Genomic DNA, 114,842 nt, shown 5'->3' with positions numbered 1-114,842 from the left:
GACAATCGAGACAACGCCATGCTGAAGAACCCTGCCACGAAATACCGCCCGTTCACGCCGGTCAACATTGCGGACCGACAATGGCCGAGCCGCACCATCACGCGCGCGCCGATCTGGATGAGCACCGATCTGCGCGACGGCAACCAGGCCCTGTTCGAGCCGATGGACGCCCAGCGCAAGATGCGTATGTTCAAGACGCTCGTGGCCATCGGTTTCAAGGAAATCGAAGTGGCGTTCCCGTCGGCGTCCGACACCGACTTCAACTTCGTTCGCGAACTGATCGAAGGCGGCCATATTCCCGAGGACGTCACCATCGAAGTCCTCACGCAAGCTCGCGACGACCTCATCGAGCGCACCTTCGCGGCGCTCAAGGGCGCGCCCCGGGCCATCGTTCACCTGTACAACGCCACGGCTCCGGAATTCCGGCGCATTGTCTTCAACCTCGATCAGCCGGGCGTGAAGGCGCTCGCCGTGGCTGCCGCCAGGACGATCAAGCGCTGTGCGGACGCCGCGCCCGAGACGCAATGGACGCTGCAATACAGCCCGGAGACGTTTACCGGCACGGAGCTCGAGTTTGCCAAGGAAGTGTGCGATGCCGTTTTCGACGTCTGGCAGCCCACGCCCGAGCGCAAGTGCATCGTCAACCTGCCGGCCACGGTGGAAATCGGTACGCCGAACTATTACGCCGATCAGATCGAATGGATGCACCGTAATCTGGCGCGCCGCGATTCGCTGATCCTGTCCGTGCACCCGCACAACGACCGCGGCACCGCGGTCGCGGCGGCCGAGCTGGCCGTCATGGCCGGCGCCGATCGCATCGAAGGCTGCCTGTTCGGCAACGGCGAGCGCACCGGCAACGTCGACCTCGTCACGCTGGCGCTGAACCTCTACACCCAAGGCGTGGATCCGGGGCTCGACTTCTCGAACATCAACGACATCGCGCGCACGGCCGAGGCATGCACGCAACTGCCCGTGCATCCGCGCCATCCTTACGTGGGCGATCTGGTCTTCACCGCGTTCTCGGGCTCGCACCAGGACGCCATCAAGAAGGGCCTCGCCGCGCAGCAGCCGGACGCGATCTGGGAAGTGCCGTACCTGCCCATCGATCCGAGCGACCTCGGTCGCACCTACGACTCGATCATTCGTGTGAACAGCCAGTCGGGCAAGGGCGGCATCGCCTATCTGCTCGAGCAGTCATACGGCGTGCAGATGCCGCGCCGCCTGCAAGTCGATTTCAGCTCGGCCGTGCAGCGCTATACCGACGAGACGGGCGCCGAAGTCACGGCGGCACAGATCTGGCAATTGTTCCAGGGCGAATACGTGAGGTCGCACGAGCCCGTCGCCTACGTCGGCCATACGCTCTCCGAGCGCGAAGGTCGTCAGCACATCGCCGTGACCGTCGACATCCATGGCCAGCGCACGACGGTCTCGGGCACCGGCAACGGTCCGCTGGACGCCCTGATGAACGCGATGCGCACGCCGGTGCGCGTGCAGCACTACGAAGAGCGGGCGCTCACGCAGGGCGCCGACGCCCGCGCCATCGCCATTGCCGAAATGGCGGGCGAGGCGATCGTGGGCAGCGCCTTCGGCGTGGGGATCGACGCGAATCTGACGACGGCTTCGATCCGCGCGGTCATCAGCGGTATCAACCGCGCCTATGCGCGCAGCGATGCCGACGCCCGGGCCGGGTTCTTCGACGCCGTGATGCGCGACGTGGCCAAGGCCGTCTGAGCCGGCCGGTGAGCGAAACGAGCACCTGAGCTCGCTCAAGCGCGACACGCGAGCGGCCACGCAAGCGGCTGTGAAAGCCGCTGTGAAAGCCAACACTTCAGGCGGGAAAGGAAGGAGACATGGGGCAGACGCGACCCGCGCGGCACTGATCGTGCCGGCGGGCGCCCGGAGCGGCGCGGCGGCACTTATCCAGTGCGGCGCGTTTCGCCCCGGCCCCGCAACGCAAGCAGTGAGATGGGCGGCGCTGCCGCGTCACACTGCTTCGATGGCGATAGCGATGCCTTGGCCGACCCCAATGCACATCGTACACAGCGCAAAGCGACCACCCGTGCGCTTGAGCTGATACGTCGCCGTCGTGACCAGACGTGCGCCGCTCATGCCGAGCGGATGGCCCAGCGCAATGGCGCCGCCGTTCGGATTGACGCGCAAGTCGTCGTCGGCCACGCCGAGCTGACGCAGCACGGCCAGGCCCTGGCTCGCGAACGCTTCGTTCAGTTCGATGACATCGAACTGATCGAGCGACATACCGAGCCGTGCGAGCAGTTTCGTCGTTGCGGGAGCCGGACCGATGCCCATGATGCGCGGTGCCACCCCTGCCGTCGCCATGCCCAGAATCCGGGCGCGCGGCGTCAGGCCAAAGCGCGCCGCACTCGCCTCGTCTGCCAGCAGCAGAGCGCAGGCGCCGTCGTTGACGCCAGAAGCGTTACCGGCGGTCACGGTCCCATCAGGGCGTACCACGCCCTTGAGTCTGGCAAGCGCTTCCAAGCTCGTCGCGCGCGGGTGTTCGTCGCGATCCACGACGATCGCCTCGCCTTTCTTCTGAGCGATCGACACCGGCGTGATCTCTTCGGCCAGCGTGCCGCTCGCCTGCGCACGCGCCGCCTTGTCCTGCGAGCGCATCGCGAAGCGATCCTGGTCCTCGCGGCTGATGCCGAACTCGGTCGCCACGTTCTCGCCCGTCTCGGGCATCGAATCCACACCGTACTGCGCCTTCAGGAGCGGATTGACGAAACGCCAGCCGATGGTCGTATCGAAAATCTCGGCCTGACGCGAAAACGCGCTCGCCGCCTTGCCCATCACGAACGGAGCGCGGCTCATGCTCTCCACGCCGCCGGCGATCATGAGGCCCGCTTCGCCGGCCTTGATGGCGCGTGCGGCGGTGCCGATGGCGTCCATGCCCGAGCCGCACAGGCGGTTGATCGTCGCGCCCGGCACGTCTTGCGGCAGACCGGCGAGAAGCGACGACATGCGCGCCACGTTGCGGTTGTCTTCGCCGGCCTGGTTCGCGCAGCCGAAGATCACGTCGTCGACCTGCGTCCAGTCGACGTTCGGGTTGCGCGCCATGAGCGCCTTGAGCGGGATCGCGCCGAGGTCGTCGGCGCGCACGGACGACAGCGCGCCGCCGTAGCGGCCGATCGGGGTGCGTATGGCGTCGCAGATGAAAACTTCACTCATGTTCTCTACCTCAATGGAATTCGCCGGCGCACGTGAGGCGAGGGCCCCGGCGATGGTGTCGTTCTGTGGCGTTTCGGTCGCGTGTCAGGCAATGGCCGGCGAGGGCAGCAGCGCGACACCGGTGAGTCGCTGCAGCTCGTCGAACGTGAGGCCGTCGACCCTATCGACGACACGCAGGCCCTCGGGGGTCACGTCGAGCACGGCGAGGTCCGTGTAGATGCGCGTGACGCAGCCCACGCCGGTGAGCGGATACGTGCACTTGTCCACGATCTTGCTCTCCCCCTGTTTGGTGAGATGCTCCATCATCACGAACACCTGCTTCGCCCCGCTCGCGAGGTCCATGGCGCCGCCCACGGCCGGAATCGCATCGGGGGCGCCCGTGTGCCAGTTGGCAAGGTCGCCGGTGACGGAGACCTGAAACGCGCCCAGCACGCAGAAGTCGAGGTGACCGCCGCGCATCATCGCGAACGAGTCGGCATGGTGGAAGAACGCGCCGCCGGGTTTGAGCGTGACGGGCTGCTTGCCCGCGTTGATGAGGTCTTCGTCCTCCTCGCCCTTGGCCGGGGCCGGGCCCATGCCGATCACACCGTTCTCGCTCTGGAGAATGATCTCGCGATCGGCGGGCAGATGATTGGCGACGGCCGTGGGCAGGCCGATACCGAGGTTCACGTAGGCGCCGTCGGGAATGTCCCGGGCGACGCGGGCGGCCATCTGGTCGCGGGTCAGTCGGTTCACATTGCTCATGGAGTGCTCCGGTTCGGATGGGGCTCAGGCGCGCGCGGCGCCAGGCACCGCAACGATGCGTTGGACAAAGATGCCCGGTGTGACCACGGCTTCCGGATCGAGATCGCCCAGCTCGACGACCTCGCTCACCTGCGCGATGGCGCACTTCGCCGCGGTGGCCATGATCGGGCCGAAGTTGCGGGCGGTCTTGCGATACACGAGATTGCCCCAGCGGTCGCCCTTGAGCGCCTTGATCAGCGCGAAGTCGGCGTGAATCGGCGATTCGAGCACATACGGCTTGCCGTCGATCACGCGCGTTTCCTTGCCTTCGGCGAGCAGCGTGCCGTAGCCCGTCGGGGTGAAGAAGCCGCCGATGCCGGCGCCCGCGGCGCGAATGCGCTCGGCAAGGTTGCCCTGCGGCACCAGTTCCAGCTCGATCTTGCCCGCGCGATAGAGCGCGTCGAACACCTGCGAGTCCGTCTGACGCGGGAACGAGCAGATGATCTTGCGCACGCGGCCCGCCTTGAGCAGCGCGGCCAGGCCCGTCTCGCCGTTGCCGGCGTTGTTGTTGACGATGGTCAGCTCGCGCGCGCCCTGATCGATCAGCGCGTCGATGAGCGCCGAGGGCATGCCGGCGTTGCCGAAGCCGCCAATCATGACCGTCGCGCCGTCGTGGACGTCGGCGACCGCGTTGGCGAGCGAATCGTAAATCTTGTTGATCACACGTGCCTCCTGGGCATCTCCATCGGGCGAAAGGCTCGCGGCCGAGCGCCCCCTGTTGGCTGTCTCCCGGCGATGGCGTCTTGTCAGGCGGCATCGTCTGGTTCACAATGTTCTTTATGCGAACAAATATTCGCTATGAGAACAACAGCAGTCAGCGTAACCCTCGGGGTGTCGGCCGTCAAGCGACGCCGGCCCCAGTGGCCTCGCCATACCTCGCGCGCCCGCCCGGCGCGAGGACGGGAGGATGCGAGGATGCGAGGATGCGAGGGCGTTGTGCGGGGCTTGCCGTGTGCCGCGCGGTGGAACAGACAGCGCAAATCCATTACGCTTGCCGTTCGCGCCTCCGATGTCGCCGCGCCCGGATGGCCGCAGCGGTACGGGAGCGCTGTCCGGCGTCCCGTTCAACGAAGTTCTCGAAGAAGCCACACATGACTCCAGTGCCGAACGACGCCAGCGAACCGACCGACAAGAAGCCGGGCGACTCCTATGTCCAGTCGTTCGCGCGTGGACTGGCGGTGGTCAAGGCGTTCAATGCCGCGCGTCCGGCGCAGACGCTCTCCGAAGTCGCGCAGGCCTCCGGCCTCACGCGCGCGGGCGCGCGCCGCATTCTGCTCACACTCGAATCGCTCGGCTACGTGCGCAGCGAAGGGCGGTTGTTCCGTCTCACGCCGCGCATTCTCGATCTCGGCTTCTCCTATCTGACGTCGATGCCGCTGTGGAATCTGGCCGAGCCGTTCATGGAAGCGCTGGTCCAGCAGGTGCAGGAGAGCAGTTCCGCCTCCGTGCTCGACGGCGACGACATCGTCTACGTGCTTCGCGTGCCGGTACGCAAGGTGATGTCCATCAACCTGTCCATCGGCAGCCGCCTGCCGGCGTGGTGCACGTCGATGGGCCGCGTGATGCTCGCCGCGCTGCCCGACGACGAACTCGACGCCGCGCTTGGCCGCGCCGACATCCGCGCGCATACCGACCGCACGGTGACGGACGTCGATGTGCTGCGCGAGCGCATTCGCGCTGTGCGCTCGCAGGGCTGGGCGCTCGTGGATCAGGAACTCGAGGAAGGACTGATTTCGATCGCCGCGCCGATTCGCAACCGCGCCGGGCAGGTCATTGCGGCGATGAACGTGAGCGGACAGGCCAATCGCACGTCTGCCGCCGAGATGGAAGCGAAGTTCCTGGGGCCGCTGCAGCAGGCCGCGCGGAAGATCTCGCAGATGGTGGTCGTGTAGGCGAGGCGCCGCTGGCCGGACGCCCCGCTTTTTCCCCGGCTGCGCCCGGGTTTCGCCGCGATGCGGTTCAGTGCGCCGGTGTACCCAGCGCGCCGGCTCGCGCCAGACGAATCGCGCAGAGCAGCGTGTCGTGATCGCCGATCTGGTTGGCGAGCAACAGAATCAGCTGCGCGTTGGCGGCCTGGCTCTGCGCGTCGTTCAGATCGCGGTGCATGTCGATCAACGCTTCGTAGAAGTCGTCCGGTCGCGTGAGCCGCGCTTGCGTGTCGAGTGTCATTTGAATGTCTCCTGCCTGTTCGATGCCGTGAGCGGTGTTCGCGCGCGCTATGCGGCGCATGGCATTGGCGCCGCTTCCGGGGCCGTGCGGCCGAGGGCGCGCTCGCGTGCGGCGGCAATGGCCGCACCGTCGATCGTGCGCCAGCGCGCGCATACGTGCTGGTCCGGACGGACGAGGTACACGGTGCCCGGCGCGGCGTCGTAGCGTTGCGCGGCCAGTCCCTGCACGTCGTGCCACACGTTGCGCTCGCCGTGTGCGCCGTCGTCCGCGTGAGCGTCCGGCGTCACGAACACCGGCACGACCGGCACGTCGTCGTTAGCGAGCGCGTCGAGTGCGGCCAGCGCGCTCGCGTCGAGCGACGCCGGCGTGCCGAAGACCAGCGCCACGAAGCGGCCGCCCAGCCGGGGCAGCAGCCAGCCGTCCTGCCCCTCGCGAGAGAGCGGTGCATCGACGCACGCGGCGCCCGGCACCATGCGGCCGGCGAACGCGTCGCGATCGGGTGTATTCAGCGTGGACGCGTGCAGCACGGCCGGCACCGACAATCGTCCGCTGTTGACCAGTTGCCGCGCGAACGCATGGTCGCGGGCCAGTGTCAGCACCGCGTCGCGGAACACGCGCGAGACCGCGCTTTTCGGCGTGATGAAATCGGTCGAGCGCGTGGAGTTGCGGATATTCTCGTCGGCGGCGAATTCGCGCTCGCGTGCGTAGGTGTCGAGCAGTGCATCGGGGGCGCGGCCGGCGAGCACGAGCGCGAGTTTCCACGCCAGGTTCTCGGCGTCCTGCACGCCGCTGTTCGCGCCGCGCGCGCCGAACGGCGACACGCCGTGCGCAGAGTCGCCGGCAAACAGTACGTGCCCGTGGCGGAACTCGTCCATGCGCAGGCATGAGAACGTGTAGACGCTCACCCACTCCAGCGTGAACTTCGCGTCGGGGCCCAGCAACGCCTGCACGCGCGGAATCACGCGCTCCGGCGCCTTCTCGGCCACCGGGTCGGCATCCCAGCCCAGTTGGAAGTCGATGCGCCACACGTCGTCCGGCTGACGATGGAGCAGCACCGACTGGTTCGGATGGAACGGCGGGTCGAACCAGAACCAGCGCTCGGCCGGGAAGTCTGCCGTCATCTTCACATCGGCGATGAGAAACCGGTCCTTGAACGTGCGGCCGTGGCTGTCCACGCCAATGAGCTTGCGCACGGGGCTGCGCGAACCGTCGCACGCGACGACGTAGCGTGCGCTCGTCCGGTATTCGCCGTCGGGCGTCTGCACCGTAAGCGTGACGCTCGCATCGGCCGATCCGGGCGTGCCCTGCTGCACGAGCCCGACGACCTTGTTCTTCCAGCGGATCTCGATGTTGGGCAACTGCTGCGCGCGCTCGAACAGATACCCTTCGACGTAATACTGCTGAAGGTTGATGAACGCCGGGCGGTGGTGTCCGGGCTCGGGCAGCAGATCGAAGTTGTAGACCTCCTGATCGCGCAGGAATACGCGGCCAACGTTCCAGCACACGCCTTTTTGCACCATGCGCTCGCCACAGCCGAGCCGGTCGAAGATGTCGAGCGTGCGCTTGGCGAAGCAGATCGCACGCGAGCCTGTCGAGAGCGTGCAGTCGTCGTCGAGCACGATCACGGGCACACCCTGTTGCGCGAGATCGATGGCCGTGGCGAGGCCGACCGGGCCGGCCCCGACGACGATGACCGGATGTGTGGCGCTTGCGTGGCCGCCGGACTGCTCGGCGCATGGCCGGTAATCGAACGTGAGGCGCTGGTAATCGATGCTGCTCATGCAATGTCTCCATCGTCGGCCTATCGCCGGCGCGTCGTCGCGCCAGCGCAGGCCGCCTTCTACTTTCTGCTTTCTAATGTCTTGCCTGGCTTGCCGACGGCGCGCGGTCCTTTGCGCGCGCCGCTTCCTGTCCCCTTCCGCTTCCTTCCTGCCGGCCTTCTGCCCCCCTTTCTGCCGGCGGATGCCGGGGACCGGCGATCAGTCCTGCAGCGCGGCCCACATTTCCTTGTCGCGCTGCGCCGTCCAGATACGCGGATGCGTAATGCCGCTCGCTTCGTCGAACGCGCGCGTCACGTCGAACGGCAGGCAGTGCTCGTAGATGAACACATGGCCGAACTTCGGGTCCATCTTGCTGCGCGTGAGCGCCATTGCGCCCTTCAGGTCGAGCTTCTGCGCGACGGCCTGCTTGCCGGCTTCGAACAGCGTCGTCACGAAGTCCTTCGTGTATGCGAGACCCTTGGCAACCTCCTCCGGCGTGGTGAGCGCAGGCCCCCGGCCCGGCACGAGCTTCTCGGGCCCGAGGGCCGCAAGGGCGTCGAGCGTGGCGGGCCATTCGGCGAGCTGCGCGTCGCCGGTGTAGCAGGCGGCGTCGTACTCGACGAGGTCGCCCGAGAACAGCACCTTCTGCGACGGCAGCCACACCACCGTGTCGCCCTTCGTGTGACCCGAGCCGAGGTGCGCGATCTTCACTTCGAGCTTGCCGAGGAAAAGCGTGATTTCCTTCTCGAACACGAGCGTCGGCCAGGTCAGGCCCGGCACGGTCTCGACCCCGGCGAACAGGCGCGGGAAACGCTCGATCTCCGACTTCATGTCCGCCTCGCCGCGCTCGACGATCATCTCGTAGGTGCCGCGGCTCGCAATGATCTGCTGCGCGCCCTCGGCGAAATAGGCAGAGGCGCCGAGCACGCGCACGGCGTGATAGTGCGAAAGGACCACGTACTTGATGGGTTTGTCCGTGATCGTGCGGATCTTGGCGATCAGGTCCTGCGCCATGGCCGGCGTGGCCGTGGTGTCGACGATCATCACGCCGTCGTCGCCAATGATGACGCCCGAGTTCGGATCGCCCTCGGCGGTGTACGCCCAGGCGTTCTCCGACAGTTGGGTGAAGGTGACCTTCTTGGCTTCCAGGTCGGCTTGCGAAGCGAATGCTTTGGCCATGCTTGTCTCTCTCTTGTCTCGTCTGCGGGGAAGGTGCTGCTTGATGGGGGCATCTTACGAAAGCCGTTAAATATTTGTCAATGACAAATCTTATTGTTATTTGCTAATGTGACGGCGTGTGCGATGCGTGCGTACTTGGACGCGGGTAAACCCTCGGAAAAATCGCCCAGAGGGTTCGGATCGCCGACTTGTTTAGAATCTAGGCCATTTTCTTTTGGGGGGCTCCCCCCACGACGGCATGAACCGAATTCCGATGGACGGCACCTCCGACGCGAGTCCGCAGCGCGCCTCGCGCGGCGTGCAGAGCGTGGACGTCGCCGCACGCGTGCTGCAGGCGCTGGCGCAGGCGCGCCGGCCGCTGGGGCCGGGCGACCTCGCCGCACTCGCCGGGCTGCCCCCCGCGCAGGCGCATCCTTATCTGGTAAGCCTCACGCGGCTCGGCCTGCTCAAGCGCGACCCGATGTCGGGCGACTACGCGCCGGGGCCCATGGCGTTGCGACTCGCCCTCCTGCATCTGGAGAACGACCCCGCATATCGGGCGGCGGTGCCGCGCGCGGTCGCGTTCGCGCGCGAGACCGGCTTCTGCGTGGCGCTCAGTACGTTGGCGCCGCAGGGGCCGCTCGTCGTGTATTTCGAGCGCGCGGCGTTCCCGCTGCATGTGAATCTGCACGTGGGGTCGGTCATGTCGCTCACGACCACCTCGACCGGACGCGCCTTTTGCGCGTTCACGCCCCAGACGCAATGGCCGCAGGCCTGGCACGAGCAGATGCCGGCCGACGCGCCGGCGCGCGCGTCGTTCGAGGCGTTGCTCGAGGAGACGCGCACGCACGGCATGTCGCGCAGCGTGAACACGCCGAGTCCGTCGGTGAGCAGCCTGTGCGCGCCGGTGTTCGATGCGAGCGGCCGGCTGCGCCTCGCGCTCACGGCCATCGGTCCGACGGCGGCGCTCGACGTTGCGTGGGACGGGGCCGCCGCCAACGCGTTGCGCGCGACGGCGGCCGCCACCGCCGCGCAGGTCGACGCGGGCGCGGCAGATCGCGAGGTGAGCGCATGAGCGCGACGCGACAACGCACGAACGCCGGCAACGTGACGTCGAGCCCGGACGAGGCGGCATCGACCGGGCAGGCCGCGAAGCCGCAACGCGGCATTCAGGCGCTCGAGAGCACCGGCGCGCTGCTGGAGGCGCTCGCGGCGGCGGGGCGCCCGCTGCCGCTCAACGCCCTGGCGCGCGAGGCGGGCATGTCGCCGGCCAAGGCGCATCCGCATCTTGTCAGCCTGCAGCGCGCCGGACTGCTCTCGCGCGACGCCGGCGGCAATTTCGAGGCGGGAACGCTGAGCCTCGAACTGGGGCTGATGGCGTTGCAACGGCTCTCTCCCACCGGTGAGGCCGAGCCCGAAATTCTGGCGCTCGCGCAGGCGACCGGGCTGTCGGCGGCGATGGCCGTACTCGGGCCGGTCGGCCCGACGGTGGTTCGTCTGGAGGAAGCGATGCGCCCGCAGCACGTGAGCTTGCGCATCGGCACGGTGCTCTCGCTCGTCAATACGGCAATCGGCCGGACGTTTGCCGCCTTCTTGCCGGCGGCGGTGCTCGAGGGCCTGCTTGCGCAGGAGTCCGTAAGAATGGCAGGCCTCGGCGCGGAAGGGCGTGCCGCCACGCCGCCCGCGGACTACGCCGATCGCCTCGCTGCCATTCGCGCGCAGCTATTCGATACGGCGTTGAGCAATCCGGTGCCCGGCATCGACACGGTCGCCGTGCCGGTGTTCGATCACACGGCAGAGGTGACGCTGGTGCTCGCGCTCATGGGGTCGGCGGGCAGCTTCGAGACGGCCCTCGATGCGGCGCCCGCGCAGGCGCTGCTCGCCGCGGCGCGCCGGCTGTCGTGGCGGTTCGGCGCCATCGGCCGCACGCACGGCGTGGTCGGTGTGATGGGCGCGGCCCGCTAGGCGCACGGTGGGGCGCGGCGGTATTGTCGCGGTAGTGCTGCGGTAGTGCGGCGGCGGGGAGCGTTCGTTGCGCGCGACGTATTTGCGCCACGGTTCCGGACGCGTTTGGGCGATGCCGGAAACGCACGGTAAGATGGGCGGCATCGACGCCGTCCCGTCACCCCGTCACCCTGTAGCCCTGTAGCCCTGTAGCCCCGTCAATCTGTCACTCGACCTGCCGCCATGACGCCTGCCATGACCCGCATGATGACGCGTGAGCCCGTTCGCCTTGCCCGCCCGCTTTCTTCCCCCATGGCTGCCCGGCGTGCGTGCGGCAATGGCGGGCGTTGGCGCGCGTGTCTGGCCGCGCTGACCATTGCCGGCGTTCTGAGCGCATGCACGACGGGCGCGCCCCCGTCGCCGGGACAGGCGAAGCCGACCGAATCGGCGGGGCGTATCGACGGCATGCCCGTGGACTGGACGCTCGTCTCCACGGTGATCGTGAGTCGCCACGGCGTGCGATCGCCCACCCATGCCCATCCCCCGCTGGACAAGCTGAGCCCCGATGCGTGGCCGGGCTGGCCCGTGCCGGCTGGCTATCTCACCGCCCGGGGCGGTTCGCTCGCCGAGCGCATTGGGCGGTACTACGGCGACTGGTTGCGCGCGCGACGCGTGCTTCCCGACAATGCGTGCCCCGCACCGGGCACTGTCTACGGGTGGGCGGACATCGACCAGCGCACGCGGGAGACGGGCAACGCGCTGCTGCAGGGCATGGCGCCGGGCTGCGACATGCGCACCTCGCACCAGGCCGATCTCACCACCTACGACGCCGTGTTCCAGCCGGTGGCGGCCGGCGACTGCCCGCTCGATCCAGGCGCCGCGCGCGGTGCGATCGAGGCGCGTCTCGCGCCCGGCGGCGTTGCGGGACTGAACACACGCTATGCCGCCACGATCGCCCGCGTGGGCGAAGTCCTCGACTACGGGCGCAGCCCCGCCTGCGGCGCATCGGGCGGATGCAAGCTCGAAGATGTGCCGACGCGCTTGCGCGTGGAAAGCGATGGCAGCGGCGTCGCGTTGCGCGGCGGGCTGGGCAGCGCGGCGAAGGCGTCCGAAGTGTTTCTCCTGCAATACGCCGAAGGTCTGCCGCAGAACGACGTCGCATGGGGACGCATCCGCGACGAACAGGACTGGGCGCGGTTGCTCGAAGCCCATAACGCGCAGCGCGACTTGCTCAACCGCACGCCATATCTTGCCGCGACGAACGGCACGCCGCTGCTCGCCGTCGTGCTCGATGCGCTCGCTCGCGCGCAGATGCAAACGGGGGCCCCGCCGGCCGCGCCCGTGCGGGGGCCGGTACTGCCTGTCGGCAATCGCGTCTACGTCCTCACGGGCCACGACACCAACGTCGCGAATCTCGCGGGCATGCTCAAGCTCGACTGGCAACTGTCCGATCAGCCGGACAATACGCCGCCCGATGGCGCGCTGGTGTTCACGTTGTGGCGCAACCCGGCGGGCGAGGCGTTTGTGCGCGTCGAGTTCGTTTACCAGTCGATGCACCAGTTGCGGCATCTCAGCGCGCTCTCGCTCGACGAACCGGCCAGGCGAATCACGATCGCCGTTCCCGAATGCAACGCCGGTTCCGACGGCAAGAGCTGCCGCTGGCAGGACTTCTCGCAGCGGGCCAGGGCGGCACTGTCCCCGGCGTGCCTCGACGGCGTGCGCTGAGCCGGGCGAATCCGTAAGTACGCCGTCTCGTGCGGCGCCGACCGGGGTTTCACCTGTTGCACCGGCGCGCGCTGACCCGCAGGCTTCAGGGCCGCTTTCCGCCCGACGGCCGAGCGGCGCGCGAAGGCCGCGCTGCGGACTCAGTGAATCGCCAGTGCGTTCGCCTGCGCGTTGGCGGCGCCGGCCGCCACGTTCACGCCGATGTTGCCCGAGGCCCCCATTAGCGCGCGCTCGCCGAGCGCTGCGCTGCTGGCGCCGGCAATCGCCGCGGCACTGCGAACCACCTGACGGGTGTCGACGCTCACTTGCGAGGCGGCCGCCTGCACGATCTGGTTCGACTGCACGTTGAGCGCGCCCGCGGCGACGTTCACGCCGAAGTTGCCGTGCGCGCTGCGCAGGGCGTCGGCGCCGAGCGCCGCGACGGGACTGCCGCGAAACACCGCGTCACCGGTGACGGTCTGGCGGGTGGAGAGCCGGGCGGCGGAGGGGGTGGCCAAGGCCGTGGCGCCGACCGCAGCCAGCACGAGGGAACCCAGCAGGGCAAGTCGCGGCATGTTTGTCTTCCCCAGAATGTCCGTTGGGACAGATACCTGGATATCGGCGCCAGAGGCGCTTGGGTTGAATGAGTTTTCGCGTGCGCGTCCGGACCGGACAGTCCTGGCTTTGCCCCTGCACCGGAACGAGCGGCGTCACCGAAATGCAGCGGGGCCGATTCTTCCGCGCTGCGGCGCGAATTCTCGCACGGCGGCGCGAGCTTCGCACCCATGCACGACCGCCGACGTCCCGCTATCGACCGCCCTCTGTCGCCCTCCGTCGCCCGCCCTCTTTCGCCCTCTTTCGCCCTCTTTCGCCCTCGACGCGCGAGCCTACGCCGGTTCTCCCGCCCGCCCGGCCAATCCCGCGGTATTCTCGTGCGAGCGCGCCGCGGCTTGCTGCTGCACCGTGGCCGACTTCCTGTGGTCGATCAGCAACACGGCAACGACCGCAATGACGGCGGGAATGGCGATTGCCATAAAGTTCTGCTGCAACGGGAGCTGTAGGCTCACGAGCACGCCGATGACGATGGGCGCCAGAATCGCGCCGCTGCGACCCACGCCGGAGGCCCAGCCGATGCCCGTGCCGCGTGCGGCCATCGGATAGAACTGACCGGCATAGGCGTATGTCACGATCTGCGTGCCGATCGTGGATGCACCGGCGAGGCCGACCAGCACGAAGAGCGCCGGCGTGGGCACTTTCACGCCGAGCAGCGTGATGGACGCGGCCGCAAGTGCGTACATGCCCACGAGCACGTATTTGATGTTGAAGCGATCGGCGAGCCAGCCGCCGCCGATGGCGCCGAGCATGGCACCGAAGTTCAGCACGAGCACGAACGTGAGGGCCGAGCCGAGGCTGTAGCCGGCGCCGGCCATCAGCTTCGCGAGCCACGAGCTGAGTGCATACACCATGAACAGGCACATGAAGAACGCCACCCACAGCATGATCGTGGAGAAGCCCCGGCCGTCCTGGAACAGACGCGAGAGCGGTGCAGCCGGCTTGCGCTCGCCCGACGCCTGCGCGAACTGATCGCCCGGCTGCGCCGCGTAGGCGGGCGCGAGGCGTGCAAGCACCTGCTTGAGCGTATCGACGCGACCCGTGCGGATGAGATACGGCATCGACTCGGGCAGCGCCTTCATCGCGAACGGCACGAGCAGCGCGGGCAATCCCGCCGCAAGGAAAACGGACTGCCAGCCATAGGTCTCGATCAGACCCTTGCCGAGCAGCGCGGCGAGCATGCCGCCGACGGAGTAGCCCGAGAACATCAGGGTGACGAGCGTGCCGCGCAGACGGCGCGGCGAGTATTCGGTCATCTGCGCGACCACGATCGGCATCACGCCGCCGATGCCCACGCCGGCGAGAAAGCGCGTCGCCGAGAAGCTGACCGGCTCATGCGTCAGCCCGGCCGCGGCGGTAAACAGCGAGAACATCAGCACGCAGATGGCAATGGCCTTGCGGCGGCCGATGCTGTCGGCGACCATGCCCATCACGATCGCGCCGAACATCATGCCGAAGAGCGCGGCGCTGACCATGAAGCCGGCGCTCGTGGCGTCCACGTTCATTGCCTTCATGATCGAGGGCAGGGCGATGCCCGCCACCGCGAGGTCGTAGCCGTCGAAGATGATGATGAGCGCGCACCAGAGCAGGATGCGGCCGTGATAGCCGTTAAAGCGCGCTTCGTCGGCCAGATGATGCACATCGATGTGTCGCATGCGTTGTCTCCATAACGATTCGCCCTCCGTCGAAACGCGGAGAGTCTTTGTCTTGACCGACGCAAGCGGCACCTGGCCGGACCGCACCGGCCCGGCCGGAGCCGACGCCAATGCAGCCAACCGCCGATTCGAGGACCGAATGGCGGATTTTTATGAAATATTGTGCATGAAGTAAACGCGAAATGCCGCGCGACCGCAAGGGTAATTTACGCGTCTAAGGGTTTTACATGACACAACGACGCACGTAAGTACTTGTTTAATCGTGGTCGATGGCGCCATGTCGAGACGAGGCGCAGGCGGGTTGTGCGGCGGCAGGACGCCGCCGCACGGTCAGAAAAGGTGCAACTTATTGCCTGGTGACGGAGAAGGGCGGAAGCTGATAGCTCCACGTTTCGCTCACGGCCTTGCCGCCGGAGACGAGCGCCGCGCGCATTTCGACCACCTTGGACGGGTCCTTCACCATCACGCGCAGGTTCAGGCGCACGCCGCGCGTGACCGGGTTCGGCTGCAGCGTCTGCTCGATGACGGTGGCGTTCTCGCTCACGCTGACCTGCGGCGTGAGCGCGCCGGCCGGCAGCGACGCGAGCGGACCGCCGTCGAAGTCGACCACGAGCCCGGTGCTGCCGTCGAAGTGGCGAATCAGGTTCGCCTGCGTGATCTCGCCGGCGGTGCGCAGCGTCTGCTTCACCCAGGCGAGGTTGCGCTCGATGATGCCGCGCTCGTTCATCGTCCAGCGGATCGTGTAGTCGGCCTTGAGCGGCTGGCCCTTCGGCGGCAGTTGATCCGGCGTCCAGAACGCGCCGATGTTGTCGTTGGTCTCGTCGGGCGACGGGATCTCGACCAGCTCGATGTGCCCCTTGCCCCAGTCGCCCTGCGGCTCCACCCAGGCGCTCGGGCGCAGATCGTAGCGATCCTTGAGGTCCTCGTACTGCGCGAAATCGCGGCCGCGCTGGAGCAGGCCGAAGCCGCGCGGGTTCGTTACCTGGAACTGGCTGATGGCGAGATTGCGCGGGTTGTTCAGCGGACGCCAGATCCACTCGCCGTTGCCGGCATGAATGGCCAGTCCGTTCGAATCGTGCAGCGCCGGACGGAAGTTGTAGGGATCGCGCTGCTGGTTGGGGCCGAACAGGAACATGCTCGTGAGCGGCGCAATGCCCAGCTTGGTCACCTTCTCGCGCAGGAAAACGCGCGCTTCGACCTTGAGTACCGAGTCTTCGCCCGGCGTGAGGTCGAAGCGATAGGCGCCGGTGGCGCGTCTGGAATCGAGCAGTGCGTAGAACACGAGATGCTTGTCGCCGGCGGCCGGCCGCTCGATCCAGAACTCGCGGAACGCCGGGAATTCCTCGGCGATGGGCAGCCCCGTGTCGATGGCCAGCCCGCGCGCGGAAAGCCCGTAGACCTGTCCCTTGCCGATCACGCGGAAGTAGCTCGCGCCGAGCACGCTCATGATTTCGTCGAGCTTGCCCGGTTCGTTGATTGGGTAGAGCACGCGAAAGCCCGCATAGCCGAGGTTGTGCGTGGCGCTGCGCTCGAGCTTGAGGTCGCCGAAGTCGAAGCGGCGCGAGTCGTACTTGATCTCGTCGATCTTCGCGTTGGGACCGTTGCCAACGATTTCGTTGATTTTCACCGGCGTGCTGAACTGCATGCCCTGGTGATAGAAACCCAGGCGGAACGCCGTGGGCTGATCGTTCCATTCGAACGCCTCGCGGCGCGGCTGGATCTTGATGTAGTCGCCGAACTGCATCCGGGCGAACTCGGGGGTGAGATTGCTCGCCGGCGCGGTGTAGGGCTTGTCGGCCAGCGTTTTCGCGCGGGCCGTGACGTCATCGAGGGAGAAGGCATGGGCTTGCGCGGCGCTCAGCACGGCCGTGCACGCCACGATCACGGGGGCGAACGCTCGAACGCGTTTGCGCCAGGACATCGCAGAGGAAAACAGAACCAAGAATCTCTCCAAAAAAACGGTGGCTCGACACCGGACGGAACGCCGTCGCCGGGACTGCATGGCGGCGTGAAGCTCACATTGTGGCAAAGTATCGCATTTCGCGTCGTTCACAGGGCCACGGCTCTCGTGTGCGGCACCAATCGTCAAGCCGACGCGCGTGCAGGCCGCGGCGTGGCTCCCCGGACGTGCCGGGCCCAGGCCGCCGCCTGCCGGTGACCATGCGTCGCGCCTCATTGGATCGCTTTGTCATGAGAATGTTCTGCGCATTGGCGCTTGCCGCCAGTCTCGTCGTGGCGCCGGCCTTCGCCGACGCCCCGGTTGCCGGGAGTACCTCCGCTGCCATGCCGTCGGCGGCGGCGAAACGGGCGTTCATCGATGATCTCGTCGCGCGCATGACGCTCGACGAGAAGATCGGCCAGTTGCGCCTCATCAGCATCGGCGCCGACATGCCGCAGGCCCAGCTCATCAAGGAAATTGCCGCGGGGCGCGTCGGCGGCACGTTCAATTCGGTCACGCCGGCCGACAATCGTCCGCTGCAGGACGCCGCTTTCAGGCAAAGCCGCCTGAAGATACCGATCTTCTTCGCATACGACATCGTGCACGGTCACCGCACGGTGTTTCCGATCAGCCTCGGCCTTGCGTCGAGCTGGGACATGTCGGTGGTGAAGAATGCCGCGCGCGTGGCGGCCATCGAAGCGAGTGCCGACGGCATCGACGCGACCTTCGCGCCGATGGTCGACATCTCGCGCGACCCGCGTTGGGGCCGCACCTCCGAAGGCTTCGGCGAAGATCCGTATCTCGTCTCGCAATGCGCGCGGGCAAGCGTGCAGGGCTTCCAGGGCACGTCGCCCGCGAATCCGGACAGCCTGATGGCGTTCGTGAAGCATTTCGCACTGTACGGCGCGGTCGAGGGCGGGCGCGATTACAACGTAGTGGACATGAGCCCGATGCGCATGTATCAGGACTATCTGCCGCCTTATCGCGCCGGCCTCGACGCGGGCGCGGGCGGCGTGATGATCGCGCTCAACTCGATCAACGGCACGCCGGCCACGTCGAACAAGTGGCTGCTGCGCGATCTGCTGCGCGACGAGTGGGGCTTCAAGGGCGTGACGGTGAGCGATCACGGCGCGATCGAGGAACTCATGCGCCACGGCGTGGCGAAGGACGGCCGCGAAGCGGCGAAGCTCGCCATCGAGGCGGGCGTCGACATGAGCATGGCCGACGTGCAGTACCTCAGGCAGTTGCCGGACCTGGTGAAGTCGGGCGAGGTCCCCATGCGCGAGATCGATGAGGCCGTGCGCGAGGTACTCGGCGCGAAGTACGACATGGGCCTCTTTGCCGATCCCTATCGCCGGATCGGCGACGCGTCGCGCGATCCGAAGGACGTAAACGCCGAGAGTCGCCTGCACCGCGCCGCGGCACGCGACGCCGCGCGCAAGTCGGTCGTGCTGCTCGAGAACCGTCACGACACGCTGCCGCTCAGAAAGGCCGGCAAGGTCGCCGTGATCGGCCCGCTCGCCGACGCCAGGATCGACGTCATGGGCAGTTGGTCGGCGGCCGGCAAGTCGGCGCAGGCCGTCACGCTGCTGCAGGGCGTGCGCGACGTGCTGGGGGCGCAGGCGCAGGTGACGTATGCGCGCGGCGCGAACGTCACGGACGATCCGCGCGTCGTCGAATACCTCAACTTCCTCGACTGGGACAATCCGGAAGTCGTGCAGGACAAGCGCACGCCGCAGCAGATGATCGATGAAGCGGTGCAGGTCGCGCGCGAGGCCGACACGCTCATCGTGGCGGTGGGCGAGTCGCGTGGCATGTCGCACGAGGCGTCGAGCCGCACGAGCCTTTCGCTGCCCGGCAGCCAGCTCGCGCTGCTGCAGGCGCTCAAGGCGACCGGCAAGCCGCTGGTCGTCGTGCTGATGAACGGCCGGCCGCTCGATCTGAACTGGCCGCAGGCGAATGCCGACGCCTTGCTCGAGACGTGGTACACGGGCACCGAAGGCGGTCACGCGATCGCCGACGTGCTGTTCGGGGACTACAACCCGTCGGGCAAGTTGCCGATTTCGTTTCCGCGCTCCATCGGCCAGATCCCGACGTACTACAACCAGTTGCGCATCGGTCGCCCGTTCACGCCGGGCAAGCCGGCGAACTACACCTCGCAGTATTTCGAAGAGGATTCGGGCCCTCTGTACGCGTTCGGCTACGGGCTGAGCTATACCTCGTTCGAAGTCTCGAGAGTGAAGCTCTCGGCGAAGACCCTCGCGCGCGGCGGCACGCTCGATGCCAGCGTCACCGTGCGCAACACCGGCAAGCGTGAAGGCGAGACCGTCGTGCAGCTCTATTTGCAGGACGTGGCCGCATCGATCGTGCGCCCGAACAAGGAGCTCAAGGGCTTCCAGAAGGTCAGCCTGGAGCCGGGCGAAGCGCGCACGGTGCACTTCGCCATCGACGAAAGCCTGTTGAAGTTCTACAACGCGAAGCTGCAGTACGTGGCCGAGCCGGGCGACTTCAACGTGCAGATCGGGCTCGATTCCCAGCACGTCGAGCAAGCGACTTTCACGCTGCAATAACCGCCTTCGCGGGACGAAGGGGTCACACCGCCTGCCGCTGGAATTGCCCCGCGAGGAATTCCACGCAGGCCCGCACCTTGGCCGACGACGCCACTCGCGACGGGTACACCGCCCACACGTTCGCCGGCTGCGTGACCTCGGGCAGCACCTGTACCAGGTCCCCTCGCGCGATGAGCGCGCCCACGTCCCACATCGAGCGAAGGACGATGCCTTGCCCGTCGAGCGCCCACTGCACCGCCACTTCGCCATGGTTGGTCGAGAGCGGGCCGGTGACCTTGAGCGACACCGCCTCGCCGCGCTGCTGCAGCCGCCACACGCCGAACGGATGGTCGCGCTCCTTGATCACGATGCACGCGTGTCCGGCGAGATCGCTCAACTGACGCGGCGTGCCGTGCGCGTCGAGATACGCCGGCGAGGCGCACAGCACGCGATGATTGTCGGCAAGCTTGCGCGCGATCAGGTGCGGCGCGATGTCGTCGCCAATGCGCACGTCCAGGTCATAGCCCTCGGCGGCGACGTCGACGAGGCGATCGAACAGGTCGAGACGGACGTTCAGTTGCGGGTGCAGCGCGCGCAGACGCGACATCGCCGGCGCCACCACATGGCGTCCGAACCCGAAGCTGCTGGAAACGCGCAACGTGCCGCGCGGCACCTGACGCGTGCTCGACACGTCTTCGACGAGACGGTCCACGTCGTCGAGAATCTTCTCCGCCCACGCGTAGACCCGCTCCCCGGCGTCCGTGATCGCCACACGCCGCGTCGAGCGATGCAACAAGCGCGTGCCCAGGTCCGTTTCGAGCATGCTCACGCGCTTGCTTACATAGGCCGGCGAGACGCCCAGCGCCTCGGCCGCCGCGGAGAAACTCGCGCGGCGGGCAACCTGGCAGAACACGCGAAGATCGTCGAGGTTCGGGTTGACGGGCAGGCGTTTGTTCACGATTCGTGGATAGTGGATTAACCGATTGTGGGATTTTATCCGCGGTGCAATGGAATAACCTACCGACATTGTGCGAACCGCGCAGTTCACCGGTTTGCCCGGTTTGCCGCTCATCCGCCCTCATCAGGAGACAGACATGACCGCCACGCCCCCCTCGTCAGCGCAGCGCCCGTTCCGGATTGCCGTAATCCCCGGCGACGGCATCGGCAAGGAAGTCATGCCCGAAGGCCTGCGCGTGCTGGACGCGGCGGCCAGCCGCTTCGGCATCGCGCTCGACTACCGGCACATCGAATGGGCGAGTTGCGACTACTACGCCAGGCACGGCCAGATGATGCCGGACGACTGGAAACAGCAGCTCGATGGCGTGGACGCGATACTGTTCGGCGCGGTGGGCTGGCCCGAGACCGTGCCCGATCACATCTCGCTGTGGGGGTCGCTGCTCAAATTCCGACGCGAATTCGACCAGTACATCAACCTGCGCCCGGCGCGACTGTTCGACGGCGTGCCGTCGCCGCTCGCGGGCCGTGCGGCGGGCGACATCGACTTTCTGATCGTGCGCGAGAACACCGAGGGCGAGTATTCGTCGGTCGGCGGGGTGATGTTCGAGGGCACGGAGCGGGAGTTCGTCGTGCAGGAGTCGGTGTTCACGCGTCACGGCACGGAGCGCGTGCTCAGGTTCGCCTTTGATCTTGCGCAGCAGCGCGCCCGCAAGCACGTGACGGTCGCCACGAAGAGCAACGGCATCTCGATCTCGATGCCGTGGTGGGACAAGCGCGCGGCCGAGACGGCGGCGAAATATCCGGACGTGACGTGGAACAAGCAGCACATCGACATCCTGTGCGCGCGCTTCGTGCTCAATCCGGATCGCTTCGACGTGGTGGTCGCATCGAACCTGTTCGGCGACATTCTCTCCGACCTGGGCCCCGCATGCACCGGCACGATCGGCATTGCGCCGTCGGGCAACCTGAATCCGGAGCGAAGGTTCCCGTCGCTGTTCGAGCCGGTGCATGGGTCCGCGCCGGACATCGCCGGCAAGAACGTCGCCAACCCGATCGGCATGATCTGGACCGCCGCGATGATGCTCGACTTCCTCGGTCACGGCGAAGGCCGTGCGCGCGACGCGCACGACGCGATCCTCGCGGCAATCACCCAGGTCATCAAGGACGGTCCGCGCACCGGCGATATGGGCGGGCGTGCGAGCACGACCGAAGTCGGTCAGGCGATCGCCGCCGTCGTGAGTGCGGGCTGAGTCTGCAGGGACTGCTGATTCTCCGGTTGCGGCGGGGTGGCGGGCGACGATGCCGGTGACGTGGGGCGAGCGGCGAAGTGCCGGTTGGGGACGACCGGCACGCCGAGGTTCTCGCGCAACGTGCGGCCTTCGTAGCGCGTGCGGAACAGGCCCCGCCGTTGCAGCTCCGGCACGACCAGATCCACGAACGATGTAATGCCTGCGGGCGCGCTCGGGAACATGATGTTGAAGCCATCGGCCGCGCCCGTCTCGAACCAGTGCTGGAAGTCGTCGGCGATCGACTCGGGGGTGCCGACCAGCACGCGGTGCCCCCCGGCGGTAAAGCGCGTGTAGAGCTCGCGCACGGTCGGCTGTTCACGGCGAATCCAGTCCACCAGCAGCTTCTGACGGCTCTTGTGCGAGTTCGTCTCGGGCACGTGCTCGGGCAATGGCACCTTCGCGTCGAGCGGCAGGCTGCCGAGGTCGATGCCGAGGCTTGCATAGTTCGCCAGCGCGTGCAGCACGACGGCCGGATCGCGATGCGCGAGCAGCGAGTCGTAGATTTCCTGCGCTTCGGCCTGCGTGCGTCCCACGATGGGCGAAACGCCGGGCAGGATGACGATGTGCTCGGGACGCCGACCGTACCTGAGCGCACGCGTCTTGACGTCGGCATAGAAGGCGCGCGCGTCTTCGATGTCCTGCGCGGCGGTGTAGAGCAGCTCGCCCGCGCGCGCGGCCAGCTCGCGGCCTGCCTCGCTCGAGCCCGCCTGCGCAATCACCGGCCAGCCCTGTACCGGGCGCGGCGCGCTGAGCGGTCCGCGCACGCGAAAGTGCTTGCCGCGATGATCGAGCGTGCGAATTCGCGAGGGATCGGCCCATTGGCCCGTCGTCTTGTTTCGTGGGAAGGCGTCGTCTGCGTGGCTGTCCCACAAGCCCGTCACCACGTCGTAGAACTCGTTGGCGCGCTCGTAGCGCAGCGCATGGTCGACGTGGTCGTCGCGATTGAAATTCTCCCCGCCGCCCGTCGACGTCACCAGGTTCCACCCGGCGCGTCCGCCCGAGAGGTGATCGAGCGACGCGAATGCGCGAGCGACGTTGTAGGGCTCGCTGTAGGTGGTGCTCACCGAGGCGACCAGGCCGATGTGTTTCGTCGCGCCGGCCAGACCGGCGAGCAGCACGACCGGGTCCCACCGCGGCGCGCCGGGGCTGTGCGCGAGCGCGACGGGGTCCGTCGACATGAAGAGGTTGTCGAAGAAGAACAGCGCGTCGAAGCAGCCGCGCTCCAGTTCCTGTGCGTAGTGACGGTAACGGGCGAATTGCGAGTCGGCGTCCGTGTCGGTGTCGGGATGGCGCCAGCTGTCGCCTTGCACGGCGGACCCCGACATGTAGGCGCCGAGTCGGAGTTGGCGGGCGGGTTGGGTCATGAGCACGCTCTCTTGCGCGGTTGCGCGTCAAGGATTCGATGAACGGCGTCGCGCGCGCAAATACGTCGCGCGCAAGGCCACGGCAGACCGTCACGATACGGGCGCGAGCGGTGTGCGCACAAACAACGAAATTCGATAAGCACGACACCGGATCCGGCATAAGCAAACCCCTCGCGCGGGTGCTATGGATCGCAATATTCGATGGTTGGGCGCGGCCGGCGGCCTCCCTACACTGACATGTCCGCTCACTCCTGTTGCCGCGCTCGCACGTGGCGTCACAACATGACGAATCCCGCTTCCCGTACCGTTTCCGAAATCAGTCCCGTGATCGATGCGTTCATCGCGGCCTCGGCCATCGCCTTCGGACTTTATGTGTCGGCGCCCTCGCGCGCCGCCCTCATTCGCACGACGCTGGCGCGCTCCACCCGACGCGAAGTGCGCACGCGCTGGCATGCGCGGCTGCGAGAGCGTTGGCCGCAGGTGCGCGCCGGCCTTCGACGTGGCATTGCGGTAGCGCTGAGCGTGGCCGCCATCCTGCCCTTCACCGGCAAGGCGGCCGACAAACCGGTGCTCGTCGTGGGCGATCAGGCCTACAACGCGCAGAGTCTGTTCGAAGCGTCGGACGCCTTGCGCGACGCGCCGTACACCGTCGCATGGAAGCAATTCCCGGCCGGCACGCCGGTAATCGAGGCCGTGAACGCCGGCGCGCTCGACATCGGTCTGCAAGGCGACGGGCCGGTACTGTTTCTCGCAGCGCAAGGCGCACCCGTGAAGGTCATCGGCATCTATCGCGACAGCCCGGACAGCGTGGTGCTGCTCGCCGGAGCGCACACGCAGATCAAGTCGGTGGAGGACTTGCGAGGCAAGACCGTTGCGCTCACGCGCGGCGGCTGGTCGCAACAGCTCGTGCAGGCCGCGCTGGCGTCGAAGGGCCTGCCGCTGGACTCGGTGAAGTACTCGTATCTGGCCTCCGTGGATTCGGCGGCGGCGCTGCAGGCGGGCAAGGTGGACGCGACGGCGACGTGGGAGCCCTACGTCACGCGCTTGCGCCAGGCAGGCGCGCGCACCGTGGTGACGGCGCGCGGGCTGATCGCGGCGCAGAGCTATCTGTCGACGACGCAAAAGGTCATCGATGCCAAGCGCGAGTTGCTGGGGGATTTCGTGCAGCGCTATCAGCGCGCGCGTGAATGGTCGCTCGCCGACCCCCGTCACATCGAGCGTTACGCGGACGTATGGGCGGCGAAGTCGCGCGTCGATCCGAAGCTCGCGCACCAGTGGTTCAGCACCTCGCGCATTCGCTACGAACCGCTCACCGACGCGGCCATCGCCGAGGCGCAGAAGAGCGTGGACGACTTCGTGAAAACGGGCACGCTCACGCGGAGCTTCGACGTGCGCGGCCTGTTCGATACGTCGTTCAACAAGTTCACGCAGGCGGTGCGATAGCCGCATGGCGACGTCGGCGGGCATGCCGGCATGATGCGGGCAGGGTGTGGGCGGAGGGTGGGCGGACCTCGCCGGCGGCGGCAGCCTGAGGGCTCAGGCGTTCGCCCGTTGCAGGACGCGTCCGCCGCCGAACGCGCGCGGGCGCGGCGCGTCCACGCGTTCGCGCAGCAGGGCCACGGCGCGTTGCGCCCGGGCCGACAGCGGCCACTCCGCGCGATGGATGAGCCACAGCGTGTCGACCACCGGCGGGCCGCAGTCGACCACGCGAATGGCCTCCTGCGTGGCGAACGCCTGGCGCGCGTACTGCGGAATGATGGTGAACCCGAGCCCGCGCGCAACGTATTCGAGGATGAGGCTGATCTGATTCGTGCAGCCCTTGCACGGCAGGCTGCGCACCCCCGGATTGCCTGGGAAGCGGCGGCTGAGCAGACGCGTGGCCATCGCTTCTCCATCGGGATGGTCGATGTAGCCGATGCGCCGCAAGTCCTCCCACCTGTGTACGTCTTCGCCGGCGGGCACGACGAGCTCCAGCGGTTCCTGCGTGAAAGGCGTGGCGGCCAGGCGCGGGTCTTCGGGGCGCAGCGTCACCAGGCCCAGCTCGAAGTGGTTCTGCAACACGCCTTCGAGCACTTCGCGGTCCGGCGCGAACCGGTGTCGCACCGCCATGGCCGGATTGGCCTTCTGCATGTCGAGCAGAATCGGACACAGATACAGCCCGATGCTGCCCGGCGTGATCAGCGTGATCTCCCCGCATTCCTCGTTCGCATCGGCAAGCCTCGAGTGCAGGTGCCGTGCCGCGCATTCCACCTCCACGCTGTAGCTGAGCAGCGCCTGTCCGGCCGGCGTGAGCTCGATGGCACGCGGACGCCGCACGAGCAGCGGTCCGAATTCGGCCTCGAGATGCTTCACGTGCTGGCTCACGGCGGCCTGCGTGAGGCCCAGCCGATCGGCGGTGCGCGTGAAGTTACCCAGCTCGGCGAGCGTGGAGAACGACTTGAGCCATTGGGGATTGACCATAATGAACTGTTATCGATCCGATAATCGGTAGATGGTTTTCATTATAGCTAACAGTGACTACCATCGCTTCTGTCGACCGATTTCCGGTCGAGGTGCCGCGCAAGCCGCCGTCATTCTGGCTTCCCGCGAATGCCCTGCGTCCCGACTCAACGAGAAATTCTCATGTCCGCCCTGTTTTCCCCGTTTGAACTCAAGCGCGTCAAGCTGCGCAATCGTGTGGCGATCCCGCCGATGTGCCAGTACAGCGCCGTCGATGGCTTTACCAACGACTGGCATCTGGCCCACTACGCAAGCCTCGCCCGCGGCGGCGCCGGTCTGGTGATCGTCGAGGCGACTGCCGTCTCGCCTGAAGGTCGTATCACGCCGGGCTGTACCGGCTTGTGGAACGACGAGCAGGCGCAGGGCATGGCGCGCATTGCGTCGGCCATCAAGGCGCACGGCGCGGTGCCGGGCATCCAGATTGCGCACGCCGGGCGCAAGGCCAGTGCGAACCGTCCGTGGGAGGGCGACGACCATATCGCCGAAGACGATCCGCGCGGCTGGCCGACGATCTCGCCGTCCGCCGTAGCCTACGGCAGGCATCTGGGCAAGGTGCCGCGTGCCATGACGCTCGACGACATTGCGCGCGTGAAGGCCGACTTCGTGGCGGCCGCGCGCCGCGCGCTGGCCGCCGGCTTCGAATGGCTCGAACTGCACTTCGCGCACGGCTATCTCGCGCAGAGCTTCTTTTCGCTGCATGCGAACCACCGCGACGACGCCTATGGGGGCGACCTCGCCGGCCGCAGCCGCTTCCTGCTCGAGACACTCGCCGCCGTGCGCGAAGTGTGGCCGGAGCATCTGCCGCTCACGGCGCGCTTCGGCGTGCTCGAATACGACGGCCGCGACGATGAGACGCTTGCGGAGTCGATCGAACTCACGCGCCGCATGCGCGACGGCGGCCTGGATCTGCTCAACGTGAGCGTGGGCTTCTCGACGCCCGACGCGAAGATTCCCTGGGGCTCGGCGTTTCTCGCGCCGATCGCAGAACGTGTGAAGCAGGAAGCGGGGATTGCGGTGGCGTCGTCCTGGGGCATCGACGACCCCCGTGCGGCTGAGCGCGTGGTCGCCGACGGCCAGATGGATCTGGTCATGATCGGCCGTGCGCTGCTGGCCAATCCCCACTGGCCCTACCATGCCGCACGCGAGCTTGGCGTGGCGCGCCCGTCGTGGGTGCTGCCCGCCCCGTATGCGCACTGGCTCGAGCGCTACTCGGTGCAGCGCGCCGCCTAGGCATCGCCGTGCATCGCCGCGCATCGCGACTCTCGCGGCGCCGGCATCGAACGCCCCCGCCGCTGTACGACGTGCGGGGGTGTCGTCGTTTGCGCCGCGGCGCACGCCGCGGGCGCTCGCACCGTCACCAGTTGATGTCGACGCACAGCACGTGCAGTCCCTGCTTCGCCGGTGCGGCAATGGAGGCGGTCACGCACAGGTGTGCTTCATTGATCGAGAGATAGGGCGCGGTGAAGTGCACTTCGCCCGGCGCGCGCATGGCCTCGATGAAGTAGGGCCGGCGCGCCCAGTTCGCGCCTTCCGAATGCAGCAGCGGACGGAAGCGTTTGGCGCGTTGCGACGAATGGCTGTCGGGCAGCACGTTGTCGCCGATCTGCCGGCCGGCCGCGTCGAGCAGGAAGCAGCGCGCCGCGTCGGGCAACGCCAGCAGTTCCTGCGCCGCCTGTTTGAGGCCTTGCCCCTGCGCCATGCGCGCGGCCGCCGACTCGATACCGGCGATATACGGTGCGAGCCGCGCATGCTGGGCGCGCTCGCGCTCCACGAGCTGGGTGCGCAGGGCGGCGGAGAGCGCGTCCATGCGTTCGGCCGCGATCTTCGGCGGCACCGGGTCGACGTCAGGCGCGGCGAAGTACTGTCCCTGCACGAAGTCGACGTTGCATTCGAGCGCGATGAGCGCTTCGACGTCGGTCGTCAGCCCGCCCATCATCACGAGTTGCCCCGACTCGTGCAGCAGCGAAACGAGGCCGGGCAGCACGCGGGCCAGATGGGTCTGCTCCGTGGCCTGCGCAAGAATGCCCCGGTCCAGCACCACGATATCGGGACGCAGATCCCACACCCGGTCGATGTTCGAGTGCTTCGCGCCAAAGCCGCCCAGCGCGATCAGGAAGCCCGCCTTGCGCAGGCTGCCGACGATGGCGCCGAAGCGCGGCGTGTCGCCGCCGGCCTGTTCCGGCACTTCGAGCACCACGCGCTGCGGGGAGAGTCCGCTCGCCTTGAGCGTGGCGATGAGCGCGTCGCCGTAGACCGTGTCCATCAGCGCGGCAGGGTGCAGGTTCAGGAAAAGCCACGCGTCGCGGCTGTCGAATTCGCGGAAGTTGTCCAGGTGCAGCGATTCGGCGAGACGGCCGAGTTCGAGCATGTCGCCATGACGCGCCGCCATCGCGAAGACTTCGTGCGACGGCACATGGCGACCTTCGGGGTCGTGCGCGCGCAGCGAGGCGTGATAGCCGATGGCACGCCGGTGCGAGACGGAAAACACCGGCTGGAACACACTGCAGATCGTAAAGTCGCCGTAGAGAACGATGCGCCGGCCGTCTTCGGCCGCGGTCAGTCGGGGCGGCAGCAAACCGGGGGCGTCGAGATCGGTCATGGTCATGGCAGGCAAGCGCGTGGCGTGGGGGCGGCAGCGATAGGTAAAGGATAGGCGAGCAAGAAGCGTGCTCAAAGGCGCCCGGCGGCGCCGGCGCTATTGTCCGCGATTTTTAGGCCCCGTTGTGTCGCATCGCACCAGGCTGCGGCTGTCAGTGCACCGAAATGGGGCCGCAGGGAGCGGTCCCGACGCGTGCGCCGATCGTGCATCCTCGTGCGCCCGTCACGGCGCAAGTCGCTGGGCGCGCGCGGCGACCCGCGCCAGCGAAAGGGCGCAGACCACGTTGAATACGTGGAGGCCGCCCGGTCCGAGCAGCGTGATCGCGGCCGAGGCGATCATCGGCCCGAGCATGCCGCCGACCGAGAAAAGGATGAGCAGCGTGGCGCTCACCACGACGCGCTGCTCGGCGGCGGTGCGGTCATTGACATGGGAGACGATCAGCCCGTACTGCGTGAAGTTGACGGCCGAGAACAGGAACATCAGCACGACCACGAGCCAGTGGGCCTGGAAAACGACGAGCGGCGCGCAGAATGCCGCCGACGCGAGCGCGAGGCGGCGCGACACGACGCGCCGATCCATGCGATCCGACAAGCGTCCGACCGGCCATTGCATCAGCAAGGCGCCGAACAGCGCCACGCCCATGAGCGCCGACAGGGCGCCGATCGAAAAGCCGATGCGCGCGAGGTAGATCGGCACGATGGCATAGAAGGCGCTGTAGAGAAACCCCGCGAGGATGCACCCCGGAATGGCGATGGGGGTGGCGCGCGCCATCTCGGCGATGCCCTCGAAGAGACTGAGCGCGGGTTGCCTGGCGAGCCGTTCGTCGGCCACACGCGTGGGCCAGCCCTGCATGAGGGTGATCGGCAGGATGGCCGCCACGAAGAGCGCGGCAACGAGCAGCAGTTGTCCTTCGCTGCCCGGCTCGCCGACATTGAGCAGGAACTGACCGGCGCCGAGCGCGAGATAGTTGATCGTGAGATACGAACCGAAAACGCGGCCGCGCATGGCGTTCGGCACCGAGCCGTTGAGCCAGCTCTCCACCGTCGTGTACATGCCCATCAGTGCGAAGCCGGTGCCGAGCCGCGTGGCGCACATCATGAGCATGGATTCGCTCACCGCGAAGCCCATCACGAACAGCGCGGCAAGGGCCGTGAACGCGACGAATGCGCGATGCTGCCCGATGCGCTCGATGAGCGAGCGGTTGTAGAACGCCCCGAGCAGAAAGCCGCCGTAGTAGCACGACTGGATCACGCCGACGGTCAACGTCGACGCGCCGTATTGAAGCGCGTGAAACGGAATGGCCGTGGCGAACAGCCCGTTGCCGACGACCAGCACGCCATAGCCCAGCAAAATGCCCATGAGCGCCGGATAGACGCTCAGGGGCAGCGGTACGGCGTCTGCCGGGGCGGGGCCGGGCGCGGGCGACGGCGCGCCTAGCAGGGCGCCTTCGGACAATGGGCCGGGACGATCGGCGTCGTCTTCGGCAGGGGCGGCATCAAGCGACGGGTCTCGCTGCATCGTGTCTCGCGGCCAGAGGAATGGGCAACAGGCGAATTCGCGCCCGACGCGCCAGCCAAGGCCGGTGCTTTGCACTGCAAAACGGAATGCAGCCGCAGGCGTGGGCCGGCAGCGTGAGCGATACCCCGAATCATCGCACGGGATGGCGCGGCAGCGGCTGCCGCCCGACCGCCATCGCCGCCGCCGTCGTCGTCGTCAGTGTTCCGTCACGCTCGCACCGTGCCACACCTGCTCACGGCGCTTGCGGCTGCCGATCCAGGCGGCGGAAAGCGCGCTCACGAGGCCGGCACAGAGCACGTAGATGCAGATCATCCACGGCTCGCCGCCGTTCTTTTGGAGCAGATAGGTCGCGATGATCGGGCTCAGTCCGCTCGCAAAGATGCCGGAGAACTGGTAGACGAACGAAATGCCGGTGTAGCGCACCTTGGCGTCGAAGAGTTCGGAGAAAAGCGCGGCTTCCGGCCCGTACACCGACGCGTAGATCACGCCGAGCGGAATCACGATCGACAGCCACACGATCATGACGTTGCCGCCGCTCGCCTTCATCAGCCAGAACCCGGCGAACGACGACAGGCCGGTCGCGAGCGAGCCCCAGAAGTAGATGCGCGTGCGCCCGATGCGATCGGAGAGCTTGCCGAAGAACGGGATGGTGAAGATCATCACGAACGCGGCGGCCATCACGCCGGTGAGCGCCTCGGTCTGCGAGAGCTTGAGCGTTTGCGTGAGATAGGCGATGGAGAACACGCCGAAAATATTGAAGAACACGCCGTCGATGAAGCGGGCGCCCATGCCGGCGAGCACGTTGCCGGGGCTGCGCGTGAGCACTTCCGCAATGGGAATCTTGATCTCGGCGCCGGCCTTCTTGATCTTCGAGAACTCCGGCGTCTCCATGACGTTCAGGCGAATATACATGCCGATCGCCACGAGCCCGACCGACAGGAAGAACGCCACGCGCCAGCCCCACGCGAGAAACTGTGCGCTGGTGAGCGCGTAGGACAGCACCGCCACCACCCCCGAGGCGAGGCACAGGCCGAGCGCCAGGCCGACCTGCGGAATGCTCGCGTAGTAGCCGCGCTTTTCCTTCGGCGCGTATTCGAACGCCATCAGCACGGCGCCGCCCCATTCGCCGCCCAGCCCGATGCCTTGCAGCACGCGCAGCATAAGCAGCAGCACGGGCGCCCACAGGCCGATCTGGGCGTAGGTGGGCACCATGCCGATGAGCATGGTCGCCACGCCCATGATGGTGAGCGTCATCACGAGCATGCTCTTGCGCCCGAGCTTGTCGCCGAAGTGACCGAAGATCACGCCACCGAGCGGCCGGCTCAGGAAGCCGACGGCGAAGGTGCCGTAGGCGAGCATGGTGGAGACGAGCGGGTCGCCGCCCGGGAAGTAGAGTTTGTTGAACACGATGCCCGCGACGACACCGTAGAGGAAAAAGTCGTACCACTCGATGGTGGCGCCGATGAGGCTGGCGACGACGACACGGCGCATCTGCCGGGCGTCGGACTGTGTCGATGCATTCATGGTTGTCTCCGAATCTTGTCGTGATGGGGGCTGACGTTTGCGGCTAGAGGGCTACGGCAACTTGGGCCGCCGGCGCGCTTTGCGCCTCGCTGCCTCGGACCTCCGGTATGCCCGAGCGCTGCTTTCTGTCCTCGAGAATCATGTCCGCCGCCTTCTCCGCGATCATGATGGTCGGGGCATTGGTATTGCCCGAGACGAGCTCCGGCATGATCGAGGCGTCCACCACCCGCAGGGCGGCGAGCCCGTGTACGCGCAGACGGTCGTCCACGACGGCCATGGCGTCGTGGCCCATCTTGCAGGTGCCCGCGGGGTGGTAGATCGACTGGCTGAACTGGCGTGCGGCCTGGAGCAGTTCGTCGTCGCTCCGGTAGTTCTCGCCGGGGATGAATTCGCTGACGATGTGCGGCGCGAGCGACGGCGCCGCGGCAATGCGGCGCGCGACCTTGATGCCGTCGATCACCACGCGATGGTCGCGTTCGTCGGACAGATAGTTCGCGTGCAGCGCGGGATACTGCAGCGGGTCGTTCGAGCGGATCTCCACGCTGCCGCGGCTGAACGGCCGCAATTGGCAGACCGACGACGTAAAGGCCGAGAAACGATGCGCGCCCTCACCGGGCTTGTCGGCCGACAGCGGCTGCATGTGGAACTGGATGTCCGGGCGCTCGACCTCCGGCCGCGAGCGTGTAAAGATCGCCACCTGGCTCGCGGCAAGCGTGAGCGGCCCGGTGCGGAACAGCGCGTATTGCAAGCCGATGAGCGCCTTGCGCAGCGGATGGTTGACCTCGTCGTTCAGCGTGCGCTCGCGCGTCTTGAAGACGAGCCGCACCTGCAGGTGATCCTGCAGATTCCGGCCGACGCCCGGCAGGGCGTGACGCAGCGCCACGCCGGCCTTCGCCAGCACAGCGGTCGGCCCGACGCCGGAGTTCTGCAGCAGTTGCGGCGAGCCGATGGCGCCCGCGGCCAGAATCACCTCGACGCGCGCCCGGGCCTTCCTGCGCTCGCCGTTCTGGAGGTATTCGACACCCACGGCGCGCTTGCCTTCGAACAGCACGCGGCACGTCTGCGCGTGCGTTTCCACGATCAGGTTGCGTCGCTTGCGGGCGGGTTTGAGAAAGCCCTTGGCCGTGCTCCAGCGAAAGCCCTTGAAGGCCGTCTGCTGGAAGTAGCCCACACCCTCCTGCGTCGCGCCGTTGTAGTCGGGATTGAACGGAATGCCGATGTCGCGCGCGGCGGCGATGAAGTGCTCGGCGATGGGACGGCGCAGCCGCAGGTCGGATACCTTGAGCGGCCCGCCGGTGCCGTGATACTCGTTCGCGCCGTGCTCCTGGTCTTCCGACTTGCGAAAGTACGGCAGCACGTCGTCGTAGCGCCAGCCGCGGTTGCCGAGCGCGGCCCAGCGGTCGTAGTCCTCGCGCTGCCCGCGCACGTACAGCAGGCCGTTGAGCGAACTCGAACCGCCCAGCACCTTGCCGCGCGGCCAGTCGATCCGACGATTCGCGACGTTGGCGTCCGCCTCGGTGCGGTAGCACCAGTCGAGCTGCGGATCGTGCATCGTCTTGAAGTAGCCGACCGGCACGTGAATCCACGGATTGCTATCGGGACCGCCCGCCTCGAGCAGCAGCACCCGGTTCGCCGGATCCGCGCTCAGCCGGTTGGCGAGCACGCATCCGGCCGAGCCCGCGCCCACGATCAGATAGTCGACCTCATGTTCCATACCGCCTGTCTCCTGCGTTGCGTTCGCTTCTCTGGGGTGAAACGATTCGTTTCGGAATATTTCGCTTCAATGTCGGCCAGCATCGGGCAAATGCCAAGCGAAAACGCGTATCTCGCGGGAAACTGAAACGGAATTCGCGCTAGCCGTCTCAGAAAAATGCAATTGCTGCAGCGCATCTGCGGGGTTTCACTAGGGACGTGACGGCGTGCGTCGAGTGCATCGGCGCTACGCGCGCCGGGGCGGCAGCGGCGCTCCCCGGGGGTTATCCCGAGGCTGATGGAATTTAAATAATTGGTATATTTTGTTTCTTTTTATTGCGTGAGTGACAGTCGAGGAGGCGCGATGCGCGAGACGGGCACGCTGGACGAACGGGATCTGCGCGCGAGCGAGGAGGCGCGAAACCTGCGGGCGCTGGCCGTCATCGAGCGGCTGGCGATGGCCGGACAGCCTTATACGCTCTCGCAGCTCGCTACGCGCCTGTCGATCCCGAAGGCCACACTCATGCGTCTGATCGAGGCGTTGGAACTGTGCGGGTACGTGTCGCACGTACCGGATTCGCGCGGCTCGGAGCGCGGACTGTCGCTGGGCCCGCGTGCGGCGCGCCTGGCGCTCGTCACACTCGCGAACAACAATTTCACGCGCGCGGCACGCTCGTTGCTGCGCACGCTGGTCGATCGCGTGGGCGAGACCGTCAATCTTACGGCGCTCGACGGCGACGAGGTGCTCTACATCGAGCGCGTGGAGACGAGCGAGCCGCTGCGCATGCAGATGCACCCGGGCATGCGTGTGCCGTTGCACTGCACCGCGAGCGGCAAGCTGTTCCTGTCTCAGATGCCGGCAGCGGAGCGTCGCGCGGTGCTCTCGCGTCTGGCGCTCAAGCGTATGACGCCGCGCACGATCACCGACGTGAGCCTGCTGGAGGCTGAGCTCGACAGGCTCGCCGCGCGTGGCATCGGCATCGACAACGAAGAGTTCGTGCGCGGCATGGTCGCCGTTGGCGTGCCGGTGCGCTCGCTCGACGACGGCCACGTGCGCGCGGTGCTCGCCGTGCACGGGCCGACGGCGCGCGTCACGCTCGAACAGTTGGTCGGATTGGTGCCGACGCTGCGCGAGACGGCAGCGGCGCTCGCGCCGTTGCTCGACTGGGAGCGCTCGAGCAAGCTCGAGGCGCTGGCGAAGAAGGCGGAGGCGGAGCGGGCCTAGGAAAGCCGGCTCGGTGCATCGGAAAGATCCGTAGCCGGCGCAAGCGGATCAAACACTCAAAACGTTTTCGCGAGTTCCTTGGCGGCTTCCTGCAGGCGCGGCACGAACTCCATCGCCTTAGAGAGCGACGTTCGCGAGACCGGGGCATGGACGGCCACCGCCGCGATGCACTGGCCGTCGTCCTTGAGCACGGGCGCCGCCACGCAGGCGATGCCGAGCACGAACTCCTCGTTATCGACGGCTATGCCCTTGTGCGCTATGCGATCGAGCTCGCTCTCGAGCAGTTCGGGATCGGTCAGCGTATTGGGGGTGAAGCGCTGGAGCTTCATCGCGCGCAGCAGTGCGGCGCGTTGCTCGCGCGGCATCATCGCAAGCAGCAGCTTGCCGCTCGCGCTGCTGTGCGCCGGCACGTGGGAGCCCGGCTTCAGGTCCAGGCGCAGCGGCCACGGCGCTTCCATGCGATCGAGATAGAGCACCTCGGTTTCATGGAGCATCGTGAGGTTGCACGTCTCGCCGAGATCGGCGACGAGCCGGCCCAGAATCGCATGCCGCATGCGGCGCGCGCCGGCCTGCATCATCACGCCCAGGCTCAGTTGCGCCAGGCGCGGGCCGATCACGTAGGCGTTCTTCTGGCCCGGTTCGCGTATCACCAGCCCGCCGGCTTCGAGCGAGCCGAGCATGCGATGCAGCGAGGCTTTGGGCATCTGGATGTCGTGCGCCATGTCGGCGAGCGAGACCGGGGCGTCGGCGGCGACGAGATACTCGAGCAGCGCGAAGGCGCGCAGGGTGGGCGTATCCGCCTTGTTCTCCGTGGATGCGTCGTGCTGGTTCGCTGCTTCGGTCATATGCGCCGTTCCGGAAAATGGATCAGCGGTATTGTACCCAAACGGGTTTTCGAGCGACATTGGCAGGTTCCGATGCGTTTCAGTTCGCTCGAATGTAGACGAGCGGACCAACGGCCGTCAATCCGTGTTTTAATTATTCGGAACGAATTGTTTCTAAAAATGGTTAACGTTATGATGCCCTGACCGACATCAGGCCGGGCCGCGCACGCCTGTGCACACGCGCAAGGCGGCCCGCCCCCCGCCCCCGCCGCACCGCCGCACCGCCGCACATCGATAGGAGAAGCACGTGATGGAGACCGCAATTCAACAGCCGGACCACCTGGTCGACGCCCGCACCGTTTTCGGGATCGATACCGATCTGCAGGTGCCGGCGTTTCGCGAGCGCGACGATCACGTGCCCGAGATCGATACGGCATACCGCTTCAATCCCGACGTGACGCTGGCCATTCTGGCCGGCTTCATGCGCAACCGCCGCGTGATGGTGCAGGGCATGCACGGCACCGGAAAATCCACTCACATCGAGCAGGTCGCGGCGCGGTTGAACTGGCCGTGCGTGCGCGTGAATCTCGACGGCCATATCAGCCGGCTCGACCTCGTGGGCAAGGATGCCATCGTCGTGCGCGACGGGCACCAGATCACCGAATTCCAGGAGGGCATCGTGCCGTGGGCGCTGCAGCGTCCGGTGGCGCTCATCTTCGACGAGTACGACGCGGGACGTCCCGACGTCATGTTCGTGATTCAGCGCATTCTGGAGCGCGACGGCAAGTTCACGCTGCTCGACCAGAATCGTGTGATCCATCCGCACCCGGCCTTTCGCATGTTCGCCACCACGAACACCGTTGGCCTGGGCAACCTGAATGGTCTTTATCACGGCACGCAGGTGCTCAATCACGCCCAGATCGACCGCTGGAACGTGGTGGCGACACTCAACTATCTCTCGCGCGAGGACGAAGCCGGCATCGTGCTCGCGCGCGTACCCGAACTCGACGACGAGGCCGGGCGCGCGCTCGTCGACTCGATGCTCAGCGTGGCGGAACTCACGCGCAAGGGGTTCGCCACCGGCGATCTGTCCACGCTGATGTCGCCGCGCACGGTGATCAACTGGGCGGAGAACGTGGGTATCTTTCGCGATGCCGGGCTCGCCTTCCGACTCACGTTCCTGAACAAGTGCGACGAAGCCGAGCGGCCGGTCGTGGGCGAGTATTTCCAGCGCGCCTTTGGCCGCGAGCTGCCCTCGGCCGATGCTGGCCGCTCGCTGCTGGCCGATGCGTCATGACGATCACCGAGCGCGAAGCCGCCCAACGCGCCGCCCGGCGCGAGGCGCTGTGCGGTGCGAGCGTGCGTGCGATGACCGGCGACGCCGCGCTGCACTACAGCGGCGCGCGGCTGTGCCGGAACATGCGTCCTCTACCGCTGCACGCGCCGCATTTGCAGACGTTGCCCGGCCAGTCGGACGTCTCGGCCACGCTTGCCACGCTGCGCGGCGCGGCCGATGGCGCGGCGCTACGCCTGCGCCACAGCGATGCGGCGCTGCATCGCAACCTGCAGCCGGAGCCGCCGCTCGAGCGCCTGCTCTTCGAACTGCTCGAGCAACTGCGCTGCGAGACATTCGTTCCCGCCGGCATGCCGGGCGTCGCACGGAACCTGCGCGAGCGCTTCGAGGCGTGGTCGCGCGCCATGCATGCCACGGGCGTGGCCGACAGCCATGTCGGCCTGCTGCTCTACACCGTGGCGCAGATGAGCTGGTCGCGACTGACGGGCTACCCCGTCATCGAAGATACCGAAGGGCTCATCGAAGCCACGCGCATGGCGATCGCGCCGCGCATCGGCGGCGCCCTCGCGGGCATGCGGCGCGCGAGGGGGGACCAGCGGGCCTTCGCGGCGCACGCGCGTGAGCTGACCGCCGAAATTGCCGGCCTGATCCGGGCGGCCGGCGCCGAGCGTGCCGACGACGCCGAAAAGGACGACGAGGAACGCAAGGGCGTGCGCAACGCGTTCTCGCTGTTTCTCGACTTCGACGAAAACGAGGAGGACGGCATCACGCTTGCCCACTCCGGCGACAGCCGGGTGCTCAAGGCGTCCGAGCAAGGCTATCGCGTTTTCACGAACCGCTACGACCGCGAGCTGTATGCGGGCACGCTCGTGCGCCGCGCGCTGCTCGCGGAATTGCGCGAACGGCTCGACGAGCGGATCGTCTCGCAGGCCATCAACGTGCCGCGTCTGGCGCGCGCGCTCAAGGCGGCGCTGGCCGTGCCGCAGCGCGATGGCTGGTCGTTCGGCGAAGAGCAGGGGCGTATCGACGGCAGACGTCTCGCGCAACTGGTCAGCTCGCCTGCGGAGCGGCGGCTGTTCCGGCTGGAGAAGCACACGCTGATTGCCGAATCGATGGTGAGCTTTCTCATCGACTGTTCCGGTTCGATGAAGGCGCAGATCGAGTCGGTGGCCATGATCGTCGACGTGCTCGCCCGGGCGCTCGACGCGGCTGGCGTGACCAACGAGATTCTCGGCTTCACGACCGGCGCATGGAACGGCGGACGCGCTCGCGCCGACTGGCTCGCCCGCGGCAAGCCGCCGTTCCCCGGGCGCCTGAACGAAGTCTCGCACCTCGTCTTCAAGGACGCGGTGACGAGCTGGCGGCGCGCGCGCACCGATATCGCGTCGCTGTTCAAGGCGGATCTCTTTCGGGAGGGCGTGGACGGCGAGGCGGTCGACTGGGCGTGCGAGCGCTTGCGCTCGCGCGTGGCCAACCGGCGTGTGCTGATCGTGATCTCGGACGGCAGTCCCATGGACGCCGCCACCAATCAGGTCAACGACGAGCACTATCTCGACCACCATCTGCGCGAAGTGGTGGCGCAGCAGCACGCGCGCGGCGACGTGGAGGTGCTCGGTCTGGGCGTCGGGCTGGACCTGAGCCCGTATTACCGGAATTCGCTCGCGCTGGATCTGACGTCCGCGCCCGACATGACGATGTTTGCCCGACTCGTCGAATGGATCGGCAGCGGCGGACGTCGTGGCCAGTAGCCTTGCGCCGGGCGCTCAGACCATCTCCAGCACGGCGCTTGCCATCAAGTGCACGCCGAGCAGGATCAGCGTGAGGAAGGCGAGGCGGCGCGTCGTCGTGCCGGAGAGCGGAGGCGGGTGGCGCCGTGCGAACAGCGTCGCGAAGGTCACGACCGGCAGTGCGGCCGCCGCTTGCCACCACATTGCCGGCGACAACTGACCCGCTGCGGCGCTGTAAGCCGTGCGGACCAGCGCCGTGACCGCGAACAGCAGAATCAACGCGCAACGAATCTGGACCAGCGTGAGCGGCTGCCGATAGAAATAGAAGATGAGCGGCGGCCCCGAAATGCCGAACATGCCGCTTAGCAAGCCGCCGAAGATTCCGCTGAAAAAGAAGCCCATGTCGCTCGCACGCTCGGGTTTTGGCGCGGGCCGGAGCGCCGAGCCGATGCCGCCATAGAGGATGACGGCGCCCAGCAACAGATGCAGCACGTTCGATGCCGCGCCATTCAGGTAGTCGAACAGCAGCACGCCGACGACCACCGAGGGAAGGATGCCGAGCGTGGCGGCGCGCACCGCGCGCCAGTCGATGTGATGCCAGGTGCCGGGCAGCGCCAGCGCGCTGTTCACGAGCGTGACGAGACTCACGAGGATGGCGACGCTCGCGACCGGCGCGAGCCCGAAGCCGCTTGCGCCGCCGAGCACGATCATGCCGAGCCCGAAGCCGGTGACCGTCTGAAAGTACGTGGCAAAGCCGAGCAGCGCCATCAACGGCAGCGAGGCCAGGACTGCGTGCCACGTCATGGCTGGATCGCGAGCGGCGACGTCCCCGTCAGTTTGGCGCGCGCGGCCTGCGCCTGCACGCAGGTCACGCCGATCACGTAATAGATGTCGTCGGCGCTGCAGCCGCGCGACAGATCGTTGGCGGGACGATTCAGGCCCTGCAACAGCGGTCCGATCGCCTTCGCGCCGCCGATGCGCTCGGCCAGCTTGTAGCCGATGTTGCCGGCATCGAGATTGGGGAAAATCAGCGTGTTGGCGTGTCCTTCGACTTGCGAATGCACGACCTTGCGCTGTGCGATCTCCGCGACGATGGCCGCGTCGAGCTGTACATCGCCGTCGATGGCCAGCCGCGGTCGGGCCGCCTTCACCAGGCGTGTCGCTTCCACTACCTTGTCGACCGCGGCGTGCCGGGCGCTGCCGCTCGTCGAAAACGAAAGCATGGCCACGCGCGGCGGCTCCATGAGCAGCGCGCTTGCGCTGTCGGCCGCGGCCAGTGCGATCTGCGCGAGCTGGGTGGCGTCGGGGTCGACGACGAGCGCGCAGTCGGAGAAGATCAGCCCGCCCTTCATCGTGTGGAACGGCTCGCAGAGCATCATCAGGAAGAAGCTCGAGACCAGCTTGAACGACGGCTGCACGCCAATGATCTGGATGGCCATGCGCACGACGTCGGCCGTCGTGTTGACGGCGCCGGCCACGGAGCCGTCCGCGTGCCCGAGCCGCACCATCATGTTGGCGAAGCCGAGCGGGGCGTGCATTTCCTCGGCGGCCTGCGCGCGCGTCATGCCCTTTTTCGAACGCATGCCGAACCACGTCTCGGCGAACGCGTCGGTCATGGGCGACGTGGTCGGATCGACGAGCTCCATGCCGCTCAGATCGATTCGCGCAGCCTGCGCGGCGCGCTGCGTGCGGGCGATGTCGCCTACCAGCACGATGCGGGCGATGCCCTCGCGCGTGGCCCGTGCGGCGGCCGAGAGGATCCGCTCGTCTTCCGACTCGCACAGCACGATGCGCATCGGTGCGCGGCGCGCGGTATCGATGATGCGATTGATGGCTTTCATGATGTCGAAAAAATAAAAAAGCGCCCCCGGCACCCACAGAGCCGGGAGCGCTGTAACACGGCTTACCTCGATCGCGTCAGACGTAGTCCTTGTACTTGTCGAGCAGGCGGACCGGCTTCGACAGCGCGTCGCGGCGGAACGGGTCGCCGAGCTCGCGGGTACACATGATTTCGATGATCGTCGTCTTGCCGTGATTCATCTGCAGATCGACGGCCTTCTTGAGCGCCGGGCCGACATCTTCCAGACGGTCGACCACGATGCCCTCGGCGCCCATCGCCTTCGCGATGCCGGCAAAGCTCGGGCTGTCGAGTTCGCCCGCCACGAAGCGGCGGTTGTAGAAGTCCACCTGGTTCTTCTTCTCGGCGCCCCACTGGCGGTTGTGGAAGACCACCGCCGTGACCGGAATGTTGTGGCGCACGCAGGTGAGCGTTTCCATGAGGCTCATGCCCCAGGCGCCGTCGCCGGCATACGAGATCGCCGGACGGTGCGGTGCGGCCACCTTGGCGCCGATGATCGTCGGGAACGCATAGCCGCAGTTGCCCCAGCTCATCGCCGCGAAGAAGCTGCGCGGCTTGTTGAAGCGCAGATAGCTGTTGGCCACCGAGTTGATGTTGCCGATGTCGGTCGACACCATCACGTCTTCCGGCATGGCCTTCTCCAGCTCGCGCAGGACCTGGCGCGGATGCAGATAGTGGCCGCCGTTGAACGTCTTCTCGTGTTTCTGCTCTTCGATCATGTCGAGGCTGTACGGATCGCGCTCGTGGGTCCACTCGTCGAGTTCCTTCTCCCACGCGGCCTTCTCCGTGGCGATCTGGTCGGCGCGCGCGGCGCGCGTGGCGTCGCAAGCGAGCGTGCGCCCGGCCAGACGCTGCGTGATCGCGATCGCCGCGGCCTTCGCGTCGCCGCAGATACCGACCGAAATCTTCTTCACGAGGCCCAGCATCTTGTGATCGGCGTCGATCTGGATGATCTTGGCGTTTTTCGGCCAGTAGTCCATGCCGTGCTGCGGCAGCGTGCCGAACGGCCCGAGGCGCGAGCCGAGCGCGACGACCACGTCCGCCTGCGCGAGCAGCTTCATGGCCGCCTTCGACCCCTGGTAGCCGAGCGGGCCGCACCACAGCGGATGGTTCGCCGGGAACGAGTCGTTGTGCAGGTAGCTGTTGACCACCGGGGCGCCGAGGCGTTCGGCGAGTGCCTTGCACTCCTCGACGGCGTCGGCCATCACCACACCGCCGCCCGAGATGATGACCGGGAACTTGGCTTGCGCCAGCAGTTCGGCCGCTTCGTTCAGGCGCTCTTCACCGCCGGCGCCGCGGTCCAGCCGCTGCGGACGCGGAATCTCCGCCTTGATCTGGCCATAGAAGTAGTCGCGCGGAATGTTGAGCTGCGTCGGGCCCATTTCCGACATGGCGCGGTCGAAGCAGCGGCCGGTGAATTCGGCCATGCGCGCCGGGTGCGTGACGTGACCCTGATATTTCGTGAACTCCTGGAACATCGGCAACTGCTTCGCTTCCTGGAAGCCGCCCAGGCCGATGCCCATCGTGCCGGCTTCCGGCGTCACGATCACGACCGGGCTGTGCGCCCAGTAGGCCGCGGCGATGGCCGTCACGCAGTTCGAGATGCCCGGGCCGTTCTGACCGATTACGACACCGTGGCGGCCCGACACGCGAGCGTAGCCGTCGGCCATGTGTCCCGCGCCTTGCTCGTGCACGACCGGAATCAGGCGGATGCCGGCCGGCGCGAAGATGTCCATCGCATCCATGAAGGCCGAGCCCATGATGCCGAACATCTCCGTCACGCCATTGGCGACCATCGTTTCGACGAACGCTTCGGACGGCGTCATGGCTTGCGGGCCGGCGTCGGAGGCGGTCAGTTGCTGGGTGGCCGTAGCCGGATCTTTGGCATTCATGGGGTGTCTCCAGTGAAAAATAAACGGAACAAATAATTCCGATTTCGTGCGCGTAAGTGAAAATCTAGGCGATAGAATCGCCATCGTCAATCAGTATTTTTATTATCTGGTACGTTTTGTATTGAAAAATACAAATTTCGGGCGAGAAACCGATAGGCGCGCGCGACGTGTGCGCCGTCTCCAAACAAAAAACGCCCCGGCAAGCGGGGCAGGAAGCCGGGCGGGTGACGCGGACATGGTGTCGTCGTGGCGCTCGCTCAGAACGTCAGAACGCCGGACGGTCCTTGCGGAAGGCGTTCTTCACTTCGATCTTGCCGTCGCGCAGCGTGAAGACGTCGACCATGCGCGCTTCCACGCGCGTGCCGTCGGCCTTCGTGCCGCGGAACGTCGACTCCGATACGGCGCGGTTGCCGCTCACGAAGTGCACGCCTTCGGTCCACGAGGCGTCGGGGAAGTTCTCCCACGCCGACTGAAACGCGGCGCGCACGGCCTCGCGGCCTTCGAAGGTGCGGCCCATCGCCTCGGGGCCGGCCACCGCGTGGAATACGCACGTGTCGGTCATGCACGCCATGAGCGCGTCGATGTCGTGACGGTTCCACGCGTCGTTGAAGGTCTCGAGCAAGCGGAGGGTGGTGGCGTCGTTCTGGGTCGTCATTGCAGATTCCTGAATTCAGATGAAACAAACAAAGCAGTCGATGCATGGAGGGCCGGGGCGTTTCCCGCGCCGGCGCCAGGGGCGCGCGAACGAATCAGGACGCCTCGTCCTGCGCGTGATACTTGTGATAGAGGAAGCGTTGGCCGATGCGGCGGAACGGCGCGAAGCCGCGCCATTGCACGGTGCCGAACACGTTCGGGTATTGCAGCGCCGAATCGTAGATCGGCAGATCCCACGACGGGTCGCGCTGCCCCGCGATGCGCTGGGCGAGACGGCGTCCGGCATGCGCCGAGAACGACACGCCGTTGCCGCCATAGCCCACGGCGTAGAACAGGCTCTGCCGCGGATCGGGCTGCGTGACGCGCGGCATCATGTCGTGGCTCACGTCGACCCAGCCCCACCACGAGTAATCGACGCGAATGCCCCTGAGCGCCGGGAACTTGCGATGCAGCCCTTCGACGAGCACTGCCATGTGCTTCGGGTTCTGCGCGTCGGCGCCGGTAATCGAGCTGCGGCTGCCGATCTGCACGCGGTTATCGGGCAGGAGCCGGTAGTAGTAGCGCAGCGTGCGCGTATCGGTGATGACTTCACGCGTGCGGAAGTTCGTCGCGGCGAGTTCCTCCGGCGTGAGCACGCGGGTGACGAGCGAATTCGACAGGATCGGCATGATCTTCGCGCGCAACGCCTTCGTGACGTCGTTGCGCGTGTAGCCGCCCGTTGCGAACGCCACGGCTTTTGCGCGCACGACGCCGCGTGGCGTGCGCACATGATGCACGCCGTTGATCGTGTCCACGCCGAGCACCGGCGTGGACGGATGCACGCGTGCGCCGAGCGCGCGTGCCATGCGCAGATAGCCGAACGCGAGCTTGAGCGGATGCACGCCGATGCCGTCGGGTTCGTGCAGCGCGCCGCAGTTCTCCTGGTCGTCGACGTACTGCTCGCTCACTTCGGCGCGTGACAGGATGCGCGCGTCGTAGCCGAACACGTCGCGCATGACCTTCGCCTCGTTGCGCAGGAATTCCATCTTGCGCTCGCGATGCGCGATGTAGAGATGGCCGCCGGGCTGCGGCTCGCATGCGGGCACTTCGGCGACGAGCGACCTGAACGTCTCGAAGCCCTCGCGGATTTCGGCGTCCAGGCGCAGCGCGGTCGCCTTGCCCCAGCGGTCGATCCACTGCGAGCGATACAGACGCCCGCTGGCGTTCTGGCCCTGCCCGCCGTTGCGGCTGGTGCAGCCCCAGCATGTGCGGTTGGCCTCGAGCACCGTCGCCTTGATGCCATGTTCGCGGGCGAGGAACAGCGCCGTCGACAGCCCCGTGAAACCGGCGCCCACGATAACCACGTCGACGTCGGCGTCGCCGGGCAGCGGACCGTCGTCTTCCGGCGGCTCGCCCGCGGTGGCGACCCAGTACGTGGGCGCATATTCCATGCCCAGCCCGGGACCGGACGAGACTAACGGATCGTAAAGCGGATCGTATGGCGCAGCTTCGGAGCGACGATCCAGCGCGAAGGATTCAATCGTACCCACGTTAGGCTCCTGACAAAGTTGCGCTCATACTGCCAAGAACATTTTTCCGCGATTAGTACCACCGCCGCTTTGTGATGGTGCCAGTCAGAAGCGGCGCCGCAGCCGCGTTTTCGCGCGGTGTGCCGCGGCCCTCTGGCACCACAGTTTCCTGCCATGTGGCTCTAAACCCCGAGAATTTTGGCCGGGGATACTGGACCGGACCGTGCGCCTTGGTACTTCCTTAAGACCTTCTTGGTACCGCGCGCAGCCAAGCGGAGACAGAGCATGCTCAGAGTGTTGATTGGCCTTGGATTGCCGTATCTCGGCGTTGTCGGATTGCTGCCCTGGGCGGCCTCCGTCGATCGGTACGTGTTGGGCGTGCCGTTCATTTACGGCTGGATTTTTCTTTGGTTCGTGCTGACGTCCGGCTGCTTGTGGCTGTGCTGGACGCTCTTTGACCGTCACGCCGCCGAAGACCCGGCGTGAGGCCCGGTGCAGGCCGCGCCTCGTTCGCGACAAGCGCGCGATTTGCCGCCTGCGCCCGCGCACGCGAACGCCCTTCGGCGGGCTGCGCGCCGATCGCTCGGGCAGCGCCTCTCGCCTACTAACGTCTCACCCGCGGTCTCACCCGCGAATCTCCGGAGATTGCGTCGATGGCAACCCTCATCTTTGCCGGCTTCATCCTGTTGTCGGTCTATCTCGCGCTGCGAGCGCGCGGCGGGCGCGGTCCGCAAAGCGTGCACGATTTTTTCGTCGCCTCGCGTCAGTTCGGCGCCTGGCTCGTGTTCTTCCTCGCCGCCGGCGAGATCTACAGCATTGGCACGATGGTCGGCTTTCCCGGCGGCATCTACGCCAAGGGGCCGACTTACGGCGTGTGGTTTCTCGGCTACATCCTGCTTGCCTATCCCGTCGGTTACTTCCTGGGGCCGCGGATCTGGGAGGCTGGCAAGACGTACAACGCCATCACGCTGCCCGACCTGTTCAAGGGACACTTCCGAAATCGCTTCCTCGAACTCGTCGTGGCGATAACGGCGATCATCTTTCTGCTGCCGTGGGGGCAGTTGCAGTTCACCGGTCTGGTGGCGGCGCTCAAGGGGCTCGGGTGGAACTTCCAGCCGCTGTGGCTCATTTGTTTTTCCGCGTTGCTGGCGTTCGTCTACATCGCCATTGCGGGCGTGCGCGCGTCGGCCTACATCGCCGTGCTCAAGGACGTGCTGATGGTCGCGGCCATCGTCGTCACGGGCGTGGCCGTGGCATGGGAGGCGGGCGTGACGCCGGTGTTCCAGGCGGCCAGCCAGCATGTGAGCAATGCCATGAACACGCAGCAACTGACGTTCGCGATGACGACCATCGTGTTTCAGTCGCTTGGCATGTACGTGATGCCGTTCGGTGTGCAGAACTTCTTTACCGCCAAGAGCGCGGCGACGATCCGGCGCACGCAGGTGGCCATGCCGCTCTACATGCTCATGTACCCGTTCCTCGTGCTCGCTTCGTATTACGCGATCAGCCGCAACATCACGCTGGCATCGCCGAACGAAGCGTTCTTCGCCGCTGTCACGCAACTGTTGCCGCCGTGGCTGGTCGGGCTGGTGGCGGCCGGCGCGGCGCTCTCGGGCCTGCTCGTACTCGCCGGCATCTGCCTGGCGCTCGGGCCGATCGTCACGCGCAACATTCTGTCGGGCATGCCCGAGCATCGCCAGAAGGCCAGTTCCAAGGTCGTGATCGTGCTGTACCTGCTGGGCTCCATCGTGCTCACGCTGCTCACGCCGAACCTCATGCTCACGCTCATCAACATGGCTTATTACGGCGTGACGCAGTTCCTGCCGGGCGTGATTGCCGTGGTGTTCCGCCTGCGCGTGCGCGCGTTGGCGGTGGCCGCCGGCGTGCTCGCCGGCCAGGGGCTGGCGCTCGTGCTGTACTACCGCAACCCGGACCTCGGCGGCGTGAACCTCGGGCTGATCTGTCTCGTGGTCAACGTCGCGGTGATGTCGATGCTCAACCTGCTGCTCGGCGGCCGTCCCGCACACACGATGGACGCCGGCGTGGGCGCGCTTTCCACCTACAAGAAGTGACGATGACAGACAGAGACAGCAAGACCGAAGTACCGGGCGACGTTCGCGTCTATGTCGCCCGCAAGATCCTCACGATGAACCCCGCGCAGCCGGTAGCCACGCACGTGGCGGTGCGCGACGGCCGTATCCTCGCGGTTGGCGGCGCGGACGACATGCGCGCGTGGACCCGCGTCGCGCCGGACGAGACGTTGCGCGACAAGGTGCTGATGCCCGGCCTCGTGGAAGGGCATTGCCACTTGATGGAAGGGGCCATGTGGGACGCCGTGTACGTCGGCTACTACGACCGGCGCGGCCCCGACGGACGCCTGTGGGAAGGGCTCAAGACGCCCGCCGCGGTACTCGAGCGGCTGCGCGAGGCGCAGCGCGCAATGACCGACGACCACAAGCCGCTGCTCGCCTGGGGTTACGACCCGATCTTCTTCGAGGGCGCGCCGCTGGTCGCGCGCGACATCGACGCCGTGTCGATCACGCGCCCCATCGCGATTCTGCACGCCAGCGTGCATCTGATGAACGTGAATACCGCGATGCTGGCACTCGCGGGCATCGATGGCGATACCGATGTCGAAGGCATCGTGCTCGGGGAGGACGGCGAGCCCACCGGCGAGCTGCAGGAGTTCGCGGCGATGTTCCCGGTATACCGCGTGATCGGCGAAGGGCTGTCGATCGCCGCGAGCGAGAGCGTGCGCGCGATCTGGAATTTCGGGCGCGTCGCGCAGTTGGCCGGCGTGACGACGGCCACCGATCTGGTCAACGACCTGACGCCGAGCGGCAACGCCAATCTTCACGAGGCCACGGGCCACCCCGACTATCCGATTCGCATCGTGCCGGCGTTTGCGCCGCAGCGTTGCCCGCAAGGCGGGCCGCAGCGCGTGCTCGGCGCGCGCGAAGGCAACACCGACAAGCTGCACTACGGCCCCGTGAAGTTCATCGTCGACGGCTCCATTCAAGGCTTTACGGCACGTCTGCGCTGGCCGGGATATTTCAACGGCAAGCCGAACGGCCTGTGGTTGATTCCCCCGGCGCAACTGGTCGAAACGTTCCTGCCGTTTCATGCGGCCGGGCTGCAGATGCACATCCACACGAACGGCGACGAAGCGACCGAGGTCGTGCTCGACGCCATCGAGAAGCTGCTCGAGCGGCATCCGCGCGTGGACCACCGGCATACGCTGCAGCACTGCCAGATGGCCGACGCGGCGCAACTGACCCGGGCGAAGCGCCTGGGCATGTGCGTCAACTTCTTCGCGAACCACGTCTACTACTGGGGCGACGCGCACTACTCGCAGACGATGGGGCCGGACCGGGCCAACCGCATGGACCCGGCCGAGCTCGCACGGCGGATCGGCCTGCCGTTCGCGCTGCACTCGGACGCCCCGATCACGCAGCTCAATCCGCTGTTTACCGCCTGGTGCGCGGCGAAGCGCCAGACGTCGTCGGGCCGCATTCTCGGTGAGTCGCTACAGCTCCCGATCGCCGACGCCCTGCACGCAATCACGCTGGGCGCCGCCTTCACGCTGGGCATGGAGCACCTGATCGGCAGTGTGGAAGTGGGCAAGTACGCCGACTTTGCCGTGTTCGACGAGGACCCGTCGGCCGTCCCGCTCGACCGCCTGCGGGCGCTGCCGGTGTGGGGCACCGTGTTGGGCGGCAAGCTGTTTCGCTCGCCGGCCTGACGCCGTGGACGCCACGGCGGCGGCGCGCCCGCCGATTCCCATGATCGTGCTCGGCGGCTATCTCGGCGCCGGCAAGACAACCATCGTCAACGCCCTGCTGCGCGGTGCGCACGGCATGCGAGTGACCGTGCTCGTCAACGATTTCGGCGCGCTCAACGTCGATGAAGCGCTCATCCGCGAGCGCAGCGACGACGTGATTGGGTTGGAGAACGGCTGCGTGTGCTGCACCATCGGCGGCCGGCTCGTCGAGACGCTGATCGCGCTCGGCGAGCGCGATCATCGACCGGATCTACTCGTGATCGAGGCAAGCGGCGTGTCCGATCCCCTGAGGATCGCGCAGGTCGGGTTGCTCGACCGGGCGTTTCGCCTGCATGGCATCGTCGTGGCCGTCGATGCGAGCAGCATCGAGCAAACGCTCGAAGATCGCTATGTTGGCGATATCGTGCGCAGGCAGCTCGCGGCGGCGAGCACGCTGGTCATCACCAAAGCCGATCTTGTCGCGCCGCAGGCGCTGCAAGCGGTACATGCCCGGTTGCGCGCGCTGGAGACGACGCGAATCGTCGTCACCGCTGACCATGGTGCGGTGCCGCCGGCCATTCTCTTTCCCGACGAAGCGATCGCGCTGCCCGGGCTGCTGAGTCCACGGCCGTTGCGCGCCGCGGCCGGCGCTTTACCGGCAGGACTGCGCAGCTTCGATTGGCAGACGACGCGTGCGCTCGACCGCGCACGTCTGAAGGCGGCGCTCGCGCTGTTGCCCGACAAACTCCTCCGGGCCAAGGGCTTTGCCGTGACCGCCGACGGCAGCGCGGTCGAGGTTCACGTCGCCGGCAAGCGCGTCGCATTCACGCGACACCCCGGTCTGGCGCGGCAAGGGACGACGCTCGTCTTCATCGGCATGCTCTCGGACGCGGATATCGCAAGCCTGACGGGCGCCCTGCAAGACGCCATCGTCTGACCGGGGCCGTCCGCTTCGGCGGCCGGTGACGTTAATCGCCGGCGACGTCGATCGCTTTCCCTGCACAGCACCGCAAAAAAAAGCGACGGCATGGCGCCGTCGCTTTTGCTTCTCTATCTGCCTCGCGGGATTTCGCAGGCGGCCCGCCGGCGGTCCTGGCGGGCCCCGGCGTGGGTCAGAGGTCGAACGTCAGAGGTCGAACGTCAGAGGTCGAACGTCAGAGGTCGACCGTCAGAGGTCGAACTCCGGATCGGGCGCGCGCAGCTTGCGCCAGATGGAGCGAACGGTGAACGCCACGAGCAGGACCGTCAGGCTGACGACGCCGAGTGCCAGTGGCGTGCGCTGATCCGGAATGAACGCCATCGCGCCGACGATGGAGAGCATGCCGACGATCGCCACCCAGGTGAGGTACGGGAAGCCCCACATGCGCACCTTCAGCTTGCCCGGCGCCTCGCGTTCCAGCCGCTTGCGCAGCTTCAGTTGCGAGAATGCGATGAGCACGTACACGAAGATCGCGACGGTGCCGTAGGAGTTCACGAGGAATGCGAACACCGTGTCGGGCGAAACGTAGGACATCACCACCGCGACGTAGCCGAATAGCGTACCTACCAGAATCGCCCGCACTGGCACGCCGCGCGAATTCAGCTTCGCCAGCGAACGCGGCGCGTCGCCGCGGCGTGTCAGCGCGAACAGCATCCGCGACGACGCATACAGGCCCGAGTTCAGCGCCGAGAGCACGGCGGTCAGCACCACGGCGTTCATGATGTGGGCGGCGGCGGGAATGCGCATCGCTTCGAGCGCGCTCACGTATGGCGTGGCCATCCCGGCGGAATTCCAGGGCACGAGCATCACCACGAGCAGGATCGAGCCGATGTAGAAGAACAGCACGCGGCCGATCACCGAGTTCGTGGCGCGCGCCACGGCCTGTTGGGGCTCGGCCGCCTCGGCCGCTGCAATCGTGACGATCTCCGCCCCGAAGTAAAAGCCCGTTGCGGCGACCGCCCCTGCCATCACGGGACCGATGCCGTTGGGCATGAAGCCGCCGTGCGAGAGCAGGTGCCCGGTGCTCGCGACCGCGCCGGGCCACATGCCGACAACGAACAGTGCGCCGAGGAACAGGAACACGATGATGGCGGCCACCTTGATCGAGGCGAACCAGAACTCGAACTCGCCATAGGACGCTACCGACACGAGGTTGGTCAGCGTGAGCACGACCAGCAGCGTGAGGCTGATGGCCCATGCGGGAATGTCGGGCAGCCAGAACTGGATCAGGTTGGCGCCCGCCACCGCTTCGACAGCGACCACGATCACCCAGAAGTACCAGTACATCCATCCCGTCAGAAAGCCGGCCAGCTCGCCGCCGACGGGCTTGTCGTTCCAGGCCAGGCGAGCATATTCGTAGAACGAGCCCACGGCGGGCAGCGCGCAGGCCATCTCGCCGAGCATGCGCATCACCAGCACGACGAGCGCGCCCGTGATCAGAAACGACAGCACCGCGGCGGGGCCGGCCGCGTGTACCACCACGCCGCTGCCGACGAACAGACCGGCGCCGATCACGCCGCCCAGCGCGATCATGCTCATGTGCCGTTGCTTCAGGCTCGATTGCAAACGCGTATTGTCACGATTGGCCATGGCGACCTCCCATGACGTGGCGCGCGGCGCGGCAGAGAATGTCGGGGGATTGGGGGATACGGAAAAACCGGGGGGAACGGAAAAAATGAGCGACGCCACGCCGCCCGTGCAATGTCTCGACTGCCACACAACCTCCTGAATGCCTTGTTTGACGCAGGTGCGGCCGGGGGAACCGCCCTGCGTCTCTTGTGATGACCAACGGACCGCCTGTGTCTTGCCTTGCCTCGTCAAACCTTGCCCTTCCACGGCACCAGCACGCGCTCGAGATAGCGCATGATCAGATCGAAGCCGAAGGCGAAGAAGCCGATCACGATGATCCCCATGATCACGATGTCCGACGCGAGAAACTCCGCCGCGTTGAGCACCATGAAACCGAGACCGCTCGATGCCGCCACCATTTCGGCGGCCACCAGCGTGGTCCAGCCCACGCCGATCCCGATACGCATGCCCGTGAAGATCTCCGGCAGCGCCGATTTCACGATCACGTGCATGACGATCTGACGCGGCGATGCCCCCATCGAATACGCCGCGTGAATCTGTTCCATCGAGACCGAACGCACCCCGGCGCGAGCTGCGATGGCCAGCGGCGCGAAAATGGCCAGATAGATGAGGAACACTTTCGAGAACTCGCCGATGCCGAACCAGATGATCACGAGCGGCAGGTACGCCAGCGGCGGCAGCGGACGGTAGAACTCGATGGGCGGGTCGAACACGCCGCGCGCAATGCGCGACACACCCATCAGAATGCCCACGGGAATCGCCGTGACGCAGGCGAGCGCGAAGGCGCCGAATACGCGGTAGAGGCTCGCGAGCGTGTGCTGCCACAGCGTCGAGCCGGCGAAGCCTTCCGTCGAGACCTGGACGAATTTCTCCACGATGGCGCGCGGTCCCGGCAGGAAGAGCGGCTTGATGAGCCCGGACGAGGTGATCGCCACCCACAACAGCAGCAACGCGACGACGGTGACGATGCTGATGGCGAGGCTCGGGCCCTGGCCCGGTGCGCCGAACGATTCGCCCGCCTTGACCGGGCGTGGTGCGAACATGTGCGCGAAGACGCCGCGCTGACGCGCGGGACGCGCACGTGTAGTGGCTGACATGGGCGGCTGGCCGGCGGCGCCGGTCGGCGACGCATGCGAGGTGGCGACAGGTTTGGTCATCATGATGGCTACGTCTCCTGCGGGTAAGTCAGGCGGCGACCGCACCGGCGGCCGGCGCTGTCGCCTGGCCGGCGCGCTCGTCGCCGTAGATGATGCTGAGCACGGTTTCGCGCATCGCGATGAAATCGGGGCTCGACTTGATGGCGCGCGCGTCGCGGCACTCGAGATAGCGCTTGTTGAAGTCGAGTTCGTAGGTGTGCGTGATGCGCCCCGGGCGCGGAGACATCACGATCAGACGGCTCGCGAGGAAGAGTGCCTCCTCCACGCTGTGCGTGATGAAGAAAATCATCTTGCCGGTCTCGCGCCACACGTCGAGCAGCAATTCCTGGATGGTCTCGCGCGTGAGCGCGTCGAGCGCGGCCATCGGCTCGTCCATGAGCAGCATCGACGGGTTGCACGTGAGCGCCCGCGCGATCCCGACGCGCTGCTGCATGCCGCCCGAGAGCTGATAGATCATGTGATTGTGGAAGTCCTGCAGGCCGACGAGGGCGAGGTTGCGCGCGGCGCGGGCGCGTCGCTCGGTCTTCGGCACGCCTTGCAGCTTGAGACCGAATTCGGTGTTCTCCATCACATTGAGCCAGGGCAGCAGTGCGTGCTTCTGGAACACCACGCCGCGATCGGCGCCCGGGCCTTCGATGGGGGCGTCCCCCAGGAGCAGTTCGCCGGACGTGGGGGCGATGAAGCCGGCCATCAGACTGAGCAGCGTGGTCTTGCCGCAGCCCGAGGCGCCGAGCGCCACCACGAAGTCCCCGGGCGCGATGGTCAGATCGACGTGCGCGAGCGCCTGCACCTGCTCGCCGGGACGCCGGCCGGGATATACGACGCTGACGTCGTTGACGATGAGTTGTTCCATGAAGCCCTTCTCCTGTCGATCCTGCGATCGGGGAGGGCTGCCGCGCCGGCGAATACGCTCCGGCGTAGCGGCCCCGGCACGGCTTACTTCAGTTTCAGTGCGGCGTCGACGTAGCGCGAGGTCACGTATGGCGCGTAATCGGCCTTGACGGCGTTGATTTTCTGCTGGCCCTTGAGGAACTCGGCCGTGTCCTTGAGCGCCTTGGCCGCACGGCTGTCCTTGCCGCCCCCGAGCCATTCGGCCGACGCCTGTTGCTGCGCCGACGGATAGGCGTACAGCGAGAGTGCGCCGGGGACGTCCTCCGGCTTGCCGCCGATCATCTTCACGATGGCCTTGACCTGCGGCGACGCCGCGGTCCAGGCGGCCTGGTTCTGACGGTAGGCGGCGTCGGCGTCCGCAATCACCTTGACGAACTTCGCCATGAACTCGGCGTTCGCCTCGCCCCATTTGCGATCGACCGCGATGCCGTCAAATGTCGGCTTGCCCTGTTTCGACAGTTCGCCCGAGGTGATCAGCACATGGCCGCTCTGCTTGATCTGGGCGAGCGCCGGATCCCATACATAGGCCGCATCGATGTCGCCGCGCTCCCATGCCGCCACGATCTGGTTCGGCTGCATGTTGAGCACCGTGACCTCGTTCGGCTTGATGCCCCACTGCTGCAGCGCGAACATCGTGTGGTAGTGCGTGGTGGAGACGAACGGCACGCCGATCTTCTTGCCCTTGAGGTCGGCCGGCCCCTTGATGTTCGATGCGTTGCGCACGACCATCGCCTCGGCTTTGTTGATGTCGTCGAGAATCCAGAACAGCTGCAGGTCAAGCCCTTGCGAGACGGCCGCCGCCATCGGGCTCGAGCCCAGCACGCCGATCTTGATGTCGCCCGACGCGAGCGCCGTGGCCACCTTTGCCCCCGACTCGAACTGGCGCCAGTGGATCTTGTAGCCGGTCGCCTTTTCGAATTCACCGCTCGCGATGGACACCAGCCACGGGTCGACGATCTGCTGGTACGCGATCGTCACCTCCTTTTCCTGCGCCCGGGCCGGCGCAGGCAGCATCAACGCCGAGGCGAGGGCCACGGGCAGCGCGGCTGCCGCCAGCGCCGTGGCGGCGAACACCCGTCGCAGCCGGTTCGGAATTGCATTCATGGTTCACCTCTAATCGGTAAGTTGTCGGTGGAACGCGAGGGTTTGACGCACCAGGGGTTACGAATCGGCGCCAAGTGACTGCATCATTGCCGCGCGTCTTTTTGTTCGTTAGAGCCAGTTGGCCGCATTTGATGATGCCAACTGGTCCAGATCCCCCGGAATGGCCTTGCAAACCGCATGAATGCTCGATTCGGCCCTGGATTTCCACGACTGCGGATAAACCCGAATTCGGAATTAACGTCACCGTCTGATGAGTAATAATTGACGTTCTGGAAGTGACAAGACGAGGGGACGCAATGTCGAGCCGGATTTCTGCGGCGATGTGGAACCAGTTGTTTCTGATGTCGGCGCGCGCGGGCATGGGATTGCAGAGCCAGATTCGCCAGATGCTCGTCTCGGCGATCCTGGACGAGCGTCTCATGCGCGGCGCGGCGGTGCCGTCGTCGCGCGAGTTGGCCGAAGGGCTGGGCGTGGCGCGCAACACGGTGGTGCTGGCCTACCAGCAACTGGTCGACGAGGGTTACCTGATCGCGCGCGAGCGGCGCGGGTATTTCGTGAATGGCGACATTCTGGCGCCTCGCGTGGGCACGCAGAACACGTCCGCGTCAGCGCCCCGCGCAGCCGCGCCCGGCGCCATGCCCCCGCTCGATCCGCTCACGCCGGACTGGGAGGGCCGCTACGTGGTGCGGCCGTCCGCGCAGCGCAACATCGTCAAGCCGATCGACTGGCAGCAGTACCAGTACCCGTTCATCTACGGGCAGTTCGACCCGACCATGTTCCCCACGGCGGACTGGCGCGAATGCTGCCACAAGGCGCTTACCGTCATGGAGATTCGCGACTGGGCGCCGGACATGATCGCGCGCGACGACGAGACGCTGATCCAGCAGATCCGCACGCGCGTACTGCCGCGCCGCGGCGTGTGGGCCGACGCCGATGAGATCGTGCTCACCAATGGCGCGCAGCAGGCGCTCTATCTGCTCGCCGATCTGCTCGTCGGGGCACGCACGACCGTCGGTATCGAGGACCCCGGCTATCCCGACGCGCGCAATATTTTCGCAATGCGCACGCCGAAGCTGATCGGCCTGCCCGTGGACGAGCATGGCGTGCCGGTCGACGAGCGTCTGTCGCAGTGCGACTACGTGTACGTGACGCCGTCGCACCAGTGCCCGACCACGACCACCATGCCGCTTGCGCATCGCGAGGCGTTGCTGCGCCGTGCCGAGACCGACGACTTCGTGCTGATCGAGGACGATTACGAGAGCGAGAACAGCTATTCCGACATTCCGATCCCGGCGCTCAAGAGCCTGGATCGCAGCGATCGCGTCATCTACATCGGCAGTCTGTCGAAGTCGTTCGCGCCGGGCCTGCGGCTGGGCTACATCGTCGCGCCGGCCGCGCTTGTGGCGGAATTGCGGGCGTTGCGCCGGCTGATGATCCGGCACCCGTCGGCGTTCATCCAGCGTTCGTTCTCGATGTTCCTGGCGCTGGGGCATCACGACGCGCTGCTGCGCCGTCTGGCGGACACCTATGCGAGACGCGCGGAGGTACTGAGCGAGGCGCTTGCGGCGCATCTGCCCGAAGTGTCGTTCGTGCATGTGAAAGGCGGCGCGTCGTGCTGGGTGCGCGGCCCGCAGGCGCTCAACGCCAACGTGCTGGCGGCGCGCGCGAAGTCGCGCGGCATTCTGATCGAGCCGGGCGACGTGTTCTTTATGGGCGACGCCCCCCCGCGCAACATGTTCCGGCTCGGCTTTTCCTCGATACGGCTCGAGCATATCGAGGCGGGCGTCATTGCGCTCGCCGACGTGTTGCGCGAGACATTGGCGGAGGCGGGGCGCCCGGCGTCGTGAGTGCCGCCGGCCCCCGGGGGCGAGCGTACCTCAGGGCATGCCGTTGCGGCCGAACCGACGGAAGCCTTCGCGCGCGCAAAGACGCTCGTAGTACGACGACACGCCTTCCATGCGCGGGTGGTCGATCGGCGTGCTGAACCAGCGATGCACGGACAGACCGATAGGGATGTCCGCCAGCGTGAACGCCTCGCCGCTGACGAAGGCCTGCGTCGCCTGCAGTTGCGCGTCGAGCACGCGCATGAGGGCCGTCCAGCCGGCGATATCGGCGGCAAGCGTGCCGGCGTCGTCGTAGCCGGGCATACGCCGCACCAGGGACTTGAACGGATAGCGCCACGCCGCGTTCAGATCGGACGCCTGCCAATCGACCCATTGGTCGACTCGCGCACGTTCGCGCGGGGCGCCCGGGTAGAGGTCCGTGCGCTCGCGCGACGCGGCGAGATAACGCAGGATGCTATTCGATTCCCACATGACGAAACCGTCATCGTCGATCACCGGCACCATCCTGTTGGGATTGAGCGCGGTGAAGGCGGGGGCGTCGAGCCTGCGTGAGGCATCGCCATCCCCCCACGGCTCGTTGTCGAACGCAATGCCGAGTTCGTGACAGAGCCACAGCACCTTGCGCACGTTGATGGAATTGGGCCGGCCGAGAATGCGGAGCATGCGAAACCTCGAAAGGTAGGTCGATGAGCTCGATTCTAGGGGCCGGGCGCGGGCGGCAACAGATACAGATTCGAGGCTTGCGGGCGGAACAGGGCAAACACGCGCGCGCGGGGATACGTCCTGCCGCCGCGATTCGCCTGCCGATCGGCGGCTCGCTCGCGGCGGCGCCTTGCCGGACCGGACGCAAAAGCCGGGGGGGCGCCACGCCGTGCCTGTGGGGGCAGCGGAGCGCGAAGCCTTCAGGCGGCGCCGAATTCCATCGGGAAATCAAGCGCAAAATCAAGGATCTCGTGTCGTTGGGAGCACGAAGGAAAGGGTTTGGAAAACTGGTAATCTCTTCGTTTTTTCAGCCCCGCGCAGTCGATGATTCGTCACCACGGCATGGACAGGTTGGCCCGCGTCTGCACCTGTCTGTCGGCAAGCCTGATTACCGTTCTCCTCACCACCGGTGCGGTGTATGCCGGCGCATGCCGACCCGCCGGCGCCGCCGACACCGGCGCGAAGCGCCCCTCGATCGGCCTCGTGCTGTCCGGCGGCGGAGCGCGCGGGTATGCCCACCTCGGCGTGCTCCAGGTGCTGGAGGAAAACCGTATCCCTGTCGACTGCATCGCCGCGGCCAGCATGGGCGCCATCGTTGGGGGGCTTTACGCGAGCGGCATGAGCGCTGGCGACATGCGCCACCGGCTCGAGAACATCAATCTGGCCGACATCGCGTTCGATATCGTGGAGCGCAGTGATCTGCCGCAGTCCGAGCGCGAGGACCAGCGCTATTACGTCAACAGCTTCTCGCTCGGCTTCGGCAACAACGGCTTTCAACTGCCGGCCGGCCTCGTGCAGGGCAATCGTCTGCAGGCGCTGCTGCAGGACTGGACGGCCCGGTTTGCCGGCAGGGTGAAGTTCGACAGCCTGCCGATTCCGTTTCGCGCCATCGCCACGGACCTGCGCACCGGCGAGATGGTCGTGCTCGATCACGGTTCGCTCTCGCAGGCGATTCGGGCGAGCATGGCGCTGCCCGGACTATTCTCGCCAGCCGAGGTCGATGGGCGCACGCTGGTCGACGGCGGCATCGTCAGCAATCTGCCCGTCGAGACGGCGCGTGAGATGGGCGCCGATATCATCATCGCCGTCGACATCGGTTCCCGGCTGCGTCCGCTCGACGCGCTGGCCTCGCCCGCCGACGTGATGCAGCAGATGATCGGCATTCTGATCCGGCAGAACGTGGCCCGCCAGCGCGACAAGCTCAATGCCGGCGACGTGCTGATCCAGCCCGATCTCGGCAATCTGACGTTCGCGGACTTCCAGGACGCGGGGCGCGCGATCGACGCAGGCGTGGCCGCCACGCGAGCCGCGCTGCCCCAGTTGCGGCACCTCGCGGTGTCCCCGGCCGACTACGCCGCGTGGCGCGAAGCGCACGAGGCTCGCCGGTCGCCGGGCCTGCCGGCGCCGCGCATTGCGAAGGTCGAGATTCGCTCGCGGGGCGTGGTCTCGCCGGAGAAGATCAGACGCGCCGTGCACGTAAAGGAGGGCGACGTCTACGATCCCTCGCAAATCAACAAGGACCTGATCGCGCTGTCCAATCAGGGCGATTTCGAGAGCGTTACGCAGCAGCTCGTGGATGAGAGCGGGCAGAACACGCTCGTCATCGATGCGCAGGAAAAGCGCTGGGGGCCGAACTTCCTGCTGTTCGGGCTCGGGCTGTCGGCGACGAGCAAGGAGGAAGGCAACTTCCGGATGCACGTCGGCTATCGCCGTCCGTGGCTCACGCAGAACGGGCTCGAAGCGCGCGTCGACAGCACCATCGGCAGCGATCTGCTCAATCTGCACATGGAGTTGCGCCAACCGGTGCTCAACGCGTGGGGCGCGTATGTCGCGCCATATGTCGAGGTGCAGCGGCGCCACGCCAACGTCTACGACGATTCGGGCGACGTGCGAGTCACGCGATATCGGATCACCTCCGAGCGGGCCGGCGTCGATTTCGGCATTCCGCTCTCGCACTACGGCGAGTTCCGCCTCGGCGTCGCCTACACGCATGCGAACGCCACGCCGCAGTTCAACTTGCCGATCACGGACGACAACGACGTGCCGCGCGGTCTGCTGTTCCCGGACATCTACGGCCGCCAGCTCAGCGCCCGCGCACGGCTGCTCATCGATCAGCTGGACGACCCGCAATTTCCGCGCCGCGGCTATTTCCTCGAGATGCGCGCCGAGCAGTCGCTGGTGTCCGCCGACCAGAAGACGACCGAGGTCTACGGCAAGGCGCTCGGTGCGGCGAGCTTCGGCCGGCACACGATCAGCGCGAGCCTCGAGGCCGGCAACACCTTCGGCGGCCCGAACCTCGCCAATCCGCTCGGCTTCACACTGGGCGGCTTCCAGCATCTGTCTGCCTACGCGGCCGATCAACTCTCGGGGGCGTCCATGCTGTACGGGCAGGTGACCTACATGAACCAGATCGCCACCTTCACCGCCTCGCCGATCCGGCGCCTGTTCGTTGGGATGAGTCTCGAAGCGGGCAACGTGTGGGACTTCGGCACGGGCTTCGGCCGCGGCTCGCTCAAGCGCAGCGCGACGCTCTTTACGGCGCTCACCACGGCCTTCGGGCCAATCTATCTGGGCGTCGCGCTCGCGCCTGGCGGGCGCAACAATCTCTACTTCCAGCTGGGTCGGACATATTGACGCGCAATGCCGGACGACGTGCCGGCTCAGACCTGGCCCGCCGGCCAGCTCATCTCGAAGCGTGCTCCGCCAAGGACGAGCGGGTCGGTCGCCACGATGCGGCCATTGTGCGCCTGGAGGACCTGCTGCGTGATGGCGAGGCCCAGCCCGTGGCCGCCCACGCGCCGGTCGAGACGGACGAACGCGTCGAAGATGCGCTTGCGCTCGCTTTCGGGAACGCCCGGACCGTCGTCCTCGACGTACACCTCGACGTTGCCGTGCTGCAAACGCATGCCGACATTGATACGCGAGCGCGAGTGCCGGGCCGCGTTGCGCACGAGGTTGCGCAGCGCGAACGACATCAGGCGCTTGTCCATCGCGACGAGCACCGAGGGCTCGAGCGTTTCGGCCAGCGTGATTTCCCTGTCCGCGTATAGCAGCGTGGCGTCGAGCACCTGCTGCGAGAACCAGTTCGCCACCGACGTTTTCTCGATGTTCGACTGGAGGGAGCTGTATTCCAGGCGTGCATACGTCAGGCTCATGTCGATCAGTTCGTCGAGCTCGGTAACGTCCTGATCGATGCCGGCGAGCGCCTGCTGTTGCGCATCGGCCGACGACGTGGGGTCGCGCAGAATCTCCAGCGCGAAGCGCAGCCGGGCGAGCGGCGTGCGCAGCTCGTGAGAAATGCCGTTGGTCAGGTCGCGCTGGGTGGCGATGAGCTTTTCCATGCGAATCGCCAGCGCGTTCAGCGTGCGGGCAAGCGGGCCGATGATGACGCTGTGCGACTCGCGCGCGCGTGTGTGAAAGCGTCCGCCGCTGAAGTCGATGGCACGCTCGCGCACCATGACGAGGTCGACCCACACGGGGCGCATCCAGCGATAGGCGACGATCGCCGGCAGGATCAGCGTGGCGGCGATGCCCGGCAGCAGGAACCGCGCGGAGAGCAGAAAATCGCGCGACACGGCGCCCGCCGGCGCGGCGAAGAGCATTGCGGCGGGCACGATCCAGATGGACAGACAGAGCAGCAGCATGCCGGTGTAGGTGCGCACGTACAGACGCGACCAGCTCGGGCGCCGGTCGGCGCGCGTGTCCGTCCAGGAGCGCCGAAAGCGCAGCCAGCGCAATCGATAGTGGCGATAGGGCCGAAACTTGGTCGATGGCATGCGTTGTCCCGATCCCGGCGCTCAATCCCAGCCCGATTTGTTGAGCTGATAGCCCTTTCCGCGCACGGTAAGGATGCGATGGGGCGCCGCCGTGTCGTCGTTGAGCTTGCGCCGCAGCTTGTAGATGCCGGCGTCGATCGAGCGGTCCAGTCCGTCGAACTCGAAGCCGCGCAACTCCTTGAGCAGTTCGTCGCGGGTGACGACCTTGCCGGCCGAGCGCGCCAGCGCCCATAACAAGTCGAATTCGGCCGACGTCAGGTCCGGCGTGCGGCCGTTGGGCAGCGTGACGGTGCGGCTTTCCCGATCGATGGTGAATTTGCCGAGGGTGATGGCGTCGGGCTGCGCGACGGGCGAGTGCCGCTGCACGGTGCGGCGCAACTGCGCCTTGATGTGCGCGAGCAGCACGCGCGGTTGCACGGGTTTGTGTACGTAGTCGTCCGCGCCCAGTTCCAGACCGAGCACTTCGTCGAACTCCTCGTCGCGGGCGGTCACCATGATGACGATGCCGTCGTAATGCTGTCGGGCTTCGCGGCAGATCTGGAAGCCGTCCTTGCCGGGAAGGTTGACGTCGAGAATGACGAGGTCGGGGCGCCGGCTGACGATCGCCTGAACGGCGAGCGCACCGTCGAGTACCGTGTCGACCTGATAGTCGTGCTTACGCAGGTACTCGGCGACCAGCGCGGAGAGCCGGATATCGTCTTCGACAAGCAGGATCCGTGTAGGCATGGTGGTGATTTCGATTGTCCGGAAACGGCCGCGGCGCGTTCGCGAGGCTTGCGATGTCATGGTGGAGCCGGCGTCGAGGCCGGTGCGCGCGCACAGCGGTTTCCCGTGTCTTTGTGGATTCTAATGGCTTGCGCCTTCCCCCGGTGACGAGCGGCCCATGGGCGACGCGTCCGACCATCAAGGCCGGCGCACCATTCAATGCGCCGCGGCAGGTGCGGCAGGCGAGGCCGGTGGTGCCGATGCGGCCGGTGCGACCCACGCGACGCACAGATGCTTCTGCCTTTGTTTTGCGTTCCGATGAAAGGAGAACAGGACGTCCTCGGTGGCGTCGATCTTCAGTGTGGGCCACTGCGCGAGCACCGAGCCGAAATCGGCGTCGTCGCAGCGCACCTCGGGCGTGCCGACGAGCAGTGCGCCGTCGCGCCGCACGCTCGCCTCGTCGATACCGCGCGTGTAGATGTTGGGCCGCGTCGCGCTCGACCATGCGGCGAGCAGTTGCGGATTGCCCGGCACGTAGAACGTCAGCCAGTGCGAGACCGGATGGCCGCCGACATAGCGCAGCGGGGCGCCGTACCGGTCGTGCCAGCGCTGTTCGAGCACAACGCCGAGCGTCTTCAGGCCCGAGAACTTCTGCCCGGCGTTCTTGACGTTCGCGCACAGGAAGAATGCATAGACCACGAGGACCACCGCGGCAGCGCCTGCGAAGCCCGCGATGGCGCGACGCACGCAGAGGTCTCTTCCGGGGCCGGCGCCGGCAAGGCAAGCGACCAGCAGCGCGGGCGCCGGCACGACGAACGGTTGCAACCATTCGGTCACGCGCCCGCCGTCGAACACCGTGAAATACGCCAGGATCGGCACGAGCGGCAGAAGAAGCACCTGGGCGAGCAGACACAACGGCGCCCGCGCTTCGGCCGAAGGTGGCCAGCGCAGCCGGGCGCCGCACAACAGCGCCACGATGGCGAGCACGGCCACCGGATAGAACGCGCAGGCCGCGGCTTTCGCACCACGCGGGTTCAACCGCTCGCGGATCTGATCGCCGACCCAGCGGAATGCCGCGAAGTCGTGATGCGCGAGCCACCAGAGGTTGGGCAGGACCAGCAGCAGGAACATCGCCACCGCGAGCGCGAACCACGGCGTTCGGCAGCGCCGACGCAACGCCGGCGAGACGAGCGCGAGCACGCACGCCATGCCGATGATCGCGAACGTCGAATATTTGGTCATGGCGGCCAGACCGGCCACGGCGCCGAACAGCGGCCACGCGGCTGGCGTGTCGAAGACGGCGCGCACGAGCAGGTACAGCATCCACGGCCAGAGCATGACCAGCAGATAGTTGTCGTTGTACGGCAGGATGTCGATGTTGAGCACGCCAGACACATTGAGGCTCAGCATGGCGAGCCACGCCAGATCGCGCCGGTGCGTGAGGCGCAGCGCGAGCTGCCAGACGCCAAGCAGGCCGATCGCCACACCGGCGAAGTGCGATGCATACCAGTAGACGCCCTGCGCCGGGCCGCGCAGCCCGATGGCCGGCCAGAATGCGAGGCCCGTCAGCCACGGGTTCTTGGGCGTGCCCCACTCGGCGTTGCGGGCCCAGTTGAGCGCTTCGACGGCGTCGTATGGCACGGTGGGGTCGAGCGCGCCGCTCACGAGCGTCCAGATCAGGCCGAAGAACGCGACGTAGATCAGTGGCGCACGGTACTGCACCCACAGGCGCTCCCACGCGTGTGCGCCCAGGGCGGCGCGGGGCGCCTTGCCGAAGGGCAGCGGGACGGAATCGGTGCCGGCCTCGGCGGACCGGACCGGGGAAATGGGCAACGCCATGACTTTCAGCTATCGCAGTGCTCGCGGGTGATGGAGGGCTGACGCCGGGCACAGGGCCTTCTCTCAGAACCGCTGCATGGTAGCCATGCCATATGGCTTGCCGTGTCGCGTTGTATGCCGTTTTTGTCGAGTTTTGTGATCGCGGCAAACCGTGGACGTCGCCGCTCGGGCGTCGAGCGCGTCGCGCGAGGCCGCCCGGCGGGGCGTTACGGCCGGATGCGGCTTCCGTTGGCGGCCGGTTCGGCGCATTCGCCGCATTGGCCTGAAAACAAAACGTCACAAAGCGGGCGGTCAATTGACAGACGAGACGAGACGAGACGAGACGAGACGAGACGAGGGCGACGGGCGACGGGCGACGGGCGGCGGGCGGCGGTGGCGGGCGGTCGGGCTCGCGAGCCTGGCAGGTCACGCCGCCGCGGCGCCAAGGCGCCGGCTCAGTGCGCTGAGCAGCGTGTTGCCCGCGAGCGCGAACAGCATGAGGAACAGCGCGACCGCCATGATCGTGTCGATGTTGCCGAGGTTCATCGCGTTGGACAGTTGGTGGCCCAGGCCCTTCTGCGACGCGAACATCTCGCCGATCAACACGCCGAGCAGCGTGAGCGAGAAACCCAGCCGCACGCCGGAGAGCACCTCGGGCAGGACGGCCGGCAGCACGACCCGCAGGGCGATCTGGCGCCGCGACAGATGCATCGCGTGCGCCGCGCGGAAGTAGACGGGCTTGATCTGCCGGATGCCGTTCATCGTGAAGATCAGAATCGGGATCAAGCCGTGCATGACGCCGAACGCCACCTTTGCGGCCAGGCCCAGGCCGAAGATCAGCAGCACCAGCGGGTACAACGTGACCTTCGGCAGGGAGTACAGATTGACGAGGATCGGCTCGGCCACGTTCGCCGCCAGGCGATTTGCGCCGAGCACCAGCCCGAGCGCAACACCGCCCGCGATGGCGATCACCAGCGAGAAGGCGAGTGCTTCGCCGGTCTGCGCGGCGTCTGCCCAGAACGACGCCGTGCCCATCATCGCCCAGAGTTCCCGCGCGGTCGCGGCGGGCGAGCCGAGGGCCGAGCCATTGAGCCAGTGGACCGTCTGCCACAGGCCGATCAGCACGAACACGACGGCGAGCGTGCCAAGCGGGTTGGGTTTCCTGAAGTCCATATGCAGCGGCCGGTTCAGCGACGACTGCGCGCTTGGAAGCGCGCGTCGATGTGGTTGAGTATGCCGTTGACCACGGTCACCGCGACGAGCACGGTGAGCATGAGCGCATACATGTCGGCGTTCTCGAAGTTGTTGTAGGCGTAGCTGATCGCGTAGCCGATGCCGGAGCCGGAGAGGATGAACTCCGAGGCGATCACGCCGATGAACGCATGCGACACCGCGAGCCGCACGCCACTGAAGAGGTGCGGCAAGGTTGCCGGCAGTTTGACGTGCCATACCGCCTGCCAGCGCGTGAGCCGCATGACGCGGGCCGTCTTCGAATACGAGCGCGGGATGCGGTCGAGACCGGTCATCGTCGCCGTCATCATCGACACGACCGCGAGCAACGTGGCAATCGCGATGATCGGCAGCGCGCCGACGCCGAACAGCACGATGAACACCGGATAGAACGCGAACGTCGGCACCGCGTAGTAGCTCGCGATCAGTGGTTCCAGCGCGCGGCGCACGCCCGGCAGCGCATGGATGACGAGGCCGGCGGCAAAGCCGAAGACCACTGCGCAGATCGACGCGATGGCGACGCTTGCGAAGCTCGTCGCGATGTCGCGGGTGAAGCGCCCCTCGCGGAGCAGTTCGGCCGCGTGCAGCGCCATCGCGCTCGGCGCGATCATGACGTCGGCCGGAATCGCGCCGGTGCGGCACAGCCACTCCACGAGCAGCACGAGACCTGCGACGACGGTCGTGCGAATGAGGCGTTCGGGGCGCATCATGGCAATCGCATCATGAGCTCACTGGCGGCGCAGGCCGGCGCCTGGCGCACCGTTTGCGCCAGCGGGGCGTTCGCCGCTCTCCATCGCCTTGAGCGATTCGGCGCGCAGCGTGTCCCACAGGCGTGCGGTGATTTCGCCGAACCTCGGGGCGGCCACGATGCGGCTGTCGCGATTGCGCTCCCAGCCCGTTTCGATCACGTCGATGAAGCGCCCTGGCCGTGACGACATCACGCCCACGCGATCCGAGAGGACGGCCGCCTCGTCGAGCGCATGGGTGATCAGCAGTACGGTCGCCGACGTCTCGCGCCACAGGCGCAACAGTTCGTCGCCCATGAGCATGCGCGTTTGCTGATCGAGTGCGCCGAACGGCTCGTCGAGCAGGATGAGGCGAGGCGCGATGACGAGCGTGCGCGCAATGCACATGCGCTGACGCATGCCGCCCGAGAGCTGCGCCGGGCGTGCGTTGGCGAACTCGCGCAAGCCCATGAAGCCGAGCGCGTAGGCCACGCGGCGCTCGATCTCCGCGCTGTCCACGCCCGCCATGCGAAGGCCGAAGCCGATGTTCTCGCGCACGGTGAGCCACGGGAACGAGGCGTCTTCCTGGAACACCACGCCGACGCCTTCGGGCACGCCCGTGACCGGTCGTCCCTCGAACTGGACAAGGCCGTCGCTCGGCGCAGCAAGCCCCGCGATGAGTTCGAGCAACGTCGATTTTCCGCAGCCGGACGGGCCGACCACGGAGAAGAACTCGCCCTTGCGCAATGTGAGGTCGACCGGGCCGAGCGCCTGCATCCGCGTTTTTCGCGATGTCTTCGGATCGGGCGCCCTGTAGTCTTTCGTCACGCCCGCGAGCACGACGTGCGGCCCGTGGCTGGCGTGCGGCGCACCGGCCTCGTCGACCAGATGCAGGCGCGAGCCGGGAGACGGTGGCGTCATAGCTGGCCCTTTGCCCGCACGTCGGCCGGCAGGAAGCGCGAATCGACCAGCTTCGCCCAATCCACGTCTTCCTTGATCTCGCCGATGAGCTTGAGTCCGCTGGCAACGCGCCCGAGCTCGGCGCGATCGAACTGGCCCTGGCTCCACATGTGCGACTTGACCATGTTGTCCACGGCTTCCCTGGCGACTTCGGGGGAAAGCTTGAACTGCGCGGCGAGCAGCTTCGCGGCGCCGGCCGGGTCGGCGTAGGTGGCGTCCACGCCGGCGCGGCGTCCGGCGATGATGGCGCGCAGCGTGTCGGGGTGCGATTGCGCGAAAGCGCGCGTCGTGATGCCGACCGAAGTCGTCATCGGCTTGAGCACGTCGCCGGCGCGATAGAGCGTGCGGTATTGCGACTTGCGCACGATCGAGAGTGGTTCGATGGCGACCGCGCCGGCGACTGCGCCCTGTTCGAGCATCGTCATGCCGTTCACGTAGCCGCCCGAGGCGACGCGCGTGACCTTCGCGGCGTCGATGCCCTTTTCGCGCAGCACCATCAGGAAGAGCATTTCGGACACGCTCTTGGGCGACGTAATGGCGACCTTCTTGCCGACGAGATCGGCGAGCGTCTTCACGGGGCTGTCCGGCAGGGTGACCATCGACGCTTCGGCGACGCTGCGCGTGCCGACGTTCACGATCACGATGTCCAGCCCCTGGCGGGCGGCGGCCAGCGCGGCCGCGACGGCGACTTCGCCGTATGGTGTCTTGCTCGCGAGAATGTTGCGCACCGTGGTGCCGCCGCCGCCCGAGCTGAGAATGCCGGTGATGTCCACGCCCGCCTTGCGGAACAGCCCGCGCTCCATGGCCACGGCGTAGGGCAGGCCGTACAGGCTGCTGCCCCACTGCGTAACGGAAATCTCTTCGGCGCGGGCCATGCGCGGGGCCGGCAGCGCGAGCGCAGCGGCCAGTGCGAGCAGGGACAGGGACGCGAGGCGGGCGAAGCGGCCAGGGCGAATCATGCGAATGATGCAATTGATGCGAGTGATGGAAGCGATGCCAGCAAAGCCGGCGATTGAGTACAACGGTTTCATCAGCAACTCCGGGTCAAGCCGACCGGCACACGACCTTGCGCCGGGAAAATCGAAGACGGGTGCGTCATGGGTCATGCGTCATGCGTCTTGTGTTTTTGTCGTGTGCCGTGTGTCGTGAAGCGCGGGCACCGGCCCGCCGCCATCGAAGGGGGGCTGCCGCCGCGCGCGAGGCCACATGATGAAGCATTTTGGATTTTCTCGTCTGACTGGACGGTTGAGCGGGATGACGTTCGCGGGTTTCATGCATTGACGATTCAGTCACCTGCGGCTCGGCGCCTTGCCTAGCCGACGCTCCGCTCCCGTAACGAACAGGCGGACATGATCGTCGAACGCCTGATCCGGATCTTGCGCGTCGAACGCCGACCAGCCGGCGCGCAGCAGCGGGTAGGCCTTTGCATCGACGTCCTCGCCCCGTGCGGCATTCGCGGGCGCGGCGCTCGAGGCCTGCTCTTCGAGCACCCAGCCCACGACGAAGCGGCTTATCGCGATCATCAGGCCGATCGCCTGATCCGGCGTGAAGCCGGCCTCGCACAACACGCGCGTCTTGGCCTCGATGTTCCCGAGCTGCGCGGGGCGCGGCCGCGTCCCCGCGTGCAGCCGTGCGCCGTCGCGATACGCGAGCAGGGCGCGCCGGAAACTGTGCGCGTTTGCCACGAGCCAGTCCTGCCAGCGCTCGCCGGGGCCGGGCGGCGTCTGCACGTGCCGCTCCAGCATGATGGCCTCGGCCATCGCTTCGAGAAGCTCCGCTTTGTTCTTGAAGTGCCAGTACAGCGTGGGTGATTGCACGCCCAAGCGCTCTGCCAGCCGGCGCGTGCTCAAGGCGTCGATGCCCGCTTCGTTGAGAAGCGCCAGCGCCGCTTGCATGACCGCGTCGCGACTCAGTCTGGGTGGAGTAGCGTCTTTCAAGGCTTTATCGCTGATAGGGAATGTGGAATAATACCTCTCCCTATCGATGATAGGGAAGCCAATGCCATCTGCGACATCGAATGACGAAACCCTTATATGTTCTGCTGGCCATCCTGTTGATCGATGCGGCCGGCATCGGGCTCATCATGCCCATCCTGCCGAGCCTGTTGAGAGAGGTGAGCGGCGGCGCGCTCAGCAGCTTTCACTACGGAGCGCTGGTGGCCGTGTACGCGCTCATGCAGTTTCTGTGCGCGCCGGTGCTCGGCGCGCTGAGCGACCGCTTCGGGCGACGCCCGGTGTTGCTCGTCTCGCTGGCCGGCGCGGCGGGCGACTATCTGATGCTGGCGTTCGCGCCGGATCTCGGCTGGCTTTACGTGGGCCGGATGCTCGCCGGCGTCACGGGGGCCAACATGGCGGTGGCGTCGGCCTACCTCACGGACATCACGCCCGATGGCCAACGCGCCGCGCGTTTCGGACAGATGGGCGCGGCCGCCGGCATCGGTTTCATTGCCGGGCCGGTGATCGGCGGCGTTCTCGGGGACATGTGGCTGCGCGCGCCATTCCTGCTGGCGGCGGCGCTCAACGGTCTGAATCTGCTGATGGCGGGGCTCGTCCTTCCTGAATCGCGCAAGCCAGCCGCCGAGCGTTCCGCCAGGGTGAATCTCAATGCCTTTTCGGCGCTACGCAGGCTCGGAGGCGAGCCGGCAGTGTTGCCCCTTGCCGGCATCTTCGGTGTGGTGGCGCTGGTGTCGCAATGGCCGGCGACCCTGTGGATTCTGTACGGGCAGGACCGCTTTGGCTGGAGCAACGGGATCGCGGGACTGTCGCTGGCCGGCTATGGCGTTTGCCATTCGCTGGCACAGGCGCTCGTCATCGCCCCGCTGGTCGCCCGCATGGGGGAAGTCCGCGCGCTCGTCTTCGCGGTGATCTGCGATGCGCTTGGATTGGCGCTGCTCTGCATAGCGAGTGCCGGCTGGGCGCCGTTCGCCCTATTGCCCCTGTTCGCGTTCGGCGGTATTGCGATGCCGGCGCTTCAGGCGATGCTCACGCGTGAGGTCGACGAGTCTCGCCAGGGCGAACTACAGGGCACGCTGGCGAGCGTGACGAATTTGCTCGGGGTGGCAGGGCCGCTGATCGTCACCGGCGTGTATGCCGCCAGTCGCGAGATTCACCCGGGGATCGTGTGGGCGGTGGGCGCGGCGGCGTACCTGCTGGTGCCGCCGCTGTTGCTCGGCTATCGCAAGGCCGGCGCTCGCGCGCGGCTTCGCGAGGCCCGATAGCGCATGGCGGGCGCCGCGCGGCATGGCGCGGCGCGGCACGGCACGACACGGCACGGCACGGCTGGCGTCCGTGGCAGCCCTGCGGCCTGCCGCTACGGAGTCGTCAGCCCCAGCGCGAGCGGAGAATGATGCTGCACACGTCGATTCGGGCGAAGGCCGGGTCCTTGTGTGCGAGGAAATCGTCGTTGAACGTGCCGAACGTCGTCGCGGGGCGGTGCTTCATGCCTTCATAGAACGCGTCGATCATCTCGCTGGCGAAATTGTCGCCGCGCGGGTAGGCGCCGACCACGGCGGCCCGCTGGGCGTCGGTGAACTGTTCGAAGCCGCGCCCCGCCACGTCCATGCCGGCGCCGGCATGGACCAGGGCGATCTCGGCGTGCATGTGCTCCGGAATACCCGGCGTCGTATGCAGCGCCACGGCGGTCCAGACCTTCTGCACATCCGCCTCCGGGACCCGGTGACTGCGCAGGAAATCGCGAGCGGCGTTTGCGCCATCCACTTCAAAGCGCAACTGGCTGTCGTGATAGTGCGGGGTCAGGCCAATGTCATGGAACATGGACGCAACATAAAGCAGCTCCGGGTCGAAGGGCAGACGCCTTTGCCGGCCGAGCATGGCGCCCCACAGGTACACGCGGGTGGAGTGTCTGAACAGCAACTCGCTGTGCGTGTCGCGAACGAGCTCGGTGACCTCGCGCGTCAGTTGGCTGTCGGGGATCATGTCGTCGATCGGTCCGTTCGTCTGCATTTCTCGTCTCTCGGGCTTTCGGAATGGCGCGACCGCGGTCGATTGACTGGGTCACGGGACAAAGCTACGCTTCTCACGGACCATAGAACAGTCCCAAGATCGAACAATCCGAATGCACCATGGACGCTAAGACGCCCCTGTCCATTGGCCTCGATCGCTCCAGAGGCATGTCGCTGTCCGCGCAGATCTATGGCTCCATCCGCGATGCGATCGAGTCCGGGCAGCTCGCCGCCGGCGCGCGGCTGCCCTCGTGGTCGGATCTGGCCGCACAGCTCGGCGTTTCCCGAGGCACCGTGCGCTCGGCATACGAGCGCCTGACCGACGAACAGTACGTGCGCGGTCTGGGAGCGGCGGGCACTCGCGTTGCCGAGCGTCCGGCGCCGACGGTCATATCGCGCTGGTCGCCGGAGGCGCCGCCGCTTCCCCGTCTGTTCCACGAGTTCGGCGTGGCGCCGCTGGCCTTCCAGATGGGCGTGCCGTCGCAGGACGCCTTTCCGTTCAAGCTGTGGGCGCGCATCCAGGCGCGCTCGGCCCGGCGTGCGGCGGCCGCCCCCGTGGGTTACCCCGATCCACGCGGTGACCCGGATTTGCGCCGCGAGATTGCGGCGTATCTCGGCGTCGCGCGCGGACTCCGGTGTACCCCGTCACAGGTCTTCGTTACCGCGGGTTTCTCCGGCGCGCTCAATCTCGCGATTCGCGGGCTTCGCCTGGAGGGCGGACGAGCCTGGATGGAAGACCCGGGCTTTCCGCTCACGCGCACCGCGCTCGAACTGGCGGGGCTGGACGTGATGCCCGTGCCTGTGGACGCCGAGGGGCTCGATGTCGGGGCGGGCATTCGCGAAGCGGGCAGAGCGGGGGACGCAAGGCAAGGCGAGGCATGGCGCGCAGCGGACGTGGCGGTGGTGACGCCGGGCCAGCAGGCGCCGCTCGGCATGACGATGTCGCTGGCAAGGCGAATGGCGCTGCTCGACTGGGCGCGGCAGAGCAACGCGTGGATCATCGAGGACGACTACCTCGGCGAGTTGCAGTTGAAGGGGCGCGCGGCGCCGGCGCTCGCCTCGATCGACCAGGCCGGCCGAGTGATGCACATCGGCAGCTTCAGCAAGACAATCAGTCCGGCGCTGCGGCTGGGCTTTCTCGTCGTTCCTGCCGACCTCGCGCACCGCTTCGGCGACGTTGCCGCGTGCCTCTCGCCCGCGCCGGCGGCCTCAGCGCAGCATGCCGTAACGGAGTTCATGCACGACGGGCACTATCTGCGTCATCTGCGCCGGATGAAACGCCTCTACGCCGCGCGGCGCGAGGCGCTCGTTCGCTGCCTGCATGAACTCGACTCCGATGCGATCCGGGTGCTGGCGACGGCTGGTACGGCCGTGGTGGCTTCGCTTCCGGAGTCGCTGTCGGACGTCGATATCGCATCACGGGCGCAGCGCCTCGGGCTGTGTCCGGTTCCCCTCTCGCCCTGGTTCATGAGCGCGCCCCGGCAACAGGGGCTGCTGCTAGGTGTGACGAATCTGAACGAGCGCACGCTTCGCGCAGACTGCCAACGGCTGCTCGACCTCGTTCGCGGGGAGTGAGCGGCCGGGCTCGCGTCCGGGCGCCGCGGGCGATTCTTGGTGCATCGAAAATGTTCATTCCTGGTGCTTTTGCGTGCTGCCTTCCCGCATGAAAATGCAGGGACATGATAATCTCATCGCACCAGGAGCTATTTCGTGAGCAAGCGTCTCGACTACAACCGGATTGCGCCCGCCGGCGTGAAGGCGTTGGGCGGCGTTTATGGGTATGTCGCGCAGAGCGGCCTGTCGCCCGTTCTCGTCGACCTGGTCTATCTTCGCGTGTCGCAGATCAACAATTGCGCCTATTGCCTCGACATGCACACGCGCGACCTGCTGAAGAGGGGCGTGAAAGTGGAAAAACTGGCGCTCCTGCAGGCCTGGCGGGAGGCTGGCGAGCTGTTCGACGAGCGTGAGCGCGCTGCGCTCGCCTGGGCCGAGTCGGTCACGCTCGTCGCCGTCACTGGCGTGCCGGACGAGGCGTATGAAGCCGTGCGCACGGTGTTCGACGAACGCGAGGTCGTGGATCTCACGATCGCGATCGGATTGATGAACACCTATAACCGCATGGCGATCAGCTTCCGCAATACGCCTGGGGCGGTACTCGAGCCGTAAGACTCGACGGGCGGCGCTTCGGCGGTGTTGCGTTGGGGCTTCGTTACGCGTTTTGCACGATGTCGCTCGGGGCGGGCGACGCCTGAGCGCGTACCTCTGGCACCCGCCTACTCGGGCGTATCGACGGCCGCGGCGGGCTCGGGCCGCACGCGCTTCGCTCGTGTCGCGATCCAGCACAGAACCGAGCCGCCGCACACCATCGCCGCGCCTTGCCAGAACGGGTAGGACAGCGGCGCGTGCAACAGAATGGCCGACAGCGCGGCGGAGAAGACGGGAATGAAATAGGACGCGCCCGCGAGCAGCGTCACGTTGCCGCCGAGGATGCCGACATTCCACGCTGCGTAGCCGAAGCCCATTGCGCCGGCCGCGAGCAGCAGGAAGACGACGCCGGAAGCGCTCCAGCGCATGTCGCCGCCGTTGCCCGTGAGCGCGAGCTTGAGCCACAACGCGGCGGCCACGAGCATGAAGAAAAACGTCACGCCGTTCTTGCCCCGGGCGTGACGCGCCGTCACCGTGCAATATGCCGCCCAGATCAGCGCGCCCGCGAAGGCAAGGCCGTAGCTCATCGGGTTGTCGAGCACGTTCGCGGCCATGCCGGCGAGATCGAACCCTCGCTCGCCGCCCAACACCCGGCAGATGCCGAGCATGGAAAGCAGGAAGCCGGGCACCACCCAGAGGTTGGCGCGCTGCTTGTTGAAGACGATCGCCGCGACCAGGGTAAAGGTCGGCCAGAGGTAATTCACCATGCCGACTTCGATGGCCTGCCGGGCGGTGTTCGCGTAGCCGATGGAGAGCGACAGGCAAATCTCGTAGGCGACGAACAACGCACTGCCGAGGTAAAGATATCGTTTCGGAAAAGTCGCAAGGCGCGGGAAACCGACGGAGAAGAGCAGGAACACCGACGCCACGGTATACATGAGCGCCGCACCGCCGGTCGCGCCGAAACTCTCGCTTACGCCGCGAATCAGTCCGACGATCGAACTCCACAGCACCACGGCCACCAGTCCGATGAGCGTTGCGCGGTTCCTGTGCCTGCTATCCATACTTCACTGCCTGTTTGCGGTTCGGGAAGGTCTGCAAGGCCCTGTGCCATCGTGAGCGGGTGACGCCCGGGACCGACGGTCGCGACCGAGCTGCGCCGCCTTGCGTTGCCTTGCGTTGCCTTGCATCTGGGGCATGGGCCTCGAGGGCCGGCGCGAAGGGGCGTATTTTACCGGCCGGCGACCGTGTGGCAGATGCGCGTCCTGGCGCCATGGCGATGGACGGCTATCCGCGCGCCTGCGGCGGGTAGGCCGCTTGACAGAGGTCGAGCACCTGCGCACGAAGCCATGCCTGCGCGGGGTCCTTGTCCAGTCTCGGGTGCCAGATGGCCGACACCTGAAACTCGGGCACGGGCACCGGCAGGGCGAAGGTTCCAAGTCCGTTGATCTCGGCGTAGTCGGGCGTGAAGGGATTGCCGAGGCAGGAGTGCGGAATGACTGCGAGCAGGTCCGTATGCCGGACGATTCGCATGGCATTGGTATAGGCCGGCACGACGACCGGCACCGCTCGCCTCAGCCCTTGCGCTTCCAATGCGGTATCGAGCGGCGTGGTCGTGCGTCCGGTGCGAGAGGCGACGACATGCCCGAATTCCACGTACCGCGCCAACGAAATGTCCGCTCCTCGCGGCACCCCTCGCAGAATCGGATGGTCGCGGCGGCATACGCCGACATAGCGATCCTGAAACAGCCCTCGGGTACGTATTTCGGGCGCCTCGGTCTGGACGGTGCCGATCTCCAGATCGATGGCGCCTTCCCGAAGCGGCCGCGCATCCCAATCCGGTTTGGGGGCAAATCGCAGCTGAACCCGGGGCGCCGCCTGTCGAATTCTCTCGATCAATGCCCACGCCAGCAAATCGATGAAGTCCTCGCTGGCCCGAATCGTGAAACGTTGCGCCAGCGTCTCGAGATCGAGCGACTGATCCGGGGGGCGCAACACGCTTTGGACTTCACGGGTCAACAGCGGGACGTGTTGGCTCAGGTGCTCGGCATAGGGCGTGAGCACCAACTCCCGACCGGCCTGCAGCAGCAGTCGATCGCCGGTGGCATTGCGCAGCCGCGTAAGGGTTCGGCTCATCGCGGACACGCTCAGGCCGAGGCGCCGGGCGGCGCGCGTTACGCTTCGCTCGGCGAGCAGCGCGTCGAGCGCGAGGAGCAGGTTCAGGTCGAGGTCTGGCATCGCTCGATTGTAGACGCAAGTCGTTCGACTATGGCGTCTGATGCAATCGATGATTGATGGTGGAGCGTCTGGTGCAAATGGCAGGCCGTATCTACGATGCATGGGGTAACCATGATCCGGGAGCACACCATGACACCGAACGCGGGCCGCGTGCCCACCATCTTGCTGATCGGCGCTTCGCGCGGGCTGGGCCACGCGATGGCAGAGGAGTTTCTGAGGCGGGGCTGGCACGTCGTCGGCACGGTACGCCGCCACAAGCCCGCGACACCCCTGCATGCGCTGGCCGGGGAATACCCGGGCCGCGTCGAGATCGAGGTGCTCGACATCACGATGTCCGGGCAACTGGAGGCGCTCGCCGGCCGGCTGACGGACCGCGTTTTCGACATCCTGTTCGTCAATGCCGGCACGACCAACCCCGATCCGACACAGACCATCGGTGAAGTCTCGACGTCGGATTTCGTCGAACTGATGGTCACGAACGCCCTGAGTCCGATGCGCGTGATCGAGCGTCTGGCGAAGCATGTGCTGCCGGACGGGCTCATCGGCGTCATGTCCTCCGGGCAGGGCAGCATTGCGAACAACGAGACAGGCCAGAGAGAACTGTATCGGGGCACCAAAGCGGCGTTGAATCAGTTCATGCGCAGCTTCGCGGCGCGCGAGACCGATACACCGCGCGCCATGGTCGCCATGGCGCCCGGCTGGGTGCGGACCGCGCTGGGCGGCCCGCAGGGGCGGCTGAGCATCGAAGAGAGTATTCCCAACGTGGTCGATGTGCTGCTGGCCAAGCGGGGAAGACCCGGCCTCGAATATCTCGACTATCTCGGACGGACGGTGCCCTGGTGAGGATGGCGTCGAACCGGCATCGCGATTCACAGGGTGAAGCGGTCCCGCGTCTTCGTGTAGAAGCCTCCGCCGAGCCGCCCGACGGGCGCGTAGTCGTCGAGCCGAATCCGGCACGTCTTGCGATCGACCAGCCCGTCGCGGGCATGCAGGCGCAGCACGCGCCCTATGAAAATCCGCCGGCTGTCCGAGCGCAACGTCTCCCACACCGTACATTCGAACGCCACCGGCGCCTCGGCGATGCGCGGCGGCGCAACGTCCGCGCTCGGCGTCGTCGTCAACCCGACCTCCGCCAGCTCGCTCACGTCCGACGGTAGTCGCTCGCCGCAGCGATGCATCTTCAGGGCCATCGCCTCGTCGCACAGGTGTACGACGAAAACACCGTCGCGATCGATATTGACGGCCGTGTCCTTGAGCGCGCCGTCATCATGCCGATTGATGCTCACCATGACGATTGGCGGGTCCTCGCCCAGCATGTTGAACATCGAAAACGGCGCGGCGTTGACGGTGCCGCCGGCGCTCAGCGTCGTGATCAGCGCAATCGGCCGCGGCACGATCAGGCTGCTCATCAGCTTGTAGCGTTCGTAGGGCGTCAATTTTCCGAAGTCGATTTCCACTCGCAGTTCCCATCATGAAAAAACGAGGACAGGCCCGCAGGCCTGTCCATCGATTTCAACCGGACTCGACGTCCTTCATTCGAGCTCCACACCCTTGAGTTCGGGAATGAGGAATATCGTCGCCAGGATATCGATGACGTAGATGCCGGCGAGCGCGGCGATTGCGATCTCGAACGAGTAGTGCGCGGCGATGACGCCGATGGCGAGCGGGCTCAGCCCGCCAACCCCGCGGCCGATGCTCCACAGCACGTTTTGCGCCGTACCCCGCGCATGCGTCGGATACAGCTCGGCCATCAGCGCTCCGTATCCGCCCATCATGCCGTTCACGAACACGCCCATCACAATGCCGCCGATGAGCAGCGCTTCGGGCGTGCTCAGTTGCGAGTACACGAAAACCATCGCCAACGCGCCGATCTGGTAGCCAATGAACGTCGGGCGGCGCCCGATGCGATCGGCCAATTGTCCGAAGATCCAGATCCCGACGAGCATGCCGATGATCGACGCGCCGGTCCACACGGCCGACTTCGCGAGGCTGTAGCCGAACATCTTCGACAGATAGGCCGGCATCCATACGATGAGTCCGTAGTAGCCGAAGTTCTGCACCGAACACAGAATCATCACGCCGATACTGCGCTTGGTCGTGCGTGCGTCGCGGAACAGCGTCTTGATGGGAAACTCGCGCTTTTTGCGCGTCGATTCGAGAAAGAGCTCCGATTCGCCGATGACCTTGCGGATCACGAAGGAACCGAGCGCCGGCACCACGCCCACCACGAACATCCCGCGCCAGCCGATATGCGGCAGCAGCAGCGGCGTAAGCACCGCCGCGAGCAACACGCCCAACTGCCATCCCATGCCGACATACGAGGACACGCGGCCACGCTTTTCGGCCGGCCACGCCTCGATCGCCAGCGCCATGCCGATACCGAATTCGCCGCCCAACCCGAGTCCCGCCAGGAAGCGGTAGACCAGCAAGTCCCAGTAGCCCGTGGCAAACGCGCACAGGCCGGTGAAAATCGCGAACACGAGGATCGTGTACGTCAGCACGCGAACGCGGCCGCAGTAGTCGCTGAGAATCCCGAAACCCACGCCGCCGAAGATGCCGCCGATCAGCGTCGCTGTCACCAGTGATCCGCCTTCGGTTGCGCTCAGGCCCAGGTCCGCGCTCACCACGCTCATCATGAAGCCCAGGATGAGGAGGTCGAAGCCGTCCATGGCATAGCCGGACACCGCTGCGATCAGCGCCCGCAGCGGGCCGCTGCCCGGTTGCCCCGCGGCAACCGCAGGTCGGTCTTGAGCCCCTTGTGCCGGACTCAGGCTGTTTGATTCATAGCCGCTCATGAGGTCTCCTTCGTGCTGCCAGCACGAGAAATGGACGTGTCTGTCAGAAGTCTTCCCGGGGCAGCGGCGCACCTGCACCGGTGCGCTCGACGATCAGCCGGTAATGCTCCGGCCGGCGATGCTTCGCAAAGTTGAAGACGTGATTGCGGAACCCTTCAGTTACTGCGAGATTGATCGACGAGAAGATCACTTCGTCTTCTTCCGTCACGGCTTGCGCCACGATCTCGCCCGTCGGCGCCACGATTACCGAACCGCCAATCATGTGATGGCCGTCCTCGCTGCCGCACTTTGCCGCAGCGCCGATGAACATCGCGTTCTGGTACGCGCTTGCCTGCAGCGACACCAGATGCGTGAGCATGCGCAAATGCACCGGCTCGTTCCAGTGGATGTTGATCGACGGCGTGTTGTAGCCCACGAGCCCGAGCTCCGCGCTTTGCAGCGACATGACGCGCCACGTTTCCGGCCAGCGGCGGTCGTTGCAAAGGCACATGCCCACGCGCGTGCCGAACGACTCGATCACCGGAATCCCCGAGTCGCCGACTTCGAAGAACTTCTTCTCGAGGTGCTGGAACGGCGCGTCAGTCTTGTGATCGGCATGACCCGGCAAATGAATCTTGCGGTACTTGCCGACGATGTTCCCGTCGGCGCCGACCAGCACGCACGTATTGAAGCGACGGCCTTGTGGCGTGAGCTCGGCATAGCCGAGATAGAAACCCACGCCAAGCTGTTTCGCGGCGTCGAACAGCGGCTGCACGTCGGCGTTGGGCATCGACTTTTCGAAAAAGCGCTCGACGGCCTCCTCCTCGCTCATCCAGTAGCGCGGGAAGAACGTGGTCAGCGCCATTTCCGGAAAGACGACGAGTTTCGCGCCGCGGCCGGCGGCCTCGCGCAACATCTCGACCAGTCGCGAGACCACCGCGCGGCGATCGTGTGCGAGATTCACCGGGCCCATCTGCGCGACGGCCAAACCGAGTTTTCGACTCTTGCTCATATCCACTCTCTTGAATTAACAAACAAAACCGGTAAGTCGGCAGATCAGTAGTTCTTCTGCTTTTCGTTCGTGAGCGCCAGCGTCCGGAAGAACTTCGCGCCTTCCGAGATCTCGCGTTCGACGGTATGCGGCTCGGGCGCGCCGCGTGCGATGAAGCGCCCGCTGCCCGGCGCCGCGTCGAGGCGGCCATCGGCGACGATCACGCGCCCCGCACTGACGACGATCTCCGGCCAGCCCTTGACGGTGCGGCCCTCATACGGCGTGTAGCCGACCTGATCGTGGAGCATGGACGCCGTCAGCGTGACCTCACGCTCGGGGTTCCAGATGGCGATATCGGCATCCGCGCCTTCGGCGATACGGCCCTTGCGCGGGAAGATGCCGTACATCTTTGCGTGATTGGTCGCGCTCAATGCCACGAATTGCTGCAGCGAAATGCGTCCACCGCCCACGCCCTCGGAGAACAGCAGCGGCAAACGCGCCTCGAGACCGGGCATGCCGTTGGCCATCTGCTTGAACGTGGTCTTGTCGCCAAAGGGGATCTTTCCGCTTTCGTCGTAGCGATACGGCGCGTGATCGGACGAGAGCGTCTGCAGCGTGCCGTTGGCCAGCCCCTTCCACAGACTTTCCTGCGCCTGCGCGTCGCGCAACGGCGGACTGCAGCAATACTTCGCGCCCTCGGTGCCGGGCAGGTCCATGTCGTCTTCGGTCAGCACCAGGTAGTGCGGGCAGGTTTCTCCGTACACCTGCGCGCCGATCTTCTGCGCGGCCTGAATGGTCGACAGCGCTTCGACGGCCGACACGTGGACGATCATCACCGGCACGTCGAACAGCCGCGAGAGCTGGATCACGCGGTGGGTCGCTTCGGCTTCGGCCAGCGCGACGTGGCTCACACCGTGAAACTTCGGTGCGGTGTAGCCGCGCTCGAGCAGGCGTTGCGACACCCAACGGATGACATCGTTGTTCTCCGCGTGCACCATCACGAGCGCGCGTTCCCGGGCGGCCACCGCGAGCACGTCGAGCAACTGGTAGTCGTCGATCTTCAGTTGGTCGTAGGTCATGTAGACCTTGAAGGACGTGATGCCGCTGCGGATCAGCTCAGGCAGATCGGTGTGCAGCGTCTGCGGATCGGTTTCCGAGAGGATGAGGTGATAGCTGTAGTCGATGACGGACTTGCGTCGCGCCAGATCGGCGTAGTCGTCCGCGACCTTGCGTAACGAGTTGCCGCGATGTTGCGCGGCGAAAGGCACGATCATCGTGGTGCCGCCGAAGGCCGCCGAAACGCTCGCGGAATACCAGTCGTCGGCGCCCATCCTGCCCATACCGGATAACTGCTCCACATGGCAGTGCGTGTCGATGCCACCGGGCATTACCAGATGCCCCGTTGCGTCGATGCTTCGTGCGGCTTCGCCGTCCAGGCGTGGCGCGATGGCCGCGATCCTGTCGCCCTTGACGCCGACGTCGGCCCGGCGCGTTTCCGTGTCGTTGACGACGGTGCCGCCGCGAATGATGAGATCAAAGTCGCTCATTGTGAAAACGTCTCGCTCCTGCGTTGGGCTGCCTTCGACTTGCTCCACCAGGAAATGCAAGCCTTCACCAGCAAATGGGTTGTGTCGAAGAGGGGCACGTCCGATGCATCGCCGTGCAGGACCAGCGGCAGTTCTGTGCAGCCCAGGATGACCCCTTGCGCGCCGCGCTCGACAAGATGCGCCGCAGCTTCCCGAAGCCGCGGCGCCGCGCTCGCGAGGTCGCCGGCCTTGACGGCGGCAATGCCCGCGGTGACGAGTTCGACCTGATCGTGAGCCGATGGGACGATGACGTCCACGCCGGCGGCGCACAGCGCGTCCTGATAAATGCGTCCCATGATCGTGGCGGACGTGGCCATCAAGCCCACACGCTTGAATGCCGCGGGATGCGACGTGACGGCCGCGGATGTCGCGTGCCCGATGTGCAGCACTTCGAGCCCGGTGGCCGCAGCCAGGCGCGCGTGCCAGAGATGCGCGGTGTTGCACGGTATGGCGATGGCGCTGGCGCCGGCGGCCTCGAGAATGCGCAGCCCGCAGAGCAGGAAGGGCCACGGGGCGTCGGAGCCGGCGAGGAACGATTCGCTGCGATCGGGAATCTGCGGCACGCTGTGGACGAACACCGGCATGTGGTCCTGATCTCTGGCGGCTGGCGTCGCCTCCACGAGCTTGCGCATGAAGTCCGCCGTGGCGAGCGGCCCCATACCGCCGAGCACGCCGAGGATCGGCGATGACGCGGTCATTGCCCACCTCCTCGCGTGAGCGCCGGCGCGATCACGATAACCGCCGTGCGCGCAACGACGAGCGGCGTCCGCCATGTCCGGGAAGTGGGGTTCATCGCGGCACTCCGGCGAGGACGTTGCACGCCAGCGAGATAGCCGTCGTGCATGGCTCGACGACGGGAACGCCGAGGGCATCTTCGATGCGCGCACGCAGTGCGGCCATGCCCGCGCATCCGAGCACGATGACGTCGGCGCCATCCTGCTCGACGAGCGCGCGGCCGGTGTCGACGATACGGGGTATGGCCAGCGCGTCGTCGCCTGACTCGGCGACCGTCAGATCGACGGCGCGCTCGCCCACGATCTTTTGCGCGATTCCATGCGCGCGATAGGCTCGCCAATGCCGCGCGATGCTGCCGGCGGTAATGGCGACGACGCCGATACGCTCGCCCAGCGCCGTTGCCGCGCCGAGCGCTGCTTGCCCGATGCCGATCACCGGCCGACGGGTCACTTCGCGCGCGGCAGCGAGACCGGGATCGCTGTAGCACGCGAGGACGAAGGCGTCCGCGGCGTCGGCGCCCCGCAGATTCCGCTCGATGGCGTCCACCGCCAGCACCGCGGCGCGCTCGGCGTCGCGTTGGGTGGCGATGCCGGGCGGGGCATCGGCAAGGGTCGCATACGCGAGCCGCACCGGCGCGTTACGAAACTGAACGCTCGCCGTCTCGGCGATGCGCCGTGTTACCCCGGACAGGGAATTGGGATTGAGAACGAGGATGGTAGGTTGCATGCGCGAGTCCGCTACACGGCGAATGTGACGGATTCACGATAGCAACCGCATGGAGGACGGGTCCAATAGAACGATTTTCGGACCTTATAGACTCAATGCATGGATTCGCACCAAGGAGGTGCCTGAGGTAAGCTCTTGCACCATCCAGACCCTACCGGACAGGTGACAGACGTGGCATCCGACGCCCCCATACAGCGCCCGCTGGCGATGAGCCTTCGCCAGATCGAGACGTTTCGCGCGATCATGATCACCGGCTCGATCACGGAAGCGGCGAAGATGCTGTTCATCACGCAGCCCTCGGCCAGCCGCATTCTGGCCGCGGCCGAGTCCCGCGTCGGATTTCCGCTGTTCGAGCGCTCGAAAGGGCGGCTCTTTCCCACGCCCGAGGCACGACGCATCTACAACGAGGTGGAGACGGCATACGCGGGCGTGCAGCGTGTGGACGACCTGGTGCGCGCGATCATCGAGGGCAGGAGCGGCAAGCTCAATATCGTTTGCAGCCCGAGCCTGGGGGCGGAGCTGGTGCCGCGCGCGATTGCGTTGTTTAATCAGCGGTATCCGGATTTGCAGATCCACTTCGAGCCGCTCACCCACAACAACCTGATCCCTCGCGTTTTGCTGGGCAAGGATTATCTGGGCGTGTCGATGTTCGGAGTGAATTCGAACCATCTGAAGACCGAAGCGCTGGTCGATGGCCCGATGATGTGCATCAGTCCGCCGGGGTGGCTCGCGCCGGGTGGGAGCGTAAGGGTAAGCGATCTACCACCGCACCCGTGGATCGACTATGGGCACGACACGCCGCTGGGGGCGATCGTCGGCGACATTTTCGGCAAGCACCGTCGGCCGTCGCCCATCGTGGAGGTGCGCTCGGCGATCAGCGCGAGAGTGCTGGTGAAAGAATGCGTGGGTGTGGCGATCGTCGATCCGTTCTGCATCGATGCATCGACATTCCAGCGAATCGACGTCCACGAAATTCGCCCGGCCAGAAAGCTTCGGGTGCATGCCGTGTACTCGCAGGCCGAGCCGCTGTCGCACGCCGGGCGCGCCTTCATCCGAACGCTGCAATCGGTCCTCGAAGACCACCTGAGTGCTATCGACGCGTTGCGACGGTGAGGCGACGACGGGAGTGCCGCCTGCCGCTCAGCGAAGCGCCATGGTCGCGCCCGCGTGCGGCTCTTGCCCACCGTCCATGTCCAGCACGGACGCCTTGAGGGTTTCGCGCAGCCAGCGCAGACCGGGATCCGCGCTTCGATGCGAGTGCCACTGCATCGCCTGTTTCATCTTCGGGATCGTGACGGGCAGGTCGCAGATCGCAATCGGGAGGCTGCGCCTCGCAAGCTCGGCAAGTCGGCGGTGCATCGTGGCGACACGTTGCGTTCCGACCACCAGTTGCGCCGGCGCCGCAAAGCTGAAGGTAGTGACCTCGACCTTGCGCTGCACCCCGATGCGCTCTCCGAACCAATCGCCGAGCGTCGTATCGACGTGCCCGGGCGTGACGACGATATGTCCCGCCCCCAGATATTGGTCTCGCGTGATGGCAGTGCCGGCGAGCGCGGCTTTGTCCCACATCACGCAGCAGTAATCCTCCTCGAACAAAACATCGGTCGGATGCTCGCCCGTGCAGTAATCGATCGGGATGATGAGCATGTCGACGTCGGCTCGCTCGAGCGAGCGCGCAGCCTGCGCGACCTGCGGGCATAGTTCGATTCTTACGTTCGGTGCATGTGCGTAGACCCGCTTCAGAAAATGCGGGATCAGCGTCGACAACGTGAAATCGGAGACCAGCAGGCGGAATACGCGCGTGGACTCGGCCGCCACAAACGTCGGTGGCGTGGAAATGCTCGCCTCGACCCGCACGAGAATGTCGCGTACCGCGTCCGCCAGACCCTCCGCGCGCGGCGTGGGCTCCATCTTCCGGCCGACCTGGACGAGCAACTCGTCGTCGAAATACTCGCGTAGCCGCGCGAGCGCATTGCTCATCGCCGACTGACTCAGGTGCACCTTCTCCGCAGCGCGGCTGATGCTGCGCTCGCTGAGCAGCGCATCGAGCGCGACGAGCAAATTGAGGTCGAGCTTGTTGAAACGCATGGGGAATGCTCTTTTCGTCGGACACCGCGCCCGGTGGCGATGCGTCGATCGCGTATTCGCCAACCTTCGGGTTTTCCCTTGATGTATTCGGCGAATCGATTTCGCGAATGGATCGAATCAATTTTTCACATGCAAGCAGGCATCTTAACCTGATCGGAACAAAAAAGAAGTCCCACCAATAACTCGATCCGCGAGATCGATCAGGAGACAAGATGACCCTCAAGATCAGGAGCCTGTTGTCGGGCTGCGCGCTCATTGCCGCTTGTGCGACACAGCAAGCGCATGCCTTCGAAAACTACGTGTCGCCTTACCCGGCGGGAGCGACGGCCAACGGCATTGCCTCGCTGCCTCCGATCCCCGGGCTCTTCATGCTGCAGCAATTCAGCTATACGTTTGCCAACGCGCTATATGGCAACGACGGCAACAAACTACCGATTCAATTCCGTTCGAGCGCCCCGGTCGCAACGACCCGCCTCATCGCCGCCTACCCGGTCAAGTTCCTGGGCGCCGATGTCTACTCGCAACTCGTCCTGCCGGTGGTCTCGCTGCACATGAACATCGCCGGGCAAAGCAGCACGCAAAACGGCCTGGCCAACATCACGGTCTCGCCGGTCATCCTGCAGTGGCGCCCGTCGTCGACCTTGACGCTTGCCACGGGCCTTGACCTCATGACGGCCTCGGGCTCCTACAGCCCCTCGAAAAACAGTGTTGCCGTGGGCTATTCGTCCCTGCAGCCGGTTTTTGCGATTCGCTACAACAACCCCGATGGATTCGACGTGGGGCTGTCCAACCGGCTCATGATCAACCAGACCAATCGCGACACGAACTATCACTCGGGGAGCGCCTACGTTGGCGAATTCACCGTCGGCTGGAACTTCGGGCCGTGGAAAGTCGGCGCCGTGGGCGCTTACCTGAACCAGTTCACCGACGACGCCCAGTCCGGCGTGACCGTCGGCGCCGGCAATCGCGCTCGCAGCTTCGCGATGGGCCCGTCGGTCTCCTATGACGGCCGCTGGTTCAACGTCGCCGTGAACTACCAGCAGGGCCTTTACGCGGCAAATACCGCCAAATCGAGCAGCGTGTGGCTGAACATCGCCATCCCGCTGCTCTGACGCAGCACGCATGCGCTGCGACTGACTTCTTTACGCTCACAAGGTTAGACAATGTTCCGCTATTTTCCGACCAACTACGTCTGGAATCTCTCCGTCAATCTGGCCATCGAGATGGGGGCACGCATGGGCGAGATCGAAACGATCTGCGCACCGCTGCAAGACGCCGCCAAACAACCCGATGCTGAGGGAACCCATGCATTTCGCCAGGCGTGGGTGGCCATGGCCGATCGGCTGCAAGCGCTTGCCGCCGAAGACGAGGCCCGCGGTCGCCAATTCTCGGCAGGCCAGAAATACAAGCGCGCGAGCGCTTACATGATCACCTGCGAGCGCATGCTCGCGCATGATTCGCCCGGGCGCGTCGAGCTCTATCAGCGCGCGCTGAAGTCTTTCGCCACGGGTATTGCGCTCACGGGCGAGAACTGTGAGCGCGTGGAGATCCCTTACGGTGAGGAGCATCTCTCGGCGTTGCTCGTGCGTGCGCCGGGCGTCGCGCGCGCGCCGGTGCTCGTGCAGGTCAATGGTCTGGACTCCATGAAAGAGATGAAGTACCTCGTCGGCTTGCCCGGGTGGCTGGCCGAGCGCGGCGTGTCGTCGCTCATCGTCGATCAGCCCGGCACCGGCGAGGCGCTTCGCCTGCATGGCATGCATGCACGCTTCGATGCCGAACATTGGGCAAGCCGCGTGGTCGACTGGCTCGAGACGCGCGAGGATATCGACGCGCAGCGTATCGGCATGGAGGGCGTCTCGCTCGGTGGGTATTACTGTCCGCGTGCGGTGGCGTTCGAGCCCCGCTTTGCGTGCGGCGTGGCGTGGGGAGCCAACCACGACTGGCGCGACGTGCAAAAGCAGCGCTTGAAGCGCGAGGGCGACTTCCCTGTGCCGCACTACTGGAATCACGTGTGCTGGGTGTGGGGAGCCAAGGACATCGACGATTTCATGCGCATCGCCGAGGACGTGCATCTCGATGGCGTGCTCGATCGAATTCGGGTGCCGTTTCTCGTAACGCACGGCGAGCGTGACTCGCAGATCCCGCTCTCGTGGGCGTATCGCACGTATGAGCAACTGGTCAACAGCCCCAAGCGCGAGTTGAAGATCTTCACCGATCGGGAGGGCGGGGTGCAGCATGCGAGCTTCGATAACTCGATCAACGCGGGCCATTACATCGCCGACTGGGTGGCCGAAACACTCGGCGGTCGCACCCGCCGCTAGCGCCCGCGCCGATGCCTCGCCTTCTTCCTCAAGCTGGAATGCATTCATGAATATCCTCGGACTCGAATACCTCGTGTTTGGCGTTGACGACATCGCCAGTGCTGCCCAATATCTGGTCGACTATGGCCTCGTCGCACAGCAACCCCCCGGCGAGGCCGGGCGGTTCACCGCGCTTGACGGCACTGCGATCGAAGTGTGGTCTGCCACTGACTCGCGCCTGCCTCCGGCACTGGGCACCACGAGTCAATTGCGCAAGACCGTTTATGGCGTGGCCGGCGCGCAAGATCTTGCGCAAATCGGCGAGGAGTTGAGGCGCGATCGCGAGGTGCGCGTACTCGCCGACGGCTCGTTGGAGACCGTGGACGATATGGGCTTCGCGCTGGGTTTTGTCGTCACCCGAAGGAAGGCGCTGAACATGCCCGCCGAAGCGATCAACGCGCCGGGGGCACCGGCGCAACGCCGACCCAACGTCGTGGCGGTGCGCGACGACATGTCGCTCACGCCGCGCACACTCTCGCATGTGGTCTATTTCGTACCGGACGCCGCACGAGCCGAAGCGTTCTATGTAGAGCGCCTGGGCTTTCGCTGCACGGATCGTTTCGAGGGCGTGGGCGGGTTCCTGCGCCCGGCAGGCACGCTCGATCACCACACGCTCTTCTTTATCCAGACGCCGCCGTTCATGAAGGGGTGCGAGCACTTCACGTTCCACATGGGCGGCCCGACCGAGTTGATGCATGCGGGCACGCGTCTCGTGGAAAAGGGCTATCAGTCGTTCTGGGGGCCGGGCCGGCACCGCTTCGGTTCGAACTGGTTCTGGTACTTCAATAGCCCTCTGGGGTGCCATGTCGAGTACGACGCCGACATGGACCAGCACGACGACCAGTGGTGCGCCCGTATTGCGCCGATGAGCGCCGACGCTTCGCAGTTGTTCCTGCTGCACCCGCGCGAGAAATGGGTGCCGGGCGGCTCGCCGGCAGGCGGTGCGCCGGCCGATGGGGAGAAAGCCTGATATGGCGGCCGGTCAATCATCGATTCGGGCCGGAGCTTGCCTGTGAGCTCACCGATCTTCCTGACGCATCTCGACGCCATACCGAACCCCGGTGCTCGCGGGTTCGATCCGCATGGCGCGGGGCACGACACGATGTTCGTAGTACGCAACGGGACCGAGGTGCGGGCGTGGCGCAACGCCTGTCCCCACTATGGCGATACGCCGATGGCCTGGCGAAAGGACGCCTACCTGAATCACGACGGCTCGCGCATTGTCTGCCACGCCCACGCCGCACAGTTCGATCCGGTGAGCGGCGCGTGCCTGGCGGGACCCTGTCTGGGCCAGTCGCTCACGCAACTTGCCCTGAAGGTCAACGCACGGGGTGAGGTGTTCCTCGTGGCTTGCGAGCGTGGCTTACCGTAACCGCGTTCAGGCGTCGCCAACACGGGCAAAAAACGTACAAAGAAGGAGACATCAAATGGATATGACAACCCAGCGCATGCTCGTGATCGGCGGCGGTTTCTCGGGTATGGCCACGGCCATCGAGGGCGCCAGGCGCGGCATGAAGGTCGATCTCGTGGAGATCGATCGCGATTGGCGCTCCTATGGCGCGGGGATCAGCATCAGTGGCCCCACGTTGCGAGCGCTGCGCACGCTTGGCGTGCTTGACGCCTTTCTCGAGCGGGGGGCGCTCGCCGACGGGCTGAAGCTGTTCGCGCCGCACGGCGCGCCGATCGCGCAGATCCCCACGCCGCGCCTGGCCGGTGACGAAGTGCCCGGCGGCGGTGCGATCATGCGCCCGGTGCTGGCCGACATTCTCGCCAGGGCCACGCTGGCGGCCGGCGTGAAGGTCAAACTTGGCATAACGTTTGCCAGCCTGTGCGCCAGCGGCGAGCAGGTCGATGTGACGTTTACTGACGGCACTGCCGGGAGCTACGAGCTCGTCGTGGGGGCCGACGGCCTTTACTCGAACGTGCGCAAGACCATTTTTGCCGACGCCGAACCCCCGCGCTATACCGGTCAGGGCGTGTGGCGCGCCGTCGTGCCGCGCCCGGAGGACGTGACAGGCACGGAAATGTGGCTCGGCGCGCGTGTGAAGGCGGGCATCAATCCGGTCTGCGCCGAACGGATGTACCTGTTCGTGACCGAAGACGCGCCGACTCGCAAATTCGTCGACCCGAAGCAGGCGCCGGACATGCTCAAGGCGCTGCTTGCCGAGTTCGCGGCGCCGCGGCTGCAAGCCGTGAGCCAGGCGCTCGACGAGCACGCGTCGGTGATCTACCGTCCCCTCGAGCGCCTGCTGCTGCGTCGCCCGTGGCATCGGGGCCGTATCGTGCTGGTCGGTGACGCCGTTCACGCCACCACACCGCACATGGCTTCGGGCGCCGGCATCGGCATCGAGGACGCGATCGTATTGGCCGAGGAGCTCGCGCGCGCCGCAACGATGATCGACGGTCTCGAGGCATTCGAGGCGCGTCGCTGGGAGCGTTGCCGGGTGGTTGTCGAAAACTCCGCTCGTCTAGGCGAGATCGAGATCACACGCGGCGACCGTGCGGAGCACGAGCGCATCATGCGCGAGACGCATCAGTATCTGGCGCAAGCCATCTGAGCCGGGAGCGCGTGATGAAACCCCACACGATGGCGCCTGCCGCCACGCCCGAGGCGGTATCGGGTACGCCCGCTCGCTTGCGCAGGTTCGGCGTGTTCTCGCTGATGATTGCGCACTGCGCCGGCATGATCGATCTCGCGGCATTGCCGCTGTGGATCTCGACGCTGGTAGGCCACTACGGCCTCGACCCGCAACGCGCGGGCGCGCTGCCCACGTTGTTTCTCGCCGGCGTGGTGCTGAGCAGCATGGCTTGTTCCCCACTGCTCGCACGCTTGCCTGCGCGCGCGATCGTGCCGACCGGCTTCGCGATCGCCGCCGCGGCATTCTTCGTCGCGCGCACGACGAGCCTCTACCCGGCCTTGGCGGCACTGCATGCCCTTGCCGGTCTGGCCGTGGGGGCGAGCCTGAGCCTTGCGCACGGCATCATCGGCCGCAGCGAGCGTCCGCACCGCGTGTTTGCGCTGGCGGGAATGAGCCTGGGGCTGGTTTCGATCGCGTTTCTGGGCATCTCGCCATCGCTCATCCAGGCGCACGGGGGCGGCACATTCTTCACGATCCTGTGTGCTGTCATGAGTGTGGCCGCGGTGGTCAGCGCGCTCGGTCTTCCCTTCACGGCGGCCTCGGCATCGTCCGCCGCCACCGCGGACGGCCACGGTGCGGCACGCGGCGCCGGGCCCAGGCTTGCCGCTCACGTCTGGTTCGGGATCGGTGGGGTGTGCGCGATGGCGCTCACCCAGGCGATGCTGATCAGTTTTGTCGTACACATCGGCACGGTGCGCGGCTTTGGCGAGACGGCGATTACCGCCGTGCTCGTTACGCTCGGAATGATCAATCTGGTGCCCGCGCCAGCCGCCGCGCTGCTCGAGCGGCGGCTCAATGCCCGGGCCGTGCTGTGCATCGGCCCTATCGTGCAGGCCGGGTTGGGCGTACTTATCACCGCAGACGCGGGGTTCGCCGCGTGGGCGGCGGCCAGCGCGATGCTCTCCGCGGTGATGATCTTTTGCCACACCTTTGCCTTTGGGATGCTCGCGCGGCTTGATCCCACCGGGCGAGCCGTGGCGGCTACGCCCGCCATGGTGATGACCGGTGCGGCCATCGGGCCGTTGCTCGGCGGCACGCTTGTCAAGTTCGTCTCGCTCGCGAGCCTCGGATACGCCGGCATGCTTTTCGGCGCTATCGCCCTGATGTGCTTCTCACGCATTCCCCATCGTTACGGCCAGCCGGAGGCCCCAAAGTGAAAGTCAAACACCGCTTCATCGACCTGTCGATCTATCTCGAAAACGACGTGCTGTCAGACCCGCCGCCGCTCGCGCCGAAAATCACGTACCAGAAGCATGCCGACACGCTGCCCGACTTCATGGCCATGCTCCCGGGGACGCGGGCAGAGGACTACCCCGACGGAGAGGCCGCCGCTGCGGAATGGGTAACCTTGACCACGCATAGCGGCACACACCTGGATGCGCCATGGCACTTCCACTCGACCATGGACGCGCGCCTGGGGCCGGCCAAGCCCTCGATCACGATCGATCAGGTGCCGCTCGAATGGTGTTTCCAAAGCGGTGTGAAGCTCGACTTTCGTCATTTTCCGGACGGGTACGTGGTCACGGCCGCCGATGTGGCTGCCGAGCTCGAGCGTATCGGGCACACGCTCGAGCCCCTGGACATCGTGCTGGTCAACACGCGCGCCGGGAGTCGCTACGGACACGCCGATTATGTGAACGCGGGGTGCGGCATGGGCCATGAGGCCACGCTGTACCTGCTCGAGCGAGGCGTTCGCCTGACGGGGACCGACGCGTGGAGCTGGGATGCGCCGTTCAGCTACACGGCACGGCGTGTCGCGCAGACCGGCGACAAATCGCTGATCTGGGAGGGACATAAGGCCGGACGAGAGATCGGATACTGCCATCTCGAAAAACTGCACAATCTCGAAGCGCTGCCTGCCTTCGGTTTTACCGTGAGCTGTTTCCCCCACAAGATCCGTGCCGCCTCGGCCGGCTGGACCCGCGCGGTGGCCATTCTGGACGAGGTGGAGCAATGAAATTCGCGACGCTGGCCAATGGCACCCGCGACGGGCAACTGCTGATCGTCTCGCGCGACCTCACGCGCGCCGTGCCGGCCGACGGTATTGCGTCGAGTCTGATCGAGGCAATCGAGCGCTGGGAGGAAGTCGAGGCCGCACTGCAACGGCGCTACGATGCGCTGAACGACACGGGCAGCACCATGCACAGCGCTCAGGCGAGGACGTTCGATGCGCGCGCCTGTGCCGCGCCGCTGCCGCGCAGCCCCCAATGGTGCGACGCATCGGCCTTCCTCAATCACGGACGTCTGATGGAGCGGGCATTCAACACGGCTCCGATCCCGGATTTCGACACGATCCCGGTCATGTACCAGGGCGCCAGCGACGATTTTCTGGGGCCTCACGTCGATGTGCCCCAGGCGAGCGAGGCCGACGGCATCGATTTCGAGGGGGAGTTCGGTGTCATTGTCGACCGGGTGCCGATGGGCGTGAGCGCGTCGGACGCGCTCGGGCACGTGCGGCTGCTCGTGCAACTCAATGACTGGAGCTTGCGGGCACTGGGCCCGCGCGAAATGCGCACCGGCTTTGGATTCCTGCAAGCCAAGCCGTCCACGAGCTTTGCCCCGATCGCGCTCACCCCCGACGAACTGGGGGCCGACTGGCGCGACGGTCGGGTGCACCTTCGTTTGCACGTGCAGCGCAACGACGAGTGGATCGGGCAGCCCAGCGGCAGCGAGATGAATTTCGATTTCGGCAGGCTTATCGCGCACGCGGCGCGCACGCGCCAACTGAGCCCGGGTACGATCATCGGTTCCGGCACGGTCTCGAATGTGGCGCGTGAGGCCGGCTCGGCATGCCTGGCCGAGCGCCGCGGCATCGAGATCCTGGCGCATGGTGAAGCGCGTACCCGCTATCTGGCGTTTGGCGAGCGCGTGAGAATGGTCGCGCTGGATGCCGCCGGCGGCGCCCCGTTCGGAGAAATCGAACAGCGGATCGTGCCGGGCTGTTGAATCGGCGGCGACGCGCCTGTGCGGCAAACGCCCATGCGCGGCGCCCTCGCCCGCAATGCCGAAGACGCTTGAAAAATCCGGCGCGGCCTGTGCCCGGCGGCCTCATGCGCTGTTCGTGCTAAGATCATTGACTGATCAAACATTGATCCGTCCAAAAAATGGCCCCCACTCCGACCACCCCGCATTCGGCGGGGCAGGTATTGCCTTTCCGGCAGTCGCTCGTGGCGATGCTCGGCCTTTGTTTCTGCACGATGATGGTCGCGCTCGACCAGACAGTCGTCGGTACCGCGCTGCCAACCATCGTTGCTGAACTCAAAGGGTTCGAGTACTACGCCTGGGTCGCGACGTCCTATCTCCTCACGTCGGTCATTACCGTGCCGATCTTCGGCCGGCTGGGCGACTTCTACGGCCGCAAGCTCTTCGTCATGACGGCCATCGTCGTTTTCACCGCCGCTTCCGTGCTGTGCGGCGCGGCGAGCAGCATGCCGTTCCTTGTCGTCGCTCGCGCGTTGCAAGGCATCGGCGGCGGCATGCTCGTCGGCACTGCGTTCGCCTGCGTCCCGGAACTGTTCCCCGACGCCCACGTTCGCCTGCGCTGGCAAGTCATGCTCAGCTCGGCCTTCGGCATCGCCAACGCCATCGGCCCCTCGCTCGGCGGCTTCCTCACCGAAGGCTTCGGCTGGCGCTCCGTGTTCTACGTCAACCTGCCCGTCGGCCTCGCCGGGCTGTGGTTCGTCGGCCGCCACCTGCCCCATATGCGCGCCGAGGAGCATGCCAAGGCGAGCATCGACTGGCTCGGCGCATTGCTCATCACCGCCGCGCTCGGCAGCCTGCAGATGCTCGTCGAATGGTTGCCTGCCGACGGCCTCTCGCGCGGCGTGCTCGCCCTCATCGTCGTGCTGGTGATTTCGTCCTACCTGCTCTATCGCTGGGAACAGCGCACGTCGCACCCGATTCTGCCGTTCGAGATGTTCCGGGACAAAAGCCTCGCGCCGCTCTTCGTGCTGTCGGTCTTCGCGGGCTTCTCGATGTTCGGCATCCTGTTCTACGCGCCGCTGCTGCTGCAGGGCGGCTTCGGACTCTCGCCGCGCGAGACCGGCCTGCTGGTCACGCCGATGGTCGTGTGCATTACCGTGGGCAGCATCGTGAACGGCCGGCTCATCACACGGCTGCCCAATCCGAACGTGATGCTCTACGGCGGCTTCGTGCTGCTCGCGCTCGCTTGCGCCGGCGTCATCACCACGCATCGCGGCACGTCGCACGGCTTGATCGCCGCCTATATGCTGCTCGCCGGTCTCGGACTCGGTTTCGTCATGCCGAACCTGACGGTGTTCGCGCAGGAAGTCGCCGGACGCGCCCATCTCGGCATCGCCACCGCCGTCATGCAATCGTTGCGCATGATCGGCGGGATGCTCGGCACGGCGATCGTGGGGACGCTCGTCAACCACAGCTACACGTCCCGTGTGAAGGATTCGCTCGCCGCCGGCGGCGGCGCACAGTGGACGGCACGGCTCTCGGACCCGCAGATTCTCGTCAACGCCGACGCGCGGAACGATTTCCTGATGACGCTCGCGCACATGAACCAGAACGGCGCGCTGTTCATCGAGTCGGCCCGCAACGCGCTCGTCGCGTCGATTCACAACGGCCAGATGGTGTCGCTCGCGGCAGCGCTGGCCGGCCTCTGGTTCGTGCGGCGCGTGCCGCTCATCCGGCTCACGCGCGGCGCGAAGCCGCAGCCGCCCGCAGGGGAGTGACGCCATGGCCACACCCATGAAGCGGAATGTCATCCAGCAACTCAGCCTGACCTATCGCGCGATGATGCTCGCCTTCGACGCCCAGGTCGGCCATCCGCTGCCGCGCTGGCGCATCATCCTGGCGTTGGCCGAGCGCGGCACCTGCTCGCAGAAATTCCTCGCGGAACACTGCCGTCTCGATCCGGCCTCGCTCACCCGCCAGTTGCAGTCGATGGAGGCGCTCGGGTGGCTCTCGCGGGCGACGGACCCGGACGACAACCGTCTTACCAATGTGACGCTGACGGCCGCCGGGATGGCCGTGCACGACGAGGCGACGCCGCGCCGGCAGGCGTTCTTCGACGACGCGCTCGCCGGCATGACCCCCGAGGAAATCGCGACGCTGGAGAGCGCGCTCACGCATCTGGAAGCGCAGTTCAAGGCGGTGGTCGCACGCGCTAAGGCGGGCTCGGCGGGCGATGCGGCGGTGAGGTCGGGCGCGCGAGCGAAGCGGCCGGCAGAGCCGCACGCGCCTGCTGCCCACAGAAGGTAAAAACGTCGCCCTCAGTGCGAACCGAGCGCCGAGCCCCCGGGCGTCGGCATGAAGTCGACCTCAGCGGCCTTCATGACGAAGTGCGACGAGGCACGCGTTCAAGCCTCGCGGTTCAGGCGTATTGCGCGAGCCCGTGTCCCAGCGACCAGTTTTCTTTCACGACCTCGACGAGGCTCACGAACACGTCCTCCGGGCGGATGCCGGGATTTTCACCAAGCAATTCCGCGATCCGCCGGAACAGCGCCTTCTTTTGCTCGACCGTGCGAGTGTTGTTCGCGGTGATCTGAATGAACACCAGATCGTCGCTTCGAGCGACACCGAGGTAAGACGCGCCGTAGCGAAAGTTCGCAGCCGCATGTTCGGTCAAGGCCATGAACTGGTCGTCTTCGGGAACGTTGAATGTTTCGCGCATCGCGCGATAAACGCCGTCGAAGATCGCCTGCCTGTAAGCCTCCGACTTTCCGGCGCGCAACGAGATATGAGCGAGTGGCATCGTGAGTTCCCTTCCTGGTTGTCCCGCTTCATACTAGCTATTCTGATAACGTATGTATCTTTATTTCAGTGATAACGATTTGAAATGGCTGAGCGCGCCCTCGATCTGGAAGCCGTCAGAGCCTTCATCCGCATTGCGGAACTGGGAAGTTTCACGCGCGCTGCCGAAGCGTTGCGGACCACACAGGCGGCGGTCAGCCTGAAGCTGAAGCGGCTCGAAGAAAGGCTGGGTTTCAGGCTTGTCGAACGAACGCCCCGATACGTGGAGCTATCGGCCCACGGCGCGACCTTTCTCGAGCATGCGCGCAAGCTCATAGAGGCACATGACCGGGCGATCTCGGTGGTTGCGGTAGCCCGGCAGCGCCTCACCATCGGCATCAGCGACCATGTGGCAGGCCCGGAACTGCCTGCGCTGATTGGACGCATGAACGCACAGGACCCTCAACTACTGATCGAAATCCGGATCGGGTCGTCAGGGGAACTGCTTCAGAGTTTCGAGCGCAGGGAACTCGATACGGTGATCGTTCGCTTCCACGCGGGGCGAAGCGATGGCGAAATCCTCGCCGAAGAAAAGTTCGGCTGGTTTGCAACGCCCGGCTGGCAGCATCGCGCGGGAGAGCCTCTGCCGCTGGCTACGATGGCCGAACCCTGTGGCGTGCGGGCCATGGCCGGGCAACTTCTCGACGAGGCCGGCATACCGTGGACGGAAGTGTTCGTTGGCGGCGGCGTGATGGCGGTCGCCGCCGCCGTCATGGCCGGGCTCGGCGTTGCGGCGCTTTCCGCGCGCATGGTGCCGTTTGGGGCGGTCGACGTAGGCTCCAGACTGGCACTGCCGGAGCTGCCGCGGCTGCCCATTGTGCTTCACACAAGGGTCAGGGACGGCCGAGCGCGCGATGCGCTGAGCGCGCTTTGCGCGGCCTTTCGAAGCGTGGTGCGAAACTGACCGCCCTTACGTTGCCACGGGGCGCGGCAAGGGCCGGCGCGCCGCGCGCTATCAGAAGAACGTCTGCACGATGTCAACGACGTTGTAATCGCCGTCGACCACCGGGAGGTGGCGCCATTTGTCGAACGTCAGGCACGGATGCGAGATGTCGAACGCGATCATGTCGCCCACGCGGATGTCGTCTCCCGGCGCGATGCGCAGATACGCGTGCTGGTCCATCATGCCGGTGACTTCCCAATGCCCCGGCGTGGCCTTCGGCGCCTTGCTCTGCCCCGGCCGGAAGTGCTGCGCCGGTTCCGGCATGCCCGCATCGAACGCCGCGTCCCGTTTGCCTAGCGCAATGATCGCGCGCTCGGGCTCGGGCACCGACTGCACGTAGGCCCACAGTTGCAGCGCCGGCTGCAATTGCGAGCGCATCTGCCTGGCGATGGGGTTGCGCGTGGCGATCTGCGCCTGCGCCGCCTTGTAAATGCCCACGTCGTGCGTGAGGTAACAGCCCGGGCGCAGCACCACGTCGAGCGGCGCGCCCACGTCCTTGTGCGAAAACTCTTCGGCGACCACGTCGTACCAGGCCGAGCCCGCGCCCGAGAGCACCGCGGGCGTGCGCTCGATGCGCCTTGCCGCGACCAGATCGCGCGTGATGCCGACGGCGCGCTGCAGGAACGCGCGAATGTCCGCCTCGGTGCTCAGCACGCCCTCGTAGACTTCCACGCCGGCCAGTTTCACCGCGTCGTGATATTGCGCGAGGGCGTCGAGCACGGCCTGCTGCTGGGCTGCGTCACGCACGCCGGTGCGCCCGCCCGCCACGCCCAGCTCGACGAGCACCTGGATCGACTGGCCGCGCGCGCGGAAAAACTGGCCGAGATGCTCGACCGCGGCGGCGGAATCCACCAGACAGAAGAATTCGAAGTCGGGATCCTTTAGCAAGTCGGCGATGAGCGCCATGTTGCGCTTGCCCACCAGTTGGTTCGCCATGAGCACACGGCGCACGCCGTGGTGATACGCCGCGCCCGTCTGCTGCGCGGTCGCGAGCGTGATGCCCCAGGCGCCGCCCTCGAGCTGGCGGCGGAAAAGCTTGGGCGCCATCGTCGTCTTGCCGTGCGGCGCGAGCTTGACCCCGTACTCGTGCACGAAGCGCTGCATCCACGCGAGGTTGTGGCGGATCTTCTCCTCATAGAGCACCGCCGTGGGCAGGCTCAGATCCTCCGCGAGCAGATTCCAGCCCAGACCCTTCGTGGACGAGGGCGCCAGCGGGGCCTGCAGCGCGCCGAGACCCTTGTTGAGGGTATCGATCATGCCATGTTGATAGTTTGTATCATTCATCGAGAATTCTCCGCGAAGCATGGGCTGAAAGGGCACGTCGATGGGACGGTGCATTTCCCAGTGGCCCCTATATTAGCGTTTAATGACCCGCGTTTGACAATTTTGTTATAAAGTAACAAAAAATCGGAAAACCCTTCACATTCAGAAAGGCGCCTTGTCGGTGACGCGTTTGCGCGCCGCTCGCACCTGGCGCCGCGATGACCGGAACTATGGCGGAAACCTTCGACATCGTGACGCGCGTGGCCGAGCGCAGCGATACGCTGAGCCAGGCGGAGCGAAAAGTTGCGCAGATCGTGCTGGAAGACGTGGCAGGCGCTGCCGCCGCGTCGATCAATGTCCTGGCCGAGCGCGCCGGCGTAAGCGAAGCGAGCGTCACCCGCTTTGCCAAGGCGATGGGCTGCCGCGATGTGCGCGACCTCAAGCTGCGCCTCGCGCAGGCCGCCGTGGTCGGCCAGCGCTTCTTTGGCGCAAACGCGGCCAATGGACAGGACGGCGCAGGCGAGACCATCGACCGCATCGCGGACGACATCCAGACCACGCTCCAGGTGCATCGCGGCCTGATCAAGCCGGACGCGGTGCGGCGCGCGGCAGCGCGTTTGCAGTCCGCGCGCATGGTGTACGCGTTCGGCATGGGCGGCGGCTCGTCGCTGATGGCCGACGAGGCACGCTATCGGCTCGTGCGCCTGGGGCGGCCTGTTGCCAGCTATCAGGATGCGGTGCTCATGCGCATGGTTGCCGGCACGCTGGGCCGGGACGACGTCGTGCTGGCCTTCTCGGTGAGCGGCCACACGCCGGAGTTGGTGTCGGCGTGCGAGATCGCCAGGGAATACGGCGCGCAGGTGGTGGCCGTCACGGCGACGGGCTCGCCGCTCGCGGCGCTGGCCGACGACGTGCTGCCGATCCGTGCACTCGAAACGGATTTCATTTTCAAACCGTCGTCGTCGCGTTACGCGATGCTGCTGGCGATGGATGTCCTGGCCACGGAGCTGGCGTTGCTCGCCAAGCCGCAGAGCCAGGCGCTGTTGCGGCGGATCAAGTACGTGCTCGACACGCATCGGGGCGGCGGCGATCGCCAGCCTCTGGGAGACTGACATGACGGACTGCCTCGCAAAACGAACGGTCGACACCCTCATTGCCGGTGTGCGGCTCGCCGACGGCTCCGGCGCGCCCGTGCCCGACGAGCGCTTTGACGTGGCGCTGCTCGACGGCCGCATCGACACCATCGCGCCGGCCGGCGCACTCGGCGGCTGGCAGGCGGCACAGCGGATTGACGGCGCAGGCTTCGTGCTGAGCCCCGGTTTCATCGACGTACACACGCACGATGACACGAACGTGGTGCGCACGCCCGAGATGACGCCGAAGCTCTCGCAGGGTGTGACGACGGTCGTCGTGGGCAATTGCGGCATCAGCGCTTCGCCGGTTTCCCTCAAGGGCGAGCCGCCCGATCCCATGAACCTGCTCGGCGACGCCGACGCGTTCCGCTACCCGACGTTCGCGGCGTATGTCGAGGCGCTGGAAAAGGCCCAGCCGGCCATCAACGTCGCGGCGCTCATCGGCCACACGGCACTGCGCAACAACCATATGGACCGGCTCGATCGGCCCGCCACCGAGGCGGAGATCGACGGCATGCGCGCGCAATTGCGCGAAGCGCTCGAACACGGCGCGCTGGGGCTGTCGACCGGACTGGCCTACGCCAACGCCAACGCCGCGCCGACCGAGGAGGTGCTCGCGCTGGCCGAGCCGCTCGCCGAGGCCGGCGGGCTCTATGCGACCCATCTGCGCACGGAATTTGCCGAGATTCTGGAGGCGCTCGACGAAGCGTTTCGCATCGGGCGCCACGCACGGGTGCCGGTGGTCGTTTCGCATTTGAAATGCGCGGGCGTCGAGAACTGGGGGCGCAGCACGGAGATCCTCGACGCGCTGGACAAGGCTCGGCGCTTTCAGCCGGTCGGCTGCGATTGCTATCCGTACACCGCGAGCTCCTCCACGCTCGATCTGAAGCAGGTCACCGACGACTTCGACATCCTCGTGACGTGGTCTCAGCCGCATCCCGATCAGGGCGGCAAGCTGCTTGCGACGATCGCGGCCGAGTGGGGCGTCGACCTGATGGAAGCCGCACGGCGCCTGCAGCCGGCAGGGGCCGTCTATCACTGCATGGAAGAAGACGACGTGCGTCGCATTCTGCGGCATCCGGCGACGGTGGTCGGGTCCGATGGCCTGCCGAACGATCCGTTGCCTCATCCGCGCCTGTGGGGCGCGTTCCCGCGCGTGCTCGGTCGCTACAGCCGCGACCAGCAGTTGTTTCCGCTCGCCGAAGCGGTACACAAGATGACGGGGCTTTGCGCGCAACGCTTCGGATTGACGGGCCGTGGCTTCGTGCGCGAGGGCTACTGGGCCGACCTGGTGCTGTTCGACCCGGCGACGGTGGCCGACGCGGCCACGTTCACCGATCCGATGCAGCCGGCCTACGGCATCAAGGCGGTGTGGGTCAACGGCGTGCTGTCCTGGCAGGATCGCGCGCCCACCGGCGGCGCGCGTGCGGGGCGCTTCGTGCGGCGCGGCACGCCGCAACCGGTTCTCTGAGCGAGAGTGGAAGTCGATTCATCGAGATTTTGATCAAGGAGTGATGATGAGCATCAAACGATACGGCGTAGAAGGCGGGCAGGGTACGGGCGGCCAGCGCATGCCCTTTGCGCGCGCAACCGAGGCCGATGGCTTCCTGTTCGTGTCGGGACAGACGCCCATGAAAGACGGCGAAGTGATCGACGGGGGCATCGTCGCCCAGTCGCATCAGGCAATCCGGAACATGCTGGCGATTCTTGCCGAAGCCGGCTACGGTCCCGAGCACGTGATGCGCATCGGCGTCTGGCTCGACGATCCGCGTGATTTCGCATCGTTCAACAAGGTGTTCAAGGAGTATTTCGGCGACCATCCGCCGGCACGCGCGTGCGTGGTCTCGAGCATGGTCATCGACTGCAAGGTCGAAATCGACTGCGTGGCATACAAGAAGCCCGCGGCTTGAGGGCAAGTCGCGCGGCAAACGCGGCGCGGCAGGCGCCGCAGCCGCAGCGAGCGTGATGTCCCTCGCGGCGCCCGGCGCGGCGGCGGACGCGGGCTCGACCAATAGCGACAATATCGACAATAGCGGCCGGCGAACTCGCCGGCCGTTTTCGTTTTCAGCTCGCGCATTTCCGTTGACGGATACGGCGGTTCCCGTTTCGCAAAGTCGGCGGGCCACCTTCGATGGCCGATGCCGGCGCGGGCGCGCAATCTCTCCCCACCTATCCATGAGGAGGAGACGGCAGTGAGACTAGACCCCGCTTCGACCACATCCGCCCCGTTCGTCCCGGCCGCTCAGGCCGCGCCCGATGCCCATGATGTCCCCGATGCCCGTGATGCCGCGCGCGTGACCCTCGACTTCCCCGTGGCGCCCGACGAGGTTCGGCTGCACTCGCGCACGGCCAGCCGCCTCGCCCGCGCGGGGTGCGCCGCGGGCCTGGCCGGCGTAGCCTGCACGGTGCTCGGCATTGCAAGCTTTGCCGGTGGCGCGTACCTGTGCCTCGATGCCGCCTCGGACGTCGCCGACGGCGCCCCCGGCAGGGAGCCGTGGGCCGCCTACGCCGTGGGCGGGACGCTGGTCGGCATGGCGGCGATTTCGATCTCGATCGGCTTGCATCAGGTGGGCGCGTGTTTGCGCAAGCGCCGCGAGGCGGCGGAGCATATGCGCTTGCTGAGCCTGAGCGCGCATTACGCACCGCTTGGGGGCCGAGCCCATGATCCCGCTTGATAAGGGCAATGACGGCGCACCGACGTCGGCGCACATCGCCGGGGAAATCGAAGCGGCGCTCGCACTGGTGCGCGACGAGGTGCAGCACCGCGAGGCGATGGGCATGCCGCGGCCCGGCGAGTGGGACGCCGCGCAGTGCGATGCGGCCTATCGCTGCGGCTACGGGGCATTCGAGCGCGGCGACTACGTGCAGGCCATCGAATGCTTCGCGCCATTGCTCTCGGCATGCCCCATGCATGCCGATTACGCCGTGGCGCTCGCGCTGTCGCTGGAGCGCCACGGCGAACCAAAGGCCGCGTTGCCGCTACTCATGGCGGCGGCCTTGCTGGACCAGGATGCGCCCGGTCCGATGTATCGCGTGGGCGAGTGCCTGCTGGCGCTCGATTATCGCGACGCGGCTTGCCAGGCGATGAAGGAGACGCTCGATCGCTGCGGCAGGGAGCCCAGATACGAGAAGGTACGAAATGCAGCGCGCAGCATCATGGCGCAGGCCGCGCTGCGCTGAAATACGCCGGTCCTCGGAGGGAAGTGAGTGAAGCTGTTGGTGGCGACGGGCGCGCAGCCCCTCGCCACCTTTTTTATGGCCCGCGTGCCGCGCGCTTTACTGGCGCGCCGTGCGCGCGTTGTCCGGCATGGGCAACGTGAAGTTGGTGCGAAACGGGTTGATGTCGAGCCCCCCGCGGCGCGTGTAGCGCGCATACACGGCCAGCTGGCTCGGTTTGCACTGGCGCATGATGTCCATGAAAATGCCTTCCACGCACTGCTCGTGAAAGCCGGTATGGCGACGGTACGAAATCACGTACTTGAGCAGCCCCTCCTGATCGATCGGCGGGCCGATGTAGCGGATCTGCAGACTGCCCCAGTCGGGCTGACCCGTCACGGGGCAGTTCGACTTGAGCAGGTTGGAGACGAGCGTCTCGTCGACGTGCGGTTCATCGTGCGCGGCCTTGAGCAACGCGGCGTCGGGCGCGTAGATGTCCGTTTCGATATCCAGCCGGTCGACGAGCAGGCCATCGAGTTCGTCGAGCTCGAGTTTGCCGAAACCGCCCGGCTCCACGAGACGCACCTGCACGGGTGCGCCTGCCGCTTCCGAGAGGTCCTGCTGGATCAGTGCGCGCGCGGCCTCCGCATTGGCGAGCCGGGTCTGCGCGAACGAACCGAGATACAGCTTGAACGACTTCGATTCGATGATGTTCGGCGAGTCCGCAGGCACGATGGCGGTGAGCAGTGCGATCTGCGGTTTACCCTTTTCGTTGAGCCACGACAGCTCGTAGCCGTTCCAGATGTCGGCGCCGAAGAAAGGCAGCGTGTCGGGCACGCCGATGGCCGCACGCGCCGGCGCGCGCGCGATCGGGAAGAGCAGGTGGGGGGCGTATTGCTCGGTGTAGGAGACTTCCTTGCCGAGCGGGGATTGGTCAGGCGTTGTCATGATTGGCAATGCCACTGACGACATGGCCTGTCGGTGTGAAGCCGGCGGCCGATTCGCAGTGGTGTGTCTGATCGTCGAAGAAGAAATCGGGTTCGAACTCGCGCAGGAACGCGCCCTTGTTCAACCCGCCCAGGAACATCGCCTCGTCGATGTCGATTTTCCAGTCCATCAGCGTGCGAATGGCGCGCTCATGCGCAGGCGCCGAGCGCGCCGTGACGAGCGCGGTGCGAATCTTCACCGGCACTTCGTGGCCTGCGAGGGTCTGCAACCGGTGCAGCGCAAGCAGCAACGGCTTGAACGGGCCGGGCGGCAGCGGTGTTGCCACGCGCTCGGTCTCGTGCTGCTGGAACGCGTCCAGGCCGTTGCGCTGGAAAATCCGCTCGGCCTCGTCGGAGAAGAGCACCGCGTCGCCGTCGAAGGCGATGCGGATTTCGTCGGGATGCAGCTCGGCCTTTTTCGCCGAGTCCGGATAGACGCGCGCGGCAGGGAAGCCCGCGGCCAGCGCGCTGCGCACGTCGCTTTCGTTGGCCGACAGGAACAGGTGAGCGCCCAGGGCGTTGAGGTAGCGGAACGGGTCGCGCCCGCGCGTGAACACGCCGCGCTCGATCTTGAGATCGACCTGGCGTGCCGAGCGAAATACCCGCAAGCCGCTCACGGGGTCGTTGCGCGAGAGCACGACGACCTCCACGCGGTGCGCATCGTCGCGGTTGAACGCGAGCAGTTTCTGCACGAGCGGGAAGGCCACGCCCACGCGCGCCGGCACGTCGAGGCGATCGAGCTGGTAGCGCATGTAGGACTGATCGTCGCCGCTCGCCACCCCGGCCTCGTACACGCGGTTCTCTTCTTCGAAGTCGAACAGTGCGCGCGAGGATATCGCGACGACGAGCTTGTTCTCGAGCGTGATCGGCATGGCGGCGGGGTGGTGTCCTGTCGTTACGTGGCGTGAATCGCAGATGAGCGCAACTTACCCGAGGAACAGCTTGTAGACGGGGTTGTCGCTCTCGTCCCAGTAAGGATAGCCGAGCGTGGCGAGGAAGTCGCGGAAGGCGGCCTTCTCGTCGTCGGGTACCTGCATGCCGACCAGAATGTTGCTGTAGTCGGCGCCCTGGTTCCGGTAGTGAAACAGGCTGATGTTCCAGTTCGGGCTCATGGCCGAGAGGAATTTCATCAGCGCGCCCGGACGCTCCGGAAACTCGAACCGGAACAGCACTTCGTTGCTCGCGAGCGGCGAACGGCCGCCGACCATGTAGCGGATGTGCTGTTTGGACAGTTCGTCGTTGGACAGATCGAGCGTGGGAAAGCCGTGGCGCTCGAAGCCGGCCTTGATGCGCGCGCCTTCGTCGCGGTTGTGCATCTGTATACCCACGAAGATATGGGCGCTCGACGCTTCGCTGATGCGGTAGTTGAACTCGGTCACGTTGCGGCTGCCGACCACTTCGGTGAAGCGCCTGAAGCTGCCGCGCGCCTCCGGGATGGTCACGGCGAACACGGCTTCGCGGGCCTCGCCGACCTCGGCGCGCTCGGCCACGAAACGCAGCCGGTCGAAGTTCATGTTGGCGCCCGAGGTGATCGCGACGAGCGTTTCGCCCTTGAGCCTTTCACGCTCGGCGTAGAGCTTGGCGCCCGCCACGGACAGCGCGCCGGACGGCTCGAGCACGCTGCGCGTGTCCTGGAAGACGTCCTTGATGGCCGCGCACAACTGGTCGGTGTCCACGCGCACGACTTCGTCGAGGTACGCCTCGCACAGGCGGAAGGTCTCTGCGCCGACGTATTTGACCGCCGTGCCGTCGGCGAACAACCCAACATCGTTGAGCAGCACGCGCTCGCCGGCGTGGATGGATTGCGCCATCGCGTCGGAATCGACGGATTGCACGCCGATGATCCTGATTTCCGGGCGGACGGCCTTGACATAGGCCGCCACGCCGGCCGCCAGGCCGCCGCCGCCGATGGGCACGAAGATGGCGTGCAGCGGGCCCTGATGCTGACGCAGGATTTCCATGCCGATGGTGCCCTGGCCGGCGATGACCTCGGGATCGTCGAACGGCGGCACGAAGGTGAGGCCGCGCTCTTCCTGAAGCGTCATGGCGTGGGCGTAGGCGTCGCTGTACGAATCGCCCGCGAGCACGACTTCGACGGCGCGTCCGCCGTGGGTCTTCACGGCGTCGATCTTGACCTGCGGCGTGGTCACGGGCATGACGATGACGGCCTTGCAGCCCAGGCGCGCGGCCGAATAGGCGACGCCCTGCGCATGGTTGCCCGCCGAGGCGGTGAGCACGCCGCGCTCGCGTTCGGCGTCGCTCAGGTTGGCCATCTTGTTGTACGCGCCCCGAATCTTGAAGGAGAACACCGTCTGATTGTCTTCGCGCTTCAGGTAAATTCGATTGTGCAGCCGCATGGAGAGCGTGCGTGCCAGTTCGAGTTCGCTTTCCTTGGCGACGTCGTAGACTTTGGCGGTCAGGATCTTCTTCAGGTAATCGGGAGCTGCGTCGGACATGATTTAAGGTTTCTTCAGGTTAGGCACATCGAGGAACAAAAGGACAATGATAGACCAGCGCTTCCGCCGGGGCGGTCGCGCTTGGTTTCTCGGGAAAACGTGAAAGGGGGTGCGCGCCCTAGCGGAGGTCGTCTGGGGTGTCGATGTCGCGCACGATACCGTCGTCGTCGACATCGACGATCGTAATGTGCTCGCCAATCAACAGGTCGCGCGCGCCGGTGTCGCCGTCGAGGGCGGCCAGACGCGAGGTATAGGCGGAACCGAACACGACGGGATGGCCGCGTTGTCCGCGATAGCTCGGCGCGACGATGGCCTCGGACGAGGTGAGCCCGCCGGCGAGCGCGCGAATGGTGCTGGTGTGGATGTACGGCATGTCGGCCAGCGCAACGAGCCAGCCGTCGAGATGTTCGAGCCCCGGGGGCGGCGCTTCGTCGGCGCCGGCGCGGATGCCCGCCGCGAGCGTCGCGCCCATGCCGCGCCTGGTGGCGTGGCTCATCACGACTTCGCAACCCGCCTGCAACAGCACGTTCTCCAGCTCCGCCGAGTCCGGCCGCACCACCGCGATCACGCGCGGCAATGCCGCCAGCAGCGCATGCGCGCTGGCGAGGGCAACGGGTCGGTTCAGGGGATCTCCGGGCAGCGGCGCAAGCAGCTTGTTCCGGCGCCCAGCCGCATCGAAGCGGGTACCGAGTCCGCCTGCCAGTAGAATGGCCACGGGCGGCGTCGAGGGACGGGTCATAGGGTGTGCATTATGCGCCAGTCTTTTCGTTTGTGCCAAACCCGCGTGCCCGCCACGGCGCCGGAACCGCCGACCGTCCGGTCGGTCGGACGAGCTCGGAGGCAGAGCACGCGCGGCGTCGCCGTATTGGCCGCGCCCGTCGCGGATGGATCTTTTCCCGGAGTGGTATGGAGTCGTTCATCGCCTGGCTGTTGGGCGCGCTGGCATTGCCCGGCGTCGGCCTGCCGGCCATTTTCATCGTCTCGTTCCTGTCGGCCACGCTACTGCCCATGGGCTCGGAGCCCGCGCTGTTCGGCTACGTGGCGCTCAATCCCCATATGTTCTGGCCGGCCGTCGCGCTCGCGAGCGTCGGTAACACGGCCGGCGGCATGCTGGACTGGTGGATGGGATTGGCCGCGCGGCGGGCGTTCGTTCGCCTGAAAGCGCGCCGGCGCGCGCATGCCCGGGCGGCGGCGCTGGCCGGCGCGAGCGCGGCCAGTATCGGCGCGGGCAACGACAGCGCACAGTGCTCGCTCGCTTGCACGCCTGCGCGCGATGGGCGTGATGGGCGTGATGGGCATGATGGGGACGACACCCCCGGCAAGGCCCCCATGAGCGAACGCTATCACCGCTGGATGCGACGCTTCGGCCCCCGGCTGCTGCTGCTCTCGTGGCTGCCCGTCGTCGGCGATCCGCTCTGCACGCTCGCCGGCTGGCTGCGTCTGTCATGGCGCGCCTGCCTCGTCTACATCGCCATCGGCAAGACCTTGCGCTATCTGCTCATCACCTACCTGATGCTGCGTGTGCCAGAGTCCTTCTGGCAAGGTATCTTCGCACCCTTCAGGCATCTGCTCGTCGGGTGAGGGCGGCCATGAAAAAAAACCGCACGCCCATGAGAAAGCGTGCGGTGCTCTTACTTCGGCCGCGATGCGTCGGGCCTCGCCCTCATGCCGCCGTCATGCTGTCGTCGTCATGTCGAACGGCAGGGCGCGCTGGCGCTTGCCCGTCAATGTGAACAGCGCGTTTGCATACGCCGGCGCCAGCGCCGGCAATCCCGGCTCGCCCATGCCTGTCGGCGCGTCGCCCGAGCTTACGATGTGCACGCTGATCGCCGGCATGTCAGTCAGGCGCGCCACCGTGTACTGATGGAAGTTGCTCTGCTCGACCTCGCCGTCCTTTAGCGTGATCGCCGCACCGGGCAGCGTCGTGCCCAGACCCATCAGCGCCGCACCCTCGACCTGCGCCGCGACCGTCAGCGGATTCACCGCAAAGTTGCAATGCACGCCCGCCGTCGCACTCACCAGACGCGGCGATCCGTTGCGAATCTCGGCAACGACCACGTAGGCCACCACGGAGTCGAACGACTCGTGCACGGCCACACCCCACGCCTGTCCCTTGGGCAGCTGGGTCTTGCCGTAGCCGGAACGCTCGACCGCCAGCGCCAAGGCCGCCTTGTGACGCGGGTGCTTGTCGCCCATCAGCGCATAGCGGTACGCCACCGGGTCCTGACCGGCGTTCTTCGCCAGTTCGTCGATCAACGTTTCCATGACGAAAGCCGTGTGCGTGTTGCCCACGGAGCGCCACCACAGCACCGGTACGTTGGCCTGCGGGCTGTGCAGGGTCAGGCGCAATGGCACCGCGTATGGGGTTCCGGACACACCCTCGACGCTGGTGCCGTCGATGCCGTTCTTCACCAGCATCTTCTCGAACGGCGTGCCCTGCAAAATGGACTGCCCCACGATGGTGTGATTCCACGCCAGCACGTTGCCCTTGGCATCGAGGCCGATCTCGGCGCGATGCACGTACATCGGGCGATAGTAGCCGCCGCGGATGTCGTCCTCGCGGCTCCAGATCACCTTGATCGGCTCGCGATGGCCCGCGCGCTTCCATGCCTTCGCGACCTGCGCGGCTTCGACGCCATAGTCGGACGTGGGCACCGCGCGCCGGCCAAAGCCGCCGCCGGCCATGAGCGTGTGCAACTTGACCTGCCCGGGCTCGAGGCCGAGCGTGCGGGCAATGGCCGCCTGGTCGACGGTCTGGAACTGGGTGCCCGTCCACACTTCGGCCCCGTGCTCGGTGAGCTGCACCGTGCAGTTGAGCGGCTCCATCGGGGCATGCGCGAGATACGGAAAGCTGTATTCGGCCACCAGGGTCTTCGGCGCGCCTTTGAGCGCCGACACGTCGGCGTCGAGCGCCACGATGCCCGGCGTCCTGGCCATTTCCTTGTATTTGGTCAACTGTGCCGTGGTGTCGACATGCTCGACGCCCGCCGTGTCCCACGTGGGCTTGAGCGCATCGCGCCCGGTCTTGGCCTGCCAGTAGCCGTCGGCGATGACGGCCACCGCCGTGCCGCCCCGGTCGTCGGGGATCTCGAGCACGTCGCGCACGCCCTTGACGGCGCGCGCGGCCTTCGCGTCGAAGCCCTTGACCTTCGCCCCGAAGACGGGCGGGCGCGCCACGACGGCCACCTTGAGGTTCGGCAGCTTGAAGTCCATGCCGTACATGGGCGCGCCGGTGGACTTCGCGCGTGCGTCGAGCCGTCCGGTGGGCTTGCCGAGCAGGCGGAACCGGGACGGGTCCTTGAGCGCCACCTCGGCCGGCACCGGCAATGTCTGGGCCTTTGCCGCCAGACTGCCATACGTGGCGCGCTGTCCGTTCGGCCCCAGCACTACGCCGTTTTCGGTGCGCAGTTGCGCCGGCGGCACGTTCCACTGCTGGGCCGCCGCCGCCATCAGCATGGCCCGCGCCGAGGCGCCAATGCGCCGGTATTGCAGCCACGAATGCGCGACGGAGCCGGAGCCGCCGGTCATCTGGATGCCGAACAGCGGATCCTTGTAGACGTCCGCCGCTGGCGCCAGCTCGCTGCGCACCTTGCTCCAGTCGCAGTCGAGTTCTTCGGCGACGAGCATGGGCAGCGCGGTCTGCACGCCCTGGCCGAAATCGAGGCGGTTGACCTGGATGGTGACGGTGTCGTCCGGCGCGATGCGCACGAACGCCGACGGTACGACCGGTGCAGGCGCGCTGCCCTGGGCGCTCGCGGTGCGCATGGCGCCCGGCACGGACATCTCGAGCATCAGGCCGCCCGCGGCCAGCGCCGAAGTCTTGAGAAACGCCCGGCGCGACACGCCGGCGTAGTCGCCCACGGCAACACCCTGGAACGGGGCAAAGCGGGAGAAACGAAGTTCGCGCATGTCGATCCTCCTCGGTTCAGGCCAGCGACGCCGCGGCGTCCTTGATCGCCGCACGGATGCGGGCATAGGTGCCGCAACGGCAGATGTTGCCGGCCATCGCGGCGTCGATCTGCTCGTCGTTCGGCTTCTTGTTCTCGCGCAGCAACGCGGTGGCCGACATGATCTGGCCGCTCTGGCAGTAGCCGCACTGCGGCACGTCGTGCCTGACCCAGGCTTCCTGCACCGCGCGCCCGACCGGGTCGGTGCCCGCGCCCTCGATGGTCGTGACCTTCTTGCCCGCCACGGCGGAAACCGGGGTGACGCAGCTTCGCGTGGCCGCGCCATCGATATGCACGGTGCACGCGCCGCACAGCGCCATGCCGCAGCCGAACTTGGTGCCGGTCATGTTGAGCGCGTCGCGCAAGGTCCAGAGAAGTGGGGTGGCAGGATCGACATCGACCTGCACGGGACGGCCGTTCAGTTCAAACGAGACCATAAAGACACCTCTTGACGGGTGGATGGATCGGGGATCGGCCAAACATACTCCCATTCGTTGGAACTTTCAGCGCACGAATTCGCCGCGAACCGTTGTGTTTATTGGGATATAGCGCTGTACCAGCGTCGGAACCTGCAAGCGTCGAAGCCATGGTGGCCCCGGGTCGTTAATTTGTCGTCAACGCGGCGATGAGCCGGGCCGGGGCGGTCAGAAGAGGGCGCTCGCCGGGAATTCGTGGTGGATCCCTGCGCGGGAAGGGCGAATCCGGAGCGGCGCCGACGTGTTGCGGTGCAATGAAGTACAATTCGGCCTACATTCCCCTACCAACACTTTCCCAAGCCGGAAGAAAGATCTGGGCATGCGCAACAACTGCCTCACCCCTCAGTGCTTCTTCTCGATGACCGGACACGATTCGTCATCGACGTCTTCGCACGGCAGTCGCCGATCTCGCTGATCGCAGATCGTCCGTTTGCCGGCTCGCGCGCACCTATCGCGTCCCCCGCCGGCATCCCAGCGCATTTTCCGATTTTGACTTTCGGCGCGTCCCGCGAGACGAACGCCGACGGCGGATGCACCGCCGCACTGACGAGCCCGACAAGATGAACGCACCCTTGCCTGCCTTCGAGCCGCACGACGCAAAGCACGCCGTAGCCGCGCAACCGCCGCGCCTGCGCGAAATTCCCTATAACTACACGTCGTTTTCGGACCGCGAGATCGTCATGCGCCTGCTCGGCGCCGACGCCTGGGCCATCCTCGACGAACTGCGCGCCGAGCGCCGCACCGGCCGCTCGGCCCGCATGCTTTACGAAGTGCTCGGCGACATCTGGGTCGTTCGCCGCAATCCCTATCTGCAGGACGATCTGCTCGACAATCCGAAGCGGCGCAAGCTGCTGATCGACGCACTCGAGCACCGCCTGAACGAGATCGACAAGCGCCGACGCGCCGATGTGGCCGAACACGCCGACGCCCACGGCCGCGAGCGCGCCGCGCGCGTCGAGCAGCTCGAGAACGCCGCGCGCCGCGCCGTGGCCGAGTTCGCCGGCGAGTTCGAGAAGATGGCGGAACTGCGCCGTCGCGCGAAGAAGGTGCTGGGCCGCACGACTGCCCACGACAACATCAAGTTCGACGGCCTGTCGCGCGTCTCGCACGTGACGGACGCGACCGACTGGCGTGTGGAGTACCCGTTCGTGGTGCTCACGCCGGACACGGAAGAGGAAATGGCGGCGCTGGTGAAGGGCTGCTTCGAGCTGGGGCTCACGGTGATCCCGCGCGGTGGCGGCACGGGCTATACGGGCGGCGCGATTCCGCTCACGCCGTTCTCGGCCGTCATCAACACGGAAAAGCTCGAACAGCTCGGCGAGGTCGAATACTCGCACCTGCCCGGCGTGGACAAGCCGGTGCCGACGATCTTCTCGGGCGCGGGCGTCGTCACGCGCCGCGTGGCCGAAGCCGCGGAGCGCGCGGGGCTTGTATTCGCCGTGGACCCGACCTCGATCGACGCCTCGTGCATCGGCGGCAACGTCGCCATGAACGCCGGCGGCAAGAAGGCCGTGCTGTGGGGCACCGCGCTCGACAACCTGGCCTGGTGGCGCATGGTCGACCCGCAGGGCAACTGGCTGGAAGTCACGCGTCTCGATCACAACCTGGGCAAGATTCACGACATTCCGGTCGCCCGCTTCGAACTGAAGTGGTACGACGGCAATCAGGCGCCCGGCGCCGTGCTGCTCAAGACGGAACGGCTCGAGATCGAAGGCCGGCGTTTTCGCAAGGAAGGCCTTGGCAAGGACGTCACGGACAAGTTTCTTGCCGGTCTGCCGGGCGTGCAGAAGGAGGGCTGCGACGGTCTGATCACGAGCGCACGCTGGATTTTGCACAAGATGCCGGCGCACACGCGCACGGTGTGCCTGGAGTTCTTCGGTCAGGCGAAGGAAGCGATTCCGAGCATCGTCGAAATCAAGGACTACATGTTCGCGCAGACGGCGGCGGGCGGCGCGATTCTCGCCGGCCTCGAGCATCTGGACGAGCGCTATCTGCGCGCCGTCGGCTACGCCACGAAGTCGAAGCGCAACGCGTTCCCGAAGATGGTGCTGATCGGCGACATCGTTGGCGACGACGACGCCGCCGTGGCGCAGGCCACCTCGGAGGTGATCCGTCTGGCCAACGGCAAGAGCGGCGAAGGCTTCGTCGCGGTCTCGGCCGAAGCGCGCAAGAAGTTCTGGCTCGACCGCTCGCGCACCGCGGCCATCGCGCGCCACACCAACGCCTTCAAGATCAACGAGGACGTGGTGATCCCGCTGCCGCGCATGGGCGAGTACACGGATCACATCGAACGCATCAACATCGAGCTCTCGCTCAAGAACAAGCTGCAACTGGTCGACGCCCTCGAAGCGTTCTTCGAAGCCGGCAACCTGCCGCTCGGCAAGACGGACGACGCAAACGAGATTCCCTCGGCCGAGCTGCTCGAGGACCGCGTGCAGACGGCGCTCACGCTGCTGCGCGACGTGCGCGCGCGCTGGGAATTCCTGCGCGATCACTTCGAGCTGCCGCTCGCGAACGCCATTGCCCTGCTCAACCGCTACGGCATTCGCGATTTGGACGTCGCGCTCAACGAACGCCTGAACAAGCAGCCCGAGACGCGCCTCATCGACCTGTTGCAAGACCGCACGGTGCGCGTGTCGTGGAAGCTGGAGATCCGTGCCGAGCTGCGTCAGATCTTCGCCGGCGCCGAATTCAAGCCGATCCTCGACGAAGCGCAGGCGATCCACAAGCGCGTGCTGCACGGGCGCGTGTTCGTCGCGCTGCACATGCACGCGGGCGACGGCAACGTGCACACCAACATCCCGGTCAACTCGGACAACTACGAGATGCTCCAGGACGCGCACAAGGCTGTGGCGCGCATCATGGACATTGCCCGCTCGCTCGACGGCGTGATCTCGGGCGAGCACGGCATCGGCATTACCAAGCTGGAATTCCTGACGGAGGCCGAGATCGGCGAATTCCGCGCGTACAAGCAACGTGTGGATCCGCAGGGACGCTTCAACAAGGGCAAGCTGCTCAACATGCCGGACCTGCCTGCCGATCTGCGCAATGCCTACACGCCGAGCTTCGGGCTGATGGGCTACGAGTCGCTGATCATGCAGCAGTCGGACATCGGCGCGATTGCCGACAGCGTGAAGGACTGCCTGCGCTGCGGCAAGTGCAAGCCGGTGTGCGCCACGCACGTGCCGCGCGCGAACCTGCTCTACAGCCCGCGCAACAAGATTCTCGCGACGTCGCTGCTCATCGAGGCATTCCTGTACGAAGAGCAGACGCGTCGCGGCGTGTCGATCAAGCACTGGGACGAGTTCAACGACGTGGCCGATCACTGCACGGTGTGCCACAAGTGCGTGACGCCGTGTCCCGTGAAGATCGACTTCGGCGACGTGACGATGAACATGCGCAACCTGCTGCGCAAGATGGGCAAGAAGAAGTTCAACCCGGGCGCGGCCGCGGGCATGTTCTTCCTCAATGCGACCAACCCTGAGACGATCAACGTGACCCGCAAGGTGATGATCGACTGGGGCTACAAGGCGCAGCGCTTCGGCGCGGACATCTTCAAGAAGCTTGCGAAGAAGCAGACGGCCCGTCCGCCCGCCACGGTCGGCAAGCCGCCGCTGCGCGAGGAAGTGATTCACTTCGTCAACAAGAAGATGCCGGGCAACCTGCCGAAGAAGACGGCGCGCGCGCTGCTCGACATCGAGGACAACAAGATCGTGCCGATCATCCGCAATCCGAAGGCGACCACGGTCGACTCGGAAGCGGTGTTCTACTTCCCGGGCTGCGGCTCGGAGCGCCTGTTCTCGCAGGTCGGGCTCGCCACGCAGGCCATGCTCTGGCATGTGGGCGTGCAGACGGTGCTGCCGCCGGGTTATCTGTGCTGCGGCTATCCGCAGCGCGGCTCGGGACAGGGCGAGAAGGCCGAGAAGATCGTCACGGACAATCGCGTGCTGTTCCACCGCGTGGCCAACACGCTCAACTATCTCGACATCAAGACGGTGGTCGTGTCGTGCGGCACTTGCTACGATCAGCTCGCCGGCTATGAATTCGAGAAGATCTTCCCGGGCTGCCGCATCGTCGACATCCACGAATATCTGCTCGAGAAGGGCGTGAAGCTCGATGGCGTGAGCGGCACGCGCTACATGTATCACGACCCGTGCCACACGCCGATCAAGACGATGGACCCGGTCAAGCTCGTGAACCAGCTCATGGGCAGCGAGAACGACGGCTACAAGATCGAGAAGAACGATCGGTGCTGCGGCGAATCGGGTACGCTGGCGGTCACGCGTCCCGACATCTCGACGCAGATCCGCTTCCGCAAGGAAGAGGAAATGCGCAAGGGCGCGGCCAGACTGCGGGCCGACGGCAAGGTGGAGGACGTGAAGATCCTCACGAGCTGTCCGTCGTGCCTGCAAGGCCTGTCGCGCTACAACGAGGACGCCAACGTCACGGCCGACTACATCGTCGTCGAAATCGCCAAGCATGTGCTTGGCGAGGGGTGGCTGGTCGATTACGTGAAGGACGCCAACAACGGCGGTATCGAGCGCGTGCTGGTCTGATGCCTGTTCCGGGAACGCGGCCGATGCCTGACCGACGGACCATGGAGGCGGCATGGAGGTAGTCTACACGGCGCTGATTCTGCTGTTCGTGGTGGCGCTGACCGGCGTGCTGGCCAGCTTCGTCCGATTCCTGCCCGTGCCGCTCGTGCAGATCGCCGTCGGCGCGGCGCTCGCATACCCGGGCGCGGGCCTGCACATCGACCTCGATCCCGAGATCTTCTTCCTGCTGTTCATCCCGCCACTGCTCTTCGCCGACGGCTGGCGCATGCCCAAACGCGAATTCTGGCACCTGCGCGTGCCGATCATCGCGATGGCGCTCGGCCTGGTGATCTTCACGGTGGTCGGCGTGGGCTATTTCATCCACTGGATGATTCCTTCGATCCCGCTGGCCGTGGCGTTCGCGCTCGGCGGCGTGCTCTCGCCGACCGACGCGGTGGCCGTGTCCGCGCTCACCGGACGCATGCGCATGCCCGCCCGGCTCATGCACGTGCTCGAGGGCGAAGCGATGATGAACGACGCGTCGGGGCTCGTCGTCTTCAAATTCGCCCTGGTGGCGGCGACCACGGGCCTCTTCTCCATCGGCAGCGCCACGTTCTCGTTTTTCGTCATCGCGATCGGCGGGCTCCTGGCCGGCTGGGCGGTCACGTGGCTCTTCACGCAGTTCCATCGCCGCGTGATGGACGCGACCAGCGAAGAGCCCGCCACCGTGGTGCTGCTGCTGTTGCTCATGCCGTTTGCCGCCTATCTGCTCGCGGAACACTTCGGCTTTTCGGGCATTCTCGCTGCCGTGGCCGCCGGGATGACGGTCAGCTCCACCGATCTGCTCAACAGCCGCACCGCCACGCGCATTCTCGGCAACGGCGTGTGGTCGATGCTCGAGTTCGTGTTCAACGGCGCGGTGTTCGTGCTGCTTGGCCTGCAACTGCCCGACATCGTGCGCGCGGCGCTGCGCCCGAGCGAACACCTGTGGGGCACGCTGGTGAACCTGGCCGAGCTGATGGGCTATGTCGGGGCGATTTCGGCGGTGCTCATCGTGCTGCGCTTTTGCTGGGTGTGGGTGGCGTGGCGCGTGATGTACTTCCTCGGCATGCGACGCGGCGAAATCACCACGCGCCCGGGCCTGCGCTTTACCGGTGTGACCGCGCTCTCGAGCGTGCGCGGGGCAGTCACGCTCGCCGGTGCGCTCTCGGTGCCGCTGGCGCTGCCCAACGGCGCGCCTTTCCCGGGCCGCGATCTGCTGATTTTCCTCGCCGCCGGCGTGATCCTGCTCTCGCTCATCGGCGGCAGCCTCGGCTTGCCGGTGCTGCTGCGCGGCGTGCGCTGGCCCGCCGAGGATCCGCGCAACCGGGAAATGAGCGAGGCGCGGCTGGCGGCGTCCGAGGCGGCGATCCGGGCCGTGGAGTCGCTGCAGAAGGTGATCGCCAAGTCCGGCGACGAGCTCGACACCGCCGTGTGCGCCGAAGCCGCCGCGCGCGTGATGGGGCGCTATCGCCGCTCGCTCAACGCCTCGAGCGCGTCGGACGAAGCGCGCGAACGTGCGGTGCGCGAGGTGGAAGTGGAGCGGCGCCTGCGCGCGGCGGCGCTGCAGGCCGAGCGCGTGGAGCTCTCGCGTTTGCGCATCACGCATCGCATCAACGACGAGACGCTGCGCGAGCTGCTCAGCGAAATCGACTTCGCCGAACTGGCGTTGGGGCCGGTCGATCCGGCCACCGGCAAACGAACGAAGCGATACAAACACTGACTGACATTGGCGCCGATGCGCGCCGGCGCGGCCGGCGTATCCGGCGTGTCCGGCGTGTGGCATCACCGCCGGGAAGGGCAGGGAGAAACGATCATGGAATGTCCGTTTTGCAACGCAGATGGCGGCGAAGTCGTGTGGCGCGACGCCGTGCTGCGCGTGGTGCTGCCGAGCGAGGACGGTTATCCGGGCTTCGCGCGCGTGATCTGGCACACACATGTGGCCGAGATGAGCGACCTGCCCGAGGCGGCGCGCGAGCATGTGATGCGCGCCGTGTTCGCCGTCGAGACCGCGCAGCGCACGGTGATGTCGCCGCACAAGATCAACGTCGCGAGCCTGGGCAACATGGTGCCGCATGTGCACTGGCACGTCATTCCGCGCTATCGGGACGACGCGCATTTCCCCGGTTCGGTGTGGAGCGCGCGGCAGCGCGAGGTGCCCGAGTCCGTGCTCGCCGAGCGCTGCGCCTGGCGGCCGGCGCTGCGTGAGGCCATCGTGGCAGAATTGGACCGTATGCCGGCCTGGCCGGTGTGAGCGGCCGGGCCAGAGGGGCAAGCCGCCGCACCCGGCTGCGACCAATGCACGCATCGGCCGCCGCGCGGGCTGACCGCGGAGGTCCGAGCGGCTATACTGCCGGCCGGTGTGCCGCGCGCTTCGTCGCGCCGGGTTGCCGCGGGCCTCGCGTATTGCCGCCGTCGGCCGCACGTCGAACGATTTTTCTGGAGCAAGACCATGGCTGGGCTGGAGAAAGACACGCCGATTCCCGTTTCGCTGACGCTGCATCGCGCGTCGAAGGTGCTGGAACTCGGTTACGAAGACGGCAAGCACTACCGGCTGCCCTTCGAATTCCTGCGCGTGCTCTCGCCGTCCGCGGAAGTGCGCGGCCACGGCCCGGGCCAGGAAACGCTGCAGACCGGCAAGCGCGACGTCGACCTCAAGGGTCTCGAGCCGGTCGGCAACTACGCGGTGCGCCCCGTCTTCTCGGACGGGCACGACACCGGCATCTATTCGTGGGACTACCTCTACGAGCTGTGCGTGCGTCAGGACGCACTGTGGCAGGA

General features: G+C 66.5%; 97 protein-coding genes (1 of these 97 only partly in view). 44 read left to right on the top strand and 53 right to left on the bottom strand.

What is annotated here, in order from left to right:
- Nucleotides 1-18 precede the first annotated feature (18 nt).
- A complete protein-coding gene (gene leuA, locus PNO31109_RS00750; RefSeq protein ID WP_150553724.1) occupies nt 19-1,731 on the top strand; it encodes a 2-isopropylmalate synthase in 1,713 nt (570 codons plus the stop codon).
- Nucleotides 1,732-1,983: 252 nt separating this feature from the next.
- Here leuA and pcaF read toward each other — a convergent pair whose 3' ends face one another.
- From pcaF to PNO31109_RS00735, 3 genes are all read right to left on the bottom strand, one after another.
- The gene (gene pcaF / locus PNO31109_RS00745; protein WP_150553723.1) at nt 1,984-3,186 is read right to left on the bottom strand and encodes a 3-oxoadipyl-CoA thiolase; all 1,203 of its coding nucleotides are present in this window, start codon (nt 3,184-3,186) and stop codon (nt 1,984-1,986) included.
- A gap of 84 nt (nt 3,187-3,270) precedes the next feature.
- On the bottom strand, nt 3,271-3,921 hold the full coding sequence (locus PNO31109_RS00740; protein WP_150554148.1) for a CoA transferase subunit B: 651 nt from the start codon (nt 3,919-3,921) through the stop codon (nt 3,271-3,273).
- Nucleotides 3,922-3,954: 33 nt separating this feature from the next.
- Nucleotides 3,955-4,632: a 3-oxoacid CoA-transferase subunit A gene (locus tag PNO31109_RS00735; RefSeq protein WP_150553722.1), complete on the bottom strand. Its 678-nt coding sequence runs from the start codon at nt 4,630-4,632 to the stop codon at nt 3,955-3,957.
- A 428-nt stretch (nt 4,633-5,060) separates the two neighbouring features.
- Here PNO31109_RS00735 and PNO31109_RS00730 point away from each other — a divergent pair, with 428 nt between their 5' ends.
- Nucleotides 5,061-5,861: an IclR family transcriptional regulator gene (locus PNO31109_RS00730; RefSeq protein ID WP_150553721.1), complete on the top strand. Its 801-nt coding sequence runs from the start codon at nt 5,061-5,063 to the stop codon at nt 5,859-5,861.
- A gap of 67 nt (nt 5,862-5,928) precedes the next feature.
- On the opposite strand, the gene PNO31109_RS00725 is transcribed toward PNO31109_RS00730, so the two are convergent.
- From PNO31109_RS00725 to PNO31109_RS00715, 3 genes are all read right to left on the bottom strand, one after another.
- Nucleotides 5,929-6,138, bottom strand: coding sequence for a DUF2783 domain-containing protein (locus PNO31109_RS00725; protein ID WP_150553720.1), 210 nt, complete (start codon nt 6,136-6,138; stop codon nt 5,929-5,931).
- Between the two features lie 47 nt (nt 6,139-6,185).
- Complete coding sequence (locus PNO31109_RS00720; RefSeq protein ID WP_150553719.1) at nt 6,186-7,919, bottom strand: FAD-dependent oxidoreductase; 1,734 nt, start codon at nt 7,917-7,919, stop codon at nt 6,186-6,188.
- 198 nt (nt 7,920-8,117) lie between these two features.
- On the bottom strand, nt 8,118-9,077 hold the full coding sequence (locus PNO31109_RS00715) for an MBL fold metallo-hydrolase (RefSeq protein ID WP_150553718.1): 960 nt from the start codon (nt 9,075-9,077) through the stop codon (nt 8,118-8,120).
- 238 nt (nt 9,078-9,315) lie between these two features.
- Between PNO31109_RS00715 and PNO31109_RS00710 the strand changes: the two genes are divergently transcribed.
- The 3 genes from PNO31109_RS00710 (at nt 9,316) to PNO31109_RS00700 (ending at nt 12,725) form a co-directional block, all read left to right on the top strand.
- The gene (locus PNO31109_RS00710; protein ID WP_241013725.1) at nt 9,316-10,131 is read left to right on the top strand and encodes an IclR family transcriptional regulator; all 816 of its coding nucleotides are present in this window, start codon (nt 9,316-9,318) and stop codon (nt 10,129-10,131) included.
- Entirely contained in the window at nt 10,128-11,021 is an 894-nt protein-coding gene (locus PNO31109_RS00705) for an IclR family transcriptional regulator (RefSeq protein ID WP_241013726.1), read from the top strand. Before PNO31109_RS00710 ends, PNO31109_RS00705 begins: the two co-directional genes overlap by 4 nt.
- A 234-nt stretch (nt 11,022-11,255) precedes the next feature.
- Nucleotides 11,256-12,725: a histidine-type phosphatase gene (locus PNO31109_RS00700; RefSeq protein ID WP_150553717.1), complete on the top strand. Its 1,470-nt coding sequence runs from the start codon at nt 11,256-11,258 to the stop codon at nt 12,723-12,725.
- A gap of 140 nt (nt 12,726-12,865) precedes the next feature.
- Here PNO31109_RS00700 and PNO31109_RS00695 read toward each other — a convergent pair whose 3' ends face one another.
- The 3 genes from PNO31109_RS00695 to PNO31109_RS00685 form a co-directional block, all read right to left on the bottom strand.
- On the bottom strand, nt 12,866-13,279 hold the full coding sequence (locus PNO31109_RS00695; RefSeq protein WP_150553716.1) for a FapB/FapC family functional amyloid domain-containing protein: 414 nt from the start codon (nt 13,277-13,279) through the stop codon (nt 12,866-12,868).
- A gap of 312 nt (nt 13,280-13,591) precedes the next feature.
- Complete coding sequence (locus tag PNO31109_RS00690; protein ID WP_150553715.1) at nt 13,592-14,971, bottom strand: MFS transporter; 1,380 nt, start codon at nt 14,969-14,971, stop codon at nt 13,592-13,594.
- A 346-nt stretch (nt 14,972-15,317) separates the two neighbouring features.
- On the bottom strand, nt 15,318-16,892 hold the full coding sequence (locus tag PNO31109_RS00685) for a glucan biosynthesis protein G (protein WP_150554145.1): 1,575 nt from the start codon (nt 16,890-16,892) through the stop codon (nt 15,318-15,320).
- A gap of 275 nt (nt 16,893-17,167) precedes the next feature.
- Here PNO31109_RS00685 and bglX point away from each other — a divergent pair, with 275 nt between their 5' ends.
- Nucleotides 17,168-19,480 (top strand): beta-glucosidase BglX, encoded by a 2,313-nt coding sequence (bglX, locus tag PNO31109_RS00680; RefSeq protein WP_150554144.1) that lies wholly within the window; start codon nt 17,168-17,170, stop codon nt 19,478-19,480.
- 22 nt (nt 19,481-19,502) lie between these two features.
- Here bglX and PNO31109_RS00675 read toward each other — a convergent pair whose 3' ends face one another.
- Entirely contained in the window at nt 19,503-20,405 is a 903-nt protein-coding gene (locus PNO31109_RS00675; RefSeq protein ID WP_150554143.1) for a LysR family transcriptional regulator, read from the bottom strand.
- Nucleotides 20,406-20,553: 148 nt separating this feature from the next.
- Between PNO31109_RS00675 and PNO31109_RS00670 the strand changes: the two genes are divergently transcribed.
- Nucleotides 20,554-21,666, top strand: coding sequence for a tartrate dehydrogenase (locus PNO31109_RS00670; RefSeq protein WP_150553714.1), 1,113 nt, complete (start codon nt 20,554-20,556; stop codon nt 21,664-21,666).
- Here PNO31109_RS00670 and PNO31109_RS00665 read toward each other — a convergent pair.
- Nucleotides 21,633-23,069 (bottom strand): LLM class flavin-dependent oxidoreductase, encoded by a 1,437-nt coding sequence (locus PNO31109_RS00665; protein WP_150553713.1) that lies wholly within the window; start codon nt 23,067-23,069, stop codon nt 21,633-21,635. The genes PNO31109_RS00670 and PNO31109_RS00665 overlap by 34 nt on opposite strands.
- A gap of 282 nt (nt 23,070-23,351) precedes the next feature.
- On the opposite strand from PNO31109_RS00665, the gene PNO31109_RS00660 reads away from it, so the two are divergent.
- Nucleotides 23,352-24,512: an ABC transporter substrate-binding protein gene (locus tag PNO31109_RS00660; RefSeq protein WP_174966228.1), complete on the top strand. Its 1,161-nt coding sequence runs from the start codon at nt 23,352-23,354 to the stop codon at nt 24,510-24,512.
- A 93-nt stretch (nt 24,513-24,605) separates the two neighbouring features.
- Here the strand turns inward: PNO31109_RS00660 and PNO31109_RS00655 are convergent, their stop codons facing one another.
- On the bottom strand, nt 24,606-25,529 hold the full coding sequence (locus PNO31109_RS00655) for a LysR family transcriptional regulator (RefSeq protein WP_150553711.1): 924 nt from the start codon (nt 25,527-25,529) through the stop codon (nt 24,606-24,608).
- Nucleotides 25,530-25,691: 162 nt separating this feature from the next.
- Here PNO31109_RS00655 and PNO31109_RS00650 point away from each other — a divergent pair, with 162 nt between their 5' ends.
- Complete coding sequence (locus tag PNO31109_RS00650) at nt 25,692-26,798, top strand: NADH:flavin oxidoreductase/NADH oxidase (RefSeq protein WP_150553710.1); 1,107 nt, start codon at nt 25,692-25,694, stop codon at nt 26,796-26,798.
- A gap of 124 nt (nt 26,799-26,922) precedes the next feature.
- Here PNO31109_RS00650 and PNO31109_RS00645 read toward each other — a convergent pair whose 3' ends face one another.
- The 4 genes from PNO31109_RS00645 to PNO31109_RS00630 form a co-directional block, all read right to left on the bottom strand.
- Complete coding sequence (locus tag PNO31109_RS00645) at nt 26,923-28,173, bottom strand: sensor domain-containing phosphodiesterase (protein ID WP_150553709.1); 1,251 nt, start codon at nt 28,171-28,173, stop codon at nt 26,923-26,925.
- 216 nt (nt 28,174-28,389) lie between these two features.
- Complete coding sequence (locus tag PNO31109_RS00640) at nt 28,390-29,685, bottom strand: MFS transporter (RefSeq protein ID WP_150553708.1); 1,296 nt, start codon at nt 29,683-29,685, stop codon at nt 28,390-28,392.
- A 195-nt stretch (nt 29,686-29,880) separates the two neighbouring features.
- Nucleotides 29,881-31,209 (bottom strand): MFS transporter, encoded by a 1,329-nt coding sequence (locus PNO31109_RS00635; protein WP_150553707.1) that lies wholly within the window; start codon nt 31,207-31,209, stop codon nt 29,881-29,883.
- 43 nt (nt 31,210-31,252) lie between these two features.
- Nucleotides 31,253-32,923, bottom strand: coding sequence for a GMC family oxidoreductase (locus tag PNO31109_RS00630; protein ID WP_150553706.1), 1,671 nt, complete (start codon nt 32,921-32,923; stop codon nt 31,253-31,255).
- 342 nt (nt 32,924-33,265) lie between these two features.
- On the opposite strand from PNO31109_RS00630, the gene PNO31109_RS00625 reads away from it, so the two are divergent.
- Nucleotides 33,266-34,126: an IclR family transcriptional regulator gene (locus PNO31109_RS00625; RefSeq protein ID WP_150553705.1), complete on the top strand. Its 861-nt coding sequence runs from the start codon at nt 33,266-33,268 to the stop codon at nt 34,124-34,126.
- 56 nt (nt 34,127-34,182) lie between these two features.
- Here PNO31109_RS00625 and PNO31109_RS00620 read toward each other — a convergent pair whose 3' ends face one another.
- Nucleotides 34,183-34,971, bottom strand: a complete 789-nt coding sequence (locus PNO31109_RS00620; protein ID WP_150553704.1) for an IclR family transcriptional regulator — start codon at nt 34,969-34,971, stop codon at nt 34,183-34,185.
- Between the two features lie 289 nt (nt 34,972-35,260).
- On the opposite strand from PNO31109_RS00620, the gene PNO31109_RS00615 reads away from it, so the two are divergent.
- Both PNO31109_RS00615 and PNO31109_RS00610 read left to right on the top strand, forming a co-directional pair.
- A complete protein-coding gene (locus PNO31109_RS00615) occupies nt 35,261-36,247 on the top strand; it encodes an AAA family ATPase (RefSeq protein ID WP_174966227.1) in 987 nt (328 codons plus the stop codon).
- Entirely contained in the window at nt 36,244-37,992 is a 1,749-nt protein-coding gene (locus PNO31109_RS00610) for a cobaltochelatase CobT-related protein (RefSeq protein WP_150553702.1), read from the top strand. The genes PNO31109_RS00615 and PNO31109_RS00610 overlap by 4 nt, the downstream gene beginning before the upstream one ends.
- Before the next feature lie 15 nt (nt 37,993-38,007).
- On the opposite strand, the gene PNO31109_RS00605 is transcribed toward PNO31109_RS00610, so the two are convergent.
- From PNO31109_RS00605 to PNO31109_RS00585, 5 genes are all read right to left on the bottom strand, one after another.
- A complete protein-coding gene (locus PNO31109_RS00605; RefSeq protein WP_150553701.1) occupies nt 38,008-38,775 on the bottom strand; it encodes a sulfite exporter TauE/SafE family protein in 768 nt (255 codons plus the stop codon).
- Nucleotides 38,772-39,812 carry a phosphate acetyltransferase gene (pta, locus tag PNO31109_RS00600; RefSeq protein ID WP_150553700.1) on the bottom strand — a complete coding sequence of 347 codons (1,041 nt, stop codon included), beginning with the start codon at nt 39,810-39,812 and terminating at the stop codon, nt 38,772-38,774. The genes PNO31109_RS00605 and pta overlap by 4 nt, the downstream gene beginning before the upstream one ends.
- A 76-nt stretch (nt 39,813-39,888) precedes the next feature.
- A complete protein-coding gene (gene xsc, locus PNO31109_RS00595; protein ID WP_174966226.1) occupies nt 39,889-41,721 on the bottom strand; it encodes a sulfoacetaldehyde acetyltransferase in 1,833 nt (610 codons plus the stop codon).
- A gap of 265 nt (nt 41,722-41,986) precedes the next feature.
- Nucleotides 41,987-42,376: a nuclear transport factor 2 family protein gene (locus tag PNO31109_RS00590; protein ID WP_150553699.1), complete on the bottom strand. Its 390-nt coding sequence runs from the start codon at nt 42,374-42,376 to the stop codon at nt 41,987-41,989.
- Between the two features lie 94 nt (nt 42,377-42,470).
- Nucleotides 42,471-43,904, bottom strand: coding sequence for an NAD(P)/FAD-dependent oxidoreductase (locus PNO31109_RS00585; RefSeq protein ID WP_174966225.1), 1,434 nt, complete (start codon nt 43,902-43,904; stop codon nt 42,471-42,473).
- A gap of 264 nt (nt 43,905-44,168) precedes the next feature.
- Here PNO31109_RS00585 and PNO31109_RS00580 point away from each other — a divergent pair, with 264 nt between their 5' ends.
- From PNO31109_RS00580 to PNO31109_RS00565, 4 genes are all read left to right on the top strand, one after another.
- Complete coding sequence (locus tag PNO31109_RS00580; protein ID WP_150553698.1) at nt 44,169-44,369, top strand: DUF3311 domain-containing protein; 201 nt, start codon at nt 44,169-44,171, stop codon at nt 44,367-44,369.
- A gap of 167 nt (nt 44,370-44,536) precedes the next feature.
- Complete coding sequence (locus PNO31109_RS00575; protein ID WP_150553697.1) at nt 44,537-45,955, top strand: sodium:solute symporter family protein; 1,419 nt, start codon at nt 44,537-44,539, stop codon at nt 45,953-45,955.
- 2 nt (nt 45,956-45,957) lie between these two features.
- A complete protein-coding gene (locus PNO31109_RS00570; RefSeq protein ID WP_150553696.1) occupies nt 45,958-47,625 on the top strand; it encodes an amidohydrolase in 1,668 nt (555 codons plus the stop codon).
- A 40-nt stretch (nt 47,626-47,665) separates the two neighbouring features.
- Entirely contained in the window at nt 47,666-48,580 is a 915-nt protein-coding gene (locus PNO31109_RS00565) for a CobW family GTP-binding protein (protein WP_150554140.1), read from the top strand.
- A 231-nt stretch (nt 48,581-48,811) separates the two neighbouring features.
- Here the strand turns inward: PNO31109_RS00565 and PNO31109_RS00560 are convergent, their stop codons facing one another.
- The 4 genes from PNO31109_RS00560 to tauA form a co-directional block, all read right to left on the bottom strand.
- Nucleotides 48,812-50,212, bottom strand: coding sequence for an amino acid permease (locus PNO31109_RS00560; protein ID WP_150553695.1), 1,401 nt, complete (start codon nt 50,210-50,212; stop codon nt 48,812-48,814).
- Between the two features lie 227 nt (nt 50,213-50,439).
- On the bottom strand, nt 50,440-51,369 hold the full coding sequence (locus PNO31109_RS00555; RefSeq protein WP_370749691.1) for an ABC transporter permease subunit: 930 nt from the start codon (nt 51,367-51,369) through the stop codon (nt 50,440-50,442).
- Between the two features lie 28 nt (nt 51,370-51,397).
- Nucleotides 51,398-52,222 carry a taurine ABC transporter ATP-binding protein gene (locus PNO31109_RS00550; RefSeq protein WP_150553694.1) on the bottom strand — a complete coding sequence of 275 codons (825 nt, stop codon included), beginning with the start codon at nt 52,220-52,222 and terminating at the stop codon, nt 51,398-51,400.
- Nucleotides 52,223-52,305: 83 nt separating this feature from the next.
- Nucleotides 52,306-53,364, bottom strand: a complete 1,059-nt coding sequence (tauA, locus tag PNO31109_RS00545; RefSeq protein ID WP_150553693.1) for a taurine ABC transporter substrate-binding protein — start codon at nt 53,362-53,364, stop codon at nt 52,306-52,308.
- A 296-nt stretch (nt 53,365-53,660) separates the two neighbouring features.
- On the opposite strand from tauA, the gene pdxR (PNO31109_RS00540) reads away from it, so the two are divergent.
- Nucleotides 53,661-55,211: a MocR-like pyridoxine biosynthesis transcription factor PdxR gene (pdxR, locus tag PNO31109_RS00540; protein WP_150553692.1), complete on the top strand. Its 1,551-nt coding sequence runs from the start codon at nt 53,661-53,663 to the stop codon at nt 55,209-55,211.
- A 30-nt stretch (nt 55,212-55,241) separates the two neighbouring features.
- On the opposite strand, the gene PNO31109_RS00535 is transcribed toward pdxR (PNO31109_RS00540), so the two are convergent.
- Nucleotides 55,242-55,871 (bottom strand): glutathione S-transferase family protein, encoded by a 630-nt coding sequence (locus PNO31109_RS00535; protein WP_150553691.1) that lies wholly within the window; start codon nt 55,869-55,871, stop codon nt 55,242-55,244.
- 363 nt (nt 55,872-56,234) lie between these two features.
- Here PNO31109_RS00535 and PNO31109_RS00530 point away from each other — a divergent pair, with 363 nt between their 5' ends.
- Nucleotides 56,235-58,544 (top strand): patatin-like phospholipase family protein, encoded by a 2,310-nt coding sequence (locus PNO31109_RS00530; protein WP_150553690.1) that lies wholly within the window; start codon nt 56,235-56,237, stop codon nt 58,542-58,544.
- A gap of 26 nt (nt 58,545-58,570) precedes the next feature.
- Here PNO31109_RS00530 and PNO31109_RS00525 read toward each other — a convergent pair whose 3' ends face one another.
- From PNO31109_RS00525 to tetR, 8 genes are all read right to left on the bottom strand, one after another.
- Entirely contained in the window at nt 58,571-59,686 is a 1,116-nt protein-coding gene (locus tag PNO31109_RS00525) for an ATP-binding protein (RefSeq protein ID WP_150553689.1), read from the bottom strand.
- A gap of 21 nt (nt 59,687-59,707) precedes the next feature.
- Entirely contained in the window at nt 59,708-60,412 is a 705-nt protein-coding gene (locus PNO31109_RS00520; protein WP_150553688.1) for a response regulator, read from the bottom strand.
- A gap of 195 nt (nt 60,413-60,607) precedes the next feature.
- Nucleotides 60,608-62,230, bottom strand: coding sequence for a glycosyltransferase family 39 protein (locus tag PNO31109_RS00515; protein ID WP_150553687.1), 1,623 nt, complete (start codon nt 62,228-62,230; stop codon nt 60,608-60,610).
- Nucleotides 62,231-62,635: 405 nt separating this feature from the next.
- Complete coding sequence (locus tag PNO31109_RS00510) at nt 62,636-63,382, bottom strand: ABC transporter permease (protein WP_150553686.1); 747 nt, start codon at nt 63,380-63,382, stop codon at nt 62,636-62,638.
- Nucleotides 63,383-63,396: 14 nt separating this feature from the next.
- Nucleotides 63,397-64,149 (bottom strand): ABC transporter permease, encoded by a 753-nt coding sequence (locus tag PNO31109_RS00505; protein ID WP_206111382.1) that lies wholly within the window; start codon nt 64,147-64,149, stop codon nt 63,397-63,399.
- Between the two features lie 18 nt (nt 64,150-64,167).
- Nucleotides 64,168-65,085: an ABC transporter ATP-binding protein gene (locus PNO31109_RS00500; protein WP_241013988.1), complete on the bottom strand. Its 918-nt coding sequence runs from the start codon at nt 65,083-65,085 to the stop codon at nt 64,168-64,170.
- Nucleotides 65,082-66,155 carry an ABC transporter substrate-binding protein gene (locus PNO31109_RS00495; protein ID WP_244958106.1) on the bottom strand — a complete coding sequence of 358 codons (1,074 nt, stop codon included), beginning with the start codon at nt 66,153-66,155 and terminating at the stop codon, nt 65,082-65,084. Before PNO31109_RS00495 ends, PNO31109_RS00500 begins: the two co-directional genes overlap by 4 nt.
- Nucleotides 66,156-66,413: 258 nt before the next feature.
- The gene (gene tetR / locus PNO31109_RS00490; RefSeq protein ID WP_150553685.1) at nt 66,414-67,061 is read right to left on the bottom strand and encodes a tetracycline resistance transcriptional repressor TetR; all 648 of its coding nucleotides are present in this window, start codon (nt 67,059-67,061) and stop codon (nt 66,414-66,416) included.
- Between the two features lie 80 nt (nt 67,062-67,141).
- On the opposite strand from tetR, the gene tet reads away from it, so the two are divergent.
- A complete protein-coding gene (gene tet, locus PNO31109_RS00485) occupies nt 67,142-68,341 on the top strand; it encodes a Tet(A)/Tet(B)/Tet(C) family tetracycline efflux MFS transporter (RefSeq protein WP_150553684.1) in 1,200 nt (399 codons plus the stop codon).
- 103 nt (nt 68,342-68,444) lie between these two features.
- On the opposite strand, the gene PNO31109_RS00480 is transcribed toward tet, so the two are convergent.
- On the bottom strand, nt 68,445-69,086 hold the full coding sequence (locus PNO31109_RS00480; protein ID WP_150553683.1) for an HD domain-containing protein: 642 nt from the start codon (nt 69,084-69,086) through the stop codon (nt 68,445-68,447).
- A 119-nt stretch (nt 69,087-69,205) separates the two neighbouring features.
- Between PNO31109_RS00480 and pdxR (PNO31109_RS00475) the strand changes: the two genes are divergently transcribed.
- A complete protein-coding gene (gene pdxR / locus PNO31109_RS00475) occupies nt 69,206-70,660 on the top strand; it encodes a MocR-like pyridoxine biosynthesis transcription factor PdxR (RefSeq protein WP_150553682.1) in 1,455 nt (484 codons plus the stop codon).
- A 135-nt stretch (nt 70,661-70,795) separates the two neighbouring features.
- Nucleotides 70,796-71,251: a carboxymuconolactone decarboxylase family protein gene (locus PNO31109_RS00470; protein ID WP_150553681.1), complete on the top strand. Its 456-nt coding sequence runs from the start codon at nt 70,796-70,798 to the stop codon at nt 71,249-71,251.
- Nucleotides 71,252-71,358: 107 nt separating this feature from the next.
- On the opposite strand, the gene yddG is transcribed toward PNO31109_RS00470, so the two are convergent.
- The gene (gene yddG, locus PNO31109_RS00465; protein WP_150553680.1) at nt 71,359-72,294 is read right to left on the bottom strand and encodes an aromatic amino acid DMT transporter YddG; all 936 of its coding nucleotides are present in this window, start codon (nt 72,292-72,294) and stop codon (nt 71,359-71,361) included.
- Between the two features lie 223 nt (nt 72,295-72,517).
- Nucleotides 72,518-73,468, bottom strand: a complete 951-nt coding sequence (locus PNO31109_RS00460; RefSeq protein WP_150553679.1) for a LysR family transcriptional regulator — start codon at nt 73,466-73,468, stop codon at nt 72,518-72,520.
- Between the two features lie 129 nt (nt 73,469-73,597).
- Between PNO31109_RS00460 and PNO31109_RS00455 the strand changes: the two genes are divergently transcribed.
- Entirely contained in the window at nt 73,598-74,311 is a 714-nt protein-coding gene (locus PNO31109_RS00455) for an SDR family NAD(P)-dependent oxidoreductase (RefSeq protein WP_150553678.1), read from the top strand.
- Nucleotides 74,312-74,337: 26 nt separating this feature from the next.
- Here PNO31109_RS00455 and PNO31109_RS00450 read toward each other — a convergent pair whose 3' ends face one another.
- The 6 genes from PNO31109_RS00450 to PNO31109_RS00425 form a co-directional block, all read right to left on the bottom strand.
- Nucleotides 74,338-74,925: a flavin reductase family protein gene (locus tag PNO31109_RS00450; protein ID WP_150553677.1), complete on the bottom strand. Its 588-nt coding sequence runs from the start codon at nt 74,923-74,925 to the stop codon at nt 74,338-74,340.
- 75 nt (nt 74,926-75,000) lie between these two features.
- Entirely contained in the window at nt 75,001-76,263 is a 1,263-nt protein-coding gene (locus PNO31109_RS00445) for an MFS transporter (RefSeq protein ID WP_150553676.1), read from the bottom strand.
- Nucleotides 76,264-76,306: 43 nt separating this feature from the next.
- Nucleotides 76,307-77,254 carry an N-carbamoyl-D-amino-acid hydrolase gene (locus PNO31109_RS00440; protein WP_150553675.1) on the bottom strand — a complete coding sequence of 316 codons (948 nt, stop codon included), beginning with the start codon at nt 77,252-77,254 and terminating at the stop codon, nt 76,307-76,309.
- Nucleotides 77,255-77,298: 44 nt separating this feature from the next.
- Complete coding sequence (gene hydA / locus PNO31109_RS00435) at nt 77,299-78,780, bottom strand: dihydropyrimidinase (RefSeq protein WP_150553674.1); 1,482 nt, start codon at nt 78,778-78,780, stop codon at nt 77,299-77,301.
- Complete coding sequence (cuyB, locus tag PNO31109_RS00430; RefSeq protein WP_174966224.1) at nt 78,777-79,517, bottom strand: cysteate racemase; 741 nt, start codon at nt 79,515-79,517, stop codon at nt 78,777-78,779. Before cuyB ends, hydA begins: the two co-directional genes overlap by 4 nt.
- A gap of 91 nt (nt 79,518-79,608) precedes the next feature.
- Nucleotides 79,609-80,280, bottom strand: a complete 672-nt coding sequence (locus PNO31109_RS00425; protein ID WP_150553672.1) for an aspartate/glutamate racemase family protein — start codon at nt 80,278-80,280, stop codon at nt 79,609-79,611.
- Nucleotides 80,281-80,451: 171 nt separating this feature from the next.
- On the opposite strand from PNO31109_RS00425, the gene PNO31109_RS00420 reads away from it, so the two are divergent.
- Nucleotides 80,452-81,393 carry a LysR family transcriptional regulator gene (locus PNO31109_RS00420; RefSeq protein WP_150553671.1) on the top strand — a complete coding sequence of 314 codons (942 nt, stop codon included), beginning with the start codon at nt 80,452-80,454 and terminating at the stop codon, nt 81,391-81,393.
- A 27-nt stretch (nt 81,394-81,420) separates the two neighbouring features.
- Here the strand turns inward: PNO31109_RS00420 and PNO31109_RS00415 are convergent, their stop codons facing one another.
- Complete coding sequence (locus tag PNO31109_RS00415; RefSeq protein ID WP_150553670.1) at nt 81,421-82,368, bottom strand: LysR family transcriptional regulator; 948 nt, start codon at nt 82,366-82,368, stop codon at nt 81,421-81,423.
- Nucleotides 82,369-82,580: 212 nt separating this feature from the next.
- Between PNO31109_RS00415 and PNO31109_RS00410 the strand changes: the two genes are divergently transcribed.
- The 10 genes from PNO31109_RS00410 to PNO31109_RS00365 all read left to right on the top strand — a co-directional run bounded on the left by PNO31109_RS00410 (nt 82,581) and on the right by PNO31109_RS00365 (nt 92,596).
- A complete protein-coding gene (locus tag PNO31109_RS00410) occupies nt 82,581-83,480 on the top strand; it encodes a SphA family protein (RefSeq protein ID WP_150553669.1) in 900 nt (299 codons plus the stop codon).
- Between the two features lie 51 nt (nt 83,481-83,531).
- Nucleotides 83,532-84,689, top strand: coding sequence for an alpha/beta hydrolase family protein (locus tag PNO31109_RS00405; protein WP_150553668.1), 1,158 nt, complete (start codon nt 83,532-83,534; stop codon nt 84,687-84,689).
- A gap of 46 nt (nt 84,690-84,735) precedes the next feature.
- Nucleotides 84,736-85,698, top strand: coding sequence for a VOC family protein (locus PNO31109_RS00400; RefSeq protein ID WP_150553667.1), 963 nt, complete (start codon nt 84,736-84,738; stop codon nt 85,696-85,698).
- A gap of 42 nt (nt 85,699-85,740) precedes the next feature.
- Complete coding sequence (locus PNO31109_RS00395; RefSeq protein ID WP_370749541.1) at nt 85,741-86,100, top strand: Rieske (2Fe-2S) protein; 360 nt, start codon at nt 85,741-85,743, stop codon at nt 86,098-86,100.
- Nucleotides 86,101-86,155: 55 nt separating this feature from the next.
- Nucleotides 86,156-87,286, top strand: a complete 1,131-nt coding sequence (locus tag PNO31109_RS00390; RefSeq protein ID WP_150553666.1) for an FAD-dependent oxidoreductase — start codon at nt 86,156-86,158, stop codon at nt 87,284-87,286.
- A 14-nt stretch (nt 87,287-87,300) separates the two neighbouring features.
- Nucleotides 87,301-88,524 carry an MFS transporter gene (locus PNO31109_RS00385; RefSeq protein ID WP_150553665.1) on the top strand — a complete coding sequence of 408 codons (1,224 nt, stop codon included), beginning with the start codon at nt 87,301-87,303 and terminating at the stop codon, nt 88,522-88,524.
- Complete coding sequence (locus PNO31109_RS00380) at nt 88,521-89,324, top strand: cyclase family protein (RefSeq protein WP_150553664.1); 804 nt, start codon at nt 88,521-88,523, stop codon at nt 89,322-89,324. The genes PNO31109_RS00385 and PNO31109_RS00380 overlap by 4 nt, the downstream gene beginning before the upstream one ends.
- A complete protein-coding gene (locus PNO31109_RS00375) occupies nt 89,321-90,313 on the top strand; it encodes a fumarylacetoacetate hydrolase family protein (protein WP_150553663.1) in 993 nt (330 codons plus the stop codon). The genes PNO31109_RS00380 and PNO31109_RS00375 overlap by 4 nt, the downstream gene beginning before the upstream one ends.
- 158 nt (nt 90,314-90,471) lie before the next feature.
- Nucleotides 90,472-92,067 carry an MDR family MFS transporter gene (locus PNO31109_RS00370; protein ID WP_150553662.1) on the top strand — a complete coding sequence of 532 codons (1,596 nt, stop codon included), beginning with the start codon at nt 90,472-90,474 and terminating at the stop codon, nt 92,065-92,067.
- 4 nt (nt 92,068-92,071) lie between these two features.
- Complete coding sequence (locus PNO31109_RS00365; protein WP_150553661.1) at nt 92,072-92,596, top strand: MarR family winged helix-turn-helix transcriptional regulator; 525 nt, start codon at nt 92,072-92,074, stop codon at nt 92,594-92,596.
- A 112-nt stretch (nt 92,597-92,708) separates the two neighbouring features.
- On the opposite strand, the gene PNO31109_RS00360 is transcribed toward PNO31109_RS00365, so the two are convergent.
- The gene (locus PNO31109_RS00360; RefSeq protein ID WP_150553660.1) at nt 92,709-93,089 is read right to left on the bottom strand and encodes a tautomerase family protein; all 381 of its coding nucleotides are present in this window, start codon (nt 93,087-93,089) and stop codon (nt 92,709-92,711) included.
- 84 nt (nt 93,090-93,173) lie between these two features.
- On the opposite strand from PNO31109_RS00360, the gene PNO31109_RS00355 reads away from it, so the two are divergent.
- Nucleotides 93,174-94,031 (top strand): LysR family transcriptional regulator, encoded by an 858-nt coding sequence (locus PNO31109_RS00355; protein WP_150553659.1) that lies wholly within the window; start codon nt 93,174-93,176, stop codon nt 94,029-94,031.
- A gap of 51 nt (nt 94,032-94,082) precedes the next feature.
- Here the strand turns inward: PNO31109_RS00355 and PNO31109_RS00350 are convergent, their stop codons facing one another.
- A complete protein-coding gene (locus tag PNO31109_RS00350; protein ID WP_150553658.1) occupies nt 94,083-95,354 on the bottom strand; it encodes an amino acid deaminase in 1,272 nt (423 codons plus the stop codon).
- Nucleotides 95,355-95,563: 209 nt separating this feature from the next.
- Between PNO31109_RS00350 and PNO31109_RS00345 the strand changes: the two genes are divergently transcribed.
- The 5 genes from PNO31109_RS00345 to PNO31109_RS00325 all read left to right on the top strand — a co-directional run bounded on the left by PNO31109_RS00345 (nt 95,564) and on the right by PNO31109_RS00325 (nt 99,646).
- The gene (locus PNO31109_RS00345; protein ID WP_150553657.1) at nt 95,564-96,445 is read left to right on the top strand and encodes a MurR/RpiR family transcriptional regulator; all 882 of its coding nucleotides are present in this window, start codon (nt 95,564-95,566) and stop codon (nt 96,443-96,445) included.
- Between the two features lies 1 nt (nt 96,446).
- Complete coding sequence (locus tag PNO31109_RS00340) at nt 96,447-97,937, top strand: N-acyl-D-amino-acid deacylase family protein (protein WP_150553656.1); 1,491 nt, start codon at nt 96,447-96,449, stop codon at nt 97,935-97,937.
- Nucleotides 97,938-97,983: 46 nt separating this feature from the next.
- Nucleotides 97,984-98,376 carry a RidA family protein gene (locus tag PNO31109_RS00335; RefSeq protein WP_206111379.1) on the top strand — a complete coding sequence of 131 codons (393 nt, stop codon included), beginning with the start codon at nt 97,984-97,986 and terminating at the stop codon, nt 98,374-98,376.
- Nucleotides 98,377-98,658: 282 nt separating this feature from the next.
- A complete protein-coding gene (locus PNO31109_RS00330) occupies nt 98,659-99,141 on the top strand; it encodes a hypothetical protein (RefSeq protein ID WP_051129392.1) in 483 nt (160 codons plus the stop codon).
- Nucleotides 99,128-99,646 carry a hypothetical protein gene (locus PNO31109_RS00325; protein ID WP_150553655.1) on the top strand — a complete coding sequence of 173 codons (519 nt, stop codon included), beginning with the start codon at nt 99,128-99,130 and terminating at the stop codon, nt 99,644-99,646. Before PNO31109_RS00330 ends, PNO31109_RS00325 begins: the two co-directional genes overlap by 14 nt.
- 96 nt (nt 99,647-99,742) lie before the next feature.
- Here the strand turns inward: PNO31109_RS00325 and queF are convergent, their stop codons facing one another.
- From queF to PNO31109_RS00305, 4 genes are all read right to left on the bottom strand, one after another.
- Complete coding sequence (gene queF / locus PNO31109_RS00320; protein ID WP_150553654.1) at nt 99,743-100,570, bottom strand: NADPH-dependent 7-cyano-7-deazaguanine reductase QueF; 828 nt, start codon at nt 100,568-100,570, stop codon at nt 99,743-99,745.
- Nucleotides 100,557-101,480 carry a 5'-nucleotidase gene (locus PNO31109_RS00315; RefSeq protein WP_150553653.1) on the bottom strand — a complete coding sequence of 308 codons (924 nt, stop codon included), beginning with the start codon at nt 101,478-101,480 and terminating at the stop codon, nt 100,557-100,559. Before PNO31109_RS00315 ends, queF begins: the two co-directional genes overlap by 14 nt.
- 54 nt (nt 101,481-101,534) lie before the next feature.
- Nucleotides 101,535-103,064, bottom strand: coding sequence for a threonine ammonia-lyase, biosynthetic (gene ilvA, locus PNO31109_RS00310; RefSeq protein WP_150553652.1), 1,530 nt, complete (start codon nt 103,062-103,064; stop codon nt 101,535-101,537).
- Between the two features lie 118 nt (nt 103,065-103,182).
- Nucleotides 103,183-103,803 (bottom strand): nucleotidyltransferase family protein, encoded by a 621-nt coding sequence (locus PNO31109_RS00305; protein WP_150553651.1) that lies wholly within the window; start codon nt 103,801-103,803, stop codon nt 103,183-103,185.
- Nucleotides 103,804-103,970: 167 nt separating this feature from the next.
- Here PNO31109_RS00305 and PNO31109_RS00300 point away from each other — a divergent pair, with 167 nt between their 5' ends.
- Nucleotides 103,971-104,645, top strand: coding sequence for a YqaA family protein (locus PNO31109_RS00300; protein WP_150553650.1), 675 nt, complete (start codon nt 103,971-103,973; stop codon nt 104,643-104,645).
- Nucleotides 104,646-104,738: 93 nt separating this feature from the next.
- Here PNO31109_RS00300 and PNO31109_RS00295 read toward each other — a convergent pair whose 3' ends face one another.
- Together PNO31109_RS00295 and PNO31109_RS00290 are read right to left on the bottom strand one after the other, a co-directional pair.
- Nucleotides 104,739-106,973: a xanthine dehydrogenase family protein molybdopterin-binding subunit gene (locus PNO31109_RS00295; protein WP_241013992.1), complete on the bottom strand. Its 2,235-nt coding sequence runs from the start codon at nt 106,971-106,973 to the stop codon at nt 104,739-104,741.
- Nucleotides 106,974-106,989: 16 nt separating this feature from the next.
- Nucleotides 106,990-107,448, bottom strand: a complete 459-nt coding sequence (locus PNO31109_RS00290) for a (2Fe-2S)-binding protein (protein WP_150553649.1) — start codon at nt 107,446-107,448, stop codon at nt 106,990-106,992.
- Nucleotides 107,449-108,047: 599 nt separating this feature from the next.
- On the opposite strand from PNO31109_RS00290, the gene PNO31109_RS00285 reads away from it, so the two are divergent.
- From PNO31109_RS00285 to PNO31109_RS00270, 4 genes are all read left to right on the top strand, one after another.
- Nucleotides 108,048-112,043, top strand: coding sequence for a DUF3683 domain-containing protein (locus PNO31109_RS00285; RefSeq protein WP_150553648.1), 3,996 nt, complete (start codon nt 108,048-108,050; stop codon nt 112,041-112,043).
- A gap of 52 nt (nt 112,044-112,095) precedes the next feature.
- Nucleotides 112,096-113,784 carry a Na+/H+ antiporter gene (locus tag PNO31109_RS00280; protein WP_150553647.1) on the top strand — a complete coding sequence of 563 codons (1,689 nt, stop codon included), beginning with the start codon at nt 112,096-112,098 and terminating at the stop codon, nt 113,782-113,784.
- Nucleotides 113,785-113,877: 93 nt separating this feature from the next.
- The gene (locus PNO31109_RS00275) at nt 113,878-114,315 is read left to right on the top strand and encodes an HIT family protein (RefSeq protein ID WP_150553646.1); all 438 of its coding nucleotides are present in this window, start codon (nt 113,878-113,880) and stop codon (nt 114,313-114,315) included.
- 198 nt (nt 114,316-114,513) lie between these two features.
- A protein-coding gene (locus PNO31109_RS00270; protein WP_150553645.1) for a gamma-butyrobetaine hydroxylase family protein crosses the window boundary here: on the top strand, nt 114,514-114,842 show its 5' portion. 88 nt of this gene lie beyond the right edge of the window; the window shows 329 of its 417 coding nt (coding positions 1-329); its start codon is at nt 114,514-114,516; the stop codon falls past the right edge of the window.

The sequence above is a fragment of the Pandoraea nosoerga genome (assembly GCF_902459585.1).
GTDB classification, from domain to species: Bacteria; Pseudomonadota; Gammaproteobacteria; order Burkholderiales; family Burkholderiaceae; genus Pandoraea; species Pandoraea nosoerga.
This window is presented reverse-complemented; position numbering and strand designations above follow the sequence as displayed.

Bases quoted from the DNA above. Each gene is read 5' to 3' on its own strand.
- leuA (WP_150553724.1), top strand. From the start codon at position 19: ATGCTGAAGAACCCTGCCACGAAATACCGCCCGTTCACGCCGGTCAAC.
- pcaF (WP_150553723.1), bottom strand. From the start codon at position 3,186: ATGAGTGAAGTTTTCATCTGCGACGCCATACGCACCCCGATCGGCCGC.
- PNO31109_RS00730 (WP_150553721.1), top strand. From the start codon at position 5,061: ATGACTCCAGTGCCGAACGACGCCAGCGAACCGACCGACAAGAAGCCG.
- PNO31109_RS00725 (WP_150553720.1), bottom strand. From the start codon at position 6,138: ATGACACTCGACACGCAAGCGCGGCTCACGCGACCGGACGACTTCTAC.
- PNO31109_RS00720 (WP_150553719.1), bottom strand. From the start codon at position 7,919: ATGAGCAGCATCGATTACCAGCGCCTCACGTTCGATTACCGGCCATGC.
- PNO31109_RS00715 (WP_150553718.1), bottom strand. From the start codon at position 9,077: ATGGCCAAAGCATTCGCTTCGCAAGCCGACCTGGAAGCCAAGAAGGTC.
- PNO31109_RS00710 (WP_241013725.1), top strand. From the start codon at position 9,316: ATGAACCGAATTCCGATGGACGGCACCTCCGACGCGAGTCCGCAGCGC.
- PNO31109_RS00705 (WP_241013726.1), top strand. From the start codon at position 10,128: ATGAGCGCGACGCGACAACGCACGAACGCCGGCAACGTGACGTCGAGC.
- PNO31109_RS00700 (WP_150553717.1), top strand. From the start codon at position 11,256: ATGACCCGCATGATGACGCGTGAGCCCGTTCGCCTTGCCCGCCCGCTT.
- PNO31109_RS00695 (WP_150553716.1), bottom strand. From the start codon at position 13,279: ATGCCGCGACTTGCCCTGCTGGGTTCCCTCGTGCTGGCTGCGGTCGGC.
- PNO31109_RS00690 (WP_150553715.1), bottom strand. From the start codon at position 14,971: ATGCGACACATCGATGTGCATCATCTGGCCGACGAAGCGCGCTTTAAC.
- PNO31109_RS00685 (WP_150554145.1), bottom strand. From the start codon at position 16,892: ATGTCCTGGCGCAAACGCGTTCGAGCGTTCGCCCCCGTGATCGTGGCG.
- bglX (WP_150554144.1), top strand. From the start codon at position 17,168: ATGTTCTGCGCATTGGCGCTTGCCGCCAGTCTCGTCGTGGCGCCGGCC.
- PNO31109_RS00670 (WP_150553714.1), top strand. From the start codon at position 20,554: ATGACCGCCACGCCCCCCTCGTCAGCGCAGCGCCCGTTCCGGATTGCC.
- PNO31109_RS00665 (WP_150553713.1), bottom strand. From the start codon at position 23,069: ATGACCCAACCCGCCCGCCAACTCCGACTCGGCGCCTACATGTCGGGG.
- PNO31109_RS00660 (WP_174966228.1), top strand. From the start codon at position 23,352: ATGACGAATCCCGCTTCCCGTACCGTTTCCGAAATCAGTCCCGTGATC.
- PNO31109_RS00655 (WP_150553711.1), bottom strand. From the start codon at position 25,529: ATGGTCAATCCCCAATGGCTCAAGTCGTTCTCCACGCTCGCCGAGCTG.
- PNO31109_RS00650 (WP_150553710.1), top strand. From the start codon at position 25,692: ATGTCCGCCCTGTTTTCCCCGTTTGAACTCAAGCGCGTCAAGCTGCGC.
- PNO31109_RS00645 (WP_150553709.1), bottom strand. From the start codon at position 28,173: ATGACCATGACCGATCTCGACGCCCCCGGTTTGCTGCCGCCCCGACTG.
- PNO31109_RS00640 (WP_150553708.1), bottom strand. From the start codon at position 29,685: ATGCAGCGAGACCCGTCGCTTGATGCCGCCCCTGCCGAAGACGACGCC.
- PNO31109_RS00635 (WP_150553707.1), bottom strand. From the start codon at position 31,209: ATGAATGCATCGACACAGTCCGACGCCCGGCAGATGCGCCGTGTCGTC.
- PNO31109_RS00630 (WP_150553706.1), bottom strand. From the start codon at position 32,923: ATGGAACATGAGGTCGACTATCTGATCGTGGGCGCGGGCTCGGCCGGA.
- PNO31109_RS00625 (WP_150553705.1), top strand. From the start codon at position 33,266: ATGCGCGAGACGGGCACGCTGGACGAACGGGATCTGCGCGCGAGCGAG.
- PNO31109_RS00620 (WP_150553704.1), bottom strand. From the start codon at position 34,971: ATGACCGAAGCAGCGAACCAGCACGACGCATCCACGGAGAACAAGGCG.
- PNO31109_RS00615 (WP_174966227.1), top strand. From the start codon at position 35,261: ATGGAGACCGCAATTCAACAGCCGGACCACCTGGTCGACGCCCGCACC.
- PNO31109_RS00610 (WP_150553702.1), top strand. From the start codon at position 36,244: ATGACGATCACCGAGCGCGAAGCCGCCCAACGCGCCGCCCGGCGCGAG.
- PNO31109_RS00605 (WP_150553701.1), bottom strand. From the start codon at position 38,775: ATGACGTGGCACGCAGTCCTGGCCTCGCTGCCGTTGATGGCGCTGCTC.
- pta (WP_150553700.1), bottom strand. From the start codon at position 39,812: ATGAAAGCCATCAATCGCATCATCGATACCGCGCGCCGCGCACCGATG.
- xsc (WP_174966226.1), bottom strand. From the start codon at position 41,721: ATGAATGCCAAAGATCCGGCTACGGCCACCCAGCAACTGACCGCCTCC.
- PNO31109_RS00590 (WP_150553699.1), bottom strand. From the start codon at position 42,376: ATGACGACCCAGAACGACGCCACCACCCTCCGCTTGCTCGAGACCTTC.
- PNO31109_RS00580 (WP_150553698.1), top strand. From the start codon at position 44,169: ATGCTCAGAGTGTTGATTGGCCTTGGATTGCCGTATCTCGGCGTTGTC.
- PNO31109_RS00575 (WP_150553697.1), top strand. From the start codon at position 44,537: ATGGCAACCCTCATCTTTGCCGGCTTCATCCTGTTGTCGGTCTATCTC.
- PNO31109_RS00570 (WP_150553696.1), top strand. From the start codon at position 45,958: ATGACAGACAGAGACAGCAAGACCGAAGTACCGGGCGACGTTCGCGTC.
- PNO31109_RS00565 (WP_150554140.1), top strand. From the start codon at position 47,666: ATGATCGTGCTCGGCGGCTATCTCGGCGCCGGCAAGACAACCATCGTC.
- PNO31109_RS00560 (WP_150553695.1), bottom strand. From the start codon at position 50,212: ATGGCCAATCGTGACAATACGCGTTTGCAATCGAGCCTGAAGCAACGG.
- PNO31109_RS00555 (WP_370749691.1), bottom strand. From the start codon at position 51,369: ATGACCAAACCTGTCGCCACCTCGCATGCGTCGCCGACCGGCGCCGCC.
- PNO31109_RS00550 (WP_150553694.1), bottom strand. From the start codon at position 52,222: ATGGAACAACTCATCGTCAACGACGTCAGCGTCGTATATCCCGGCCGG.
- tauA (WP_150553693.1), bottom strand. From the start codon at position 53,364: ATGAATGCAATTCCGAACCGGCTGCGACGGGTGTTCGCCGCCACGGCG.
- pdxR (WP_150553692.1), top strand. From the start codon at position 53,661: ATGTCGAGCCGGATTTCTGCGGCGATGTGGAACCAGTTGTTTCTGATG.
- PNO31109_RS00535 (WP_150553691.1), bottom strand. From the start codon at position 55,871: ATGCTCCGCATTCTCGGCCGGCCCAATTCCATCAACGTGCGCAAGGTG.
- PNO31109_RS00530 (WP_150553690.1), top strand. From the start codon at position 56,235: ATGATTCGTCACCACGGCATGGACAGGTTGGCCCGCGTCTGCACCTGT.
- PNO31109_RS00525 (WP_150553689.1), bottom strand. From the start codon at position 59,686: ATGCCATCGACCAAGTTTCGGCCCTATCGCCACTATCGATTGCGCTGG.
- PNO31109_RS00520 (WP_150553688.1), bottom strand. From the start codon at position 60,412: ATGCCTACACGGATCCTGCTTGTCGAAGACGATATCCGGCTCTCCGCG.
- PNO31109_RS00515 (WP_150553687.1), bottom strand. From the start codon at position 62,230: ATGGCGTTGCCCATTTCCCCGGTCCGGTCCGCCGAGGCCGGCACCGAT.
- PNO31109_RS00510 (WP_150553686.1), bottom strand. From the start codon at position 63,382: ATGGACTTCAGGAAACCCAACCCGCTTGGCACGCTCGCCGTCGTGTTC.
- PNO31109_RS00505 (WP_206111382.1), bottom strand. From the start codon at position 64,149: ATGATGCGCCCCGAACGCCTCATTCGCACGACCGTCGTCGCAGGTCTC.
- PNO31109_RS00500 (WP_241013988.1), bottom strand. From the start codon at position 65,085: ATGACGCCACCGTCTCCCGGCTCGCGCCTGCATCTGGTCGACGAGGCC.
- PNO31109_RS00495 (WP_244958106.1), bottom strand. From the start codon at position 66,155: ATGAAACCGTTGTACTCAATCGCCGGCTTTGCTGGCATCGCTTCCATC.
- tet (WP_150553684.1), top strand. From the start codon at position 67,142: ATGACGAAACCCTTATATGTTCTGCTGGCCATCCTGTTGATCGATGCG.
- PNO31109_RS00480 (WP_150553683.1), bottom strand. From the start codon at position 69,086: ATGCAGACGAACGGACCGATCGACGACATGATCCCCGACAGCCAACTG.
- pdxR (WP_150553682.1), top strand. From the start codon at position 69,206: ATGGACGCTAAGACGCCCCTGTCCATTGGCCTCGATCGCTCCAGAGGC.
- yddG (WP_150553680.1), bottom strand. From the start codon at position 72,294: ATGGATAGCAGGCACAGGAACCGCGCAACGCTCATCGGACTGGTGGCC.
- PNO31109_RS00460 (WP_150553679.1), bottom strand. From the start codon at position 73,468: ATGCCAGACCTCGACCTGAACCTGCTCCTCGCGCTCGACGCGCTGCTC.
- PNO31109_RS00455 (WP_150553678.1), top strand. From the start codon at position 73,598: ATGACACCGAACGCGGGCCGCGTGCCCACCATCTTGCTGATCGGCGCT.
- PNO31109_RS00445 (WP_150553676.1), bottom strand. From the start codon at position 76,263: ATGAGCGGCTATGAATCAAACAGCCTGAGTCCGGCACAAGGGGCTCAA.
- PNO31109_RS00440 (WP_150553675.1), bottom strand. From the start codon at position 77,254: ATGAGCAAGAGTCGAAAACTCGGTTTGGCCGTCGCGCAGATGGGCCCG.
- hydA (WP_150553674.1), bottom strand. From the start codon at position 78,780: ATGAGCGACTTTGATCTCATCATTCGCGGCGGCACCGTCGTCAACGAC.
- cuyB (WP_174966224.1), bottom strand. From the start codon at position 79,517: ATGACCGCGTCATCGCCGATCCTCGGCGTGCTCGGCGGTATGGGGCCG.
- PNO31109_RS00425 (WP_150553672.1), bottom strand. From the start codon at position 80,280: ATGCAACCTACCATCCTCGTTCTCAATCCCAATTCCCTGTCCGGGGTA.
- PNO31109_RS00415 (WP_150553670.1), bottom strand. From the start codon at position 82,368: ATGCGTTTCAACAAGCTCGACCTCAATTTGCTCGTCGCGCTCGATGCG.
- PNO31109_RS00410 (WP_150553669.1), top strand. From the start codon at position 82,581: ATGACCCTCAAGATCAGGAGCCTGTTGTCGGGCTGCGCGCTCATTGCC.
- PNO31109_RS00405 (WP_150553668.1), top strand. From the start codon at position 83,532: ATGTTCCGCTATTTTCCGACCAACTACGTCTGGAATCTCTCCGTCAAT.
- PNO31109_RS00400 (WP_150553667.1), top strand. From the start codon at position 84,736: ATGAATATCCTCGGACTCGAATACCTCGTGTTTGGCGTTGACGACATC.
- PNO31109_RS00390 (WP_150553666.1), top strand. From the start codon at position 86,156: ATGGATATGACAACCCAGCGCATGCTCGTGATCGGCGGCGGTTTCTCG.
- PNO31109_RS00385 (WP_150553665.1), top strand. From the start codon at position 87,301: ATGAAACCCCACACGATGGCGCCTGCCGCCACGCCCGAGGCGGTATCG.
- PNO31109_RS00375 (WP_150553663.1), top strand. From the start codon at position 89,321: ATGAAATTCGCGACGCTGGCCAATGGCACCCGCGACGGGCAACTGCTG.
- PNO31109_RS00370 (WP_150553662.1), top strand. From the start codon at position 90,472: ATGGCCCCCACTCCGACCACCCCGCATTCGGCGGGGCAGGTATTGCCT.
- PNO31109_RS00365 (WP_150553661.1), top strand. From the start codon at position 92,072: ATGGCCACACCCATGAAGCGGAATGTCATCCAGCAACTCAGCCTGACC.
- PNO31109_RS00360 (WP_150553660.1), bottom strand. From the start codon at position 93,089: ATGCCACTCGCTCATATCTCGTTGCGCGCCGGAAAGTCGGAGGCTTAC.
- PNO31109_RS00355 (WP_150553659.1), top strand. From the start codon at position 93,174: ATGGCTGAGCGCGCCCTCGATCTGGAAGCCGTCAGAGCCTTCATCCGC.
- PNO31109_RS00350 (WP_150553658.1), bottom strand. From the start codon at position 95,354: ATGAATGATACAAACTATCAACATGGCATGATCGATACCCTCAACAAG.
- PNO31109_RS00345 (WP_150553657.1), top strand. From the start codon at position 95,564: ATGGCGGAAACCTTCGACATCGTGACGCGCGTGGCCGAGCGCAGCGAT.
- PNO31109_RS00340 (WP_150553656.1), top strand. From the start codon at position 96,447: ATGACGGACTGCCTCGCAAAACGAACGGTCGACACCCTCATTGCCGGT.
- PNO31109_RS00335 (WP_206111379.1), top strand. From the start codon at position 97,984: ATGAGCATCAAACGATACGGCGTAGAAGGCGGGCAGGGTACGGGCGGC.
- PNO31109_RS00325 (WP_150553655.1), top strand. From the start codon at position 99,128: ATGATCCCGCTTGATAAGGGCAATGACGGCGCACCGACGTCGGCGCAC.
- queF (WP_150553654.1), bottom strand. From the start codon at position 100,570: ATGACAACGCCTGACCAATCCCCGCTCGGCAAGGAAGTCTCCTACACC.
- PNO31109_RS00315 (WP_150553653.1), bottom strand. From the start codon at position 101,480: ATGCCGATCACGCTCGAGAACAAGCTCGTCGTCGCGATATCCTCGCGC.
- ilvA (WP_150553652.1), bottom strand. From the start codon at position 103,064: ATGTCCGACGCAGCTCCCGATTACCTGAAGAAGATCCTGACCGCCAAA.
- PNO31109_RS00305 (WP_150553651.1), bottom strand. From the start codon at position 103,803: ATGACCCGTCCCTCGACGCCGCCCGTGGCCATTCTACTGGCAGGCGGA.
- PNO31109_RS00300 (WP_150553650.1), top strand. From the start codon at position 103,971: ATGGAGTCGTTCATCGCCTGGCTGTTGGGCGCGCTGGCATTGCCCGGC.
- PNO31109_RS00295 (WP_241013992.1), bottom strand. From the start codon at position 106,973: ATGCGCGAACTTCGTTTCTCCCGCTTTGCCCCGTTCCAGGGTGTTGCC.
- PNO31109_RS00290 (WP_150553649.1), bottom strand. From the start codon at position 107,448: ATGGTCTCGTTTGAACTGAACGGCCGTCCCGTGCAGGTCGATGTCGAT.
- PNO31109_RS00285 (WP_150553648.1), top strand. From the start codon at position 108,048: ATGAACGCACCCTTGCCTGCCTTCGAGCCGCACGACGCAAAGCACGCC.
- PNO31109_RS00280 (WP_150553647.1), top strand. From the start codon at position 112,096: ATGGAGGTAGTCTACACGGCGCTGATTCTGCTGTTCGTGGTGGCGCTG.
- PNO31109_RS00275 (WP_150553646.1), top strand. From the start codon at position 113,878: ATGGAATGTCCGTTTTGCAACGCAGATGGCGGCGAAGTCGTGTGGCGC.